Source organism: Agrococcus carbonis, from assembly GCF_900104705.1.
GTDB classification, from domain to species: Bacteria; Actinomycetota; Actinomycetes; order Actinomycetales; family Microbacteriaceae; genus Agrococcus; species Agrococcus carbonis.
In genome coordinates this window covers 2403195-2517709 of the sequence record NZ_LT629734.1, presented here as the reverse complement: position 1 = coordinate 2517709, position 114515 = coordinate 2403195, and the positions used below count along the sequence as shown (strand labels likewise).

General features: G+C 73.8%; 107 protein-coding genes (2 of these 107 cut by a window edge). 16 read left to right on the top strand and 91 right to left on the bottom strand.

Annotated elements, in window-relative coordinates; translation table 11 throughout:
* The 9 genes from pheS to infC form a co-directional block, all read right to left on the bottom strand.
* Positions 1 to 726, bottom strand: the 5' portion of a protein-coding gene (gene pheS / locus BLT67_RS12095; RefSeq protein WP_092667248.1) for a phenylalanine--tRNA ligase subunit alpha. It extends 321 nt beyond the left edge of the window; 726 of the gene's 1047 nt are visible here — the first part of the coding sequence; its start codon is at positions 724 to 726; its stop codon lies beyond the left edge, outside the window.
* 56 nt (positions 727 to 782) lie between these two features.
* Complete coding sequence (locus BLT67_RS12090; RefSeq protein ID WP_092667247.1) at positions 783 to 1724, bottom strand: amino acid ABC transporter permease; 942 nt, start codon at positions 1722 to 1724, stop codon at positions 783 to 785.
* Positions 1721 to 2368 (bottom strand): amino acid ABC transporter permease, encoded by a 648-nt coding sequence (locus BLT67_RS12085; RefSeq protein WP_092667246.1) that lies wholly within the window; start codon positions 2366 to 2368, stop codon positions 1721 to 1723. The genes BLT67_RS12090 and BLT67_RS12085 overlap by 4 nt, the downstream gene beginning before the upstream one ends.
* A gap of 62 nt (positions 2369 to 2430) precedes the next feature.
* Complete coding sequence (locus tag BLT67_RS12080; protein WP_092667245.1) at positions 2431 to 3363, bottom strand: glutamate ABC transporter substrate-binding protein; 933 nt, start codon at positions 3361 to 3363, stop codon at positions 2431 to 2433.
* Positions 3364 to 3405: 42 nt separating this feature from the next.
* Positions 3406 to 4143, bottom strand: a complete 738-nt coding sequence (locus tag BLT67_RS12075; protein ID WP_092667244.1) for an amino acid ABC transporter ATP-binding protein — start codon at positions 4141 to 4143, stop codon at positions 3406 to 3408.
* A gap of 104 nt (positions 4144 to 4247) precedes the next feature.
* Positions 4248 to 5057: a TrmH family RNA methyltransferase gene (locus BLT67_RS12070; protein ID WP_092667243.1), complete on the bottom strand. Its 810-nt coding sequence runs from the start codon at positions 5055 to 5057 to the stop codon at positions 4248 to 4250.
* 1 nt (position 5058) lies between these two features.
* Entirely contained in the window at positions 5059 to 5454 is a 396-nt protein-coding gene (gene rplT, locus BLT67_RS12065) for a 50S ribosomal protein L20 (RefSeq protein WP_092667242.1), read from the bottom strand.
* A gap of 37 nt (positions 5455 to 5491) precedes the next feature.
* The gene (gene rpmI, locus BLT67_RS12060) at positions 5492 to 5686 is read right to left on the bottom strand and encodes a 50S ribosomal protein L35 (protein ID WP_092667241.1); all 195 of its coding nucleotides are present in this window, start codon (positions 5684 to 5686) and stop codon (positions 5492 to 5494) included.
* Positions 5687 to 5695: 9 nt separating this feature from the next.
* Entirely contained in the window at positions 5696 to 6829 is a 1134-nt protein-coding gene (gene infC / locus BLT67_RS12055; RefSeq protein WP_231945493.1) for a translation initiation factor IF-3, read from the bottom strand.
* A gap of 139 nt (positions 6830 to 6968) precedes the next feature.
* On the opposite strand from infC, the gene BLT67_RS12050 reads away from it, so the two are divergent.
* Positions 6969 to 7328, top strand: a complete 360-nt coding sequence (locus BLT67_RS12050) for a DUF1844 domain-containing protein (protein WP_092667240.1) — start codon at positions 6969 to 6971, stop codon at positions 7326 to 7328.
* A gap of 4 nt (positions 7329 to 7332) precedes the next feature.
* On the opposite strand, the gene BLT67_RS12045 is transcribed toward BLT67_RS12050, so the two are convergent.
* The 6 genes from BLT67_RS12045 to BLT67_RS12020 form a co-directional block, all read right to left on the bottom strand.
* Positions 7333 to 8169, bottom strand: a complete 837-nt coding sequence (locus tag BLT67_RS12045) for an SseB family protein (RefSeq protein WP_092667239.1) — start codon at positions 8167 to 8169, stop codon at positions 7333 to 7335.
* An 8-nt stretch (positions 8170 to 8177) separates the two neighbouring features.
* Complete coding sequence (priA, locus tag BLT67_RS12040) at positions 8178 to 8927, bottom strand: bifunctional 1-(5-phosphoribosyl)-5-((5-phosphoribosylamino)methylideneamino)imidazole-4-carboxamide isomerase/phosphoribosylanthranilate isomerase PriA (protein WP_092667238.1); 750 nt, start codon at positions 8925 to 8927, stop codon at positions 8178 to 8180.
* Positions 8928 to 9001: 74 nt separating this feature from the next.
* The gene (gene hisH / locus BLT67_RS12035) at positions 9002 to 9640 is read right to left on the bottom strand and encodes an imidazole glycerol phosphate synthase subunit HisH (protein ID WP_092667237.1); all 639 of its coding nucleotides are present in this window, start codon (positions 9638 to 9640) and stop codon (positions 9002 to 9004) included.
* Entirely contained in the window at positions 9637 to 10236 is a 600-nt protein-coding gene (hisB, locus tag BLT67_RS12030) for an imidazoleglycerol-phosphate dehydratase HisB (RefSeq protein WP_092667236.1), read from the bottom strand. Before hisB ends, hisH begins: the two co-directional genes overlap by 4 nt.
* A 9-nt stretch (positions 10237 to 10245) precedes the next feature.
* Complete coding sequence (locus tag BLT67_RS12025; RefSeq protein WP_092667235.1) at positions 10246 to 11325, bottom strand: histidinol-phosphate transaminase; 1080 nt, start codon at positions 11323 to 11325, stop codon at positions 10246 to 10248.
* Positions 11326 to 11371: 46 nt separating this feature from the next.
* The gene (locus BLT67_RS12020; RefSeq protein WP_092667234.1) at positions 11372 to 11722 is read right to left on the bottom strand and encodes a LysM peptidoglycan-binding domain-containing protein; all 351 of its coding nucleotides are present in this window, start codon (positions 11720 to 11722) and stop codon (positions 11372 to 11374) included.
* A gap of 246 nt (positions 11723 to 11968) precedes the next feature.
* Here BLT67_RS12020 and lexA point away from each other — a divergent pair, with 246 nt between their 5' ends.
* Positions 11969 to 12595 carry a transcriptional repressor LexA gene (lexA, locus tag BLT67_RS12015; protein WP_172802021.1) on the top strand — a complete coding sequence of 209 codons (627 nt, stop codon included), beginning with the start codon at positions 11969 to 11971 and terminating at the stop codon, positions 12593 to 12595.
* Positions 12596 to 12654: 59 nt separating this feature from the next.
* Here lexA and hflX read toward each other — a convergent pair whose 3' ends face one another.
* Positions 12655 to 14163 carry a GTPase HflX gene (hflX, locus tag BLT67_RS12010; protein ID WP_092667232.1) on the bottom strand — a complete coding sequence of 503 codons (1509 nt, stop codon included), beginning with the start codon at positions 14161 to 14163 and terminating at the stop codon, positions 12655 to 12657.
* A 22-nt stretch (positions 14164 to 14185) separates the two neighbouring features.
* Here hflX and BLT67_RS12005 point away from each other — a divergent pair, with 22 nt between their 5' ends.
* Positions 14186 to 14797 (top strand): class I SAM-dependent methyltransferase, encoded by a 612-nt coding sequence (locus BLT67_RS12005; RefSeq protein WP_231945492.1) that lies wholly within the window; start codon positions 14186 to 14188, stop codon positions 14795 to 14797.
* Here the strand turns inward: BLT67_RS12005 and dapF are convergent.
* The 21 genes from dapF to dapB form a co-directional block, all read right to left on the bottom strand.
* On the bottom strand, positions 14781 to 15647 hold the full coding sequence (gene dapF, locus BLT67_RS12000) for a diaminopimelate epimerase (protein ID WP_092667231.1): 867 nt from the start codon (positions 15645 to 15647) through the stop codon (positions 14781 to 14783). The genes BLT67_RS12005 and dapF overlap by 17 nt on opposite strands.
* Positions 15644 to 16552 (bottom strand): tRNA (adenosine(37)-N6)-dimethylallyltransferase MiaA, encoded by a 909-nt coding sequence (gene miaA / locus BLT67_RS11995; RefSeq protein WP_092667230.1) that lies wholly within the window; start codon positions 16550 to 16552, stop codon positions 15644 to 15646. Before miaA ends, dapF begins: the two co-directional genes overlap by 4 nt.
* Positions 16553 to 16653: 101 nt before the next feature.
* Positions 16654 to 17505, bottom strand: coding sequence for an SGNH/GDSL hydrolase family protein (locus tag BLT67_RS11990; RefSeq protein ID WP_092667229.1), 852 nt, complete (start codon positions 17503 to 17505; stop codon positions 16654 to 16656).
* Positions 17506 to 17600: 95 nt separating this feature from the next.
* Positions 17601 to 19094, bottom strand: a complete 1494-nt coding sequence (miaB, locus tag BLT67_RS11985) for a tRNA (N6-isopentenyl adenosine(37)-C2)-methylthiotransferase MiaB (RefSeq protein WP_092667228.1) — start codon at positions 19092 to 19094, stop codon at positions 17601 to 17603.
* 73 nt (positions 19095 to 19167) lie between these two features.
* Positions 19168 to 19608 carry a hypothetical protein gene (locus BLT67_RS11980; protein WP_092667227.1) on the bottom strand — a complete coding sequence of 147 codons (441 nt, stop codon included), beginning with the start codon at positions 19606 to 19608 and terminating at the stop codon, positions 19168 to 19170.
* Between the two features lie 52 nt (positions 19609 to 19660).
* A complete protein-coding gene (locus BLT67_RS11975) occupies positions 19661 to 20278 on the bottom strand; it encodes a regulatory protein RecX (protein WP_092667226.1) in 618 nt (205 codons plus the stop codon).
* Complete coding sequence (gene recA, locus BLT67_RS11970) at positions 20275 to 21342, bottom strand: recombinase RecA (protein WP_092667225.1); 1068 nt, start codon at positions 21340 to 21342, stop codon at positions 20275 to 20277. Before recA ends, BLT67_RS11975 begins: the two co-directional genes overlap by 4 nt.
* A gap of 169 nt (positions 21343 to 21511) precedes the next feature.
* Positions 21512 to 21733, bottom strand: a complete 222-nt coding sequence (locus tag BLT67_RS11965) for a DUF3046 domain-containing protein (protein WP_092667224.1) — start codon at positions 21731 to 21733, stop codon at positions 21512 to 21514.
* An 8-nt stretch (positions 21734 to 21741) separates the two neighbouring features.
* Complete coding sequence (locus BLT67_RS11960) at positions 21742 to 22071, bottom strand: helix-turn-helix domain-containing protein (RefSeq protein WP_092667662.1); 330 nt, start codon at positions 22069 to 22071, stop codon at positions 21742 to 21744.
* Positions 22072 to 22192: 121 nt separating this feature from the next.
* Positions 22193 to 22732 (bottom strand): CinA family protein, encoded by a 540-nt coding sequence (locus BLT67_RS11955; RefSeq protein ID WP_092667223.1) that lies wholly within the window; start codon positions 22730 to 22732, stop codon positions 22193 to 22195.
* Positions 22729 to 23328: a CDP-diacylglycerol--glycerol-3-phosphate 3-phosphatidyltransferase gene (gene pgsA, locus BLT67_RS11950; protein WP_092667222.1), complete on the bottom strand. Its 600-nt coding sequence runs from the start codon at positions 23326 to 23328 to the stop codon at positions 22729 to 22731. Before pgsA ends, BLT67_RS11955 begins: the two co-directional genes overlap by 4 nt.
* A gap of 31 nt (positions 23329 to 23359) precedes the next feature.
* Positions 23360 to 26218 (bottom strand): FtsK/SpoIIIE family DNA translocase, encoded by a 2859-nt coding sequence (locus BLT67_RS11945; RefSeq protein WP_092667221.1) that lies wholly within the window; start codon positions 26216 to 26218, stop codon positions 23360 to 23362.
* Between the two features lie 60 nt (positions 26219 to 26278).
* The gene (locus BLT67_RS11940) at positions 26279 to 27499 is read right to left on the bottom strand and encodes an ABC transporter permease (protein WP_092667220.1); all 1221 of its coding nucleotides are present in this window, start codon (positions 27497 to 27499) and stop codon (positions 26279 to 26281) included.
* Complete coding sequence (locus tag BLT67_RS11935) at positions 27496 to 28203, bottom strand: ABC transporter ATP-binding protein (RefSeq protein ID WP_092667219.1); 708 nt, start codon at positions 28201 to 28203, stop codon at positions 27496 to 27498. The genes BLT67_RS11940 and BLT67_RS11935 overlap by 4 nt, the downstream gene beginning before the upstream one ends.
* Entirely contained in the window at positions 28200 to 29375 is a 1176-nt protein-coding gene (locus tag BLT67_RS11930; protein WP_092667218.1) for an efflux RND transporter periplasmic adaptor subunit, read from the bottom strand. The genes BLT67_RS11935 and BLT67_RS11930 overlap by 4 nt, the downstream gene beginning before the upstream one ends.
* 164 nt (positions 29376 to 29539) lie before the next feature.
* Positions 29540 to 31213 (bottom strand): ribonuclease J, encoded by a 1674-nt coding sequence (locus tag BLT67_RS11925; protein WP_269456967.1) that lies wholly within the window; start codon positions 31211 to 31213, stop codon positions 29540 to 29542.
* A gap of 83 nt (positions 31214 to 31296) precedes the next feature.
* On the bottom strand, positions 31297 to 32268 hold the full coding sequence (dapA, locus tag BLT67_RS11920) for a 4-hydroxy-tetrahydrodipicolinate synthase (RefSeq protein ID WP_092667217.1): 972 nt from the start codon (positions 32266 to 32268) through the stop codon (positions 31297 to 31299).
* A 55-nt stretch (positions 32269 to 32323) separates the two neighbouring features.
* Complete coding sequence (locus tag BLT67_RS11915) at positions 32324 to 32830, bottom strand: dihydrofolate reductase (RefSeq protein ID WP_092667216.1); 507 nt, start codon at positions 32828 to 32830, stop codon at positions 32324 to 32326.
* A 1-nt stretch (position 32831) separates the two neighbouring features.
* On the bottom strand, positions 32832 to 33635 hold the full coding sequence (locus tag BLT67_RS11910; RefSeq protein ID WP_092667660.1) for a thymidylate synthase: 804 nt from the start codon (positions 33633 to 33635) through the stop codon (positions 32832 to 32834).
* Between the two features lie 5 nt (positions 33636 to 33640).
* The gene (locus tag BLT67_RS11905; RefSeq protein ID WP_331712136.1) at positions 33641 to 34231 is read right to left on the bottom strand and encodes a hypothetical protein; all 591 of its coding nucleotides are present in this window, start codon (positions 34229 to 34231) and stop codon (positions 33641 to 33643) included.
* Positions 34228 to 34932, bottom strand: coding sequence for a 4-hydroxy-tetrahydrodipicolinate reductase (gene dapB / locus BLT67_RS11900; RefSeq protein WP_092667215.1), 705 nt, complete (start codon positions 34930 to 34932; stop codon positions 34228 to 34230). Before dapB ends, BLT67_RS11905 begins: the two co-directional genes overlap by 4 nt.
* 78 nt (positions 34933 to 35010) lie before the next feature.
* On the opposite strand from dapB, the gene BLT67_RS11895 reads away from it, so the two are divergent.
* Positions 35011 to 35469, top strand: coding sequence for a GNAT family N-acetyltransferase (locus BLT67_RS11895; RefSeq protein ID WP_092667214.1), 459 nt, complete (start codon positions 35011 to 35013; stop codon positions 35467 to 35469).
* A gap of 74 nt (positions 35470 to 35543) precedes the next feature.
* On the opposite strand, the gene BLT67_RS11890 is transcribed toward BLT67_RS11895, so the two are convergent.
* The 10 genes from BLT67_RS11890 to BLT67_RS11845 form a co-directional block, all read right to left on the bottom strand.
* Complete coding sequence (locus tag BLT67_RS11890) at positions 35544 to 36146, bottom strand: histidine phosphatase family protein (RefSeq protein WP_092667213.1); 603 nt, start codon at positions 36144 to 36146, stop codon at positions 35544 to 35546.
* A gap of 64 nt (positions 36147 to 36210) precedes the next feature.
* The gene (locus tag BLT67_RS11885; RefSeq protein WP_092667212.1) at positions 36211 to 37584 is read right to left on the bottom strand and encodes a M16 family metallopeptidase; all 1374 of its coding nucleotides are present in this window, start codon (positions 37582 to 37584) and stop codon (positions 36211 to 36213) included.
* Between the two features lie 461 nt (positions 37585 to 38045).
* Positions 38046 to 40334 carry a polyribonucleotide nucleotidyltransferase gene (locus BLT67_RS11880; protein WP_092667211.1) on the bottom strand — a complete coding sequence of 763 codons (2289 nt, stop codon included), beginning with the start codon at positions 40332 to 40334 and terminating at the stop codon, positions 38046 to 38048.
* Positions 40335 to 40587: 253 nt separating this feature from the next.
* Positions 40588 to 40857: a 30S ribosomal protein S15 gene (rpsO, locus tag BLT67_RS11875; protein WP_092667210.1), complete on the bottom strand. Its 270-nt coding sequence runs from the start codon at positions 40855 to 40857 to the stop codon at positions 40588 to 40590.
* Between the two features lie 123 nt (positions 40858 to 40980).
* On the bottom strand, positions 40981 to 42225 hold the full coding sequence (locus tag BLT67_RS11870; protein WP_092667209.1) for a PrsW family intramembrane metalloprotease: 1245 nt from the start codon (positions 42223 to 42225) through the stop codon (positions 40981 to 40983).
* A gap of 22 nt (positions 42226 to 42247) precedes the next feature.
* A complete protein-coding gene (locus BLT67_RS11865) occupies positions 42248 to 43744 on the bottom strand; it encodes an aspartate ammonia-lyase (protein ID WP_172802020.1) in 1497 nt (498 codons plus the stop codon).
* An 88-nt stretch (positions 43745 to 43832) separates the two neighbouring features.
* On the bottom strand, positions 43833 to 45188 hold the full coding sequence (locus BLT67_RS11860; RefSeq protein WP_092667207.1) for a kynureninase: 1356 nt from the start codon (positions 45186 to 45188) through the stop codon (positions 43833 to 43835).
* Positions 45185 to 46222, bottom strand: a complete 1038-nt coding sequence (locus BLT67_RS11855; RefSeq protein WP_092667206.1) for a hypothetical protein — start codon at positions 46220 to 46222, stop codon at positions 45185 to 45187. The genes BLT67_RS11860 and BLT67_RS11855 overlap by 4 nt, the downstream gene beginning before the upstream one ends.
* Entirely contained in the window at positions 46219 to 47088 is an 870-nt protein-coding gene (locus BLT67_RS11850) for a tryptophan 2,3-dioxygenase (protein WP_092667205.1), read from the bottom strand. Before BLT67_RS11850 ends, BLT67_RS11855 begins: the two co-directional genes overlap by 4 nt.
* 147 nt (positions 47089 to 47235) lie before the next feature.
* The gene (locus tag BLT67_RS11845; protein ID WP_092667204.1) at positions 47236 to 48156 is read right to left on the bottom strand and encodes a N5-glutamine methyltransferase family protein; all 921 of its coding nucleotides are present in this window, start codon (positions 48154 to 48156) and stop codon (positions 47236 to 47238) included.
* A gap of 24 nt (positions 48157 to 48180) precedes the next feature.
* Between BLT67_RS11845 and BLT67_RS11840 the strand changes: the two genes are divergently transcribed.
* Together BLT67_RS11840 and BLT67_RS11835 are read left to right on the top strand one after the other, a co-directional pair.
* On the top strand, positions 48181 to 49479 hold the full coding sequence (locus BLT67_RS11840) for a M20/M25/M40 family metallo-hydrolase (protein WP_231945491.1): 1299 nt from the start codon (positions 48181 to 48183) through the stop codon (positions 49477 to 49479).
* Complete coding sequence (locus BLT67_RS11835; RefSeq protein ID WP_092667203.1) at positions 49479 to 49883, top strand: hypothetical protein; 405 nt, start codon at positions 49479 to 49481, stop codon at positions 49881 to 49883. The genes BLT67_RS11840 and BLT67_RS11835 overlap by 1 nt, the downstream gene beginning before the upstream one ends.
* Before the next feature lie 54 nt (positions 49884 to 49937).
* On the opposite strand, the gene BLT67_RS11830 is transcribed toward BLT67_RS11835, so the two are convergent.
* The 10 genes from BLT67_RS11830 to BLT67_RS11785 form a co-directional block, all read right to left on the bottom strand.
* The gene (locus BLT67_RS11830) at positions 49938 to 50363 is read right to left on the bottom strand and encodes a hypothetical protein (RefSeq protein ID WP_092667202.1); all 426 of its coding nucleotides are present in this window, start codon (positions 50361 to 50363) and stop codon (positions 49938 to 49940) included.
* 209 nt (positions 50364 to 50572) lie between these two features.
* The gene (locus BLT67_RS11825) at positions 50573 to 51532 is read right to left on the bottom strand and encodes a cation diffusion facilitator family transporter (RefSeq protein ID WP_092667201.1); all 960 of its coding nucleotides are present in this window, start codon (positions 51530 to 51532) and stop codon (positions 50573 to 50575) included.
* Positions 51533 to 51545: 13 nt separating this feature from the next.
* Entirely contained in the window at positions 51546 to 52490 is a 945-nt protein-coding gene (locus BLT67_RS11820) for an aldehyde dehydrogenase family protein (RefSeq protein ID WP_092667200.1), read from the bottom strand.
* Positions 52490 to 53929, bottom strand: a complete 1440-nt coding sequence (locus BLT67_RS11815; protein WP_092667199.1) for an aldehyde dehydrogenase family protein — start codon at positions 53927 to 53929, stop codon at positions 52490 to 52492. The genes BLT67_RS11820 and BLT67_RS11815 overlap by 1 nt, the downstream gene beginning before the upstream one ends.
* 8 nt (positions 53930 to 53937) lie before the next feature.
* Positions 53938 to 54948 (bottom strand): deoxyribose-phosphate aldolase, encoded by a 1011-nt coding sequence (deoC, locus tag BLT67_RS11810; RefSeq protein ID WP_092667198.1) that lies wholly within the window; start codon positions 54946 to 54948, stop codon positions 53938 to 53940.
* A gap of 118 nt (positions 54949 to 55066) precedes the next feature.
* Positions 55067 to 56011, bottom strand: a complete 945-nt coding sequence (locus BLT67_RS11805; RefSeq protein WP_092667197.1) for a bifunctional riboflavin kinase/FAD synthetase — start codon at positions 56009 to 56011, stop codon at positions 55067 to 55069.
* Positions 56008 to 56421 (bottom strand): hypothetical protein, encoded by a 414-nt coding sequence (locus BLT67_RS11800; RefSeq protein WP_231945661.1) that lies wholly within the window; start codon positions 56419 to 56421, stop codon positions 56008 to 56010. The genes BLT67_RS11805 and BLT67_RS11800 overlap by 4 nt, the downstream gene beginning before the upstream one ends.
* Before the next feature lie 40 nt (positions 56422 to 56461).
* Positions 56462 to 56833: a hypothetical protein gene (locus BLT67_RS11795; protein ID WP_092667195.1), complete on the bottom strand. Its 372-nt coding sequence runs from the start codon at positions 56831 to 56833 to the stop codon at positions 56462 to 56464.
* A gap of 12 nt (positions 56834 to 56845) precedes the next feature.
* Entirely contained in the window at positions 56846 to 57733 is an 888-nt protein-coding gene (gene truB, locus BLT67_RS11790; RefSeq protein WP_092667194.1) for a tRNA pseudouridine(55) synthase TruB, read from the bottom strand.
* A gap of 9 nt (positions 57734 to 57742) precedes the next feature.
* Complete coding sequence (locus BLT67_RS11785; RefSeq protein WP_092667193.1) at positions 57743 to 58441, bottom strand: VOC family protein; 699 nt, start codon at positions 58439 to 58441, stop codon at positions 57743 to 57745.
* Positions 58442 to 58533: 92 nt separating this feature from the next.
* Here BLT67_RS11785 and BLT67_RS11780 point away from each other — a divergent pair, with 92 nt between their 5' ends.
* Positions 58534 to 59514 (top strand): ketopantoate reductase family protein, encoded by a 981-nt coding sequence (locus BLT67_RS11780; protein ID WP_092667192.1) that lies wholly within the window; start codon positions 58534 to 58536, stop codon positions 59512 to 59514.
* Between the two features lie 220 nt (positions 59515 to 59734).
* On the opposite strand, the gene BLT67_RS11775 is transcribed toward BLT67_RS11780, so the two are convergent.
* Positions 59735 to 60436, bottom strand: coding sequence for a nucleoside/nucleotide kinase family protein (locus BLT67_RS11775; RefSeq protein ID WP_092667191.1), 702 nt, complete (start codon positions 60434 to 60436; stop codon positions 59735 to 59737).
* A 40-nt stretch (positions 60437 to 60476) separates the two neighbouring features.
* On the opposite strand from BLT67_RS11775, the gene BLT67_RS11770 reads away from it, so the two are divergent.
* Both BLT67_RS11770 and BLT67_RS11765 read left to right on the top strand, forming a co-directional pair.
* Positions 60477 to 61349, top strand: a complete 873-nt coding sequence (locus BLT67_RS11770) for an HhH-GPD family protein (protein ID WP_092667190.1) — start codon at positions 60477 to 60479, stop codon at positions 61347 to 61349.
* Between the two features lie 35 nt (positions 61350 to 61384).
* On the top strand, positions 61385 to 62797 hold the full coding sequence (locus BLT67_RS11765) for an RNB domain-containing ribonuclease (protein ID WP_092667189.1): 1413 nt from the start codon (positions 61385 to 61387) through the stop codon (positions 62795 to 62797).
* A 90-nt stretch (positions 62798 to 62887) separates the two neighbouring features.
* On the opposite strand, the gene rbfA is transcribed toward BLT67_RS11765, so the two are convergent.
* The 5 genes from rbfA to BLT67_RS11740 form a co-directional block, all read right to left on the bottom strand.
* A complete protein-coding gene (gene rbfA / locus BLT67_RS11760) occupies positions 62888 to 63322 on the bottom strand; it encodes a 30S ribosome-binding factor RbfA (protein ID WP_092667188.1) in 435 nt (144 codons plus the stop codon).
* A 69-nt stretch (positions 63323 to 63391) separates the two neighbouring features.
* Positions 63392 to 66112, bottom strand: a complete 2721-nt coding sequence (gene infB, locus BLT67_RS11755) for a translation initiation factor IF-2 (RefSeq protein WP_092667187.1) — start codon at positions 66110 to 66112, stop codon at positions 63392 to 63394.
* Between the two features lie 33 nt (positions 66113 to 66145).
* The gene (locus tag BLT67_RS13875; protein ID WP_407922525.1) at positions 66146 to 66430 is read right to left on the bottom strand and encodes a YlxR family protein; all 285 of its coding nucleotides are present in this window, start codon (positions 66428 to 66430) and stop codon (positions 66146 to 66148) included.
* Positions 66431 to 66713: 283 nt separating this feature from the next.
* Complete coding sequence (gene nusA / locus BLT67_RS11745; RefSeq protein ID WP_092667186.1) at positions 66714 to 67703, bottom strand: transcription termination factor NusA; 990 nt, start codon at positions 67701 to 67703, stop codon at positions 66714 to 66716.
* Between the two features lie 49 nt (positions 67704 to 67752).
* A complete protein-coding gene (locus BLT67_RS11740; RefSeq protein WP_231945490.1) occupies positions 67753 to 68880 on the bottom strand; it encodes a helix-turn-helix transcriptional regulator in 1128 nt (375 codons plus the stop codon).
* Positions 68881 to 69041: 161 nt separating this feature from the next.
* Here BLT67_RS11740 and BLT67_RS11735 point away from each other — a divergent pair, with 161 nt between their 5' ends.
* Entirely contained in the window at positions 69042 to 69464 is a 423-nt protein-coding gene (locus tag BLT67_RS11735; RefSeq protein ID WP_092667185.1) for a hypothetical protein, read from the top strand.
* Between the two features lie 440 nt (positions 69465 to 69904).
* Here the strand turns inward: BLT67_RS11735 and BLT67_RS11730 are convergent, their stop codons facing one another.
* The 9 genes from BLT67_RS11730 to ispG form a co-directional block, all read right to left on the bottom strand.
* Positions 69905 to 71677: a proline--tRNA ligase gene (locus tag BLT67_RS11730; RefSeq protein ID WP_092667184.1), complete on the bottom strand. Its 1773-nt coding sequence runs from the start codon at positions 71675 to 71677 to the stop codon at positions 69905 to 69907.
* A gap of 34 nt (positions 71678 to 71711) precedes the next feature.
* Entirely contained in the window at positions 71712 to 72476 is a 765-nt protein-coding gene (locus tag BLT67_RS11725) for a hypothetical protein (RefSeq protein ID WP_092667183.1), read from the bottom strand.
* A complete protein-coding gene (locus tag BLT67_RS13470) occupies positions 72473 to 73462 on the bottom strand; it encodes a vWA domain-containing protein (RefSeq protein ID WP_157674348.1) in 990 nt (329 codons plus the stop codon). The genes BLT67_RS11725 and BLT67_RS13470 overlap by 4 nt, the downstream gene beginning before the upstream one ends.
* Positions 73459 to 74448 carry a VWA domain-containing protein gene (locus tag BLT67_RS13465; RefSeq protein ID WP_157674347.1) on the bottom strand — a complete coding sequence of 330 codons (990 nt, stop codon included), beginning with the start codon at positions 74446 to 74448 and terminating at the stop codon, positions 73459 to 73461. Before BLT67_RS13465 ends, BLT67_RS13470 begins: the two co-directional genes overlap by 4 nt.
* Positions 74439 to 74939 carry a hypothetical protein gene (locus tag BLT67_RS11715; RefSeq protein ID WP_092667182.1) on the bottom strand — a complete coding sequence of 167 codons (501 nt, stop codon included), beginning with the start codon at positions 74937 to 74939 and terminating at the stop codon, positions 74439 to 74441. Before BLT67_RS11715 ends, BLT67_RS13465 begins: the two co-directional genes overlap by 10 nt.
* The gene (locus tag BLT67_RS11710; RefSeq protein WP_092667181.1) at positions 74926 to 75813 is read right to left on the bottom strand and encodes a DUF58 domain-containing protein; all 888 of its coding nucleotides are present in this window, start codon (positions 75811 to 75813) and stop codon (positions 74926 to 74928) included. The genes BLT67_RS11715 and BLT67_RS11710 overlap by 14 nt, the downstream gene beginning before the upstream one ends.
* A gap of 9 nt (positions 75814 to 75822) precedes the next feature.
* Positions 75823 to 76830, bottom strand: coding sequence for an AAA family ATPase (locus BLT67_RS11705; RefSeq protein WP_092667180.1), 1008 nt, complete (start codon positions 76828 to 76830; stop codon positions 75823 to 75825).
* 72 nt (positions 76831 to 76902) lie between these two features.
* Complete coding sequence (locus BLT67_RS11700) at positions 76903 to 78138, bottom strand: MFS transporter (protein ID WP_092667179.1); 1236 nt, start codon at positions 78136 to 78138, stop codon at positions 76903 to 76905.
* 13 nt (positions 78139 to 78151) lie between these two features.
* Positions 78152 to 79294, bottom strand: a complete 1143-nt coding sequence (gene ispG, locus BLT67_RS11695; RefSeq protein ID WP_092667178.1) for a flavodoxin-dependent (E)-4-hydroxy-3-methylbut-2-enyl-diphosphate synthase — start codon at positions 79292 to 79294, stop codon at positions 78152 to 78154.
* A gap of 60 nt (positions 79295 to 79354) precedes the next feature.
* Between ispG and BLT67_RS11690 the strand changes: the two genes are divergently transcribed.
* The gene (locus BLT67_RS11690; RefSeq protein ID WP_092667177.1) at positions 79355 to 80443 is read left to right on the top strand and encodes a ribonuclease HI family protein; all 1089 of its coding nucleotides are present in this window, start codon (positions 79355 to 79357) and stop codon (positions 80441 to 80443) included.
* 198 nt (positions 80444 to 80641) lie between these two features.
* Here BLT67_RS11690 and BLT67_RS11685 read toward each other — a convergent pair whose 3' ends face one another.
* On the bottom strand, positions 80642 to 81970 hold the full coding sequence (locus BLT67_RS11685) for a M50 family metallopeptidase (RefSeq protein ID WP_092667176.1): 1329 nt from the start codon (positions 81968 to 81970) through the stop codon (positions 80642 to 80644).
* Positions 81971 to 82032: 62 nt separating this feature from the next.
* On the opposite strand from BLT67_RS11685, the gene BLT67_RS11680 reads away from it, so the two are divergent.
* Positions 82033 to 82668, top strand: a complete 636-nt coding sequence (locus BLT67_RS11680) for a hypothetical protein (protein ID WP_092667175.1) — start codon at positions 82033 to 82035, stop codon at positions 82666 to 82668.
* A gap of 447 nt (positions 82669 to 83115) precedes the next feature.
* Here the strand turns inward: BLT67_RS11680 and dxr are convergent, their stop codons facing one another.
* Complete coding sequence (dxr, locus tag BLT67_RS11675; protein ID WP_172802019.1) at positions 83116 to 84201, bottom strand: 1-deoxy-D-xylulose-5-phosphate reductoisomerase; 1086 nt, start codon at positions 84199 to 84201, stop codon at positions 83116 to 83118.
* Complete coding sequence (locus tag BLT67_RS11670) at positions 84201 to 84749, bottom strand: OsmC family protein (RefSeq protein ID WP_092667174.1); 549 nt, start codon at positions 84747 to 84749, stop codon at positions 84201 to 84203. The genes dxr and BLT67_RS11670 overlap by 1 nt, the downstream gene beginning before the upstream one ends.
* Before the next feature lie 57 nt (positions 84750 to 84806).
* On the opposite strand from BLT67_RS11670, the gene BLT67_RS11665 reads away from it, so the two are divergent.
* Positions 84807 to 86138: an aminotransferase class III-fold pyridoxal phosphate-dependent enzyme gene (locus tag BLT67_RS11665; RefSeq protein WP_092667173.1), complete on the top strand. Its 1332-nt coding sequence runs from the start codon at positions 84807 to 84809 to the stop codon at positions 86136 to 86138.
* Complete coding sequence (gene ald / locus BLT67_RS11660; protein ID WP_092667172.1) at positions 86138 to 87250, top strand: alanine dehydrogenase; 1113 nt, start codon at positions 86138 to 86140, stop codon at positions 87248 to 87250. The genes BLT67_RS11665 and ald overlap by 1 nt, the downstream gene beginning before the upstream one ends.
* Here ald and BLT67_RS11655 read toward each other — a convergent pair.
* From BLT67_RS11655 to BLT67_RS11615, 9 genes are all read right to left on the bottom strand, one after another.
* The gene (locus tag BLT67_RS11655; protein ID WP_092667171.1) at positions 87217 to 89877 is read right to left on the bottom strand and encodes an FtsK/SpoIIIE domain-containing protein; all 2661 of its coding nucleotides are present in this window, start codon (positions 89875 to 89877) and stop codon (positions 87217 to 87219) included. The two genes, ald and BLT67_RS11655, sit on opposite strands and share 34 nt — an antisense overlap.
* A 66-nt stretch (positions 89878 to 89943) precedes the next feature.
* Positions 89944 to 92097, bottom strand: a complete 2154-nt coding sequence (locus BLT67_RS11650) for a transglutaminase domain-containing protein (protein WP_092667170.1) — start codon at positions 92095 to 92097, stop codon at positions 89944 to 89946.
* Positions 92094 to 93272: a DUF58 domain-containing protein gene (locus BLT67_RS11645; RefSeq protein ID WP_092667169.1), complete on the bottom strand. Its 1179-nt coding sequence runs from the start codon at positions 93270 to 93272 to the stop codon at positions 92094 to 92096. The genes BLT67_RS11650 and BLT67_RS11645 overlap by 4 nt, the downstream gene beginning before the upstream one ends.
* Position 93273: 1 nt before the next feature.
* Positions 93274 to 94224 carry an AAA family ATPase gene (locus BLT67_RS11640; RefSeq protein ID WP_231945489.1) on the bottom strand — a complete coding sequence of 317 codons (951 nt, stop codon included), beginning with the start codon at positions 94222 to 94224 and terminating at the stop codon, positions 93274 to 93276.
* A gap of 30 nt (positions 94225 to 94254) precedes the next feature.
* The gene (locus BLT67_RS11635; RefSeq protein WP_092667168.1) at positions 94255 to 99969 is read right to left on the bottom strand and encodes an Ig-like domain-containing protein; all 5715 of its coding nucleotides are present in this window, start codon (positions 99967 to 99969) and stop codon (positions 94255 to 94257) included.
* Positions 99966 to 101330 carry a serine/threonine-protein kinase gene (locus BLT67_RS11630; protein ID WP_092667167.1) on the bottom strand — a complete coding sequence of 455 codons (1365 nt, stop codon included), beginning with the start codon at positions 101328 to 101330 and terminating at the stop codon, positions 99966 to 99968. Before BLT67_RS11630 ends, BLT67_RS11635 begins: the two co-directional genes overlap by 4 nt.
* Positions 101330 to 102172: a PP2C family protein-serine/threonine phosphatase gene (locus BLT67_RS11625; protein ID WP_092667166.1), complete on the bottom strand. Its 843-nt coding sequence runs from the start codon at positions 102170 to 102172 to the stop codon at positions 101330 to 101332. The genes BLT67_RS11630 and BLT67_RS11625 overlap by 1 nt, the downstream gene beginning before the upstream one ends.
* Before the next feature lie 55 nt (positions 102173 to 102227).
* On the bottom strand, positions 102228 to 103457 hold the full coding sequence (locus tag BLT67_RS11620; protein ID WP_092667165.1) for an NAD(P)/FAD-dependent oxidoreductase: 1230 nt from the start codon (positions 103455 to 103457) through the stop codon (positions 102228 to 102230).
* A gap of 32 nt (positions 103458 to 103489) precedes the next feature.
* On the bottom strand, positions 103490 to 104581 hold the full coding sequence (locus BLT67_RS11615; protein ID WP_092667164.1) for a hypothetical protein: 1092 nt from the start codon (positions 104579 to 104581) through the stop codon (positions 103490 to 103492).
* A 100-nt stretch (positions 104582 to 104681) separates the two neighbouring features.
* Here BLT67_RS11615 and BLT67_RS11610 point away from each other — a divergent pair, with 100 nt between their 5' ends.
* Positions 104682 to 107006 (top strand): heavy metal translocating P-type ATPase, encoded by a 2325-nt coding sequence (locus tag BLT67_RS11610; protein WP_092667163.1) that lies wholly within the window; start codon positions 104682 to 104684, stop codon positions 107004 to 107006.
* Between the two features lie 32 nt (positions 107007 to 107038).
* Complete coding sequence (locus BLT67_RS11605; RefSeq protein ID WP_092667162.1) at positions 107039 to 108823, top strand: gamma-glutamyltransferase family protein; 1785 nt, start codon at positions 107039 to 107041, stop codon at positions 108821 to 108823.
* A gap of 141 nt (positions 108824 to 108964) precedes the next feature.
* Here BLT67_RS11605 and BLT67_RS11600 read toward each other — a convergent pair whose 3' ends face one another.
* The 7 genes from BLT67_RS11600 to atpD form a co-directional block, all read right to left on the bottom strand.
* Positions 108965 to 109918 (bottom strand): aldo/keto reductase, encoded by a 954-nt coding sequence (locus tag BLT67_RS11600; RefSeq protein WP_092667161.1) that lies wholly within the window; start codon positions 109916 to 109918, stop codon positions 108965 to 108967.
* A 27-nt stretch (positions 109919 to 109945) separates the two neighbouring features.
* Positions 109946 to 110275: a TfoX/Sxy family protein gene (locus BLT67_RS11595; protein ID WP_092667160.1), complete on the bottom strand. Its 330-nt coding sequence runs from the start codon at positions 110273 to 110275 to the stop codon at positions 109946 to 109948.
* Between the two features lie 83 nt (positions 110276 to 110358).
* Positions 110359 to 110679 (bottom strand): DUF3553 domain-containing protein, encoded by a 321-nt coding sequence (locus BLT67_RS13845; RefSeq protein ID WP_331712133.1) that lies wholly within the window; start codon positions 110677 to 110679, stop codon positions 110359 to 110361.
* Positions 110676 to 111998, bottom strand: a complete 1323-nt coding sequence (locus BLT67_RS11590) for a RecQ family ATP-dependent DNA helicase (protein ID WP_331712132.1) — start codon at positions 111996 to 111998, stop codon at positions 110676 to 110678. The genes BLT67_RS13845 and BLT67_RS11590 overlap by 4 nt, the downstream gene beginning before the upstream one ends.
* Positions 111999 to 112158: 160 nt before the next feature.
* Positions 112159 to 112881, bottom strand: coding sequence for a YaaA family protein (locus tag BLT67_RS11585; RefSeq protein WP_092667159.1), 723 nt, complete (start codon positions 112879 to 112881; stop codon positions 112159 to 112161).
* Positions 112878 to 113138: a F0F1 ATP synthase subunit epsilon gene (locus BLT67_RS11580; protein ID WP_092667158.1), complete on the bottom strand. Its 261-nt coding sequence runs from the start codon at positions 113136 to 113138 to the stop codon at positions 112878 to 112880. The genes BLT67_RS11585 and BLT67_RS11580 overlap by 4 nt, the downstream gene beginning before the upstream one ends.
* A protein-coding gene (gene atpD, locus BLT67_RS11575) for a F0F1 ATP synthase subunit beta (RefSeq protein WP_172802018.1) crosses the window boundary here: on the bottom strand, positions 113138 to 114515 show its 3' portion. 86 nt of this gene lie beyond the right edge of the window; 1378 of the gene's 1464 nt are visible here — the last part of the coding sequence; its start codon lies beyond the right edge, outside the window; it ends in the stop codon at positions 113138 to 113140. The genes BLT67_RS11580 and atpD overlap by 1 nt, the downstream gene beginning before the upstream one ends.

Below are 114515 nucleotides of genomic sequence, written 5' to 3'. Positions count from 1 at the left end.
CTCGAGCGTGCCGCGCAGGTGCGCCATCGTGATGCCCTTGTCGACCGCGAGGCCCTCGATCTGCGTGAAGACGGGCAGGTGGGTCGCGTCGATGTCGTCGGTGCGGTACACCCGGCCCGGCGAGACGATGTACAGCGGCAGCTCGCGGCTGAGCATCGAGCGCGCCTGCACGGGGCTCGTCTGCGTGCGCAGCACCATGTGCCGGTCCATCGGCGCGACGTAGAAGGTGTCGGACTCGCCGCGCGCGGGGTGGTCGGGGTCGACGTTGAGGGCGTCGAAGTTGTACCACTCGTGCTCGAGCTCGGGGCCCTCGGCGACCTCCCACCCCATTCCGACGAAGACGTCGCTCATCTCGTCGACGAGCATCGTGAGCGGATGCCGCCCACCGGCGGTGCGCAGGCGCGGCAGGGCCGTCACGTCGACCCGCTCGGCCTCGAGCTGCGCGGCCTCCTCGGCGGCGGCGAGCTCGCCCTGGCGGGCGGCGATCGCCTCGGCGACGCGGCCGCGCCCGGCGCCGATGACCTGGCCGGCGGCCTTGCGATCCTCGGGCGCGATGTCGCGCAGGCTGCCGTTGAGGGCGGCGAGCGCACTGCCCTGCCCGTTGTGGGCGGCCTTCGCGGCCTGCAGCTCGGCGGTCGTGGTGGCGGCTTCGATGGCGGCGAGCGCCGCGGTCACCGCGGCGTCGACGCGCGCGCCGAGGTCGGCGTTGTCGTCGGGTTGTGGCACCAGACGATCCTACCGACGCGCGAAGACGTCCTCGGCGACGAACGACCGGAGGGGCCTCAGCCTCCGAGCGTGCCGCTCGCTCCCGGGAGCTTCGTGGGATCTTCGGCATCGGTCGTGCGTGCCGTGCGCATCGCGGTCGTGGACACCGGGATCGCCTCGGTCTTCGAACCGTCGAGGTTGGGCCCGCCACGGCGCGGCCGCGTCAGCCTGCGCGAGAGCACCCGCACGAGCCAGGAGAGCGTCAGGTTGATGCCGAGGAACACCGCCAGCAGCACGAAGAACATGGACAGCGCGTAGGGGCCGCCCTGCCGGTCGTAGAAGTCGACGAGCTGCCGGCCGATGCGGATGATCTCGGGCGAGCCCACGATGTAGCCGAGCGAGGTGTCCTTCAGCAGCACGATGAGCTGCGCCAGGATGATCGGCAGCATGATGCGGAAGGCCTGCGGGAGCTCGATCTCGAGCGTGGTGCGCAGCGGCGTCAGCCCGATGGCGAGACCGCTCTCGCGCTGGCCCTTGGGCAGCGACTTCATGCCCGCCCGCAGCGCCTCGCCGATGATCGCGCCGTTGTACACGATCAGCGCCCACACGACGGCCCAGTAGGCGCCCGACGCGAAGACGATGAGGATGAACAGCATCATCAGCAGCACCGGCATGCCGCGGAAGAACTCGAGCACGATCGTGACCGGGATGCGCACCCACGGGCTGTAGGCGTTGCGCAGGATGGAGAGCACGATTCCCAGCACGATCGCGCCGACTGCGGCGATGCCGGCGATCGAGAGCGTGGTGCCGAGGCCGACCATCAGCCCGCGCGCGCCGAACCACAGCTCCTCGCGCGCGAAGATGTCCCACCGATCCTGGTAGAAGGCGCCGCCGAGCCAGAGCTGGTAGACCGCCAGCACGAGCGCGACAACCGCGACGACGGCGAAGACGATCGAGAGGATGCGGGAGCGCCGGATGGCGTTAGGCCCCGGGGCGTCGAAGAGGACGGAGCCGCTCATCGTTGCACGCTCCACTTGCGCTCGAGGTGGTCGACCAACTGGCCGAGCGGCACCGTGATGATCAGGTAGCTGAGGGCGATGCCGATGAAGATCTGCAGCGCCTGGTCGCCGTAGCTGTTGGAGAGGCGGTAGGCGACCGACACCAGCACGAAGACGAAGAAGCCCATCGCGACCGAGGTGTTCTTGACCAGCGCGATGATGACGTTGATGAGGGGCGGCAGCACGCTGCGGAACGCCTGAGGCAGCACGACGAGCGCCATGGTCTGCCCGAAGCCGAGGCCGATGGACCGCGACGCCTCCGCCTGGCCCATGGGTACGGAGTTGATGCCCGAGCGCACCGCTTCGGCGAAGAACGCGCTCGTGTAGTAGGTGAGCGCGATGATCGCACCCACCTGGAAGTCGAGGATGATGCCGAGCTTCGGGAGCACGAATGCCGTGAAGAAGAACACGAGCGTCAGAGGCGTGTTCCTCGCGACCTCCGTCCACACCGTCGCGACGACGCGCAGCGCGGCGACGGGTGAGACGCGCATGCCGGCGAGCAGGATGCCGATCGGCAGGCCGAAGAGCGTGGTGGCGCCGGTCAGCAGCAGGGTCGCCAGCATGCCCTGCACCCACAGGGGGCCGTTCTCGAAGAGTGCTTCCATCAGTCCCTCATCCGGTCACCGGATGCGGGGGCAAGCCCCCGCATCCGGGTCACGGGTGTCGATCAGTAGCGGTCGGGCGCCGGGAACTCGGGCGTCGGCAGCACCGTGCCCGCCGTCTGCTCCCACAGCGACGCCATGGTGCCGTCGGCGACAGCTTCCTCGAGGACGTCGTTGATCCAGGCGCGGAAGGCGTCGTCGCCCTTCGTGATGCCGATGCCGTAGGGCTCCGAGGTGAACGTCTCACCGTCGTTGACGAGCTCGAACTCACCCGGGTTCTGGTCGACGAAGCCGGCGAGGATCACGTTGTCGGTCGTGACCGCGACGACCTGGCCGTTGCGCAGCGGGTCGAGGCAGTTGGAGTAGGTGTCCGTCGCCTGCAGCTGCGCACCGTACTCGTCGACGATGCGGCCGGCCGGCGTCGAGCCCTCGACCGAGCAGACCGCGAGGCCCGCGACGTCCTCCGGGCCGGTGATGCCCTCGGGGTTGCCCGCCTGCACCATGAGCGCCTGGCCAGCCTCGTAGTACGGGCCGGCGAAGTCGATCTTCTCCTTGCGCGCGTCGTTGATCGTGTACGTCGCCACGACCATGTCGACGTTGCCGTTCTCGATGAACGTCTCGCGGTTGGCGGAGACCGTCTCCTCCCAGTCGATGTTCTCGAAGGGGATGCCGAGCTCTGCGGCGATCAGCGACCCGACGGCGACGTCGAAGCCCTCCGGGTTGCCGTCAGGGCCGACGAGGCCGAACAGCGGCTGGTCGAACTTCGTGCCGATGGTGATGGCGCCCGCCTCGGCGAACTCCGCCATCGTGGTGCCCGCCTCGAACTCGGGCGACTCCGCGACCTCGAGGCCGTAGGGGTGCTCGCCGCTCGCGGCGCCGGGCTCTGCCGGCTCGTCGGCCGGGTCGGACGACGTCGTGCCCGCGGGGCCGCCGCACGCGGTCAGCGCGAAGACCGCGAGTGCGGCCACGCCGAGCGTGACCTTGCTCTTGCTGCGCATGGTGCTTCTCCTTCAGTGGTGGGATGTGTGGGACTGGACGGATCAGTGCGTGAGGATCTTCGAGAGGAAGTCCTTCGCGCGCGAAGTCTGGGGGTCCGTGAAGAACGACTCCGGAGTCGAGTCCTCCATGACCTTGCCGTCCGCCATGAAGAGCACGCGGTCGGCGGCCTTGCGCGCGAATCCCATCTCGTGCGTGACGGTGACCATCGTCATGCCGCCCTTCGCGAGCTCGACCATGACGTCGAGCACCTCGTTGATCATCTCCGGGTCGAGCGCGCTCGTGGGCTCGTCGAAGAGCATGAGCTTCGGCTCCATCGCCAGCGAGCGGGCGATGGCGACGCGCTGCTGCTGGCCGCCCGAGAGCTGCGCGGGCATCTTGTTCGCCTGGTTCGCGATCCCGACGCGCTCGAGCAGGTGCATCGCGTGCTCCTCGGCCGCCTTCCGGCTCTTGCCGCGCACCTTGATCGGCCCGAGCGTGACGTTGTCGAGGATCGTCTTGTGCGAGAAGAGGTTGAACGACTGGAACACCATGCCGACATCGGCCCGCAGCTGCGCGAGCGCCCGTCCCTCCGAGGGCAGCGGCGTGCCGTCGATGCGGATCTCGCCCGAATCGATCGTCTCGAGGCGGTTGATCGCGCGGCAGAACGTCGACTTGCCCGATCCCGAGGGGCCGATGACGACGACGACCTGGCCCTTGGGGATGGTGACGTTGATGTCGTTGAGGACATGGAGCTCGCCGTAGTGCTTGTTGACGTGGTCGAGCTCGACAAGGGGCTGCATGGCCTCATACAACCATGGTCAGCCCGCAGATCGGGCCCGGACGACGGCGATCGCAACGAAACGGTTACCCGGAGCCCCTTACATGGGGGACAGCGCGACCGCGCTCAGGCGCGCTGCGCGAAGGCGCTCTGGTAGAGGCACACGGATGCGGCGGTCGCGAGGTTGAGCGACTCCGCCTCGCCGTAGACCGGCAGCCGCGCCGTGCGATCGGCGAGCGCGAGGGTCGCGGCGTCGAGGCCGCGCGCCTCGTTGCCGAAGAGCCATGCGGTCCCCGCGGCGAGCGCGCCCTCGGCCTGGATCGCGGTGAGCTCCTCCCCCGACACGTCGGCGGCGAGCACCTGCAGGCCGGCCGCGCGCGCGGCACCCACCGCATCCGCCGTGCTCGCACCGACGGCGAGGTCGACGTGGAAGAGCGATCCGGTCGTGGAGCGCACGACCTTGGGGCTGTAGGGGTCGACCGAGTTGGCCGTGACGACGACGGCGGATGCGCCAGCCGCGTCGGCCGCGCGGAGGATCGTGCCGAGGTTCCCCGGGTCGCGCACCTCGTGGAGGATCGCGACGAGCGGATGCGGAGCGGCGGCGGCGCGGGCGATCGCGGCATCGAGCGAGACCGGCGCCTGCTTGGCGACGGCGACGATGCCCTGGGGGCGGACGGTGTCGGCGATCGCGGCGAGCGCGCGCTCGGAGACGGCGGTGACGGGCGCGTGCGCCGACGCGGCGCCGAGCAGCGCGGCGTGGCGCTCGCGCGCGGCGTCGGTCGCGAAGACCTCGACGAGGTGCTGCGGCTGCCAGCGCACGGCCTCGTCGAGGGCGGACGGCCCCTCCAACAGGAACAGCCCGGTCTGAGACCGGGCTGCTCGCTGCTGGAGCCTGGCAGCCTCACGCACGCGGGGCGCGCGGGGGCTGTCGAGCATGTCAGGCCGCCGAGGCGTCCGACTTCGGCGCCGAGGTGTCGGCGGGGAGCGCCGACTTGGCCGACTCGACGAGCGCCGCGAACGTGGCGGGCTCGTTGACCGCGAGGTCTGCGAGCATGCGGCGGTCGACCTCGATGCCCGCGAGGCCGAGGCCCTGGATGAGGCGGTTGTACGTCAGGCCGTTCTGGCGAGCGGCGGCGTTGATGCGCTGGATCCACAGGCGGCGGAAGTCGCCCTTCTTCGCCTTGCGGTCGCGGAACGCGTAGACGTGCGAGTGGAGGAGCTGCTCCTTCGCCTTGCGGTAGAGGCGCGAGCGCTGCCCGCGGTAGCCCTCGGCCTGCTCCAGGATGACGCGGCGCTTCTTGGCGGCGTTGACGGCCCTCTTGACACGTGCCATGAGTCTGTTCCCTCTTCTGTCTTCTTCGTCGCGCGCGTCAGCGGGCGAGCAGCTTCTTGATGGTCTTGGCGTCGGCGGGGGCCAGGACCTTGTCCTTGTTGAGGCGGCGCGTCTGGACCGACGACTTCACCTCGAGGTTGTGGCGCATGCCAGCCTGCTGCTTGCGGATCTTGCCGCTGCCGGTGACCTTGAAGCGCTTCTTCGCACCGGAGTGCGTCTTCTGCTTGGGCATTCTTCTCTCCTACTCGGATGCTGGCTTGCCGCCGGGCTTGGCCGTCGGCGTGGCCTTGGGCGCCGCGGGCTTGGCGGCCGCCGGCGCCGCGGGCTTCGCCGCAGGCTTCGGGGCGCCCGGCTTCGCGGCGGGCTTGGGCGCTGCGGACGCAGCGGGCTTCGCCGCGGCAGGCGCGGCAGGGGTCGCGCCGGATGCGGCGGCGGGCTTGGGGGCGGACGCCGGGCGCGGTGCCGCGGCCGGAGTCGGCTGCACCGTGCGCGCCTGCTGCTTCGGACGCGCGTCGCCGCGCGGCTCGGAGCGGGGCTCGCTGCGCGACTCGGTGCGCGGGCGCGACGAGGACGACGGCCGCGACGAGGACGACACGGGTCGGCTCGAGCGCGTCGGCTCGGGCTCGGGGCGCGTGCGCGGCGCGGGCGCCGGGCGCGGCGGACGAGCCGCCTCGATCTCGGCCTGATGCGCGGCCTTCTTCTGCGACTCGGCGCGACGCTTCTCCTGCTGCGCCTTCTTCTGGGCGATGCGCGCGGCGTTCTGCTCGGCCTTCGCATCCGCCTTCGAGCGCAGCGGCCCGACGATCATCGTCATGTTGCGACCGTCGATGGTCGGCGACGACTCGACGGCGCCGAACTCGCGGATGTCCTCGGCGAAGCGCTGCAGCAGCTTGACGCCCAGCTCCGGGCGCGACTGCTCGCGGCCGCGGAAGAGGATCATCGCCTTGACCTTGTCGCCGCCCTCGAGGAAGCCCTGGGCGCGCTTGCGCTTGGTCTCGTAGTCGTGCTCGTCGATCTTCAGGCGGAAGCGGACCTCCTTGAGGTCGGTGTTCGCCTGGTTGCGCCGGGCATCCTTGGCCTTCTGCGCCTGCTCGTACTTGAACTTGCCGTAGTCCATGATCTTGACGACGGGCGGGCGTGCGTCGGGCGCGACCTCGACGAGGTCGAGATCCGCCTCGCGGGCAAGCCGAAGGGCATCCTCGACCCGGACGACGCCGACCTGCTCGCCGGCAGGGCCGACCAGTCGGACTTCCGGAACGCGGATGCGCTCGTTGATGCGGGGATCGCTGATCGCGGGCTCCTTCTCGTTGGTGCTGTGTGCTGGTGCACGGCGAGAGAGGAGCCGGAACGCGAGCGGTGCCGCGCGGCTCAGCACCTGCGGCGACGGGCGCCTGGTGCTGCAGACCCGGTAGCCTGGAGACGGCTGCGGGTGGGATTGCTCCTCTTTCACCTCCGGGCGAATGCCCGAAACCTGCAGAAGCCTACCAGAGACAACCCTTCGGGAGAAGAACGCGATGTCCGACGCCGCCGAGCACACCCATCACGACGACGGCCTCGCCGAGGCTCGCGACATCGCGGAGGTGCCGGCGGTCGAGCTCATCAACACCGTCGCGATCCACCTCCTGAGCGCCGCGGCGGTCAAGGTCGGCCTCGCCGACGACCCCGAGCAGCAGCTCGACCTCGACGAGGCGCGCAAGCTCATCAACGCCCTCGCCGGGCTCGTGACGGCGGCGGCGCCCGAGGTGGGCAGCATCCACGCCGCGCCGCTGCGCGACGGCCTGCGCTCGGTGCAGCTCGCCTTCCGCGAGGCGAGCACGATCCCGGATGCGCCGGGCAAGGGCCCGGGCGAGAAGTTCACCGGCTCGGTCGTCTGAGCGCTCAGGCGCGGGCTGCCCAATCGGCCCGCGTCAGCGCGAGGGTCGCCTCGGCCGCGAGCGGGACGCGCACCGCTCCCCCGTCCCAGCGGTGCACGCGCACCGCGAGGCTCGCGATGCGCTCGCGCACGACGTCGGCCTCGCCGATCGCCGCGACCGCGCGCTGCACCTGCGCAGGTGCGTCGTGCTCGTCCGCGGCCGCGCCGACGAGCGCGTGCACCTCGAGGTCGGCGCCGGCGAGCGTGGAGCGGGGGTCGCCCGTGGCGAGCACGACGGCCTCCACGGCGGGCTGCGCGAACATCGCGGCGAGGACGACCGCGTGCACGCCCGGGTCCTCGACGCCCCACGTCCACGGCGCATCCGCGAGCAGGGCCTCGAGCATGGAGCGGCTCAGCACGAACTCGCTCTCGGCGCCCGGGTCGACGACGACGCGCGCGGGACCGTCGAGCGCCGCTGCGGCGGCGCGCTGCACGCTCGTCGGCACGGGGCGCGCCTTGGCGTTCCACGCCTGCATCGCCTGCACGTGCGAGAACATCGGCAGGATCGCGCCGCCGTCGGGCCCTGCGACCGTGACGATCGAGAGCTCCTGCGTCTTGTCGATCGTGCGGCCGCGCTCGTCGAGGCCCGTCTCCCCCGCCGCAGCGAGGAGCGGCACGAGGAGTCGCTCGCCGCGCAGCGCCTCGACGACGCCCGCGCGGCCGGCTTCCCCCGCGGCGAGCCTGCGCACCGACTCGAGGTAGCCCGCCGGCGCCGAGCCGTCGTCGTCGGCGTACGCCGTGTCGTGGTGCTGGAACGAGCGCCCCTCCCAGGGCCGCCCCGCCGAGTCGGCCTCGCGGCTCACGGCGGCGCCTAGCTGCCCGCGACGTCCAGCGCCGCGACGAGCGTGAAGGCTCCGGCGTAGAGCGCCTTGCCGACGATCGCGCCCTCGACGCCGTGCGGCACGAGCTCGCGCAGCGCCGCGATGTCGTCGAGGCTCGAGACCCCGCCCGAGGCGACGATCGGCTTCTGCGTGCGCTCCGCGACCTGCTTGAGGAGCTCGAGGTTCGGGCCCTTGAGCGTGCCGTCCTTCGTGACGTCGGTCACGACGTAGCGGCTGCAGCCCGCCGCCTCGAGCCGGTCGAGCACGTGCCACAGGTCACCGCCGTCCTGCGTCCAGCCGCGCGCGGCGAGCGTCGTGCCGCGCACGTCGAGACCCACCGCGATCTGGTCGCCGTACTCGGCGATGACCGCCGCGGTCCACTCGGGGTTCTCGAGCGCGGCGGTGCCGAGGTTGATGCGCTTGACGCCCGTGGCGAGCGCCGCCTCGAGGGACGCCTCGTCGCGGATGCCGCCGGAGAGCTCGACCTGCACGCGGCCCTTCACGGCCTTGATGACCTTCTTGATGACGCCGCGGTTGTCGCCGCGACCGAAGGCGGCGTCGAGGTCGACGAGGTGGATCCACTCGGCGCCCTGGCGCACCCAGTCCTCGGCCGCGTCGACCGGGCTGCCGAACGACGTCTCCGTGCCGGCCTTGCCCTGCGTGAGGCGCACCGCCTTGCCGTCGGCGACGTCGATGGCGGGGAGCAGCTGGAGCTTGGGCGACTGGTTGAAATCGGTCATGGCGATGCCTTCTTCGGTGGGTGGGCCGGTCGAGGGGCCGGTCGAGGAGCCGGTGCGATGCTACTCGCGCGGGTTCAGAGGCCGCGCACCCAGTTCGTGAGCAGCCGGATGCCGGCCTCCCCCGACTTCTCGGGGTGGAACTGGGTGGCGGAGAGCGGGCCGTTCTCGACGGCGGCCAGGAAGCGCTCGCCGTGCTCGGCCCAGGTCACGCGCGGCTGGCGCATGCGGGGATGCGGCTCGATCGTCCACTCGGTGGCCGCGTAGGAGTGCACGAAGTAGAAGCGCTCGTCGCGGATGCCGGCGAAGAGCTGCGAGTCCTCGGGCGCCTCGACCTCGGCCCAGCCCATGTGCGGCAGGACGTCGGCCTTGAGGCGGCGCACGGTGCCGGGCCACTCGTCGAGCGCGTTGGTGTGCACGCCGCCTTCCTCGCCCGCGGTGAAGAGCACCTGCATGCCGACGCAGATGCCGAGCACCGGACGCGTGCCCGCGAGCCGCCGGCCGATGAGCTCGCCCCCGCGGATCGCCTGGATCCCGGCCATGCACGCAGCCATCGAGCCGACGCCGGGCACGACGAGGCCGTCGGCCTCCATCACCGTGGCGCGGTCGGCCGTGAGCGTCACGTCGGCGCCGGCCGCCTCGAGCGCCTTCGCGGCCGAGTGGACGTTGCCGAGCCCGTAGTCGAGCAGGGCGACCGTGGGGCGGGGAGCCGTCACAGCGCTCCCTTGGTCGAGGGCACGCCGCTCACGCGCGCGTCGTGCTCGACGGCGACGCGCATCGCGCGCGCGAACGCCTTGAACTCGGCCTCGGCGATGTGGTGCGGGTCGCGGCCCGCGAGCACGTCGATGTGCGCGGTGATGCGCGCGTTGAGGGTGATGGCCTCGAAGACGTGCCGCACGAGCGAGCCCGTGAAGTGGCCGCCGATGCGGTGCAGCTCGAAGCCGGCGGGCTCGCCGCCGTGCACGAGGAACGGTCGGCCCGACAGGTCGACGACGGCCCGCGCGAGCGCCTCGTCGAGCGGCACGGTCGCGTCGCCGTAGCGGCGCACGCCCGACTTGTCGCCGAGCGCGTCGCGCAGCGCGAGCCCGAGGGCGATCGCGGTGTCCTCGACGGTGTGGTGCGCGTCGATGTCGATGTCGCCCGTCGCCGTGACCTCGAGGTCGATAAGCGAGTGCTTGGCGAAGGCCGTGAGCATGTGGTCGTAGAAGGGCACCGTCGTCGAGATGGACGACGTGCCGGTGCCGTCGAGGTCGAGGGAGAGCCGGATGGTGGACTCGCTCGTCGAGCGCTCGATGGTTGCGGTGCGGGCCATGCCTCGATCCTATGCGTCGGCCAGCTCGGCCATGGCCGAGAGCACCGCGGTCGTCTCGGCGGGCGTGCCGGCCGTGATGCGGAGCGTCCCGGGCAGCCCGACGTCGCGCACGAGGATGCCCCGGTCGAGCAGCGCGCGGAACGTCGCCTGCGGGTCGGCGACCCCGCCGACCAGCACGAAGTTGGCGTCCGAGGGGTAGGGCTGCAGGCCGAGGGCGCCGAGCTCGTCGACGATGCGGTCGCGCTGCTCGCGCAGCGCGTCGACCCTCGCGAGCATCGCGTCGCTGTGGCGGAGGGCTGCGATCGCGGCCGCCTGGGTGATGGCGGAGAGGTGGTAGGGCAGGCGCACGAGCCGCAGCGCGTCGATCACGGCGGGGTGCGCGGCGAGGTAGCCGACGCGCACGCCCGCGAACGCGAACGCCTTGCTCATCGTGCGCGAGACGAGCAGGCGCGGGAAGCGCTCGAGCAGCGACAGCGCGGTCTGGCTGCGGTCATGCGCGAACTCGGTGTAGGCCTCGTCGACGAGCACGATGCCGCTCGCTGCCTCGGCCGCGGCCTCGATCACGTCGAGGCCGAGCGGCGTGCCCGTGGGGTTGTTCGGCGTGCACAGGAACACGACGTCGGGGTCGTGCTCGGCGATCGCCGCGCGGACCGCGTCCGGGGTGAGCGTGAAGTCGGCGGCGCGCGGCACGGGTACCCAGCGCATCCCGACGCCCTGCGCGAGCAGCGGGTACATCGAGTAGGTCGGCGTGAACGAGAGCAGCGAGCGGCCCGGGCCGCCGAAGGCCTGCAGCACGTGCTGCAGCACCTCGTTCGAACCGTTGCCTGCCCAGATGTGCGCCGGCGTCAGTCCGTGCCCGAGGTACTCCGCGAAGCCCCGGCGCAGCGCGTCGAACTCGCGATCGGGGTAGCGGTTGGCATCCGGGAGCGCGCGCGCGATCTCCTGCACGATGTCGAGCGCCACCTCCTCCGGCACCCGATAGGCGTTCTCGTTGACGTTCAGCCGCACGGGCACCTCGAGCTGCGGCGCGCCGTACGGCGTCAGGCCACGGAGGTCGTCGCGGATCGGGAGGTCGTCGAGGCTCGTCACCGAACCAGCCTAGGACGGAGGCGGTGCGGCGCGCGGCGCGCGACGCTCAGCGCGAGTAGTGCGCGGGGATCGCGAGCTGCTCGCCGGGCTGGATCGCTCCGCGGATGCCGTTGAGCAGCTCGATCTCGGCGACGACGTCGCGCGGGTCGGCCTCGGGCGCGACCGACGCGGCGATCTGCCACAGCGACTGACCCGGCACGACCGTGACGGTCTCGAGCTCGACCGTCGCCGTCGACGACGACGCGACAGCACCGGCGACGGCGTCGCCGAGCACGCCGGCGCCGGCGAGCGCACCGGCCGCGAGCACGGGTGCGGCGACGAGGAGGGCGAGCGCCCTGCGGCCGCGCGCGGTCATCCGGATGCGGATCGGCGCTGCGGTGGTGGCGATGGCAGTCATCGGGACTCCTCTCGTTGGGATCCGCAGACGATGCTCGGCCGGGAGCATCGTCTGCGAATCTCTGTTTCGAACCTATCTTCGAGTGACCGGATGCGTCAAGCCCTGCCGCGCAAGTTCTGCGCGACACGCTCGAACATCCGTTTGATCCGGGCGTCCTGTCGGATACGCTTTCGAACCACGAGGAGTCAATCGCGGGCCACTGACATCGCGTCACGACCGCTGAGCCGACGAGAGAGCGGAGCGGGCATGACGAGGCAGCTGAGCGAGAAGCAGCAGGCGATCCTGAGGGTCATCCAGCAGGCGGTGCGACAGCGGGGCTACCCGCCCAGCTACCGCGAGATCGGCGATGCCGTAGGCCTGTCCTCGCTCTCGAGCGTGACGCACCAGCTGGGCCAGCTCGAGCTCGCCGGCATGATCCGCCGCGATCCCGCGCGCCCGCGCGCGATCGAGGTGCTGGTGGCGGACGACGCCGACGAGACCGTCGGCAGCATCGAGCAGGCCGCGTTCGTCCCCATGGTGGGGCGCATCGCCGCCGGCATCCCGATCACCGCCGAGGAGCAGATCGAGGACGTCATGCCGCTGCCGAAGCAGCTCGTGGGCAGCGGCGGCGACCTCTTCATGCTCAAGGTGGTGGGCGACTCGATGATCGACGCAGCCATCTGCGACGGCGACTGGGTCGTCGTGCGCCAGCAGCGCGACGCGGTCAACGGCGACATCGTCGCGGCCATGCTCGACGGCGAGGCCACGGTCAAGGTCTTCAAGCAGCGCGACGGCCACACGTGGCTGCTGCCGCGCAACTCGGCCTTCGAGCCGATCCTCGGCGACGAGTCCGAGGTGCTCGGCAAGGTCGTCGCGGTCCTCCGCGCGATCTAGCCGGTAGATCCAGCCGCGCGCTGCCGCGCCGCGACCGACGCGGTTCGGCGCGCCGGGGCCTAGCTCGTCGCGGGGTCCACCCGGAACTCGGCGAGCTGCGGCAGCACGGCCTCGGAGACCTTTGCGTCGATGCGCGTCCCTGCCTCCTCGTACTGCTCGTGCACGACCTCGAACCGGTCGTGCAGCATCGCCACGACATCGCCGCGGTCGAAGGGCACGAGCAGCGACACCGGCAGCTCGGGCCGCGGCAGCAGCTCGCCGATGCGGGCGAGGATCTCGTCGACGCCCTCCCCCGTGCGCGCGGAGGCGAAGATCGCATCCGGCTGCAGGCCCCGCAGCACGAGCCGGTCGTCGTCGCTGATGAGGTCGGCCTTGTTGAACACGACGATCTCGGGGATCGAGCGCGCACCGGTCTCCCCCAGCACGTCGCGCACCGTCGCGATCTGCGAGGCGGGGTCCGCGTGGCTCGCGTCGACCACGTGGACGATCACCTCCGACTCGGACACCTCCTCGAGCGTCGACCGGAACGCCTCGACGAGCTGGTGCGGCAGGTTGCGGACGAAGCCGACGGTGTCGGCGATCGTGAACTCGCGCCCATCCGGCGTGCGGGCGCGCCGCACGGTCGCGTCGAGCGTCGCGAAGAGCGCGTTCTCGACCAGCACGCCCGCGCCGGTGATGCGGTTGAGCAGCGACGACTTGCCCGCGTTCGTGTAACCGGCGATCGCGACGCCCGGCACCTCGAAGCGGTCCCGGTTCGCGCGCTTCGCCGCTCGGGCGGGTGCGAAGCCCTTGATCTGCTTGCGCAGCCGCGCCATCCGCGTGTGGATGCGACGGCGATCGAGCTCGATCTTCGTCTCACCCGGTCCGCGCGAGCCCATGCCGGCGCCCTGGCCGCCGACCTGCCCACCGGCCTGGCGCGACATCGACTCGCCCCAGCCGCGCAGGCGCGGCAGCAGGTACTCGAGCTGCGCGAGCTCGACCTGGGCCTTGCCCTCGCGGCTCTTGGCGTGCTGGCTGAAGATGTCGAGGATGACCGCCGTGCGGTCGATGACCTTGACCTTCACGCGATCCTCGAGCGCACGACGCTGGCTCGGCGAGAGCTCGCTGTCGGCGACGACGGTGTCGGCGCCGAGCTCCTGCACGATCGCGGCGAGCTCCTCGGCCTTGCCGCGCCCCACGTAGGTCGCGGGATCGGGGTTGGGCCGCCGCTGCAGCATGCCGTCGAGCACGCGGGCGCCCGCGGTCTCGGCGAGCGCCGCGAGCTCGCGGAGCGAGTGCTCCGCGTCCTCGGCGGATCCGGAGTGGACGCCGACGAGCACGACGTTCTCGAGCCGCAGCTGCCGGTACTCGACCTCGGTGACGTCCTCGAGCTCGGTGCGGAGCCCGTCGACGCGGCGCAGCGCCGCGCGCTCCTCGCGGTCGTACTGCTCGCCGTCGGTGTCGGCGAGGCCGTCGTCGGCCTGGAGCGCCTGCGCGCGCTCGGAGAGCACCGCGCCCTCCGCGGGCTGCGCCCAGGCGAGGATGCGCTCCATCGCGCGGTCGCCGGGGTGGTCCTGCGGTTCTGCCATCGTGGAGTCCTTCGCTACTGTCGTGTCCGTGCCGGACCACTACTTCTCTGCCGAGCCCGTCGCACCCGAGTCGGTCCGGACCATCCGGGTGCCGATCGCCGGGCGCGAGCGGGAGATGGTCACCGCCACAGGGGTGTTCTCCGGCGACCGGCTCGACGTCGGCACCGCGGTGCTGCTGGATGCGGTGCCCGCACCGCCCGCGACGGGCGAGCTGCTGGATCTCGGCTGCGGCTGGGGGCCGATCGCTTCGACGCTCGCCGTGCGCTCCCCCGGCGCGCGGGTCTGGGCGGTCGACGTCAACGCCCGTGCGCTCTCGCTCGTGGAGCGGAATGCCGAGCTGCTCAGCCTATCGAACATCGTGCCTGCGACGCCAGACCGGGTGCCGGAGGACCTGCGGTTCGCCGCCATCTGGTCGAACCCGCCCATCCGGATCGGCAAGGCGCAGCTGCACGAGCTGCTGGAGACGTGGATCCCGCGGCTCGCGCCGGGGGCGACGGCGTGGCTCGTGGTGCAGAAGCACCTCGGCGCCGACTCGCTGCTGCGGTGGCTCGCCGAGCGCTTCGAGGGCTTCGAGGTCGAGCGCGCCGACTCGAAGCGCACGTACCGCATCATCGCCGTCACCGCGCCGGACTGATCCCCTCGCCCCGGAAGACGAGCTCTGCGGGGCCCGTGAGCCACGCGTGACCGCGCTCGTCGACCTCGACCTCGAGGCGCCCGCCGGGCACGTCCACGATCCACCGATCCGCCGCATCCCCTGACCAGTGCCGCGTCGCCATCGCCGCAGCCACCGCGCCCGTGCCGCACGAGAGCGTCTCGCCCGAGCCGCGCTCGTGGACCCGCATGCGGATGGAGCCGACGCCGTCGGCGATCGTGCCGGGCACGACGAACTCGACGTTCGCGCCGTCCGGCGGCGCAGGGTCGAGGGAGGGCGCCTCGTGCAGCTGCAGCGCGTCGAGCTCGTCGTCGCCGGCGAGCGCGACGACGACGTGCGGGTTGCCCGTCGAGACGTCGAGCCCGGGCCGATCGACCTGCAGCCCGCCTGCCCCGACGAGCCGGTCGCCGCCGAGCTCGAACGGCCCGAGGTCGGCCGAGAAGCGGTCGCCGCGACGCACGACGCGCTTGAGTCCGGCGCGCGTCGCGATGTCGATGCCCTCGCCGTCGGCGAGCTGCGCGAGCCGGGACTCGAGGAGGAAGCGCACGAAGACGCGCACGCCGTTGCCGCACATCTCGCTCACGCTGCCATCGGAGTTCCAGTAGTCCATCGCCCACGTGCCGGCGGGGGCCGCGTCGAGCGCGGCGTCGCCGGTCGCGCCCGCGCGCACGGCTCGGATGACACCGTCGCCGCCGATCCCGAAGCGGCGGTCGGCGAGCGCGCGCACGCGCTCGGGCGTGAGCGGCGCGGCGCCGTCGGGGTCGGCGACGAGCACGAAGTCGTTGCCCGTCCCGTGGCCCTTGGAGAAGGTGCCGCTCGCGAGTGCTGTCATGCCTCCAGGCTAGCGAGCGCGTGCTGGGCGAGCGCGTCCGGCTCCGCATCCGGTGCCGCGGGGTAGCGCTGGAACCACGACACCTGCCGGCGCGCGTAGCGCCGCGTGAGCGCCTGGGTGCGCTCGATCGCCGCCGCTTCGCTGAGCGCGCCGTCGAGCTGGTCGAGCGCCTGGCGGTAGCCGATCGCCTGTTGGGCCGTCGTGCCGCGCTCGATGCCGGCGTCCCGCAGCCGCTGCGCCTCGGCGACGATCCCGTCGGCCCACATGCGCTCGACGCGCCGGTCGAGCCGCTTGACGAGGGCGGTGCGCTCGAGGCGCACGTGCTGGATGAGCGTCGGCCGCAGGAGCGACTCCTCGGGGGGCAGCCCCACGCGGAACGGCTCGCCCGTCAGCGTGACCGCCTCGAGCGCTCGCACGAGGCGACGGCCGTTGTGCGGCCCGATCGCCTCCGCCGCCGCCGCGTCGACGGCGACCAGTCGCTCGTGCATCGCGGCGGCTCCCTCGCGCTCGAGGTCGGCCTCGAGCTGCGCCCGCAGCGCCTCGTCGGTCGCGGGGAACGCGAAGTCGTAGAGCACGCTCGAGGCGTACAGGCCGCTGCCTCCGACGAGGATCGGCACGGCGCCGCGCGCCTCGATCGCCGTGATCGCGTCGAGCGCCGCCTCGCGGTAGGCGGCGACGGCGGCGTCCTCCCACGGGTCGAGCACGTCGAGCAGGTGGTGCGGGTGGCCGCGGCGCTCGGCCAGCGGCGCCTTCGCGGTGCCGATGTCCATGCCGCGGTAGAGCTGCATCGCGTCGCAGTTGACGATCTCGGCCGAGCCGCCGAGCCGCACGACCGCGTCGGCGATGTCGAGCGAGCGCTCCGTCTTGCCCGTGCCTGTCGCGCCGACGACGGCGATGAGGCTCACGTGGCCGAGCGCGGCGAGCGGCGCTCGGATGCGCCGCCGTGCGGAGCCGCGGGGATGATGCCCATGCCCTCAGGGTAGCGAGCGGCTCGGCCTCGGCGTCGTCAGGGGCTCGCCCACTGGCTCGGCGGCCAGGTCAGGCTCGCGAGCCTCGCCTGACCGGCGAGCGAGGGGTGGAAGTAGTCGCGCGTGGAGATGTCGGTGCGCGCGAAGGCGTACCTCGCGACTGCGCCCCCGTCGTACCGGCAGGTGGCGTACGCCGCGCACGCCTGCTGGAGCGCGGCGTTGTACTCGTCGACCCGCTGCTGCACAGCTGCCCGTCGCTGCACGTCGGCCGGCTGCGTGCTGCTGGGGTTCGCGAGCATCGACTGGCAGATGCGCAGCAGGCCCCAGGTGAGCCGCGCGCTGCTGCTCGTGCGATTGACCTCGTAGAGGCGCTGCAGGCTCGGGATGCTCGCGACGAAGACCTGCGGAGCGCCGCCCGCAGCGAGCGCTGCGAGCGCGTTCTGCACGTTGGTCCGGAAGGTCGTCGTGGGCGTCATCTCCCCCACCGTGCGGGTGCACGCGTCGTTCGCGCCGATCTCGATCGTGACGTACTGGGCGCCCACCCTCACCGCGCTCTGCGCCTGCGCGAGCAGACCGCCGGAGCGCGCCCCGGACACGGCGTAGTTGGAGGCGGCCAGGGTCGTGGCGCCTGCGGCGCGCAGCCGCAGCAGGTGGGACGACACGGTCGTGCTCGTGCCTGCCGCCCAACTGTTCTGCGTGCAGCTCGTCCAGCTGCTGCACGAGGAGACGCCGAGGGTGATGGAGTCGCCGAGCGCCGCCATGCGCGTCAGCTGCGAGACCGGCGGGGGCGCGGCCTGAGCGGCCCCCGTCGCGACGATCGAGCCCGAGAGCACGAACGCTGCGGCTGCGACGGCGGCGAGCGCGGTGCGCACGCTGCGTGGAACGCCCATGTCGGGCTCCTTCCCCAGAGGGACGCTACGCGCGCAACGTACACCCGCTCGTGGGCGCCGACAAGGCGCCCGGCGCACGCGCGCCCAGGCAGCGCCTAGCCGGCGACGCGCAGCGTCGGCAGGCCGAGGGAGACCGGGCCGCCGGGGGCGGTCGCGGATGCGGTGGCGGGCACCCCGCATGAGTCCGCCTGCGCGCGATCCCAGGCGTCGCCCGCGCGGGTTCGCCGGAGCCCGAGCGGCTCGGCGTCGGCGATGAGGTGGAACGGAGCGGCGTGCGTGATCTCGACCGTGACGACGTCGCCGGGGCGCGGCGCATCGGCGCCCGTGAGCCCGCCGGGGCTGAAGTGCACGAGCCGGTTGTCCTCGGCGCGGCCCGTCAGCCGGTGGGTCTCGGCGTCCTTCTTGCCCTCGCCGACGGAGACCAGCACCTCGGCGGTGCGCCCCACCTGCCGCCGGTTCTCGTCGAACGAGATGTGGTCCTGCAGCGCGACGAGCCGCTCGAAGCGCTCCTGCACGACCTCCTTCGGCACTTGGTCGGGCATGGTCGCCGCGGGCGTGCCCGGGCGGATCGAGTACTGGAAGGTGAACGCCGAGGCGAAGCGCGCCTGCTCGACGACCCGCAGGGTCTCGGCGAAGTCCTCCTCCGTCTCACCGGGGAAGCCGACGATGATGTCGGTCGTGATCGCCGCGTGCGGGATGCGCTCGCGCACGCGGTCGAGGATGCCGAGGAACTTGGCGGAGCGGTAGGAGCGCCGCATCGCGCGCAGCACTCGGTCGGAGCCCGACTGCAGCGGCATGTGCAGCTGCGGCATCACAGCATCCGTCTCGGCCATCGCGTCGATGACGTCGTCGGTGAACGCTGCGGGGTGCGGGCTCGTGAAGCGGATGCGCTCGAGGCCGTCGATCTCGCCCGCGGCGCGCAGCAGCTTGCCGAACGCGAGCCGGTCGCCGAACTCGACGCCGTAGGAGTTGACGTTCTGGCCGAGCAGCGTCACCTCGATCGCGCCGTCGTCGACGAGCGCCTGCACCTCGGCGAGGATCTCGCCCGGACGCCGGTCGCGCTCCTTGCCGCGCAGCGAGGGCACGATGCAGAACGTGCAGGTGTTGTTGCAGCCGACCGAGATGGACACCCAGCCCGCGTAGGTCGACTCGCGCTTGGTGGGCAGCGTCGAGGGGAACACCTCGAGCGCCTCGAGGATCTCGACCTCGGCCTCGCCGTTGTGCCGGCTGCGCTCGAGCAGCGCCGGCAGCGAGCCCAGGTTGTGGGTGCCGAAGACGACGTCGACCCACGGCGCCTTCTCGAGGATGGTCGAGCGGTCCTTCTGCGCGAGGCAGCCGCCGACGGCGATCTGGAAGCCCTCGCGCTCGCGCTTCGTGCGGGCGAGGTGGCCCAGGTGGCCGTAGAGCTTCTGGTCGGCGTTCTCGCGCACCGCGCAGGTGTTGATGACGATGACGTCGGGGGCGTCGTCGACGGCCTCGACGTAGCCGGCCTCCTCGAGCGAGCCGCGCAGCCGCTCGGAGTCGTGCACGTTCATCTGGCAGCCGAAGGTCTTCACCTCGTAGGTGCGCGGCGCGAGCATCGTCGACATGGCCTCCAGCGTACCGGCGCAGACGCCAGCAGCCCCGCGCCGGAGCGCGGGGCTGCTGTGCGTTCGTGGCGACTCAGTCCTGCGTCGCCGAGAGCGTCCACTCGCCGTCGGGAGCGTCGCCCTTGAGGTCCATCGTGCCGTCCTGGGCCGTGCCGTTGAACGTCACGTCGAACGCCGGGTCCTCGCTGTTCGGGTCCTGCAGCTGCGTGATCACGATCGTGAGGTCGGAGCTGTCGCCGGACCAGGTGTCGCGCGGGCTGTCGAAGCCGCTGCCGCCGTTCCACTCGCTGATGTCGACGGTGCCGTCGGGGTTGAGCGTGAAGCTCAGCTCGGCGAAGCCCTCCATCTGGCCCGTCCAGGAGGTGCCTGCGACGTCCTCGCCGGCGGTGCCCGGGTCGGTGCTCGTGCCGGGGTTGTTGCCGCCGCCGACGGGCGGGAGCTGGAAGCACCCGGTGAGGGCGAGCAGCGAAGCTGCCGCGACAGCCGGCAGCGCAAGGATCCTGGTCTTCTTCATGCCACGAACCTAGCCGCGACACAGCCTCGCATCCTGAAGGCACGCTGAGGGATCACCGAAAGCGGGGACCCCTCGGCCGAGTGCGCTCGAGCGCGATGCGGACCGTGCTGCCGCCGAACCCTCGGCGCTGCAGCCAGCCGGCCAGCCGCCGCTCGGCGGTGTCGTCATCGAGCGAACCCATCCGGCGCCGACGCTCGGCCGCCGCCTCGATCGCGCGCCGCAGCTCGGCGTCGTCGTCGCTCGCCTCGAGGACTTCCGGATCGAGGCCGCGCTTGCGCAGCTCGGCCGCGATGCCGCGCTCACCGAGGTGCTTGCGCTCGCGCAGCCGCTCGGCGAGATCGCGGGCGAGCTGAGCGTCGTCGACGAGCCCGTCGCGCTCGAGCCGATCGAGCACGGCCTCGCGCACGTCGGGCTCGACGTCGCGCCGCTCGAGGGTGCGATCGAGCTCCTGCCGGCTCGCCGCCTTCCGCCCGAGGGCGCGCAGCGCGATGCCGCGCGCCGCCTCCTCGTCGACAGGCTCCGGCACTCCGAGCTCTGGCGCCTCGTCGTCGTCGTCGCCGTCGTGCCATGCGGCGAAGGCCGGCGACCGGCGCTCCGCCGGATCGTCCTCGCGAGAGGCGATCCAGGCGGAGAGCTCGGTGACGCCGGCCAGCCGATCGGGGTCGCTCACGCGCCCTTGCGCTCCTGCCTGCGCGCCTCGAGCGACTCGACGCCCGCGGCGTCGGCCGCGGCCTTGCCCGCGCCGATGCCGAGCTTGGTGAGGATCTGCTGCTCGATCTGCTGCGCGAGGTCGGGGTTGTCGATCAGGAACTGACGGGCCTTCTCCTTGCCCTGGCCGAGCTGGTCGCCGTCGTAGGTGTACCAGGCGCCGGACTTGCGGACGATGCCGTGCTCGACGCCGAAGTCGATCAGGCTGCCCTCGCGCGAGATGCCCGTGCCGTACAGGATGTCGAACTCGGCCTGCTTGAACGGCGGCGCCATCTTGTTCTTGACGACCTTGACGCGCGTGCGGTTGCCGACCGCGTCGGCGCCGTCCTTGAGCGTCTCGATGCGGCGGATGTCGAGGCGCACCGAGGCGTAGAACTTGAGCGCCTTGCCGCCGGCCGTGGTCTCGGGGCTGCCGAAGAAGACGCCGATCTTCTCGCGCAGCTGGTTGATGAAGATGGCGGTGGTCTTGGTCTGGTTGAGCCCACCGGTGATCTTGCGGAGCGCCTGCGACATGAGGCGCGCCTGGAGGCCGACGTGGCTGTCGCCCATCTCGCCCTCGATCTCGGCGCGGGGCACGAGCGCGGCGACCGAGTCGATGACGACGAGGTCGATCGAGCCGGAGCGGATCAGCATGTCGGCGATCTCGAGCGCCTGCTCGCCCGTGTCGGGCTGCGAGACCAGGAGCGAGTCGATGTCGACGCCGAGCTTCTTCGCGTACTCGGGGTCGAGCGCGTGCTCGGCGTCGATGAACGCGGCGATGCCGCCGTTGCGCTGGGCGTTCGCGATCGCGTGGAGCGTGAGCGTGGTCTTGCCCGAGGACTCGGGGCCGTAGATCTCGACGATGCGGCCGCGCGGCAGTCCGCCGACGCCGAGCGCCACGTCGAGCGCGATCGAGCCGGTGGGGATGACCTCGACGGGCGCGCGATCCTCGCTGCCGAGGCGCATCACCGACCCCTTGCCGAACTGGCGGTCGATCTGGGCGAGCGCCGCCTCGAGCGACTTCTCGCGGTCTGCGGGTGTGGGCATTGCGGGCCTTCCGTTCAGCGTGGCTGGTCTGTGCGCTCACGGTACGTCGGGCCGCTGACATGCGTGCGGCCCGCGGGCCCGCCTGTGGAGACGAGCCGCTCGTGCGGTGCCAGCCTACGCGCGCATCGAACGCATCTTCGAATGCGGATGCGGCGTGTCGCCGGTGCGCTCAGCGCCGCGGGTCGCGCAGGCCCCGGCCGTGTCGGCGCTGCTCCGGGACGTCCTTCGCGTCGCACAGCGCCTGCCACACCCGCTTGGCGGGGACGCCGGCGGCGAGCGCCTCGCTGCCGGTGCGGCCGCCGAGGGTCGACAGCGTCAGGTCGGTCATCAGCACCGACCCGAGCGCGCCGAACTCCTCCGCGACCGCGAGCCGCAGCTCGCTCTCCCGCACCCGGCCTCCTAGTGGACGGCCGAGTCGAACTCCGCCACCAGCTCTGCCGGCAGCGTGTCGGGAACGGGCGAGGCGAGCGGGTCGAGGTCGCCGTAGCCGAGGCCCTCGAGCACAGCGAGACGGTCCCCCACCTCTCGCAGGATGCTCGACAGCGGCACCTCCAGGGCGTCGGCCACCGAGGCGAGGATCTCGCTCGAGGCCTCCTTCTGCCCGCGCTCCACCTCGCTCAGGTAGCCGAGGGCGACGGATGCGCGCGAGGCGACCTGGCGCAGGGTCCTCCCCTGCCGCAGCCGCGTGTCCCGCAGCACGTCGCCGATCTCCTGTCGAACCAGCACCATGGTCTCCCCCTTCACCGTGGTCGGATGCATCAGCCTAGTCGCAGGCTGCCTGCCTGCTCCTGTGATGCCCACGACGTTGTCAACGTCCATGGCACATCCCGCATTCCGCAGGGTGCCGTGGTCAGCGTGTGGATTCGCTGTGCATCGTGAGGTCGGTGCGCTCGAGCGCGGCGTCGAGCGCGCGCAGCGCCGCGATCGCGGCGGCGTGCCGCACCGCCTCCCGGTCGCCCGTGACGAGGTGCGACGTGGAGCTCGTCACGCGGCCGCGCACCGTGTCGAGCTCGAGCCCGATGTGGAACTCCCCAGGCGGGTGGCCGGCCTGCGCTCCGGGCCCCGCCACGCCGGTCGTCGCGACGCCGATCGTGCACGCACCGCGGTCGAGCGCTGCGAGCTCGCGCACGCCGCGCGCCATCGCGATCGCGACGTCGGGGTCCACGGGCCCGCGCTCGGCGAGCAGCGCCGCGGGCACGCGCAGCACCTCGTGCTTCATCTCCGTCGCATACGCGACGACCCCGAGGCGCAGCACGGTCGAGGCGCCGGGCGTGCGCACGAGCGTCTCGGCGACGAGGCCGCCCGTGAGCGACTCGGCGACGGCGATCGTGATGTGCCGGGCGGCCGCGCGCGCGACGATCCTGCCCGAGAGCTCCAGCGCATCCGTCATCGCGACCGCACCGCCTGCACCACGAACTCGAGCCCCGAGTAGATCGTGAGCGCCACCGCGATCGTCATGGTGACGACGCAGATCCACATGCCGGGCTCCCCCATCCACGCCTGCAGCGGCACGAGCGCGAGCGGCAGCGCGATCGCCTGCGCCATCGTCTTGGCCTTGCCCGCCCAGTCCGCGGCGATCACCGTGCGGCTCGAGACGATGAGCCGGTAGGCCGTGATGCCCCACTCGCGCAGCAGCACGACGATCGTGATCCACCAGTCGAGCTCGCCGAGCACCGAGAGCACGACGAAGGCGCTGCCGGTGATCGCCTTGTCGGCGATCGGGTCGATGAGCTTGCCGAAGTCGGTCACGAGGCCTCGCCCGCGCGCGATCTGCCCGTCGACGAAGTCGGTCGCGATGAGGACGGCGAACAGCACCGCCGCGAGCGTGCGGGCGAGCCCCGGCTCGGGGTTCGTGAGCGCGACCACGATGAACACGGGCGTGAGCAGGATGCGGGCGACCGAGATGAGGTTGGGCACGCTCGCGACGCTCGCGGGCTCCTCGCCTCGGCGCCACACGCGCCCGCGCCACGGGCTCAGCAGCCCCATCGGTCCAGCTCTCTCACGCCGCCAAGGCTACCTAGTCGCGACCTGTGAGCGACCAGGCGTCCTCGTCGTCGCCCTCGGCCTCCACGACCTCGAGGCCCTCGCGGTTCGCCTCGTCGAGGGGGTCGCTGTAGCGGTCGTCGTCGACCCAGGCGCCGTCGGCGTCGTCGTCGTGCTCGGATGCGTCGGCGGCGTCGGGCGCGGACGGCGCGGCGGGCGCCGGGCTCGAGCCGCCGGCGTGGCCCGTCGGCGCGGAGGCGGCGCCCGAGGCAGGCGCAGGCCCCTCGCCGCGCAGCGACGCGAGCACGGCGGCGAGCCCGTCGGGCGGCACGAGCACGTCGCGGGCCTTCGACCCCTCGCTCGGCCCGACGATCTCGCGGGACTCCATGAGGTCCATGAGGCGCCCGGCCTTCGCGAAGCCGACCCGGAGCTTGCGCTGCAGCATCGAGGTCGAGCCGAACTGCGTCGAGATGACGAGCTCGGCGGCGGCGCAGAGGTCTTCGAGGTCGTCGCCGATGTCGGCGTCGATCTCGCGCTTCTCGGCGACCTCGGCGACGTCGTCGCGGTACTCGGGCTTCGCCTGGCCGGTGACGTGCTGCACCACCCGCTGGATCTCGGCCTCCTCGACCCACGCGCCCTGGACGCGCATCGGCTTGTTGGCCCCCATCGGCAGGAAGAGCCCGTCGCCCTGGCCGATCAGCTTGTCGGCGCCCGGCTGGTCGAGGATGACGCGCGAGTCGGTGACGCTCGAGACGGCGAACGCGAAGCGGCTCGGCACGTTGGCCTTGATGAGGCCCGTGACGACGTCGACCGAGGGCCGCTGGGTCGCGAGCACGAGGTGGATGCCGGCGGCGCGCGCGAGCTGGGTGATGCGCACGATCGAGTCCTCGACGTCGCGCGGCGCGACCATCATGAGGTCGGCGAGCTCGTCGACCACGACGAGCAGGTAGGGGTAGGGCTTGAGCGTGCGCTGGCTGCCCGCCGGCAGCACGATCTCGTTCGCGCGCACGGCCGCGTTGAAGTCATCGATGTGCTTGTAGCCGAACGACGCGAGGTCGTCGTACCGCATGTCCATCTCCTTCACGACCCACTGCAGCGCCTCGGCGGCCTTCTTCGGGTTCGTGATGATGGGCGTGATGAGATGGGGCACGCCCTGGTAGGCGGTGAGCTCGACGCGCTTCGGGTCGACGAGGACCATCCGCACCTCGGCGGGCGTCGCCCGCATGAGCAGGCTCGTGATCATCGAGTTGACGAACGACGACTTGCCCGAGCCGGTCGAGCCGGCGACGAGCAGGTGCGGCATCTTCGCGAGGTTCGCGACGACGAAGCCGCCCTCGACATCCTTGCCGATGCCGATCGTCATCGGGTGCTTCGAATCGCTCGCGGCGCGCGAGCGCAGCACGTCGCCGAGCTTGACCGTCTCGCGGTCGGGGTTCGGGATCTCGATGCCGATCGCCGACTTGCCCGGGATGGGCGAGAGGATGCGCACCTCGTTCGAGGCGACCGCGTACGAGAGGTTCTTCGACAGCGCGGTGACGCGCTCGACCTTCACGCCCGGCGCGACCTCGATCTCGTAGCGCGTGACGGTCGGCCCGCGCGAGAAGCCGGTGACCTTCGCGTCGACGTTGAACGACGAGAGCACCTGCGTGATGGCCGCGACGATGTCGTCGTTGGCCTGCGAGCGCGCCTTGGGCGGCTCGCCCTGGCCGAGCGACGCGATCGACGGGAGGCGGTAGGGGCGCTCGCGCGCAGGCGCCGGCGCTGCGGCGGGAGCCGCGTCGCCGACCGCCGCGGGCGCGCCGGCGATCTCGCCCGTGTGCCGGCGCACGGCGTCCTCGGCCTGCTCGAGCGAGGCGAGCACCTCGGTCGCGTAGTCGTCGTGGGCGGCTGCGTCGGCCGGGGCGGGCGCGCCGGAGGCGACCCGCGTGGTGGGCTGGTCGCGGTCGACCACCACCGGGCTGTCGTACGCGTGCTCGTGGTCGTCGTCGAGGCCGTCGAGCCCGAGGGCGTCGACGCCCTCGTAGGGCGGGTCGACCTCGCGGCCCGTGCTGTTGCGGCGCCAGAAGGGCAGCGCGTCGTCGTCGACCGGCTCGGCCTCCGCCTCCTGCGCCTTCGCGAGCTCGCGCGCCTCCTTGCGCGCGCGACGCGCCTCCTCGCGCTCGTCGGCGCTCGCGGTGTCGACGCCGAACAGGTAGCCGTAGAGGTCGACGAGGCGCTCCGGGATGCGGTTGGGCGCCGTGCGCGTGATGACGAGCACGGACAGCGCCGCGATGAGGCCGCACACGATGCCGGCGCCGATCGGCGTGAGCAGTGCGGCGAGCGGCGCCGAGGCGACCCAGCCGAGGATGCCGCCGGCGTCGGCGAGCGCAGGCATGCCGAGCGACGCATCCGGCATGCCCGCGACGACGTGGCACAGTCCCGAGACCGAGATGAGCAGGAGCGCGAGGCCGACGCCCACGCGGCCGTTGTCGCTCACCGACGCGGGGTGGCGGAACATCCACAGGGCGAGCAGCACGAACACGACCGGCAGCGCGATCGCGACCTGGCCGAACAGGCCGCCGAGCGTGTAGGCGGAGATCGCCTGGGCGACCGGGTTCGCCGGCAGGATCCACTCGACGATCGCGCCCGCGATCGCGAGCATGGTGAGGAGGAACGGCACGCCGTCGCGGCGCTCCTCCTTCGCGAGCTGCTCGCGGCCGAACACGCGCGCGGCGCCGCCGGTCGCGTGGGCGAGGCCCATCCAGGCGCGCTGGGCGATGCCGGGGCCGTCGTCCTCGAACACCGGCTGCGCCTTCGTGGCTCGGGTCGTGCGCTGCACCTTCGTGGTGGCGCCGGTCGACCTGCCCTTCGAGGTCTGGCTCTTGACGGCGCGCGTCGGCTTGGTGGAGGACATGCGCACACCCTAGATCCGGGCGGCGACACCGCCCGGAAGGCGCTCCGGGCGGGCCGCGGATCAGAAGCGGATCGCCTCGATCACCTTCGAGCGGACGGCGATCGTGGCGGGGATGCTGCCGGCGAGCGCGCCGACGGCGGCCGCGACGAGGAGTCCCGTGACCGCCGCGGCCATCGGGAAGCCGGGCAGCGCGGCGCCGCCCGCGCCCTGCGTGAGGAGCTCCTGCACCGCCGGCAGCCGGTAGGCGAAGATGCACAGCGCGATGCCGATGGCGCCCGCGACGACGGTGCCGACGACCGACTCGAGCATCACGGCGACGAAGATGCGCGCGCGGCTCGCGCCGAACGCGCGGCGGATGCCGAGCTCGCGCACGCGCTGCCGGATCGAGACGACCGCGACCGTGATGAGGCCGAGGGCGCCGAGCACGAGGATGACCACCGCGGTGCCGACGAGCGTCAGCTGCAGCGGCAGCAGCGGGTCGTAGCCGGTGTCCCACGCCTGCCAGTCGGAGCGGTCGCCCTCGACCGAGGCGCCCGGCAGCGCCGCGCGCAGGTCCTGCTCGAGCCGCCGCTCCCCCTCGGCCGCAAGCTCCTCCGGCACCCACACCTCGAGCTGGAACGGGCTCAGGTAGGCCGTCGGGCCGACGGCCTCGGCGACGCGCAGGACATCGCGCGGCAGCATCCACGCCTGCGCCCACTCGTCGCTCGGGCCGCGATCGACGACGCCGACGACGACCATCGTGGTGCCGCCGAGCTCGATCGTGCGGTGGGCGGCGAGACCGCCGCCGCCGAGCAGGTCGAGCAGGCCGCGGTTGACGACGACCGCGGGCGCGAGCCGGATGCGGTCGCTGTCGGCGAGGAATCGCCCTTCGCGGGTCGCCAGATGGCGCATGGCCGCGAAGTCGGGCTCGACCGCCTCGATCTGCACGCCCATGCCCGCGCCTGCGCCGCCGAGCGCGAGCTGGGCGGTCGAGCGCGCGCTCGCGAAGTCGACGGCGTAGCGGTCGACGGCCGCCTCGATCGCGTCGAGCGCCTCGGCGTGGTGGGCGGCGGTGGGCTCGCCGGTCGCGGCGGGGGTGACCCAGATCGAGACGGTCGCCGCACGCCCGGACTGCGACTCGAAGGTGCTCAGGAGCGTGGAGCGCGCGAGCTCGCCGATCGCCACGGAGGCGGTGAGCGCCGCGATCGCGAGCATCACGCCGATGAGGCTCATGAGCACGCGGCCACGGTGGATGCGCAGCTCGGTCCAGGCGTCCTGGATCGCTGCGGCGACGTCGGTCACGCCGACACCGCGACGGACGCCGGCGCGTGCGGTCGCAGCCGGCCGTCCTCGAGCTGCAGGATGCGACCGGCGCGGGCTGCGACGGCGAGGTCGTGGGTGATCGTGACGAGCGCCGCGCCGACGTGGTCGGCGACCTCGTCGAGCAGGCTCATGATGCGGCCGCCGGTCTCGATGTCGAGCGCGCCCGTGGGCTCGTCGGCGAGGATGAGGCGGGGCCCGCGCACGAGGGCGCGCGCGATCGCGACCCGCTGCTGCTCGCCGCCGGAGAGGTGCGTCGCGCGCGTGTCGACGCGATGCGCGAGCCCGACCCGGTCGAGCATCTCGCGCGCGAGCCGGTGCCGCTGCCAGTAGCGCCTGCCCGCGCCGTAGTGCAGCGGGACCGCGACGTTCTCGGCCGCGGTGAGCCCCTCGATGAGGTTGAACTGCTGGAAGACGAAGCCCACCGAGGCGCCCCGCACGCGGTCGCGGCGGCGCGCGCCCATGAGCGCGACCGGCTCGCCGTCGAGCTCGACGACGCCGGTCGTGGGCTGATCGATGAGTCCGAGGATGTTGAGGAGGGTCGACTTGCCCGAGCCCGAGCGGCCCACGATCGCGACGCGGTCGCCGGTCGAGACGTCGAGGTCGACGCCGGTGAGGATGCGCAGCGCCGGCCCGTCGATGGTCGCGAACTGCCGCGTCACGCCGCGCAGGCGCAGGAGCGTCACGGGAAGACCTCGCCGCACACCGCGGGATCGGCCGCCATCGGGTCGGCGCAGGGATCGGCCGCGCCGGGCACGAACTGCAGCACGGCGTCGCCCTCGGCGAGCCCGGAGCGCACCTCGACGACGGTGCCGTCGCTCAGGCCCAGCTCGAGCCGCACCTCCTCCGGCTCGCCGGGAAGGCCGTCCGGCCCGGTCGTCGGCCGGTAGGCGATGCCCGCGTCGGCGCTGCCGAGCACTGCCGTCGTCGGTAGGAGCAGCACGTCCTCGGCGGCGCCCGCGACGAGCTCGACCGTCGCCGACAGCCCCACGAAGACGCGCACGTCGTCGGGGACCGAGCACGTGAGGGTCGCGGTGGAGCCGCCGGCCGCCGCCTCCCCGGAGGGCTGGCGGATGGCGACATCCGTGCACGAGAAGGGCGCGGGGCCCGAGTCGATGGTGACGGTCGCGGAGTCGGGCTGGGTCGTCAGGCGGTACTGCTCGGCCGCGCCGACGGCCGCCTGCACGCGGAATTGCGGCGGCTGCACGGCCCCGGTCTCCCCCGCGAGGTCGACGGACTGGCCCGGCAGCAGGTCGAGACCGGTGAGCGTGCCCGTCGCGGGCGCGCGCACGTTCCAGAGCGTCAGCACCGGGTCGCCGACCATGCCGTCGGCGTCGGGCTCGGGCTGCGTCTCGACCCGCACCGTGTAGAGCACGTCGCCCTCGGTCACCTCGAGTCCGTCGTCGACGTAGACGCGCGCGACGACGCCGGTCTGGGACGAGCGGATCGGCACGGCGTCGACCGGCACGACCGTGCCCTCGAGCGACACCGCGTTCTCGATCGAGCCGCGCTCGAGCACGACCGTCGGCTCCTCGAACATCGCGCCGGGCACCGGCTCCTCGGCGACGGCGGCATCGCCGTCCGGGAAGAACGCGAGCTTCACCAGCGCGATCGCGATCGCGGCCGCGACGAGCAGCTTGAGCGAGGGCAGCACCCAGGAGCGCCAGGCGCCGGGCCCGCGGGCCGCCCGCTCCGCTCGATGCAGCTGCTTCCGCTCGAGGGCTTCGAGCTGCTGCTGGCGTCGGGCGTGCCGGCGCGCCTCCCGCGGATCGGGATCCGCGTGCGCCGGCACGTGCGGCGCATCGGGTGCGGGCGCGGCCGCGCTCGGGTTCGGGACGTGCTGGGGCGCATCGGGCACGACGGTGTCCTCTCGGCTGACAGGAGCCGTGGTGCGTCGGCGCCCTGCCCATCAACCTACAGGGGGTTTGCGCGGTCGGCACTCATCCGGAGGGATGAGATCGCGCTGCTGCCGTGGAGCGATCGGGCAGCGCCCGACCGCCCCTCGACCGGCGAGCGGAGCGCTCAGGCCTCGATGACGACCGGCACGATCATCGGGCGGCGGCGGATGCGGGTGCCGACCCAGCGTCCCACCGTGCGGCGCACGACCTGCTGGTACTGGTGCTGGTCGCGCACGCCCTGCTCCCCCGCCTCGGCGAGCGCCTTGACGATCTTGGGGCGGATGTCGTCGAAGATCGAGTCCTCCTCGGCGAAGCCGCGCGCGTGGATCTCGGGCCCGACGATCACCTTGCCGGTCTGCGGCTCGAGCGCCACGAAGATCGAGATGAAGCCCTCCTCGGCGAGGATGCGGCGATCCTTCAGGTCGGCCTCGTCGATGCGGCCCACCGACGATCCGTCGACGTACACGAACCCGATCTCGAGCTGGCCGGCGACCGTGACCCGATGGTCGCGGAGGTCCCACACGGTGCCGTTCTCGCCCACGAAGGCGCGCTCGCGCGGCACGCCCGTGTCGATCGCGAGCTGCGACGCGGCGTGCAGGTGGCGGTACTCGCCGTGCACCGGGATGACGTTCGCGGGGCGGAGGATGTTGTAGCAGTAGAGCAGCTCGCCCGCGGAGGCGTGGCCCGAGACGTGCACCTTCGCGGAGCCCTTGTGCACGACCTTCGCGCCGAGCTGCATCAGGCCGTTGATCACGCGGAAGACGGCGTTCTCGTTGCCCGGGATGAGGCTCGAGGCGAGGATCACGGTGTCGTCCTCGCCCACCTCGATGCGGTGCTCGCCGTTGACGATGCGGCTGAGCACGGCCATCGGCTCGCCCTGCGACCCGGTCGACATGAAGACGACCTGCTCGCGCGGCATGCCCTCGGCGGTCTTCTGCGGCACGACGACGCCGTCCGGCACCTGCAGGTACCCGAGGTCGGCGGCGATGCCCATGTTGCGCACCATCGAGCGGCCGACGAAGGCGACCTTGCGGCCGTTCTCGGCGGCCGCGTCGAGCACCTGCTGGACGCGGTGCACGTGGCTCGAGAACGACGCGACGACGACGAGGCCGGTGGTCTTCGCGATCACCTGCGAGATGACCGGGCCGATCTCGCGCTCGGGAGCCGTGAACCCCGGGACGTCGGCGTTCGTGGAGTCGACGAGGAACGCATCCACACCCTCCTCGCCGAGGCGCGCGAAGGCTCGCAGGTCGGTGATGCGGTCGTCGAGCGGCAGCTGGTCCATCTTGAAGTCGCCGGTGTGCAGCACGAGGCCCGCGCTCGTGCGGATCGCGACCGCGAGCGCGTCGGGGATGGAGTGGTTGACGGCGACGAACTCGGTCTCGAACGGGCCGAGCTGCTCCGTGTCGCCCTCGCGCACGGTATGCGTGTAGGGCTTGATGCGGTGCTCCTTGAGCTTCGCCTCGACGAGGGCGAGCGTGAGCTTGGAGCCGAGCAGGGGGATGTCGGCCTTGAGGCGCAGCAGGTACGGCACGGCGCCGATGTGGTCCTCGTGGCCGTGCGTGAGCACGACGCCGACGACGTCGTCGAGGCGATCGCGGATGGGCCCGAAGTCGGGCAGGATCAGGTCGACGCCGGGCTGGTGCTCCTCGGGGAAGAGCACGCCGCAGTCGACGATGAGCAGCTTGCCGTCCTGCTCGTACACGGTCATGTTGCGACCGACCTCGCCGAGGCCGCCGAGCGGGAAGATGCGGAGGGTGCCTGCCGCGAGCGGGGCAGGCTGGGTGATGGCCGTCAAGGGGCCTCCTTCATATGTGGCGCGCAGTGCTGCGGGCGGATGTGGGGTGCGCGCACCTCGCGCGCATGGATGTCGTTGGGCCGCTACCTCGTGGTGCCGTGCACCTGGGGCAGCGCGCCGCCGGCGGCCGCGTTGCGGTCCGGGCGGAAGCGGCTGAGGTCGAGGCCGTCGATGCCCTTCACGAGGGCGATCTCGTCCTCGATGAGAGCCGCCTCGGCGTCCTCGGGGCCGACCAGGGGCAGGCGCACGCGCGGGCTGCCGATGCGGCCGAGGCCGTGCAGGATGTACTTCGTCGACACCGTGCCGGGCACGTGCGTCATGGTGGCGCGCACGAGCGGCTCGAGCGCCTTGTGCTGCTCCTGCGCGGTGCGCAGATCGCCCGCGTTCACCGCGTCGATCATCGTGCGGTACGGGCGCGGGGCGATGTTGGCGGTGACGCCGATGAGGCCGGTCGCCCCGATCGCCAGGTGCGGGAGCACGTTGGCGTCGTCGCCCGAGAAGTAGAGCAGGTCGGTCTGATTGAGCACCCGGCTCACCTCGGCGAAGTCGCCCTTGGCGTCCTTCACGGCGAGGATGTTGGGGTGCTTCGCGGCCCGCAGGATGGTCTCGAAGCGGATCGGGATGCCCGACCGCCCCGGGATGTCGTAGAGGATGACCGGCAGGTCGGTCGCGTCGGCGATCATGCGGAAGTGCGTGAGCACACCCGCCTGGGTCGGCTTGTTGTAGTACGGCGTGACGATCATCACGCCGTCGGCGCCTGCCTGCTCGGCGTGCTTGTAGAGATCCATCGCGTGCGCGGTCTCGTTCGACCCGCCGCCCTGGATGATCTTCGCGCGGCTGCCGGCGACGGCCTTCGCGACCTCCACGAGCCGGATCTTCTCCGGATCGGTCAGGGTCGAGGTCTCACCGGTCGTGCCCGAGACGACGATGCCGTCGGCGCCGTGCGTGACGACGTCGTCGATCAGGCGCTCGACGTCGTCCCAGTCGACCTCACCGTCGGCGCGGAACGGGGTCACGAGCGCGACGAGCACCTGGCCGAAGGGATTGTCTGTCACCCCTCCAGGCTAGCGCGGCCCGCGCGCCGGACCGTGCGCACGTCCCAGCCGGCGGTCAGGCGCGCTCGAGCGTGCGGTAGCGGTAGCGCAGGCCCGTGCGGCTCTCGAGCCAGCCCTCGGCCGGCTCGCGGGCGACTTCGCGCCAGCCCTCCCCCGGCTCGGGCGCGACGGTGTCGCCCTCGGCGTCGAGGTCGATGTCGGTGATCTCGAGCACGTCGGCGCGGTCGAGCGCCTCGCGGTACACGCGACCGCCGCCGATGATCCACGCGTCGCCGCCCTCGGCGAGCCTGCCGGCGAGCACGAGTGCGTCCTCGAGCCCGCCCACGACCTGTGCGCCGGGAGCCTCGTACGACGCATCCGTCGTGATCACGATGTTCGCGCGGCCAGGCAGCGGGCGGAAGCGCGCGGGGAACGACTCCCACGTGCGTCGGCCCATCACCACCGGATGGCCCGTGGTGATGGCCTTGAAGCGCGCCATGTCCTCGGGCAGCGACCACGGCATGTCGCCGGCCTCGCCGATGACGCCGCCGCGCGCCTGCGCCCAGATCATGCCGATGCGCATGTCAGACCGCGACGGGCGCCTTGATGCCCGGGTGGTGCTGGTAGTCGACGACCTCGAAGTCGTCGAGCTCGTAGTCGAGGATGCTCTCGGGCCGGCGGCGGATGCGCAGGGTCGGGAGCGCGTACGGCTCGCGGGCGAGCTGGCGCTCGACCTGCTCGACGTGGTTGTCGTAGATGTGGCAGTCGCCGCCCGTCCACACGAAGTCGCCGACCTCGAGGCCCGTCTGCTGCGCGACCATGTGGGTGAGCAGGGCGTAGCTCGCGATGTTGAAGGGCACGCCGAGGAACATGTCGGCGGAGCGCTGGTAGAGCTGGCAGCTCAGGCGACCGCCCGTGACGTCGAACTGGAAGAACGCGTGGCAGGGCGCGAGCGCCATCTCGGGGATGTCGGCCGGGTTCCACGCCGAGACGATGTGGCGCCGCGAGTCGGGGTTCGTGCGGATCGACTCGACCACCTGCGCGATCTGGTCGATCGTGCCGCCGTGCGGGTCGGGCCACGAGCGCCACTGCACGCCGTAGACCGGGCCGAGCTCGCCGTCGGCGCGGGCCCACTCGTCCCAGATCGTCACGCCGCGCTCCTGGAGCCAGCGCACGTTGGAGTCGCCGCGCAGGAACCACAGCAGCTCGAGCGCGATCGACTTGAAGTGCACGCGCTTCGTGGTGATGAGCGGGAAGCCCTGGCTGAGGTCGTAGCGCAGCTGCCGGCCGAACACGCTGCGGGTGCCCGTGCCGGTGCGGTCGCCCTTGTGCTCGCCGTGGGCGAGCACGTCGGCGAGCAGCTGCTCGTACGGGTGCGCGGACTGCATCTCGGTCATCGTGCCTCCTGGCCTCCAGTGTCGCGCATCCGCCGCAGGTCGAGCGCCCGACGGGCCGCCATCCGCGCGCGCTTGCGATCGCGCGCGGCGTCGTACGCCATCGACAGCCGCAGCCACGACGCCCACGACTCCGGATGCGCCTCGACGTCGGCCCTCGCGACCGGGAAGGCGCGCTCGGCCGCGGCCCGATCGGCGCGGCCGCTCGGCGTCGCCGGGAGCGGCGCGGGCATGCCGCCGCTGGCGGCGAGCTCGCGCACGGCGCGGTCGAGGCGGATGCCGAAGACGAGCTCGCGCACGAGCGCCCACGCGCCCACGGCGGCGAGCACGATGAGCGCGACGCCGACGGCGATCCCGAGCGGCTGGCCGCTCGCGAAGAAGCCGACCGCGATCGCGCCCGCGACGACGACGTAGAGGGCGAGGGCCGCGGCCATCACGAGGGCGAGCGCCTTGCCGACCCGGGTGGGGGCGGTCGCGCTGCGGCCGGCGCCGTCTGCGCTCTCGGCGGCGGCGTCGCCGGTGGCGGCCGGCGGCGCGGGATGCTGGCCGCCCTCGTCGGGCGCCGCGCCGGCGGAGCGCTCCTCCGTCACGCGAGGCCCAGCAGGTCGCCGATGCCGACGGTGACGCCCGGCTGCGGCTCGGCGCGCAGGGCGAGCAGGATGCCCGCCGAGTACGAGTCGCTCGAAGTGGTGTCGTGGCGGATCGTGAGGGTCTCGCCGATGCCGCCGAAGATGACCTCCTGCCGCGCGACGACGCCCGGCAGCCGGATCGCGTGCACGGGCACGCCGGCGATGATCTCGCCGCGGCCGGGCTCGTCGGGAGTCGCCGGCTGGAAGCCGCGCACGGCGCCGATCGCCTCGGCGGTGCGCGTCGCGGTGCCGCTCGGCGCGTCGCGCTTGCGGTCGTGGTGCGCCTCGACGACCTCGACTGCGGTGAAGTGCTGCGCCGCGATCGTGGCGAGGTGCGTCTCGAGCACGCTGCCGAGCGAGAAGTTGGGCACGATGCGGATGCGGTCGCCGCCGCGGTCGCGGAGCGCGCGGATGCGCTCGTCGCTCCAGCCGCTCGTGCCGACCACGAGCGGCACGCCCGCGTCGCCGGCCGCCTCGACGAGGGTGGCGCTCGCAGCGAGCACGGTGGCGTCGAAGACGACGTCGAGGCCCGCGAGGTCGGTGCTCTCGCGCACGTCGACCTCCACCGGCTCGAGGTCGTCGGCCTCCTGGGCGAGCCGCAGCGCGAGCGATCCGAGCCTGCCGGTGGAGCCTGCGATGCCGACGCGCCTGGTGCCTGCCATGCGCTCCAGCCTACGGCGTGCCCGGCAGCGTGGACGGCGCGCGGCATCGCCACTCGGATGCGGTCGTAGGCTTGCGGGGTGACCGTCACGATCGCCCACGAGGACCCCGCGACCGAGGTCGCCCAGTCGCTGCTGCAGGCGTACTTCGCCGACCGCGCGATCACCTTCATCGGCGGGGTCTACCGGCCGAAGCCCGCCGACCCCGCGACGCTGCGGGCACCGGAGGGCGCGTTCCTCGTGGCGTGGAACGACGGCGAGCCGGTGGGCTGCGGCGCGCTGCGGCGCCTCGAGCCGCACCGCTTCGAGGTCAAGCACCTCTACGTCGCCCCGGCGGGCCGCGGGAAGGGCACCGGCGCGGCGCTGCTCTCCGCCCTCGAGGCGCGCGCAGTGGAGCTCGGCGCGACCGAGGTCGTGCTCGACACCAACTCGGCGCTCGCCGCCGCGAACGGGCTCTACACGAGCCGCGGCTACGCATCCATCCCGCCCTACAACGACAACCCCAACGCGACGCGCTGGTTCCGCAAGCCGCTCGCGTAGCGCCTCGCGCGGCCGCGCTCGGCCGATGCACGCCCGGTCGGCGGTTGCGTCAGCACGCCCGGGCGGCGGATGCGTCAGTAGGGCTGCGGGAGGGGCAGGCCCGTGCGGTCCTCGGGCGGCAGGTGACCGAGGTCGTTGTGCACGAGCAGCTGCGGCGGCTTGCCCGTGCGGCGGCGGATGATCGTCAGGCCGCAGTTGGCCTGGTTGAGGCTCATCCACTGCCATGACGGCGACTGCATGACCTCGCGCACGAACCAGCCGATGACGAAGTTGTGCGTGATGATGAGCTCGTTGACGTCGCCGCGGGAGGGCCGCAGCCACTGCTGACCGGCATCGTGCATCTGCGCCGCGCCCGCCTCTGCCTCGGCCGGGCGCACGCTCTTCAGGAACGGGTGGAAGCCCGCCGGCGTATCGGCGGTGAGCCCCGACGGGATGCAGTCGAGCAGCAGCGACGACTTCTCGAACTCCACCGCGGGCAGGCGCTGCTGCATGATCGCCGCCGTCTCGGTCGCCCGCTGGAGCGGGGAGGTCCATGCGTGGTCGAAGTGCACGCCCGAGAGCCGCTGCGCGATCGCCTGGGCCTGCCGCACGCCGCGGGCCGAGAGCCGGCCGTCGTCGACGCCGTGCTCCGCGTCGAGCTGCTCTCCGTGTCGGACCAGGTAGAGCAGATGCGCCATCGCTTCCTCCGGCTGGGCGCAGCGATGCGCCCGATGTCGTGACCTCGGACGCCTCCGCGTCCGCCTAGCGAGCGGCTGGGACCGCTTCCTCCACCGTACCCCGATCCGCCGACGCGACGAGCCGCTCGAGCCCGTCGGGCACCTGGCCCACTGCGGCGATCGACCGGGGACCTGCGGCGAGCTCGGCCGCGAGCGCGCGCAGATCCGCATCCGTGACGCGCTCGATGCGCTCGAGCGTGGCGTCGATGTCGAGGAACTCCCCGAGCGTCAGCTCGGCGCGGCCGAGCCGCGCCATGCGCGTGTCGCTCTCCTCGAGCGCGAGCGCCGAGCCGCCGGCGAGCTGCCCCTTCGCCCGGCGCAGCTCCTCCTCCGATGCGCCCTCGGCGAGGCGCTCGAGCTCGCCGAGCATGAGCTCGGCCACCTCGAGGGTCTTGTGCGGCTGGCAGGCCGCAGCCATGCCCATGAGGCCGGCGTCGGCATAGCCGGACGCGAACGAGTAGACGGAGTAGGCGAGCCCCCGCCGCTCGCGGATCTCCTGGAACAGGCGCGACGACATCCCGGCGCCGAGCACCGCGTTCAGCACCGCCATGGTGCTGCGGCGCGGGTCGTCGGCAGTGAGGCCCGGCGTGCCGAGCATGAGGCTCACCTGCTCGAGCGGTCGGCGCACCACCGTGAGCCCGCCGTCGGTGTACGGCTGCGGCGCGCTGTCGCGGCGCGGCGCGGGCGCCGCCTCGCCGAGCGACCAGCCGTAGCGGTGCAGCGCATCCTGCAGCTGCGCGACGACGGCGTCGTGGTCGACGGCGCCGGCGACGGTGACGACGAGCTCGCTCGGCGCGTAGTGCTCGCGGTAGTGCTCGGCGACGCGGTCGCGCGAGACGGCGCGGATCGATTCGTTCGTGCCGCCGATCGGCCGGCCGAGCGGCGCTTCGAGGCCGTGCACGAGCTCGCTGAGCCGCTCCCCCGCCACGTCGCCCGGGTCGTCGTCGGCCATCGCGAGCTCCTCGAGGATGACCTCGCGCTCGCGCTCGAACTCCTCCGCGTCGAGCAGCGACGACGTGATCATGTCGGCGAGCACGTCGACGGCCATCCCGAGATCCCGGTCGCGCACCTTCGCGTAGTAGCAGGTGTGCTCCTTGGCGGTGAGCGCGTTGTGCTCGCCGCCCACCTCGTCGAACGCCACCGCGATGTCGAAGGCGCTGCGCGTGCGCGTGCCCTTGAACAGCAGGTGCTCGAGGAAGTGCGTCGCGCCGCGCGCGTCGTCGCGCTCGTCGCGGGAGCCGACCGGCACCCAGAAGCCGACGGAGGCGCTCGCGGCCCCCGGCACCTGCTCGGTGAGCACGCGCACGCCGCTCGGCAGCACGCTGCGGCGCACCACGGTGCCGCCTGCGGCGCTGACGACGATCTCGGGGGTCTCGAGCGGGAGGAGGACGGCGGGCATCCGGCCAGTCTACGGCGTGGGGGCGGGGCGGGCCTCGTGGGGCGTGCGCGCTGTGGGGCGGGGGTCTCGTGACGCGTGCGGCTCCGCCGCGCGCTCCTCGACCAGCGAGGGGGCGGGGTGGTCTCGTGACGCGTGCGGCTCCGCCGCGCGCTCCTCGACCAGCGAGGGGGCGGGGTGGTCCCGTGACGCGTGCGGCTCCGCCGCCCGCTCCTCGACCAGCGAGCGGGCAGGGTGGTCTCGTGACGCGTGCGGCTCCGCCGCGCGCTCCTCGACCAGCGAGGGGGCAGGTGGTCTCGTGACGCGTGCGGCTCCGCCGCGCGCTCCTCGACCAGCGAGGGGGCAGGTGGTCTCGTGACGCGTGCGGCTGCGCTGCGCGCTCCTCGACCAGCGAGCGGGCAGGGGCGGAGACGACGGATGCCCCCACCGGGTGGTGGGGGCATCCGTCGTCGTGCGGGAGTCGGCTACTCGGCGGAGTCGGCCGAGACCGAGGAGACCGACGACTCGGCGTCGCCGCCGGCCGTGACCGGGGCGACCGGCTCCGACTCGTCGACGATCTCGAGCGAGAGCTTGCCGCGGTCGTCGATCTTCGTGATCTCGACCTGCAGCTTCTGGCCGACGGAGACGACGTCCTCGACCGACTCGATGCGCTTGCCGCCGTTGAGGGCGCGCATGGCGGTGACGTGCAGCAGGCCGTCGCGACCCGGCAGCAGCGAGACGAACGCGCCGAACGACGCGATCTTCACGACGGTGCCGAGGTACCGCTCGCCCACCTCGGGGTTGAGGGGGTTGGCGATCGCGTTGACCGCGGCGCGCGCGGCCTCGGCCGAGGGGCCGTCGACAGCGCCGATGTAGACCACACCGGTGTCCTCGATCGAGATCTGGGCGCCCGTGTCGTCCTGGATCTGGTTGATCGTCTTGCCCTTGGGGCCGATGAGCTCGCCGATCTTGTCGACCGGGATCTGCACGCTGATGACGCGCGGCGCGGTGGGCGCCATCTCGTCGGGGGCGTCGATCGCGGCGTTCAGGACCTCGAGGATCTTGGTGCGCGCCTCCTTCGCCTGCGTCAGCGCGCCGCCCAGCACCGAGGCGGGCAGGCCGGAGAGCTTCGTGTCGAGCTGGATCGCCGTGACGAACTCGGGCGTGCCGGCGACCTTGAAGTCCATGTCGCCGAGCGCGTCCTCGGCACCGAGGATGTCGGTGAGCGCCGCGTAGCGGGTCTCGCCGTCGACCTCGTCCGAGACGAGGCCCATCGCGATGCCCGCGACGGGCGCCTTGAGCGGCACGCCGGCGTTGAGCAGCGCGAGCGTCGAGGCGCACACCGAGCCCATCGACGTCGAGCCGTTCGAGCCGAGCGCCTCCGAGACCTGACGGATCGCGTAGGGGAACTCCTCGCGGCTCGGCAGCACCGGCACGAGCGCCCGCTCGGCGAGCGCGCCGTGGCCGATCTCGCGGCGCTTCGGGCTGCCGACGCGGCCCGTCTCGCCCGTCGAGTACGGCGGGAAGTTGTAGTTGTGCATGTAGCGCTTCGACGTGACCGGCGAGAGCGAGTCGATCTGCTGCTCGAGCTTGAGCATGTTGAGCGTCGTGATGCCCATGATCTGCGTCTCGCCGCGCTGGAAGATCGCGGAGCCGTGCACGCGCGGCACGACCGCGACCTCGGCGTCGAGCGGGCGGATGTCGGCCAGGCCGCGGCCGTCCATGCGGACGCCCTCGGTGAGGATGCGGCCGCGGACGACCTCCTTCGTCACCGCCTTGTAGGCACCCGAGACCTGCGTCGCGACGCTCGGCTCGAGCTCGCCGCGCTCGATGCGCGCGTTGATCTCCTGCTTGACCTGCTCCTTGAGCGCGTCGTCGGCGTCCTGGCGCTCGAGCTTGCCGGCGATCTGGTAGACCTCCGACAGGCGGTCCTTCGCGAGCTCGCGGACGGCCGAGAGAGCCTCGTCCGAGTACGGCGGGAAGAGCGGGTACTCCTGCGTCTCCTTGGCGGCGGTCTTCGCGACCTCGGCCTGCGCGGCGACGAGCTGCTTGATGAAGGGCTTCGAGGCCTCGAGGCCCTGGGCCACGACCTCCTCGGTCGGCTTGACGGCGCCGCCCTCGATGAGCTCCCACGCGTTGTCGGTGGCCTCGGCCTCGACCATCATGATCGCGACGTCCTCGACGCCCGCCGCATCCGTGACCACGCGGCCGGCGACGACCATGTTGAACACGGCCTGCTCGAGCTGCGAGTGCTTGGGGAACGCGACCCACTGGCCGTCGATGAGCGCGACGCGCACACCGCCGATGGGGCCGTCGAACGGCAGGCCCGAGAGCTGCGTCGACATGGACGCGGCGTTGATGGCGAGCACGTCGTAGAGCTCGTCGGGCTCGATCGCGAGCACCGTGACGACGACCTGCACCTCGTTGCGGATGCCCTCGACGAACGACGGGCGCAGCGGCCGGTCGATGAGGCGGCACGTGAGGATGGCGTCGGTCGAGGGGCGGCCCTCGCGACGGAAGAACGAGCCGGGGATGCGGCCCGCGGCGTACATGCGCTCCTCGACGTCGACCGTGAGCGGGAAGAAGTCGAAGTGGTCCTTCGGCTGCTTCGAGACGCTCGTCGCGCTCAGCAGCATGGTCTCTTCGTCGATGTAGGCGACAGCGGCGCCCTGCGCCTGCTGCGCGAGCCGGCCGGTCTCGAACCGGACGGTGCGGGTGCCGAAGCGGCCGTTGTCGATGACAGCCTCGGCGAACGTGATCTCAGGACCTTCCATGAAGGCCTCTCCTCTCCTGTGCCCGGGGAGGGCACGACTTCGCGGTCGTGCGCCTTCGCGGCACGGAGTGGTCATCAGTGGAGGAGGTCGAAGCGACTTCGGCGTCCTCCACCAACGACCAGCCCTGAGCGGGTGCGAGCGGGCGCGCGACGGCCGCAGATGCGGCCGCGCCAAGGCTACCAGCCCGCGCCCCGAAACAGCAGGAAGGGCCGATCCCGCGGGATCGGCCCTTCCTGGACGCTTCAGATGGCGCTCAGCGGCGGAGGCCCAGGCGCTCGATCAGCGAGCGGTAGCGCTCGATGTCGACGTCCTGGAGGTAGCCGAGCAGGCGGCGACGCTGACCGACGAGCAGCAGCAGGCCACGACGCGAGTGGTGGTCGTGCTTGTGCTCCTTCAGGTGCTCGGTGAGGTCCTTGATGCGGCGCGACAGGATCGCGACCTGCACCTCGGGGCTCCCGGTGTCGCCCTCGTGCGTGGCGTACTCCTCGATGATGGCCTTCTTGATCTCTGCGTTCAGGCTCATGTGTGAGACCCCTCTCTCCTCGCAGCGCGGTGCCCGTGCCCAGTGCACGAGCGCTCTTTGTCCGCGGCCGATTCACGGCAACCGGCCAAGACTACCAGGGATCCGGCGACCGCGGGGCGCAGCTCATCGACGGGGCGGCCAGCCCTCGAGGTCGCCGAAGCGCTGCACGCGCTCCCCCGTCCGCGCGGCGACCGGTGCGCCGAGCGGCGCGTGCACCGACGGTCCGAGCGCGGCGCCGAGCATCGAGCGCCGGTGGTGCATGAGCGTCGCGAGCAGCGACGCCTCGTCGGCGGCGTGGCCGGTGACGTGCCGGCCGACGAGCGCGCGCTGCCGGTGGTTGGCGAGGCGGGTCGCCGTCTGGATGTAGGCGTGCATGTGCCGGCCGAGCCCGCGCCGCCTCGCCCAGGCCATGAGGAGCGCGCGGCCGTCGCCCGACGCGAGCCGCTCGACCTCCTGCGGCGTGAACCAGCCGGCGCGCCCGTAGTCGTGCAGCCGCGCGCGGGTGATGCGGATCTCCTGCCGCAGCAGCAGCCACACGAGCCCCGCCGCGAGCACGCACAGCGGCACCTGCACGACGAGGTAGTAGACGAAGAAGCCGATCGTGCCGCCTGGCACCCAGAAGCTCGCCGAGTTCCACAGCGCGTGCAGGCCGGCCGAGACGAGGTAGCCCGCGGGGAACGTCAGCAGCATCCACCACCGCGAGCGCAGCCGTGCCGTGAGCCCGAGCGCGAGGCCGACGCCGACGGCGGTGAAGATCGCGTGGGTCAGCGGGCTCATGATGCCGCGGAGGAAGAAGATGAACGAGCCGTCGCCGCTGTCGGACAGCGTGGTGCCGAAGTAGAGGATGTTCTCGGTGAAGGCGAACCCGGCCGCCGACAGCGCCGCGAAGACGATGCCGTCGACCGGCCCGTCGAAGGTCCTGCGGAAGAACAGGAACATGATCACGACCGGGACGGCCTTCCACAGCTCCTCGGTGATCGGCGCCTGGACGACCGTGGCGTAGAGCTCGAACTGCTCCTGCGTGTCGAGGTGCGGCACGACGAGCGGCTGCAGCACCGCCTCGTTGAGCCACAGCGTCAGGAGCACCGCCGCGACCCCGCCCCACAGCGCCGAGAACCACATCGCGATGCGGGGCTCGGGCTCCCAGCGATCGATCGCGAGCACCGCCCAGATCACGAAGCCGAGCGGGAACAGGGCCATGACGCCGGCGAGCGCGACCGTGATGGGGCTGCCGATCGCGCCGCCGAGGATGAGGATGACGCCGAACGAGGCGAGCCCGAGCACGACGACGCCGATCACGCCGAGGATGAGCCCGACGTTCGGGCCGCCGGTGCGGACGAGCGGCGACAGCGGGGCGGGGGCACTCACGCGAGGAGCGTACCGAGCGGCGCTACTCGTCGTCGTCGATGCTGATGACCGGGATCGACTGCGTGACGGGCTCGAGGCCCGACAGCCGCGCCGGCTGCAGCAGCTTCTCGACCCGCTCGCGATCCATGAGCCCCGCCTCGACGACGAGGTCGGCGATCGACTGGTGGCTCGTGAGCGCCTGGTGCGCGAGCTTCGCCGAATCGGCGTAGCCGAGGTAGGGCGTGAGCGCGGTGACCACGCCGACCGACGTGCCGACCATGACGTCGAGCCGCTCGCGGTTGGCCTCGATGCCGTCGACGCAGTTGACGCGCAGCGTCATGCACGCCTGCGTCATCCAGTGCAGGCTCTGCAGGATCGAGTGGGCGATCACGGGCTCGAAGGCGTTGAGCTGCAGCTGCCCGCCCTCGGAGGCCGCGGTGACCGTCGCATCCGACCCGATGACCGCGAACGCGACCTGGTTCACGACCTCGGGGATGACGGGGTTGACCTTGCCCGGCATGATCGACGAGCCCGCCTGCTTCGCGGGCAGCATGATCTCGCCGAAGCCGGCCTGCGGCCCCGACGAGAGCAGCCGCAGGTCGTTGCAGATCTTCGAGAGCTTCACGGCGCAGCGCTTGAGCACGCCCGAGAGGGTCATGAACACGCCCGTGTCGCTCGTCGCCTCGATGAGGTCGCTCGCGGTGACGATCGGGAGGCCCGTGAGCTCGGCGAGGTGGCGCGCGGCGGCCTCGGCGTAGCGGGGGTCGGCGGTGATGCCGGTGCCGATCGCGGTCGCGCCGAGGTTGACCTCGCTGAGCCACTGGATGGTCTCGCTCAAGCGGTCGTAGTCCTCGCGCAGCGTCACGGCGAAGCCGTGGAACTCCTGGCCGAGCGTCATGGGCACGGCGTCCTGCAGCTGGGTGCGGCCGACCTTGAGCACGTCCCGGAACTCGTCGCCCTTGCGGTCGAACGCATCCGTCAGCCGGGCCAGCTCGTCGAGCAGGCGGCGCAGCGTGAACGACATCGCGACCTTGATGGAGGTCGGGTAGGTGTCGTTGGTCGACTGCGAGCGGTTGACGTCGTCGATCGGGCTGAAGTGCTCGTACGCGCCCTTGGGGTGGCCGAGCTCGACGAGGCACGCGTTGGCGATGACCTCGTTGGTGTTCATGTTGGTCGAGGTGCCCGCGCCGCCCTGGATGACGCCGACCTTGAACTGGTCGTGCAGCTCGCCGCCGCGGATGCGTCGGCAGACGCGGTCGATGAGGTCGGCCTTGTCGGGATCGAGCGAGCCGATCTCGCGGTTCGCGCGCGCGCACGCCTGCTTGACGACCGCGAGCGCGTTGACGAGGTCGGAGTAGACCGAGATGGAGCGGCCCGTGATGGGGAAGTTCTGCAGCGCGCGCTCGGTGTGGATGCCCCAGTAGGCGTCGGCCGGCACCGGCAGCTCGCCGAGCGAGTCGCGCTCGATGCGCGTCGGGCCGGAGATCGTGTGCTCCCCCTGCGGCGCGGGGTCGAGCTTGTAGGCGGGGATGTCGGTCATGGCTGGCTCCATTGCCTCGGGGGGCCTCGTGGGCGGCGTGGGTCGGTGCGGGAGATCTCCCCGCGCCTCGAGCCTAGCCCGAGCGGCATCACCAGGCCGGGCGCCCCGACCGCGCGAGCTGGCGGCCGAGCGCGGCGATGCCGGCCTCGACCTCGGCGAAGGTCGTCGACAGCGGCGAGAGGCCGATGCGGATGCCGTCGGGCGCGCGGAAGTCGCCGATGACGCCCTGTCGCCACAGCGCCGCGTTGACCTCGCGGAACGACGGATGCGTGACCGTCAGGTGGCTGCCCCGGTGCGGCCCGGCCGGCGGGCTCGCGAGCACGGGTCGGCGACCGCCCACCTCGAGCGGCAGCACGTGCTCGGCGAGCGCGGCCTCGGCGAAGCCCGTGAGCGCGATCGACTTCTCGTGGATCGCCGGGATGCCCACGTGCTCGATCAGCTCGACCATCGCCTCGAGCGCGACCGTCGCGAGCACGGGCGGTGTGCCGCTCAGGAAGCGGCGCAGATCCGGCGCCGCGCGGTAGTGGCGCTCCATCGAGAAGACGTCGGCGGCGCCCATCCACCCCTGGATGGGCTGGGCGAGCTCGCCCTGCAGCCGCTCGGCGACGTAGCCGAACGCCGGTGAGCCCGGCCCGCCGTTCAGGTACTTGTACGTGCACCCGACGGCGAGATCGGCGCCCCACGCGTCGAGCTCGGTGGGGATGACGCCGGTCGAGTGGCAGAGGTCCCACAGCACGAGCGCCCCCGCCTCGTGCACGGCGGCGGTGATGGCGGGCACGTCGGCGACGAAGCCCGAGCGGTACGCGACGTGGCTGAGGACGACGAGCGCGGTGCGCTCCCCGACCGCCTCGCGCACCTGCTCGAGCGCCACCCCGGCGGCGGGGTCCGCCTCGATCCAGCGGACCGTGAGCCCGCGCTCGGCGGCGACCCCCTCCACGACGAAGCGGTCGGTGGGGAAGTTGTCGTCGTCGATCACGATCTCGGTGCGCTCGGGGTCCTGCGCGACCTGGTGGTCGACGGCGGCGCGCACGAGCTTGTAGAGCAGCACGGTGGTCGAGTCGCCGATGAACGCCTGCCCGGCCGCGGCCCCGACGAGCCGGCCGAGGCGATCGCCGAGGGCGAAGGGCCGCTCCATCCACTGCTCGTCCCACGCGCGGATGAGCCGCTGCCCCCAGTCGCGCTCGATGAAGGCCCCGTACCGCTCGGGGAGGGCTGCGAGCGGCCGTCCGAGGGAGTTGCCGTCGAGGTAGGCGATGACGTCGCCGTCGCGCACGAACGCGCTCGTGTGGGCGGCGAGCGGGTCGGCGGCGTCGAGCGCGGCGGCCGCGGATGCGGTGCCGCGCGCCGGGGCGTCGGCGTCGCTCCGGGCGGCGGGGTCGACGTCGGCGCGGTCGAGGCCGGCGGGGTCGAGGCCAGCTGGGTCGAGGTCCGTGCGGTCGGTCATGCGAGCTCCTGGGCGATCGAGCGGATGTGGGTCGGTCGGGCGCGATCGAGCGCGGCGAGGACCGCCGCGTCGCCGTCGACGCCCGGCGGCAGCAGGCTCACGGTCGGCCCCGGCGGCAGGAGCCGCTCGGCGAGCAGCGCGTCGACGAGCGCCCCGCCGTCGACGCCCGCGCGGCGCAGCGCCGCGAGCTCCCGCGGGTCGAGGTCGAGGCGGCCGATGCCGTTGCCGAGGTCGGAGCCGTAGGCGACCGCTCCCCCGGCTGCGGCGAAGCGGGCGAGGTTGTCGGTCGCGCGGGCGAGGGCCGCCGCGTCGCCGTCGCGCTCGTGCATCGCGAGCGTCGAGATCCACGTCTGGCGCTTCGCGGCGGCCGCGACGACCGCGTCGCTCAGCCGCTCGGTCCACGGGGTGTGCGCGAGCACGTCGACGCCGGCCGCGAGCGCGCGCTCGGCCTGCCCGGCGCCCTGCGCGTGCGCGACGAGCGGCAGCCCTGCGGCGCGGGCCTCGGCGGCGATCGCCGCGAGCAGCGCGTCGTCGGGCACGGGTCCTGCCTCGCTGTTGAGCGCGAGCTTGACGACGGATGCGCCGGCGGCGGCCCGTGCGCGGATGGCGCGCGCCGCGTCGCTCGCGGTCGCGACGCCCACGACCGCCGCCGGCGGCGCCCATGCGCGATCCGACGGGTACCCGCCGGGCGCCGTGAGGAAGGGGCCGGCAACTCCCACGTCGAGCCCGGGGTGCGCGGCGGTCGTGGCCGCGACGAGCGCCGGCAGCGCCGCAGGGTCCCAGCCGAGGTCGAGGACGCGCGCGAGCGTCGTCGGCCTCCCCTCGGCGGCATCGGCGAGCCCGAGGTGCACATGCGCGTCGGTGATCGGCGGCAGCAGCGTCGCGTCGATGCGGATCGGGGCCGTCGGCTCCGGAGTCGCGCTGCCCGCATCGACGAGGGCGATGCCCGTCTCGCTCAGGGCGACGAGCGCATCCGCCACCCAGGTGCCCGCGACGCGCGCGTGCGCGACGCGGGCGACGACGGGCCCCGTCACGCCCCGATCCGGGTGCGGACGGCGTAGAGCTCGGGGAAGAACGTCAGCTCGAGCGCGCGCTGGAGGAAGCCGACGCCGCTCGAGCCGCCGGTGCCGCGCTTCATCCCGATCGTGCGGGTGACGGTGCGGAGGTGCCGGAAGCGCCAGAACTGGAAGTTGTCCTCGAGGTCGACGAGCTCCTCGCACGCCTCGTACGCGCGCCAGTGCACCGCATCCGTCTGCTCGCCCGCGCTCTCGTAGATCGCCTGCAGCACCGGCACGAGCGCCTCGTTGTAGACGTGCGCCTTCGTGACGTCGCGTTCGAGGATCTCGGTCGGCACCGCGTGGCCGGCTCGCGCGAGGTGGCGCAGGAACTCGTCGTAGAGGCTCGGCCGGTGCAGCTCGGCCTCGAGCGCCGCGTGCTCGGCGGGGCTCGCCTCGAACACCTTGAGCATCTGCTCGTGCTTGTTGCCGAGCGCGAACTCCACCTGCCGGTACTGCGCCGACTGGAACCCGGAGGCGCTCGCGAGCGAGCCGCGGAACTGCGCGTACTCGGTGGGCGTGAGGGTCGCGAGCACCGACCACTGCTGCGTGAGCACCTCCTGGATGTGCTTGACGCGCGCGATGCGCTTGAGCGCCGCCCCCAGGTCGTCGGCAGCGAGCAGCGTGCGCGCGTCGTCGAGCTCGTGGATGACGAGCTTGAGCCACAGCTCGGTCGTCTGGTGCTGGATGATGAACAGCAGCTCGTCGTGGTGCTCGGGATCGCTCACCGGGTGCTGGCTCGCCAGCAGCGTGTCGAGCCCCAGGTAGGAGCCGTACGACATGCGCTCGCGCAGGTCAGTGACGACGCCCTCCTCGATCTCGCGGGTGTTGTGCTCGACGGCCACGGGTCCTCCTCGACGTGTGGCCTCCACGGTAACGCGGTGCGGCGGCCGCTGGTGCGGGGCGGGCGCGCGGGCAGCTGCGGGCGGTTGCGCGACGGGCGCGCTGTTAGCTGCGGGCGGGTGCGCGGCGGTCGCACTCCGGGCGCGCTGTCAGCGGGCCGCGACGAGCACGGTGGCACCGAGCTCGTCGTCGCGGTGCACCTCGACGCGGGCGAGACCGGCGCCCTCGAGGATCTCGATGGCGCCGTCGACCTGGTGGGGCGCGAGCTCGGTGACGAGGATGCCGTCGTCGGCGAGGATCGCCGCGAGCGGCAGCGCGTGCTCGCCGAGCGGGTCGAGCCCGTCGCGACCGCCGTCGAGGGCTGCGCGCGGCTCGGACTCGAGCGTGCCGTGCGGCAGCAGCGGCAGCTGCGAGGTGGGCACGTAGGGCAGGTTCGCGGCGACGACGTCGAACGGGGCGGATGCGCTGATGCCGGTCGGGTCGGCGGGCGCGCCGCCGTCCGCGCGTCGCGCATCGGCGTCGACGAGCGCGGGGATGCTGTCGGCGAGCACGAGGCGAGCCTGCGGGAGGTTGCGCGCGGCGCTCGCGAGCGCATAGCGGTCGTTGTCGACCGCGACGACCTCGATGCCGGGCACGCGGTGGGTCGCGAGCGCCGCGATCGGGCCCGCCCCGCAGCCGAAGTCGAGCAGCCGCGGCCGGCGGCCTCCCTCGCCCCGCGCGTCGCGCACCTCCCGCAGCCGCTCCGCGGCGATGCTCGCGAGCAGCACGGTGCGCGCGCGGGGCACGAAGACGCCGAAGTCGACGTGGATGCGCAGCTCGGCGAACCTCGCGTGCTCGACGATGTGCTCGATGCGCTCGCCGTGCTCGCGGCGGTCGACGAAGCCCTCGAGGCGATCGGCCGCGGCGTCCTCGTCGCCATCTGCCGCTGCTTCGGCGTGCGCGCGGAGCGCCGCGTACTCCTCCTCGGCGAACACGCTGCCGCTCGCGCGCAGCCGCGCGACCAGCGCGCGCGCCTCGTCATCCAGCATGGGGCCCACGGCATCCCCGCGCTCGTCCTCGGGCCGATCCATCGCTCGCGACGATAGCCTGCGCACGTGCGGATCGCCGACGACGCCATCGATCACCTCATCGCGCTCGTGCGCGTGCCGACCGAGTCGCCCGAGCAGCTGCCCGCCTTCCACGAGGCGCTGCGCGAGCGGTTCCCGAGCCTCTTCGCGGCGCTCGAGGTCGAGCAGGTCGGCGACACGCTGCTCGCGCGCTGGCCCGGCCGCAGCGAGGGCGCGTCGGCGCTGCTCATGGCGCACCAGGATGTCGTGCCCGCACCCGACGCGGACGCCTGGACGCATCCGCCCTATGCCGGGCACCGCGACGCGACCCACGTCTGGGGGCGCGGCACCCTCGACGACAAGGGCTCGCTCGTGGCGATCTGCGTCGCGGTCGAGGCGCTGCTCGAGGCGGGCTTCGCGCCTGAGCGCGACGTGTGGCTGCTCTTCGGCCACGACGAGGAGACGATGGGCACCGGTGCCGAGCGCGCGATCGCCGAGCTCGACCGGCGCGGCGTGCGCCCGGCGTGGGCGCTCGACGAGGGCGGGGCGATCATCGAGCCGCCCATCGCGGGGGTCGCGCGCGACGTCGCGGTCGTCGGGGTCGCCGAGAAGGGCTTCGCCAACGTGCGGCTGCGGGTCGCGCAGGCCGGCGGGCATGCCTCGACGCCGCCCGCGATGCCCGCGACCTCGCGGCTCGCGCGGGCGATCCGGCGGCTCGACCGGCTGCGCTGGCCGCGCGCGCTGCCCGAGGCGACGCTGCGCATGCTCGAGCTGCTCGGGGCGGATGCGTCGGGGCCGCAGGGCGCGGTGCTGCGGCGGGTGCGCCGTGCGCGGCCGCTCGTGCAGCGGATCCTCGCGAGGCAGGACGAGACGCGCGCGATGCTGTCGACGACGGCGGTCGTGACGCAGCTCGCCGGCGCCGCCGCGCCGAACGCGCTCGCGGAGGAGGCGGTCGCGGTCGTGAACTGCCGCATCGCGGTCGGCTCGTCGGTCTCGGAGACCGTCGCGCGGATGCGGCGCGCGATCGCGGACGACGCGGTCGAGGTGACGGTGCTGCACGGTCACGGGCCGAGCCCGGAGAGCCCGTCGTCGGGGATCGGCTGGGAGGACGTGTCGGCGGCCGTCGGCCGGCTGCGGCCGGACGTGCTGACCGTGCCCTACGTCATGCTCGGCGGCACCGACGGGCGGCACGCGCACCGGATCACCGACCGCGTGTACCGCTTCACGCCGTTCGCGATGACCCGATCGGAACGGCTCACGCTGCACGCGCGCGACGAGCGCATCCGCATCGACACGTGGCTCGCGGGCTGCCGCTGGTACGCCGACCTCATCGAGACGAGCTGCTGATGACCCGCTTCGCGATCGACGCGCCCGTGGCGCTGCGCCTCGTGCGCGACGGCCTCTCGGCAGGCGAGCACCAGCTCGTGGGCGCGGGCGCGCTGCGCTCGCAGGCGATGCAGCTGCTGTGGGCCGAGGTGCGCGCGGGCGCCCTGCCCGAGGCGGATGCGCGAGCGCTGCTCGAGGCGCTCGCGGCGCTCAAGGTGCGACTGCTCGCCGACCGCGTCTCGCGCTCGGTCGCCTGGAGGCTCGCGGGGCAGCTCGACTGGGAGGACGTGCGCGATGCGGAGCCGCTCGCCGTCGCGTCGCTGCAGGCCGACGTGCTGGTGACCGACGACGCCCGGCTCGCGGCCGCCGCCGACGGGATCGTCGAGCGGGTCGGCTACGACGCGCTGCGGCGCGCGCTCGCCTGAGGCGCAACGCGCGATAGACGCTTCGATGTCCGCGGGGTGCTGGTGCCGCGCCGGTCAGCGGCGGCGCGCCCGCAGCGCCGTCCACGCGTGCAGCGCGGCGACGCCGAGCACCGCGCCGATGAGGAGCGTCATCGCGAAGGCCATGACGAGCGGCTCGCCGGTGACGATGCTCGCCACGACGCCGACGGCCGCGACCGCGACCTGGGCGAGCGTTGCCGTCACCCAGCCGGCCGGCAGCGGCCACGAGGATCGCCACCACGAGCCGTGTGCCGCGGCCGCGCAGAGGTACATGGCGACGACCATGCCGAGCATGACGGGCCAGGTGGTGGACTCCTCGCCGAGCGCGAGCGCGAGCAGCACCCAGGTCGGGGGGAACAGCGCGCACAGGTAGCGGCCCACGACCATGAGCGGCGTCGCGGGCGGCGCAGTGTCGTCCAGTCGCCCCGACACCGGGTTCGGCACCCGCGCCGTCTGCTCCATCGCCACCTCCTGGCTCGATGATGCCCGAGGGCGTGGCGGCGCGTCCACCGATCGTGCCCTCGTGCCCGCACGATCGTTGCGGCGAGTCGGGCCAGAGCGACGGTGCGGAGCGCAACTCGCCGCAACTCTGCCTCGGGGTGCGACCCGCGCGTCGGGGCGACCCGCTTCGCCGCCGCGGCGGCGGGTGCGGGCGGATGCGCGGGGGCGGGTCAGGCGTGCAGGTGGGGCTCGTGATCGGCGTGGCCGGGCGGCTCGAGCTGGAAGGTCGCGTGCTCGAGCGCGAGCGGGAAGTGCTCGGCCGCGCACTCCTGCAGCGCGTCGAGCACGCGCGGGGCGTGGCCGTCGGCGAAGCAGCGCTCCTCCACGACGACGTGCGCGGTCAGCTGGTGCAGCCCGGTGCCGAGCGTCGAGGCGTGGAGGTCGTGCACCGAGACGACGTGCTCGATCTCGAGCAGGTGCGCGCGCACGTCGTCGAGGTCGAGCTCGGCCGGCACCGACTCGAGCAGGATCCGGCCGCTCGCGCGCAGCAGCGCGATCGAGCGCGGCACGATGAGGGCCGCCACGAGCGCGCTCGCGATGAGGTCGGCCTGCTGGAAGCCCCACAACCAGATGGCGACGGCCGCGGCGATGACCGCGACCGAGCCGATCGCGTCGTTGAGCACCTCGAGGAACGCCGCCCGCAGGTTGAGGCTCGAGCCCCGGCCGCCGGCGAGCACCGCGAGCGAGACGAGGTTGCCGACGAGCCCGACGACGCCGAACGCGAGCAGCAGCGGCCCCGGCACCTCGGTCGGCTCGCCGAGCCGCCGCACGCCCTCGATCACGACGACGAGCGCGACGATCAGCAGCGCCGCCGCCTGCGCGGCCGCCGCGAGCACCTCGACGCGCACGAGCCCCCACGTGCGGCGGCCCGTCGGCGGTCGGCGCAGCAGCCGCTGCGCGACGAGCGCGACGCCGAGCCCCGCGACATCCGTGAGCATGTGCACGGTGTCGACGAGCAGCGCGAGCGAGCCGGTGAGGATCGAGCCGATCACCTGCGCCACGAGCAGGGCGGCGGTGATGCCGAACGCGACCGCGACGCGGATCGTGGCCGACGCATCCGCCGGGCCGGACGCATCGCTCTGGCCCGGCCCATCGGCGCCGCCGATCCCGTGCGCGTGACCCCCCGACACCGCTACCGCCGCACTACAGGCGCGACTTGGTGTGCCAGACCGTCTTCGTCTCGGTGAGCTCGAGGATGCGCTGCGGCGTCTGGGGCGCGAGGCCCGGCTCGGGGCGCAGGACGCGCTTGAGCGTGTCGGCGGCGATCTGCTCGAGGTCGACCCAGTCGAGGTCGCCCGCGCCGGTGAGGTCGAGCGCGTTGACGTCGGCGTGGCCCGCGAGCCACGGCGCGAGCTCGGCCGCATCGCCGGTGAGGATGTTGACGACACCGCCGGGCAGGTCGCTCGTCGCGAGCACCTCGCCGAGCGAGATCGCCGAGAGCGGCGCGGATGCGCTCGGCACGACGACGACGGCGTTGCCGGTCACGAGCGCGGGCGCGACGACCGAGGTGAGCCCGAGCAGCCCCTGCTGCTGCGGCGCGACGATCGCGACGACGCCCGTGGGCTCGGGCACCGAGAGGTTGAAGTAGGGCCCGGCGACCGGGTTGGCGTTGCCGCCGATCTGGGCGATCTTGTCGGTCCAGCCCGCGTGCCACACCCACAGGTCGATCGCGTCCTCGACCTGGCGCTGGGCGCGCGCGGCGGTGAGCCCCTCGGTCTGCGCGAGCTCGTCGACGAACTGGGCCTTCCGGCCCTCGAGCACCTCGGCGATGCGGTAGAGCACCTGTCCGCGGTTGTAGGCGGTCGCGCCGGCCCAGCCCGACTGCGCCTTGCGGGCGGCGCGCACGGCGTCGCGCGCGTCCTTCCGCGACGCCTTCGCGACGTTGGCGACGAAGCGGCCCCGCGCATCCGTCACCTCGGTCGTGCGGCCCGACTCGGAGCGCGGGAACGCGCCGCCGATGAAGAGCTTGTAGGTCTTGGGCACGCTGAGCCGATCGGACGAAGGGCGCGTGGATGCGGTGCGCGCGGATGCGGTGCGCGCGGCCGTCGAGGTCGAGCGCTGCGCCGTGGTCGTCTTGGGAGTCGCCATCACTTGCCTGCCTTCAGGTACGCCTGCATGCCCTGCCGGCCGCCCTCGCGGCCGTAGCCCGACTCCTTGTAGCCGCCGAAGGGGCTCGCCGGGTCGAACTTGTTGAACGTGTTCGTCCACACGACGCCCGCGCGCAGCTTGTCGGCGACGGCGAGCACGCGGGAGCCCTTGTCGCTCCAGATGCCGGCCGAGAGGCCGTAGGGGGTGTTGTTCGCCTTGGCGATCGCCTCGTCGGGCGTGCGGAACGTGAGCACCGACAGCACCGGCCCGAAGATCTCCTCGCGCGCGATCGTCGACGACGCCTCGACGCCGGTGACGACGGTGGGCGCGAACCAGTAGCCCTCCTTCGGCAGCTCGCACGGCGGGCTCCACGCCTCGCCACCCTCGGCGACGCCCTGCTCGACGAGGCGCGTGATGCGCTCGAGCTGCGCGGTGGAGTTGATCGCGCCGACGTCGGTGTTCTTGTCGAGCGGGTCGCCGAGGCGAAGGGTCGCCATGCGCTCCTTGAGGCGATCCATCACCTCGTCGTGCACGTTCTCCTGCACGAGCAGGCGGCTGCCGGCGCAGCACACCTGGCCCTGGTTGAAGAAGATGCCGTTGACGATGCCCTCGATCGCCTGGTCGAGCGGGGCGTCGTCGAAGACGATGTTCGCGCCCTTGCCGCCGAGCTCGAGCGTGAGCTTCTTGTCGGTGCCGGCGAGCGCCTTCGCGATCTCGCGGCCGACCGCGGTCGAGCCTGTGAAGGCGACCTTGTCGACGTCGGGGTGGCGCACGAGCGCCGCGCCCGTCTCCCCGGCGCCGGTGATGAGGTTGACGACTCCGGCGGGCAGTCCTGCCTGCTCGCAGATCTCGGCGAACAGCATCGCCGTGAGCGGCGTCGTCTCGGCGGGCTTCAGGACGACGGTATTGCCCGCGGCGAGCGCCGGGGCCACCTTCCACGACAGCATGAGCAGCGGGAAGTTCCACGGGATGACCTGCGCGGCGACGCCGTGCGGCCGCGGGTTCGCGCCGAGGCCGACCCAGTCGAGCTTGTCGGCCCAGCCCGCGCAGTGGAAGAACCACTGCGAGACGAGCGGGATGTCGGCGTCTCGGGTCTCCTTGATGGGCTTGCCGTTGTCGAGCGACTCGGCGACCGCGAGCTCGCGCGCGCGCTCGGCGAGGATGCGGGCGATGCGGAAGAGGTACTTGCCGCGGTCGCGGCCCGACATCGGGCCCCAGACCTGCTCGTAGGCCTTGCGCGCTGCGCGGACCGCCGCATCCACGTCGCCCTCGTCGGCGGCGGCGAAGGTGGCGATCTCGCGCTCGGTCGCGGGCGAGACGGATGCGAACGGCGTGCCGGAGCCCGCGCGCCACTCGCCGTCGATGTAGAGCCCGTAGGACTCCCGCAGGTGCAGGATCGAGGTCGACTCGGGAGCCGGTGCGTAGTCGAGGAATGTCATCGGGGCCTTCAGTCGATCGTGACGTAGTCGGGGCCGGAGTAGCGGCCGGTGGCGAGCTTCTGGCGCTGCAGCAGCACGTCGTTGAGCAGGCTCGACGCGCCGAAGCGGAACAGGTGCGGGTCGAGCCACGCCTCGCCGCAGGTCTCGGCGACCGTGACGAGGTACTTGATGGCGTCCTTCGCGGTCGAGATGCCGCCCGCGGGCTTGACGCCGATGCGCTCGCCCGAGAGCCGCTCCCAGTCGCGCACGACCTGCAGCATGAGCAGCGTCACCGGCAGCGTCGCCGCCGGCTGCACCTTGCCGGTGGAGGTCTTGATGAAGTCGCCGCCGGCGAGGATCGACAGCCACGAGGCGCGGCGCACGTTGTCGTAGGTGACGAGCTCGCCCGTCTCGAGGATGACCTTGAGGTGCGCGAAGGTGCCGTCGTCGCGGCGGCAGGCGTCCTTCGTCTGCACGATCTCGTCGAAGACCTTGCCGTAGTTGCCCTCGAGGAAGGCGCCGCGGTCGATGACCATGTCGATCTCGTCGGCGCCCGCGGCGACGGCGTCCCGGGTGTCCTGCAGCTTGACGGCGAGGCTCGCGCGCCCGGCGGGGAACGCAGTCGCGACGGCCGCGACGTTGATGCCGTCGTCCTTGCCGGCGCTCCACGCGCCGCCGAGCGCCTCGACGGCGTGGCCGACCATGTCGCCGTAGACGCACACCGCGGCCGGGCGCGGAGTGGCGGGGTCGGAGGCGTCGGGCACGAGCGCCTTCGCCACGAGCGAGCGCACCTTGCCGCGCGTGTCGGCGCCCTGCAGGGTCGTCAGGTCGATCATGCGGATCGCGAGGTCGAGGGCCGCGCGCTTGGAGGTGGTCTTGATCGAGCGGGTGCCGAGCGAGGCGGCGCGCGCCTCGAGCCCGACGGCGTCGACCGTCGGCAGGCCCTCGAGGTGGCGGCGCAGCGCCACCTCGCTGAGGTCGCCGCCGAGCAGCTGGACGGCGCGCTGCGCCGGCGCGAGAGCTTGACTGGAAGTGGTCACGCTGATCCTTCTCCTCAGGCCGCGGTGCGGGTCTCCGCCAGGGGTGTCGCGGCGTGCGGGTGCACGGCAGTCTACCGAGCCGCGGCGGCAGCCGCGCAGCGGCGGCCGGACGCGCGGATCAGGCGTCGTCGACGGGCAGCGCCGCGATCGCCTCGCGCGTGAACGCGACGTCGCGGCCCATCTGCTCGATGAGCTGCTCGAGGCCCTCGAAGCGGTGCATCGGCCGCACGAAGTCGACGAGCTCGAGCTCGATCGGCCGGTCGTACAGGTCGAGGTCGACGTCGAGCAGGTAGGCCTCGACGGTCTTCGCCTGGACGCCGTCGAAGGTGGGGTTGTCGCCGATCGAGACCGCCGCCGGGAACGTGCCGGCGTCGACGTGGGCGATCGCGGCGTAGACGCCGTCGGCCGGGATGAAGCCCTCGACGGGCGTGCCGAGGTTGGCGGTCGGGTAGCCGAGCGCCTTGCCGCGCTGGAAGCCGCGCACGACGTCGCCGCGCAGCAGGTGCCGGCGGCCCAGCATCTCGTTGGCCTCGCGGATGCGGCCGAGCTCGAGCGCCTCGCGGATCCAGGTCGACGAGACGCGGCGGCCGTCGGTGAAGCAGATGTCGTCGATCGACTCGACCCGCACGCCGCGCGGACCGGCGAGCTCGCGCAGCAGCGCGGGGGTGCCGGCGCCCTTGAAGCCGAAGCGGAAGTCATCGCCGACGAGCAGCACCCGCGCCCCGAGGCCGTCGAAGAGCACGCGCTCGGCGAACTCCGTCGCGTCCTGCGACGCGGCCTCCTTCGTGAAGGGGATGACGACGACGCGGTCGGCGCCCGCCTCGTGCAGGAGCGCGACCTTGTCATCGAGCGAGACGAGCGGCAGCGGCGCGATGTCGGGCCGCACGACCTCGAGCGGGTTGCGGTCGAACGTGACGACGGTCACCGCGAGCCCGTCGGGCTCGGCGATCGCGCGCAGCTGCTCGAGGATGCGGCGGTGGCCGATGTGCACGCCGTCGAACTTGCCGATCGTCACGGCGCTCGGCACGGCCTCGAGCTCCTCGATCCAGCCGAGCGGGCTCACGCCGCGACCTCGCGATCTCGGCTGGCGCGCAGCCACCACAGGCCGAGGAACGGCAGCACCGCGGGGATGAACAGGTAGCCCATGCCGAAGTAGCTCCAGACCGAGTCGTGCGCGAACAGCGCCGGTGCCAGCAGCGACAGCGAGCCGACGACGAGCACACCGACGAGCTCGAAGCACACTGCCGCGAACGCGACGCGGCGCGCGGCGTCGCTGCGCATCGCGAGCGCGACGGTCGCGACGATGTAGACGACGGCGGCGACGGCGCTCAGCGTGTACGCGAGCGGCGCCTCGTCGAAGCGCTGGACGATCTGCACGAACGAGCGCCCCGTCGCGGCGAGGGCCAGCACCGCGTAGACCGCGATGAGGACGCGCCCGATGCCTGCATGCCTGCGTTCGCTCACTCGATCGATTCTACGCGCGGCGGGGCGCCCCGCTCGACGGAGGGTGCGCTCAGGCGACCTGCACGAACCAGATCTGGTGCATCCGGTAGACCATGACCGCGCACGCGAGGATGCCGATCCCCACGACGAGGGTCGACCACTCCCCCTTCTTGTCGATGAGCGCCCACAGCACCGCGGCCGGCGGGATGACGACGGCCGTGATGAGGTACGTCCAGTACTCGAGCAGGTCGCCCGTGGGGCCGGCGCCGGCGATCGGCGCGATGATCGACGCCACGACCTGCACGACGAGCGTCAGGAACGTGAGCGCAGCGGCGCCCAGCACCCAGTCACCGAAGGGCCTGCGCATGATCCCGGCGATCGCGACGACGGCGCCGATCGCGCCGAGCGCGATCGCCTGCGCGAGCATGAGCCAGCTGATCACTCGTCCTCCAGGTCAGGTCGGGAAGTTCGTCACCGGCAGCAGCCGGTTGCCCGAGACGCGGGCGATGCCGACGAGCCGGTCGCCGTGCACGGCCGCGACGACGCCGTGCTCGCCCGCGAGGGCGGGCGTGCGGCGGCCGTGCGCGAGGTTAGCGGCGCGCTCGTCGTCGAGCCGAGCGACCGGCAGGATGCGGGATGCGGCTGCGGCGGGCGGCAGCAGCAGGGCCGCGGCCGGCTCGGGCAGCGCGTCGGCGAGCGGCGCGCCCGCGACCGCGAACGGCCCGATGCGCGTGCGGCGCAGCGCCGTCAGGTGCCCGCCGACGCCGAGCGCCTCGCCGAGGTCGCGGGCGAGCGCGCGGATGTACGTGCCGCTCGAGCAGTCGACGACGACGTCGACCTCGGCGCGCGCGCCGGGCCGGAACGCGAGCACGTCGAACCGGGCGACGGTGACGGGCCGTGCGCGGAGCTCGACCTCCTCGCCGGCGCGCACGCGGTCGTAGGCCCGCTGCCCGTCGACCTTGATCGCGCTCACCGCCGACGGCACCTGCTCGATGTCGCCCGTGAGGGCAGCCATCGGGCCCGCGAGGTCCGCGCGCGACACGTGCGACGCATCCGCCGTCGTCGTCACCTCGCCCTCGGCGTCGTCGGTCGTCGTCGCGGCGCCGAGCGCGATGGTCGCGGTGTAGGTCTTGTCGAGGCCGACCATGTGCGTCAGCAGGCGCGTGGAGGGGCCGATGCCGAGGATGAGCAGGCCCGTCGCCATCGGGTCGAGCGTGCCCGCGTGACCGACCTTGCGGGTGCCGAGCGCGCGGCGCGCGCGGCTCACCGCGGTGTGGCTCGTGATGCCGCCGGGCTTGTCGACGAGCAGGATGCCGTCGGGGGTCGGAGGGGCGTCAGGCACCCTGCGAGCCTAGTCATCGTCGGCGGCGGCGTCCTCCTCATGGTCCTCGACGTCGGGCCACGCGGCGATGTCGATGCCGTGGTTCTCGGGCGAGGCGATCGTCCACCAGCCGTACGGCGACGCGTCGACGAGTCGGCCGCCGGCCGCGAGCGCCGCGTCGACGCGCGCCCGCGCCTGGTCGGCGGGCACCGAGATGTCGATGTGGGTGCGCCCGCGGCCAGGCTTGGGCGGATCGAGCTCGTGGACCCACACGTGCGGGTTGCGGCGATGCGGATCGATCGCATCCGCGTCGTCGACGTGCTCGTAGCCGAGCACCGCCGACCAGAACGGCCGCACGTCGACGCCGCGGTCCTGCGCGACCGCGAGCCCGAGCACCATGAGCTGCGAGGGATCGGGCCTGCCGCCCTCGGCGCGCACGACCTCCGAAACCCGGCGTGCGAGCTCGGCGTCGATGGCGCTCAGGCTGCCGTTGCGCTGCGTGAAGGTGCGCAGCGTGATCCCGTGCGGGCGCACGTCGACGTCTGGCTCATGCCCGACCTCGGCGACCACGCGGGCGACGGCTCCGACGAGCCGGGCGGCATGGGCGAAGCCGTCGCACGCGTAGAAGGCGTGCGCGCCCCAGTAGAGCACGCGCCAGTCCTCGACTCCCGGCCGTGCGTGGAACTCCTTCGCCGTCATGCGCAGCGGCGGTGCGGCTCGCTCCTCCACGGCTGCCCCCCTCCCGCGCACGCCGTCGTGCGCGTGCCGCCACGGTAGGCGGCGGCGCGCCCGACCGCCAGTGCCGCTATAGCCTGACCGGCATGGACAGGCAGCGGATCGCGGTGATCGGCGCGGGCGCGATCGGGGGTGTGATCGCAGCCCGGCTGGATGCGGTCGGGCACGACGTGACCGTCACCGCGCGCGGCGAGAACCTCGCCGCGATCCGCGAGCGAGGCCTCCGCATCGCGGGCGGCTTCGGCGCGCACACGGCGCGCGTCACGGCGCTCGAGGCGCTTCGGGAGGCACCCGATGCCGCGATCCTCGCGGTCAAGACCACGGGCTCCGTCGCAGCGCTCGAGGCCAACCGCGCCGCGCTCGCCGGGGTGCCGCTGCTCGTCATGCAGAACGGGCTCGGCGGCGAGCGCGCGGCCGCGCGGCTCCTCGGCCACAAGAGCGTCGCGGGCGGCATCGCGCTCATGGCGGCGAACTCGCTGCAGCCGGGCACCGTGACCGTCACCGCGCCCGGCGACACGATCGTCGGCGGCGCCGAGGGCGAGCGCTTCGCGGCGCTGCTCGGCGAGGCGCTGCCGACGAGCCGGACGCCGTCGATCGAGGGCGCACAGTGGACGAAGCTGCTCATCAACATGGTGAACGCCATCCCCGCGATCGTCGGGCACTCGGTGCAGGACGTCATCCGCGACCCGGGGCTGCGGCGCGTGATGCTCGCCTCGATGCGGGAGACGGCGCGCACGGGCCTCGCCGCGGGCGTGCGGTTCCAGCCGCTGCAGGGGCTCACGCCGCTGCTCGTGCGGGTCGTCGCCTACGCTCCCCGCCGCATCGCGCAGCAGATCCCGCTGCGGATCAAGGACCGGCTCGGCGATGTGCCCAACATGGGATCGACGCAGCAGTCCATCCGTCGCCGGCAGCCCACCGAGGTCGACGCGATCAACGGCGCCGTCGTGGCGGAGGCGGCGCGGATCGGGATCGAAGCGCCCGTGAACGCCGCACTCGTCGAGCTCGTGCACGAGGTCGAGCGCACCGGCGAGTTCCTCGCGCCGTCGGTGGTGCGGCAGCTGGCGTAGGAGCGCGCCGCGGGGGCGGCTGCGGGTCTCGTGACGCGTGCGCCTCCGGCGCGCGCTCCTCGACCGGCGAGGGAGCGGGTCTCGTGACGCGAGCGCCTGCGGCGCGCGCTCCTCGACCGGCGAAGGAGCGGGTCTCGCGACGCGAGCGCCTGCGGCGCGCACTCCTCGACCTTGAGCCCTCCGGGCGCAACGCCGCTGCGCGGCATTGCGTCCTGCGGGCTCAACAGGAATCGGCGAAGGACTGGATGGGCTTGCGCCAATCGGTGTTGTCGACCACGAACAGCGCCTTCCGGCGCGGGTCCACCTGGCGCTCGTAGTGGTCGTGCGCCTCGCGGTAGCGCCGGTGCGAGGCGTGCTGCACGTCGGGGTGGGCGCCGTCGCGGGCGCGCAGCCGCTCCCCCCGCACGCGGTCGTCGGCCTCGAGGAAGAGCACCGCGTGCCACTTTCCGGCGAGCGCCGGGCGCTGCAGGAACACGCCGTCGACGATGAGCACCGCGTCGGGGCCGGCCGTCTCCCACTCCATCTCGACCGGCGCATCGCGGTGGAGGTCGAACGCGCGCGTCATGAACCCGGTCGAGCCGCCCATGCGGAACGGCTGCAGCAGCACGCGGTCGAGCAGCTCGACGTCGAACGCATCCTCGTAGTAGCCCTTCGGCGAGTCGCGCCCCTGCCGGTAGCGGAACGCCTGCGGGCGGTGGAAGTCGTCTGCGCTGGCCCGGAACGCCTCGACGCCGGCGCGTGCGAAGGCCACCTGCAGCGCATCCGCGAAGTGCGTCTTGCCCGTGCCGTCGCGGCCCTCGACCGCGACGAGCCGGCGACCGCGCGGGTTGCGCCGCAGCATGAGCTCGGTCAGGCGGGTGTACAGCGCCTTCTGCTCCGGCGTCCACGACGCCGCCCGCATGAGGAGTGCACGGTCTGCCATGCCGCCAGCCTAGGCCGAGCGCCCCGTCTACGCTGGCAGGATGCCCGCCGCCCTGCCCCTCGGCTCGCTCGCCGACTGGTATCTCAGGAGCGCCCGCGACCTGCCGTGGCGTCGCCCGGACTTCGACGCGTGGGGCACGCTCGTGAGCGAGATCATGCTGCAGCAGACGCAGGCGGCGCGCGTCGCGGTCGAGATCGACCGCTGGCTCGAGCGCTGGCCGACGCCCGCCGACCTCGCCGACGCGCCCACCCACGAGGTGCTGCGGCAGTGGGGCACGCTCGGCTACCCGCGCCGGGCGCTGCGCCTGCAGGACACCGCGCGCGCGATCGTCGAGCGGCACGGCGGCGAGGTGCCGAGGGACGTGGATGCGCTGCTCGCGCTGCCGGGGATCGGCGACTACACCGCGCGGGCCGTCGCCGTGTTCCACTTCGGCGACCGCCACCCGGTCGTCGACACGAACGTGCGCCGCGTCGTCGCGCGCGCCGTGCACGGGCAGGGCGAAGCCGGGCCCGCGAAGCGGCGCGACCTGGCCGACGTCGAGGCCCTGCTGCCCGCGGACCCGGCCGACGCATCCGTCGTCTCGATCGCGCTCATGGAGCTCGGCGCGCTCGTGTGCACCGCCCGCGCGCCGCGCTGCGAGTCGTGCCCCATCGCCGACGCGTGCGCGTGGCGGGCGGCGGGCTACCCGCCGTACGAGGGGCGTCGCGCGCCGCGACAGGCGCGCTTCGCCGGCAGCGACCGGCAGGCGCGCGGCACGGTGCTGCGGGCGCTCCGCGGCGTGGACGTGCCGCTCGCCGAAGCGGAGATCGCCGCGCTGTGGCCCGATGCCGAGCAGCTGGAGCGCGCGCTCGCATCGCTCGTCGCCGACGGGCTCGTCGTGCGCGACGGCGCTTCGGTGCGCCTGCCCCACTGACGGCACCGCTCAGCGTCGGGGCCTAGGTTGGGCGCATGCCGGCACGACACCAGCGACTGCAGGAGACGACGGACGAGCTGCGCGCGGCGCTCGCGGCCATCCGGGAGGAGCTCGGGCTCACCGAGGCGTTCCCGCCCGAGGCGGTCGCCGAGGCCGAGGCCTTCGCCGCCGCCCCGCGGCTGCCCGAGGCGGACGCGACCGCGATCGGGTTCGTGACGATCGACCCGCCGGGCTCGACCGACCTCGACCAGGCGTTGCACCTCGAGCGCGACGGCGACGGCTACGTCGTGCGCTACGCGATCGCCGACGTGCCGGCCTTCGTCGAGCCGGGCGGGGCGATCGACGCCGAGGCGCGCCGCCGCGGCCAGACGATGTACGCCCCCGACGGGCGCGTGCCGCTGCACCCGCCGGTCGTGAGCGAGGGCGCCGCGAGCCTCCTCGAGGGGCAGGAGCGTGGCGCCTACGTGTGGACGATGCGGCTGGATGCGGCCGGTGACGTCGTCGGGACGGCGCTCGAGCGCGCCCGGGTGCGGTCGCGCGAGCAGCTGACCTACGCCGAGGCGCAGGAGCGCATCGACGCGGGCGACGCGATGCTCGGGCTGCTGCGCGACGTGGGCGAGCTGCGCATCGCGCTCGAGGAGGCGCGCGAGGGAGCCAGCCTCGACATGCCCGAGGAGCAGATCACCCGCCACGGCGATCGCTTCGTGATCGAGCGCCGCGAGCTGCTGCCCGTCGAGCGATGGAACGCGCAGCTCTCGCTCATGACCGGCATGGAGGCGGCGAACCTGCAGCTGCGCGCGAAGCGGGGCGTCCTGCGCACGATGCCGCAGCCGCCCGAGAGCGACGTGCGCCGCTTCCGCAAGGAGGTGCACGCGATCGGCGAGGAGTGGGCCGAGGGCGAGCACTACGGCACGTTCCTCAGGCGGCTCGACCGCTCGAAGCCGACGACGCTCGCGATCCTGCAGGCGGCCCGGCGGCTGTTCCGCGGGGCCGGCTACACGGTGCTGCACGACGGGTCGATGCCTGCCGAGCTCGAGCAGGCGGCGATCGGCGCGCCCTACGCGCACGCGACGGCGCCGCTGCGGCGGCTCGTCGACCGCTACGTGCTCGTGCACTGCGAGGCGATCGCGAACGGGCGCGAGATCCCCGAGTGGGCCGCCGCGGGGCTCGAGGGGCTGCCGGAGATCATGGCCGAGTCGAGCCGCGTCGCCGGCACGCTCGAGCGCGAGTCGATCGACGCGGTCGAGATCGCGCTGCTCGCCGGACGCATCGGCGAGGAGTTCGACGCGGTCGTCGTCGAGGCCCGCAAGGAGGGCGCGACGATCCAGCTGCTCGATCCCCCGACCGAAGCGGCGTGCGACACGGCGGCGGAGCCGGGCGAGCGCATCCGCGTGCGCCTCACCGAGGCCGACCTCGCCGCACGCCGCCTGCGCTTCGCCGACGCGTAGCCGCTCCGACGCGCGAAGACCGGTACCGATCTGTCGCGGCGCTGCGCGCCGCGCGGCTATCCGGTACCGGTCTGCGGATCGTGCGGCGCGCTACTCCTCGTCGGCCTCGCGGGGCTTGCGGTAGGGGTCGGCCTCGCCGGCGTACTGCGCGCCCGCGGCCGCCTCGTGGCTCGCCCGGTCGCGCACGCGCGCCTCGTCGAGCAGGTGCTCGATCGACGCGGCGTTCTCGGGCAGCGCGTCGAGGAAGAAGTCGATCGACGGCGTGAGCCGCAGGCTCAGCCCCTTGCCGATCTCGCGCCGCACGACGCCCTTCGCGCTCGCGAGCGCCTTCGCCGTGTCCTCGCGCTCCTCGTCGGTGCCGAGCACCGTGTAGAAGATCGACGCGTGCTGCAGGTCGCCCGTGACCCGGACATCCGTGATCGTCACGAAGCCCAGCCGCGGATCCTTGACCTCGCGCTCGAGCGCCCGCACGGTGATCTCGCGGATGCGGTCGGCGACCTTCCTCGCCCGGGGGTTCTCGCTCATGGCTCTCCTCCTGATGTGGCTGCAGACGGCAGTGGGGCGGCCGGAGCCGCCCCACCACCGTATTGCGCGTCAGACGCGCGGCTTCTCGACCATCTCGATCGTCTCGATCTCGTCGCCGAGCTGGATGTCGTTGAACTTGCCGAGGCCGATGCCGCACTCGAAGTCCGTCTTCACCTCGGTGACGTCGTCCTTGAAGCGGCGCAGCGACTCGATCGCGAGTCCGTCGGCCACCACGACGCCGTCGCGGATGATGCGTGCCTTCGCGTTGCGGGTGATCGTGCCCGAGCGGACGATGCAGCCGGCGATGTTGCCGAACTTCGAGGAGCGGAACACCTCGCGGATCTCGGCGACGCCCGACTGGACCTCCTCGTACTCGGGCTTGAGCATGCCCTTGAGCGAGTTCTCGATGTCCTCCAGCGCACCGTAGATGACGCTGTAGAAGCGGACGTCGACGCCCTCGCGGGCGGCGCGCTCACGAGCCTTCGTGTCGGGACGGACGTTGAAGCCGATGATCACGGCGTCGTCGACCGTCGCGAGGTTCACGTCGGACTCGGTGATCGCGCCGACGCCGCGGTGGATGATCCGCAGATCGACCGTGTCGTCCACCTCGATCTTCATGAGCGACTCCTCGAGCGCCTCGACGGCACCCGAGACGTCACCCTTGATGATGAGGTTGAGCGTGTCGACCTTGCCCTGCTCGAGCTGGGTCTTCCAGTCCTCGAGCGACAGGCGCTTGCGGGCCTTGGCCAGCTGAGCGTTGCGCTCGACGGCCTCGCGCTTCTCGGCGATCTGGCGCGCGGTGCGGTCCTCCTCGGTGGAGATGAAGGTGTCGCCTGCGCGAGGGACGCTCGAGAGGCCCTGCACCTGCACGGGCATCGACGGGCCGGCCTCGTCGACCGGCTCGCCGCGGTCGTCGATCATCGCACGCACGCGGCCGTAGGCCGTGCCTGCCACGATCGCGTCGCCGACGCGGAGCGTGCCCGACTGGATGAGCACGGTCGCCACCGAGCCGCGGCCCTTGTCGAGCTTCGCCTCGATCGCGACGCCGCGCGCCTCCTTGTTCGGGTTGGCACGCAGGTCGAGGCCGGCGTCGGCCGTGAGCAGCACGGCCTCCAGCAGCTCGTCGATACCGGTGCGCGCGAGCGCCGAGACGTCGACGAACATCGTGTCGCCGCCGTACTCCTCGGTGACGAGGCCGTACTCGGTGAGCTGCTGGCGCACCTTCGCCGGGTTGGCGTCGGGCTTGTCGACCTTGTTGACCGCGACCACGATCGGCACGCCTGCGGCCTGCGCGTGGTTCAGCGCCTCGACCGTCTGCGGCATGATGCCGTCGTCGGCGGCGACCACGAGGATCGCGATGTCGGTCACCTGCGCACCACGCGCACGCATGGCGGTGAACGCCTCGTGGCCCGGGGTGTCGATGAAGGTGATCGAGCGGTCCTCGCCCTCGTGCTCCTGCCACACCTGGTAGGCGCCGATGTGCTGCGTGATGCCGCCGGCCTCGCCCTCGATGACGTTGGCGTCGCGGATCGCGTCGAGCAGGCGCGTCTTGCCGTGGTCGACGTGGCCCATGACCGTGACGACCGGCGAGCGGTACTCGAGGTCCTCGTCGCTCTCGTCCTCGAGCTCCTGCTCGAGGTCGATGTCGAAGGACTCGAGGAGCTCCTTGTCCTCGTCCTCGGGGCTGACGATCTGGATGCGGTAGCCCAGCTCCTCGCCGAGGATCTCGAAGGTCGACTCGTCGAGCGACTCCGTCGCCGTCGCCATCTCACCGAGGTGGAACAGCACGGTCACGAGGTCGCCGGGGCTCGCGTCGATCTTCTCGGCGAAGTCGGCGATGGATGCGCCGCGGCGCATGCGGATGACGGTCGAGCCGTCGCCGCGGCGGACCTTGACGCCGCCGATCGACGGGGCCTCCCGCATCTCGAACTCGAGCCGCTTCGTGCGCTTCGACTTGCGCGAGCGGGCCTTGCCGCCGCCCTTGCCGAACGCGCCGGCAGTGCCGCCGCGACCGCGACCGCCGCCGCGACCCGCGAACGCGGGGCCGCCGCGACCGGGAGCGCCGCGACCGGGCGCGCCCTGGCCAGGACGCTGGAAGCCGCCGCCGGCGCCGCCGGGGCGACCGGCGCCGCCGCCGCGCGGAGCACCGGGGCGAGGCGAGCCGGGACGCGGGGCGCCCGGGCGGGGCGCGCCGGGGCGCGGGGCCGCCGGGCGGGGGCCGCCGGCGCCCTGCTTGCTCGTGAAGGGGTTGTTGCCGCCGCGCGGGCGACCCATCCCCTGGCTCGAGGCGAACGGGTTGTTGCCGGGACGGGGCGCGCCGGGCCGGCCCATGGGGCGCGGGATGGCGTTGGGCGTGGGGCCGGCGGCCGCGTCGCCGGGCTTCGGAGCCTGCGACGCGGGGGCGGCTGCGGGCTTCGCCGCGGGTGCGGGCGCGGTCTCAGCGGCCGGCTTCGCCTCGGCCGCCGGCTGCGGTGCAGCGGCGGGCTGGGCGGGGGCGGGCGCGGGCGACGCCTTCGGCGCGGCCTTCGCGGGCGACGCCTTGGGCGCGGCCTGCGCAGGCTTCGCGGCAGGCTCGGCCCTCGCCGCGCCGTGCTCCGCCTCGAGGGCGGCCTTGAGCTTGCGAGCCACCGGGGGTGCCACGGCCGAGGCCGGTCCCTTGACGAACTCGCCCATCTCCTTGAGCTTAGCCATGGCGACCTTGCTCTCGACGCCGACTTCGGCGGCGATCTCGTGAACGCGTGGGTTTGCCACTTCTCTCCTGTCCTGGTCCGCCCAGGACAGGGCGGACATCACTTGCTGACGGGTCTCATCTCGAGCCGCTCATCAGTTGTCCATGTGCCGTTCATTCCTTCGGTCGGGGCTCGGATCGAGCCCGTCCAGTGCCCATCGTTCGATGGGTGAAGCATCCAAGTGCCGCTGGCGCAGGGCCCGCGGGAGGGCGCGCATCGCGCGCTCCACGCACCGCTGCGTCGGATGCACCCACGCGCCTCGGCCCGGCAGCCGCCGATCGGGATCGATGACCGCCTGGCCGTCTCGCGCAGCGATCCGCACCAGGTGGGCGGGTTCGGTGCGCGCGCGACAGCCGAGACACGTACGGATGGTGACCACTCTACAGGACGACACGCCCGGGCGGTGGAGCTCCAAGGGCGGCGACCCTTTCGGGTCGACGCCGCGACCCCAGCCCGGACGCCCGTCCCGGGCGTCGGCCCTATGGCCTCCCCGAGCGAGCGACGGGTCTCGTGACGCGAGGCCGCTGCGCGGCCGCGCTCCTCGACCGACGAAGGAGGCGTCAGTCCTCCATCACCGAATCGGGCTGGATGTCGATCTTCTCGCTCGCGAGAGGCCCACCGGGCCTCCCGCTCCCGACCGCTCAGATCGTCGCGGGGAGGCGTCAGTCCTCCATCACCGAATCGGGCTGGATGTCGATCTTCGCGCCCGTCAGCTTGGCGGCCAGACGGGCGTTCTGCCCCTCTCGGCCGATCGCGAGCGAGAGCTGGAAGTCGGGCACGAGGGCGCGGACGGCCTTGGTCTTCGCGTCGAGCATGAACGCATCCGAGACCCGTGCGGGGCTCAGCGCGCTCGCGACGAAGGCCGGGAGATCCTCGGAGAAGTCGACGATGTCGATCTTCTCGTCGCCGAGCTCGGCCTGGACGGCGCGCACGCGAGCGCCGAGCTCGCCGATGCACGCGCCCTTCGCGTTGATGCCGGGCTGCGTCGCGCGCACGGCGATCTTCGACCGGTGGCCGGCCTCGCGCGCGATCGCGACGATCTCGACCGCGCCGGAGGCGATCTCGGGGACCTCGAGCGCGAACAGCCGGCGCACGAGCGACGGGTGGGTGCGGCTCACGGTCACCTGCGGGCCGCGCTGGCCGCGCTCGACGCGCGTGACGTAGACGCGCAGGCGCTGGCCGTGGCGGTACTCCTCGCCGGGCACCTGCTCCTCGGGGGGCAGCAGCGCCTCCATGTCGTCGCCGAGCTTGACGTGCACCATGCGCGGGTTCGTGCCCTGCTGCACGACGCCGGCGATGATGTCGCCCTCGCGGTCCTTGTAGGCGCCGAGCACGCTCTCGTCGCTCTTGTCGCGCAGCGCCTGGAAGATGACCTGCTTGGCGGCCGTCGCGGCGATGCGGCTGAAGTCGTCGGTGTTCGCGATCGACTCGCCGATGCGGTTGCCGTCCTCGTCGAGCTCGGGCTCGTAGAGCGTGACGTCGCCGGTCTTGCGGTCGACCTCGACGCGGGGCTGCGGCGCGGCGGGGTCGTGCTTCTCGCCCGAGCGCAGGTGCGCCTGCAGGATCGCCTGCTCGATGATGCGGATGAGGTCGTCCTGGGAGATCTCCCGCTCGCGCTCGACGGTCTTCAGCACGCTCAGATCGATCTTCACTTGTGGCTCCTCTTGTCCTGCGGTCCTGTCGGCACCGGATGCCGACCGGTCAGTCTACCGCCTCGTCGGCCTTCCTCGCAGAGGGCCGCTCCTCCCCCGCGGTGCCCCGATGCCACGCCGTCGCTGCGGCGACGCGGCGGTGCAGATCGGGCGAGGCGGGGATGCCGAGCTTGGCGAAGACGGCCCCGACGTGCTTCTCGACCGCCGAGACCGACAGGTGCAGCTCGCTCGAGATCGCCGCGTTCGAGCGGCCCTGCGCGACCCGCTCGAGCACGGCGCGCTCGCGCGGCGTGAGCGATGCGAGGAGCGCCCGCGCGGCGTCGGGAGGCGGCGCGACGGGCTCGAGCCGGCTCCCGAGCGCGTCGACGCGGGCAGCGATGTCGGCGAGGTCGCGACGGATGCGCTCGGCGTCGGGCTCGCCGCGCGAGCGCGAGCCCGCGGCGAGCGCGATCGGCAGCAGCGGGGCCGTGACGAAGAACAGCGCATCGGTGACGACGCGCGAGGCAGCCGGCGTGACGGCGCCGAGCAGCACGACCGAGGCGAGCACGGCGAGCGCCGCGAGCGGGAGCTGCAGGCGCACCCGCAGGTCCCGATCGCCCAGGATCCAGCGCGCGACGCCGACGGCGGTAGCCGCGAGCGGCAGCGCGAAGATCGCGGCGCCCCACGCTGCGAGCGTCGGCGGCAGCACTGCGGCGACCGGCGGGAGCGGGGTGCCGCCCAGCACGGCGGGCGATGGCCCGGAGAGCGCCGCGGCGAGCGCGAGCAGCAGCGGCGCGACGACGAGCGACCAGGTCCATCGCGGCGCGCGAGGCCCCGGGTAGCCGGCCGCGAGCGGGACGAGGAGCGCGAACGAGGCGCCGAAGACCGCTTGCGACAGCGCGTGCAGCACCGAGGGGACCGACCCCTGCTGCACGGAGAGCGCGACCGCCGAGAGCGCGAGCGCGACCAGCTGAGCGGCCCCGATCGCGAGCAGGCAGGCGCACACGAAGCCCGAGGCCCGCCAGCGCGTCGCGACCGCACCCGTGACCACGAGCATCCACGGCACGAGCAGCACCGGCAGCGCATCGACGACGACGACAGCGGGCGCGAGCAGCACGGCCGCGCTCGCGATCACGGCGGCGGCGACGCCGGCGACGCGCGCGCCGGACATCGACCGCGAAGAAGGCGGCGCTGCCATGCGTGCATCCTGCCATCGGAGGCGCAGGGCCGCGAGCGCGCTCGGAGCCGGTCGTGCGGCCAGCCGCAGCCCGCATGAGGCCAGCCCCATCCCGCCCGGCGACTGCCCGCGCCTACCGTCGCACCGAGCGGCCGACCGTCGGCCGCGGAGCGAGGAGCACCATGTCCACCACCGCATCCGACCACCCCGCCACGTCGCCCGCGCACGAGCGGGAAGCCGCCGGCCCGCGCAGCTCCGGCCGCCGCGCGACGCGCATCGGCCAGGGCATCCTCATCGTGCTCAGTGCGATGTGCGCGGTGATCGGCGCGAGCACGATGTTCGTCGACGACCCGTTCGAGCCGACGGCGACGACGATGATCGCCTCGTTCGGCATGCTCGCCGGCGCGTTCGGCATCGGCGCCGCGCTCGCCGCGCCGCGATCGCTGCTCGCACGGCTCTCGCTGTGCGCGCTGCCCGTCTTCTTCGCGTGGCACGTGGTCGCGCTCGGCACATGGGTGCCGGATGCGGTGCTCGGCGCGGTGAGCGTCGTCGGCGTCGTGCTCGTCGTGGTGGGGTCGCGGGGCGGGGCGGCTCCGGTCTCGTGACGCGCGCGCCTTCGGCGCGCGCTCCTCGACCTGCGGCGGTGATGCGTGCGCCTGCGGCGCGCGCTCCTCGACCTGCGGCGGTGACGCGTGCGCCTGCGGCGGCGGGTCTCGTGACGCGGGCGCCTGCGGCGCGCGCTCCTCGACCTGCGGAGATGATGCGTGCGCCTGCGGCGGCGGGTCTCGTGACGCGTGCGCCTGCGGCGCGCGCTCCTCGACCTGCGGAGGTGATGCGTGCGTCTGCGGCGGCGGGTCTCGTGACGCGTGCGCCTTCGGCGCGCGCTCCTCGACCTGCGGAGGCGACGCGGGCGCCTTCGGCGGCGGGTCTCGTGACGCGTGCGCCTGCGGCGCGCGCTCCTCGACGTGCGGAGGCGACGCGGGCGCCTGCGGCGCGCGGGTCTCGTGACGCGTGCGCCTTCGGCGCGCGCTCCTCGACCTGCGGGTCAGCGGCCGAGGGCCGCCTCGAGGGCGTCGAGCTGCACCGTCTCGCGCTCGCCCGTCGCGCGGTCCCACACCTCGACGAGCCCCGCCGGCGCATCGCGGCCGACGACCACGACCTGCGGCACGCCGATGAGCTCGGCGTCGCCGAACTTCACACCCGGCGAGACCTTCGGCCGGTCGTCGTAGAGCACCTCGAGGCCGCGCGCCTCGAGCCCCGCGATGACGCCCTCGGCGATCGTGAACACCGCCTCGTCCTTGCCGGTCGCGACGACGTGCACGTCGAACGGCGCCACCTCGCGCGGCCACACGAGCCCGCGCTCGTCGTGCGCGATCTCGGCGATCGCGGCGAGGTTGCGGGTGACGCCGATGCCGTAGGAGCCCATCGTGACGGTGACGAGCTTGCCGTTCTGGTCGAGCACCTGCAGGCCCAGAGCCTCGGCGTACTTGCGGCCGAGCGCGAACACGTGCCCGACCTCCATGCCGCGCTCGAGCGTCACGGGGCCCGAGCCATCGGGGGCCGGGTCGCCGTCCCGCACGCTCGCCGCCTCGACCCATCCGTCGCCGGCGAAGTCGCGCCCCGCGACCAGCCCGAACACGTGCTTGCCCGGCTCGTTGGCCCCGGTGATCCAGGCGGTGCCGTCGACGACCCGCTTGTCGAGCAGGTAGCGGATGCCGGTGGCGGCCTCCTCGCCCAGCACCGCGCCTGCGGGCGACCACGGGCCGATGTAGCCCTTCACAAGGCCCGGGTTGGCGGCGAAGTCGGTCTCGTCGGCCGCCTCGACCTCGGCCGGCTGGAACGCGACCTCGACGCGCTTCTGGTCGACCTCGCGATCGCCGGGCAGGCCGATGACCACCAGCTCGCGGCTGCCATCCGGGTGGGTGAGGCGCAGCACCACGTTCTTCAGGGTGTCGGCGGCCGTCCAGTCACGGCCGTCCTCGCGCGGGAAGCGCGCGTTCGCGTCGGCGACGAGCGTCTCGATCGTGGGGGTGTCGGGCGTGTCCCGCACCACCGCATCCGCCTGGCCCTCGATCGGCAGCGGCTCGGGCGCGATCGTCTCGAACCGCTCGACGTTGGCGGCGTAGCCGCCGGCCGAGCGCACGATGGTGTCCTCGCCGACCGGCGAGGGGTGCAGGAACTCCTCCGACTTCGACCCGCCCATCGCGCCCGCGTCGGCGGCGACGATGACGTAGTCGAGGCCGAGCCGCTGGAAGATGCGCTCGTACGCATCGCGCTGGCGCTGGTAGCTCGCCTCGAGCCCCTCGTCGGTCGTGTCGAACGAGTAGGCGTCCTTCATCGTGAACTCGCGCGCGCGCAGCAGGCCCGCGCGGGGGCGCGCCTCGTCGCGGTACTTGTCCTGGATCTGGAAGAGCGTGAGCGGCAGTGCCCTGTAGCTCGACACGAGATCCTGCACGAGGAGCGTGAAGACCTCCTCGTGCGTGGGCGCGAGCAGGTGGTCGGCGCCCTTGCGGTCCTGCAGGCGGAAGATGCCGTCGCCGTACTCGGTCCACCGGCCGGTGAGCTCGTACGGCTCGCGCGGCAGCAGGCCCGGGAAGAGCACCTCCTGCGCGCCGACCGCCTCCATCTCCTCGCGGATGATGCGCTCGATGTTGCGGCGCACGCGCAGGCCCAGCGGCAGCCACGAGTAGAGGCCGGCGCCGGCGCGGCGGATGTAGCCCGCGCGCAGCAGCAGCCGGTGGCTCGCGACCTCCGCCTCGGCCGGGTCGTCGCGGAGCGTGGTGAAGAACAGCTGGGAGAGGCGGATCACCCTTGCGATTCTAGGGTTCCGCGCACGCGGTCCCGAGCGCGCCTCACCAGGGCCGGTCGACCGGGGGGCCTCCGGAGCCCTCGCCCTCGCTCTCGTCGTACTGGTCCTGCTGCTGCTGCTGCTCCTGCGCCTCCTGGTTCTGCTCCTCGAGCTGCTCCTCGGGCGTCTGCGGCTCGCCGTCGTTCTCGCCCTCGCCCTCGCCCTCGCCTTCGCCCTGGCCGGAGTCGTCCTCGATCTTCTCCTCGATGCGCGGCACGGCGGCGTCGAGCTGCTCGGCGGTGTCGGCCTCGTCGGGGCGGGGCGGGTCGAAGCAGCCGTCGGGCTGCTGGTCGATGAGCGCGAGCGCCTCGCGGTAGAAGCCGTTCGCCGCCTGGCGGTCGTCGGCCTCGCGCGCGACGTCGCCCTGCTTCTCGATCGCGGTGACGAGGGAGGCGACGATGACGCAGTGCTCGTGCGTGCGCGACGGGCTCGTCGGCTCGCCGTGCAGGGTCAGCGACTCCTCGATCTTCGCCCGGCCCTCCTCGAGCGACCCGGCCATCGTGAGGTTGACGCCCACCGCGAACGGCGCCTTCCACGGCTCGACCCAGTTCCACGTCTCGAGCCCCCGCGCGGCCTCCGCGCCCTGCGCGTAGGCTCGGCCGTCGAAGCGGTCGGCGGCGGTCTGCGCGAGCACGTTCACGCCGATGAGCTTCGTCGCGAGCACGATGGCCGCGAGCGCGAACGGGATGAGCCCGAGCAGCAGCCACCAGCGCAGCACCCGGCGGCGGTCGTCGGTCATGACGCGGCGGATGCGCCGGGCCCGGCTCATGCGGCGTCCTTCGGCAGGATGCCGCGCGTCGTCCGCAAGGAGCGCGCGAGGCTGAAGCCCTCCCACGCGAGCAGGAGGGCGATCGGGATGCCGAGCGCCCACGCGACCTCGAGCCGCGCCTCCTCGGTGCGGTCGAGGTCCGCCTCGCCGTCGAGCGCGGCCATCGGGCCGAGCGCATCCGTGATCGGCAGCGCGGGCGAGCGGTGGAGGTAGGTGATGCCGAGCTGATCGGCGATGCCGCGCAGCCGGCCCTCGTCGATGCGGCTGACGGCGTCGCCGCCCGCGGGATCCTGCACGTACTGCTCCGCGGCGCCCGCGTCGAAGCTCGACACCCGCATCCGCCCGCCCTCGGCGGTGCCGTAGCCGAGCACGAGCCCGCGGTCGACGAGGCCCGCGACGTCGGAGAAGGATGCGGGCTCGCCGTCGGCGGTGTGCTCGCCGTCGCCGAGGTAGAACACCACCGCGGGGCTCGCGGGATCCTCGGCGGCGCTGCGCTCGAGCTCGGTGCGGAGCAGGTCGTGGGCGATCGCGATCGAGGTGCCGCGGGACTGCTGCGCGATCTCCGGCCGCATCGCGCGCACCATCTCGATCACCGCCGAGCCGTCGTCGGTGAGCGGCACGCGCAGGCTCGCCTGCGAGTCGAAGGAGATGACCGAGATGTCGGCGCCGGCGAAGGCGCGCGCGATCTCGACGACGTCCTCCTGCATCCCGGTGAGCCGCGGCTCGCCGCCCCAGTCCTCGGCGGCGATCGACTGCGACGTGTCGACGAGCACGAACACGCGCGCCTGGATCGACGCGGTCGGCACCTCGCCGCCGGGCACCGCCGGCCGGAACGCCATCGCGACCGCGAGCAGCACGAGCAGGGTGCGGCGCAGCCACGCGAGCCGGCGGCCGCGCGCGACCGCGAGCTGCCACGCGCACAGGCCCACGGCGAGCGCGCCGATCGCGACGACGACGATCGGGAGGGTGGGGTGGAACGTGATCACAGGCGCACCCTCCAGGCGATCGCGCACACGATGGCGGTGAGCACGAGCACGACGAGCGGCATCGCGCCGGGCCGGTCGACGAGCTGGATCTGCGGCGGGGTCTCGATGTAGCCGGCCTCGATCGCGTTGATCCGGTCGACGATCTGCGGCACCGTCTGGGCGAAGTCGAGCGGGAAGTAGGCGCCGCCGGTGCCCTCGGAGACCTCGCGCAGCTCGTTCGAAGCCGGGTCGCCGCCCCAGTCGAAGGGGTTGATGGCGTAGACGCGCACCTCGTGGTCGACCGCGAGCTGGCCGGCCTGCGGGAGGGAGAAGATCTGCTGGCCGTTCACCATGTTGTCGGTCGCGAGGATGATCGAGCGCGGCCGCTCGCTCGCCTCGAGGTCGGCGAAGTCGAGCACGCACGAGGCGAGGCCGTCGCCGACGAGCGATGCGCCGAGGCCGTTGGTGGTGCCGGCGAGGTAGTTGAACTGCTCGTCGGGGCCGAGCTGGCCGTTGAGGGCCCGCTGGTAGCGGCCCAGCTGCCCGGCGATGTAGTCGTAGTCGCTCGTGAGCGGGAAGGCCATGACGCTCGAGGCGTCCCACACGCGCATGCCGATGCGCTCGCCGTCGAGCTCGCTCGCGATCTGCTGGTAGACGCCCAGGATCTCGGCGTCGACGTCGACCATCGAGCCCGAGACGTCGAGGCACAGCACGATGTCGCGCTTGTAGTCGTCCTCCTGGTTGGCGTGCACCCCCGAGGGGCGCGAGCCGATCACACCGGCGACGATCGCGCCGGCGAGCGCCGCGACGAGCGCGCCGGCGATCCACGCCCGGTAGCGCAGCAGCGCCCCGCGGAAGACCGCGAGCCCCGTCATGCGGTCGACGTGCGCGACCGGCAGACCACGATCGCGGCGGCGGCGCGGCAGGACGAGGCCCAGGGCGGCGAGCGCGACGGCGACGACGGCCGCGGCGGCCACGACCCACGGCCACAGCAGCGTCACATCCACGTCGCCACCACCTGCCGTGCGGCGGCGATCGCCGCATCCGGGTCGTGCTTCGCCGCGCGTCGGAACGACGCCGGGTAGTACTGCGCGACGGCGCCCTCGACGGTCGGCAGGTCGGCGCCGCCGAGGTCGCGGAGCGTCATGACCTCGGCGACGACCCCGGTGGACTCGTGCGCGAAGAAGCGCAGCACGAGGCTCAGGCGCTGCGCGAGCGCGCGCGGCTCGAGCTCGCCCGCGGCATGCTCGGCGGCGACCTCGTCGATCATGCCGAGGTACTTCTGCTTGACGCTGCGCACGTCGATCGGCGCGACAGGCGGGGGCGGCGGCGTGAGGATGCCGCGCGGCCTCGTCCACGCCCACGCGAGCGCGTAGGCCGTCGCGACGAGCAGGAGCGCCGCGGCGCCGAGCACCCACCACGGGCCGTAGCCGAACGGGCCGTAGGTGTCGGGGGCCGGCAGCCGCGCGAGGCCGTCCGCGAGCTCAGCGGCGGGCACGGCGGTGCCTCTCGAGCAGGCGGAAGAGCGAGCCGATCGCGGTCGCCGACGACGCGACGCGCACGGAGGCGATGCCGAGCGAGCGCAGGCCGGTCTCGAGCCGCTCGCGCCGGGCCGCGCTCTCGGCGTCGAACGCGCGGCGCAGCCCCCGGTCGCGCCGGAGGAACGCGGGAAGGCCGACCCCGGTGTCGACGCCGACGAGCTCGCGGTGGTCGCCGGCGCGCGCCATCAGGTCGGCGTCGCCGATCGAGACCCACAGCACCTCGTGGCGGGTGTGCAGGCGGCCGAGGTGCACGTCGAGGTCGTGCGTGTACGCGAGGTCGTCGGCGATCACGACGATGAGCGATCGGCGGCGCATGCGGCGCACCGCGTGCTCGAGCACGTCGACGAGGCTCGAGCGCGGGCCGTCGACGGCGATCGCGTGGTCGACGCGGCGCAGGATGCGCTCGAGGTGCGACTCGGAGCCGCCCTCCGGCATGTCCTCGCGGCGCTCCGCGTCGCCCATGAGCAGCGCGACGCGGTCGCCGTGGCGGGTGGCGAGGTAGCCGAGCACGCCGGCGACGAGGATCGCGAGCTCGCGCTTCGACTCCCCCGACTCGGCGGTCGCGGCCATGTTGCGGCCCGAGTCGACCACGAGCAGCAGGTTGTGCTGGCGCGACGCGATGTAGCGCTTGATGAGCGGCACGTGGCTGCGCGCCGTCGCCTTCCAGTCGATGTCCTTCACCTCGTCGCCCGGCTGGTACTCGCGCAGGTCGTCGAAGTCGTGGCTGCGGCCGTGGTGGATCGACGCGTACTCGCCGTCGAGCAGCTCGAGCGTGCGACGGTGCGCGTGAATCGACATCGTCGTCTTCACCTTGCGCAGCCGCCGCTCCATGCCCGCCGCCTACGGGGTCCGCACGGCGCCGAAGATGGCGTCGATGATCTGCTCGCTCGTCACGCCGTCGGCCTCGGCCTCGTAGCCGAGGATGAGGCGGTGGCGCAGCACCGCGTGCCGCAGATCCTTGATGTCCTCGGGGATGACCCAATCGCGGCCCTGCACGAGCGCGAGCGCGCGGGACGCCTGCGCGAACGAGAGCGAGCCGCGCGGGCTCGCGCCGTACTCGATGTAGCCGGCGAGCTGCGCGCCGATGTAGTCCTCCGCGTGGCGCGTGACGTACATGAGCTGCACGACGTAGTTCGTGATCGCCTGGTCGACGTAGACGCGCTTGACGAGCCCCTGGAGGAAGCGCACGTCGTCGAGCGTCGCGACGGGCCGGTCGTGGCCGTCCTCGAAGACGCCCGCCTCGGCGCGGCGCACGATCTCCGCCTCCTCGGTCGGCGAGGGGTAGGTGAGGATCTCCTTGAGCAGGAAGCGGTCGAGCTGCGCCTCGGGCAGCGTGTACGTGCCCTCCTGCTCGATCGGGTTCTGCGTCGCGAGCACGAGGAACGGCGCCGGCAGCGGGTAGGTCTCGCCGCCGATGGACGTCTGCCGCTCCTGCATCGCCTCGAGCATCGCCGACTGCGTCTTCGCGCTCGAGCGGTTGATCTCGTCGAGCAGCACGAAGTTGGCGTGCACGGGCCCGAGCTGGGTGCGGAAGTCGCCCGAGTGCTGGTCGTAGATCTGCGTGCCGACGATGTCGCTCGGCAGCAGGTCGGGGGTGCACTGGATGCGGTGGAACGACGCCGAGACCGAGCGCGCGAGCGTCGCGGCCGCGGTCGTCTTCGCGAGGCCCGGCACCGACTCCATGAGCACGTGGCCGCCGGTCAGCAGCGCGACGAGCAGTGAGCGCAGCAGCTGGTGCTGGCCGACGACGGTCGACTGGAACGCCTGCTCGATCTCGCGGATGATGCCCTTCGCGCGCTCCAGCTCCTCGGGCGTGATCGGCTCCCGGCCGGGCACTGCTTGGGTCACGCGTCGCTCCTCATGGTCGGCCTCGCTGGTCGGTCGTGCGTCGATCGGCGGGGCGGCGCGCCCGCGCTCCGGTCACGCTACCGGCTCGCGCGATCCCCCCGCTGGACGCGTGGCGATGATCGCGGCGACCGCGACGGCGGCGATGACCGGCAGCGTCGCGAGGTTGAGCCCCGCGTAGCCGACGACGCCGAGCACGGGACCAGCGAGCGCGCCGGCAGCGGCGCCCGAGAGCCCCATGACGAGGTCGCTGCGGCCCTGCAGCGCCGGTCGGAGGTCGGCCGGCACGGCGCCGGCGACGATCGTGGATCCCGCGACCGTCGCGGCGCTCCAGCCGAGGCCCAGCAGCGCGAGCGGCACGGGCGCGAGCAGCGACTCGAGCGCGAGCGCGGTGCCGACGCTCGCCGCGAGCATCGCCGCTCCCCCGACCGCGACCCAGCGCGCGCCGATGCGGTCGGTGAGCCAGCCGAAGACGGGCGCGAGCGCGTACATGCCCGCGGTGTGGGCGCTCATCGTGAGCCCGATCATCGCGAGCCCGTGGCCGTCGTGCTCGAGGTGCACGGGCGTGAGCGCCATGATGCCGACCATCGTCGCCTGCGCGCACGCGATCGCGACGACCGCGGCGAGCGCGCGCGGGTGCTGCAGGAGCCGCAGCGCCGGGATGACGCGGTCGCTCGCCTCGACGAGCCCTCGCGCCGTCAAGAGCGGATCGGGCCGCAGCCCTGTCCACAGGAGCGTGGCGGCGACCACGAGCGCGGCGGCGGAGATGAGGTAGGCGCCGACGAGGTGGGGCAGTTCCATCGCCGTGCCGAGCGCATCCCCCGCCGGGATCAGGTTGGGGCCGATGATCACGCCGAGCGTCGTCATCCACACGACGAGCGAGAGGTCGCGGCCGCGATGGCGGGGCTCGGAGAGGTCGGTCGCGGCGAAGCGCGACTGCAGGTTGATCGCCGTGCTCGCGCCGAGCACCGAGAACCCCGGCAGCACGATCCACGCGGCGCCGAGCGTGCCGCCGAGGGCGAGCAGCAGGGCGCCCGCGAGCGCGATGAGCGCCCCGGTCGTGAGGGAGACGCGGCGGCCCCGTCGGTCCGCGAGCCGAGCCAGCGGCACGGCGAGCAGCGCGCCGCCGAGCGTGAGCATCGTCGCCGCGAGCCCCGCGAGCGCGGGGTCGCCCGTGACCTGCTCGACGAGCAGCGCGCCGACGCCGAGGGCGACGCCGTTCGAGAGCCCGCCGAGCGCCTGCCCGGCCGAGAGCACCGTGAGCGTGCGCCGCTGCGCGCCGCGGATGTCGACGGCGGGCGCGGCGGTCACCTGCGGCCCATCGTCAGACCGTGACGACCTCGGCGTCGCCGGCGGGCAGGCCCTGCTCGTCGGCGATGCGGCGCGCCTCCTCGATGAGGGTCGCGACGATCTCCGACTCCGGCACGGTCTTGATGACCTCGCCCTTGATGAAGATCTGGCCCTTGCCGTTGCCCGAGGCGACCCCGAGGTCGGCCTCGCGGGCCTCGCCCGGACCGTTGACGACGCATCCCATCACCGCGACGCGCAGCGGCACCTGCACGTCCTTGAGGCCCTCGGTGACGTCCTCCGCGAGCGTGTACACGTCGACCTGGGCGCGGCCGCACGAGGGGCACGAGACGATCTCGAGCTTCTTCTCGCGCAGGCCCAGCGACTGCAGGATCTGCATCCCCACCTTGATCTCCTCGACCGGCGGGGCGGAGAGCGAGACGCGGATCGTGTCGCCGATGCCCTCGGCGAGCAGGATGCCGAAGGCCGTCGCCGACTTGATCGTGCCCTGGAACGCGGGCCCGGCCTCGGTGACGCCGAGGTGCAGGGGCCAGTCGCCGCGCTCGGCGAGCATGCGGTAGGTCTTCACCATCACGACCGGGTCGTGGTGCTTGACCGAGATCTTGAAGTCGTGGAAGTCGTGCTCCTCGAACAGGCTCGCCTCCCAGACCGCCGACTCGACGAGCGCCTCGGGGGTGGCCTTGCCGTACTTCTCGAGCAGGCGGGGGTCGAGGCTGCCGGCGTTGACGCCGATGCGCAGGCTCGTGCCGGCGTCCTTCGCGGCCTTCGCGATCTCGCCGACCTTGTCGTCGAACTTGCGGATGTTGCCCGGGTTGACGCGCACGGCGGCGCAGCCGGCATCGATCGCCTGGAAGACGTACTTCGGCTGGAAGTGGATGTCGGCGATGACCGGGATCTGGCTCTTCTTCGCGATGATGTGCAGCACATCCGCGTCGTCCTGGCTCGGCACCGCGACGCGCACGATGTCGCAGCCGGTGGCGGTGAGCTCGGCGATCTGCTGCAGCGTCGCGTTGATGTCGGTGGTCTTCGTGGTGGTCATCGACTGCACCGAGACGGGCGCGTCGCCGCCCACGAGCACCTTGCCCACGCGGATCTGCCGGCTCTTGCGGCGGGGCGCGAGCGTGAGCGGCTCGGGCTTGCCGAGGTTGATGGCTGCCATGCGCCCAGCCTACGCTCCGCCGCTGTGCGCGGCCGTCGTCGCGGCTGGCAGGATCATCGGGTGATCACCGCAGCTGCAGACGGCTCCTCCCTCGGCAATCCCGGCCCCACCGGCTGGGGCTGGTACATCGACGCGGACCGCTGGGCCGCCGGCGGGCAGCGGCAGGGCACGAACAACATCGGCGAGCTCTCGGCCGTCATCGACCTGCTGCAGCAGACCGTCGGCGTCGACGAGCTGCACGTGCTGTGCGACAGCCAGTACGTCATCAAGGCGATCACGCAGTGGATGCCGGGCTGGAAGCGCAAGGGCTGGCGGAAGGCCGACGGCAAGCCCGTGATGAACCGCGAGCTGCTCGAAGAGCTCGACCGGCTCATGACGGCACGCCGCGCCGCGGGCGGCACCGTGACCTTCGAGTGGGTCAAGGGGCACGCCGGCCACCCCCTCAACGAGGCCGCCGACCGGCTCGCGAACGGCGCGGCCGCCGCCTACCAGCGCGGGCGCGTGCCGGATGCGGGGCCCGGGTTCGCGGGTGCCGGCGCCTCCGTTCCCCCGCAGGTCGAGGAGCGCGCCGGCGCCCCCTCGCAGGTCGAGGAGCGCGCCGGCGCAGCCGGCACGCGTCTCGAGACCGACACCGCCCCCTCGCAGGTCGAGGAGCGCGCCGGCGCAGCCGGCACGCGTCACGAGACCGACACCGCCGCTCCGCAGGTCGAGGAGCGCGCCGGCGCAGCCGGCACGCGTCTCGAGACCGACACCGCCCCCACCTCGCAGACCGACACCGTCGACCTCTTCGACGGCCTCGACTTCCTCGTCGACGAGCCGGCCGAGGCCGAGGTCGTGCGCCTCGAGCGCTCGCTGCTCACCGACGAGGTGCGCGCCGACCCCGCGAGCGTCGCCGCGCTGCTGCATCCGGAGTGGGAGGAGATCGGCGCCTCGGGCCGGCGCTGGAGCCGCGACGAGCTGCTCGCCGAGATCGCGCCGCTGCCGAGCCCGGTCGAGCTCGAGCTGCTCGCGACGCACGAGGTCGCCCCCGACGCCCAGCTGGTCGTCTGGCGGTCGGTCGGCGAAGCGCCGGCGCTGCGCAGCTCGCTCTGGGTGCGGTCCGGCGGCCGCTGGCGCCAGCGGTTCCACCAGGGCACGCCCGAGCGCTGAGGCGCGCTCCCCTCGCTCGTCGAGGAGCGGCCGCGGGCGGGACGCTCGCCTCACTCGTCGAGGAGCCGCCGCGGGCAGGGCGCCCCCTCGCTCGTCGAGGAGCCGCCGCAGGCGGCGTATCGAGACGCACCGAAGGGATCTCGATACGCGGCCCGGTGGGCCGCTACTCGATCAGCGTCTGTGCTGCGGCCAGCCCGGCTACCCGCCGAAGAGGCTGATGGGCTTGACGATGTCGGCGTAGATGAGCAGCGCGCTCATGACGCCGAGGACCGCGGTGACCCCGAGCGTGAGCGGCACCCACTTGGCGGTGTCGAGCGGCGTCGCGACCTTGCCGCGCAGGCGCGCCCAGCCGCGCCGCACCGCATCCACCACCGCCCCGAGGATGTGCCCGCCGTCGAGGGGCATGAGCGGGATGAGGTTGAAGACGAACAGCGCGACGTTGAGGCTCGCGAGCAGCTGCACCATGGCGCTCACGCGCTCGAGGATCGACACCTGGTCGAGCGCGGCGATCTCGCCCGCCATGCGGCCGACGCCGACGACCGAGAGCGGGCCGTTGGGGTCGCGCTCCTCGGTGCCGAACGCCGCCTGCGCGACGTCGACCAGCCGCTGCGGCAGGTTGAGGATGAGCTCGCCGACGCGCACGACGTTGTCGCCGACCGCAGGCAGCACCGCGGTGACGGGCTGCTGCTCGACGACGTACTGCGGGCCGATGCCGACGAAGCCGATCGTCTCGGTGACGGGCTGCCCCTCGACCTCGACGATCTGGCCGAGGTCGTCGAAGACGTAGCGCTCGCTCGCGATCGGCGTGACCTCGACGGTCTGCTCGGCGCCGTCGCGCTCGACGACGAACGGCACGTCGCGGCCTCCGAGGTCGCGGATCGCGCCCTGGATGTCGGCCCAGCCGTCGACGGGCTGCCCGTCGATCGCGACGATGCGGTCGCCGGGCTCGATACCCGCTTGCGCGGCGGGCGCGAGCGGGTCGCCGGGCGCGCAGTCGGTGCGCTCCTCGGATGCGGCGATGACGCACTCCGAGACGCTCGCGACCGTGGTCGAGGGCACCGCTATGCCGAAGCCGCACAGCACGACGCCGTAGAGCACGACCGCGAGCAGCAGGTTCATCATCGGCCCGCCGAGCATGATGACGATGCGCTTCCACGTCGCGAGGCGCCAGAACGCGCGGTGCTCCTCGCCCTCGTGGATCGTCTCGGCGCTCGAGTCGCGGGCGTCCTGCACGAGGGTGTCGAGGAAGCCGGTCGACGCGTCTCGGGATTCGCCGCCCGGCTTCAGCGGCGGGAACATGCCCGACATCGAGATGTAGCCGCCGAGCGGGATCCACTTCATCCCGTACTCGGTCTCGCCCTTGCGGAACGAGAAGATCGTGGGGCCGAAGCCGATCATCCACTGCCCGACGCGCACGCCGAAGAGCTTCGCGGGCCACAGGTGCCCGAGCTCGTGCAGGCCGATCGAGACGGCGAGGCCGACGACGACGACGAGCACGCCCGCGGTGAACAGGAGGACGGCTTCCATCGATCGGCCAGCGTAGCCGTGCAGGCTATGGAACCCACAGCGATCGCGCCTACCGTTGGCCCGTGCCCGCCGCCCGCTCTGCCGCCCGACCTGCCGCCCGACCGGCTCGCCGCGCCTCCCGGCCCGTCGCCGAGCGCGTCGCGCGCGGCTCCGACGCCCGCGGCGTCGTGATGGGCGCGATCGGGCTGCTGCTCGTGGTGCTGCTCGCGTGGATCGTGACGCGCCCCGAGCCGGACCCCGTGACGCAGTCGGCGACGGTCGAGGGCGACCTGCCGCGCTCGGTCGCCGGCTGGAGCGGCGAGCAGCTCGAGAACGCGGCCGTCGTGATGCGCGCGGGGCGCGATCTCGGGCTCTCGGAGCGCGACGTGCGCATCGGCGTCATGACGGCGATGGGCGAGTCGAGCCTGCGCGTCATCGACCACGGCGACGATGCGGGGCCCGACTCGCGCGGGCTCTTCCAGCAGCGCACCGGCTGGGGGCCGTACGAGGTGCGCATGGATGCGTACGGCTCGGCCGTGCTCTTCTACCGGGCGCTCGCGCGGCTCGACGGGCGCGACGCGCTCGCACCGACCCGGGTCGCGCACGCGGTGCAGATCAACCGCGACCCGGACCACTACGCGAGGTGGTGGGACGACGCGGGCGCGGTCGTGGACGCGGTGGACCGGGCGGGCGTCGAGGTCGTGCTCGCGCCGCGGTAGGCGGCTCGCTCCTCGGATCTCGTGACGCGTGCGGCCTGCGGCCGCGCGCTCCTCGATCGACGGACAGGACGGTGAGCCCGCCGCGCGCTCCTCGATCGACGGATAGGACGGTGAGCCCGCCGCGCGCTCCTCGATCGACGGACAGGGCGGTCCGGCCCGCCGCGCGCTCCTCGATCGACGGATGGGGCGGCTCGCTCCTCGGATCTCGTGACGCGTGCGGCCTGCGGCCGCGCGCTCCTCGATCGACGGATAGGACGGTGAGCCCGCCGCGCGCTCCTCGATCGACGGACAGGACGGTGAGCCCGCCGCGCGCTCCTCGATCGACGGACAGGACGGTGAGCCCGCCGCGCGCTCCTCGATCGACGGACGGGGCGGTTCGCTCCTCGGATCTCGTGACGCGTGCGGCCTCCGGCCGCGCGCTCCTCGATCGACGGACCGGCGGACGCGCTACCGGTCGACGCCGCAGACCTCGTCGGCGACGCGGCGCGCCCAGCGCTCGGCCGCGAGCACGCCCTCGAGGGTCAGCTCGCCCGGCTCGTGCTGCTCGAGCACGCGCTCGATCGCCGGGATGATGTCGAGGAAGCCGATCTCGCCCGCGTGGAAGGCGTGCACCGCCTGCTCGTTCGCGGCGTTGAAGACGGCCGGGAAGGTCGAGCCGGCCCGGCCCACGCGCTTCGCGAGCGCCACGGCGGGGAACGCGCGCTCGTCGAGCGGCTCGAAGGTCCACGCGGATGCGGTGGTCCAGTCGAGGGGCGCCCCGACGCCCGCGATGCGGTGCGGCCAGTCGAGGCCGAGCGAGATCGGCAGCCGCATGTCGGGCGGCGAGGCCTGCGCGATCGTCGACCCGTCGGCGAACTCGACCATCGAGTGCACGATCGACTGCGGGTGCACCGTGACGTCGATGCGGTCGAAGGGCACGTCGAACAGCAGGTGCGCCTCGATCACCTCGAGCCCCTTGTTCACGAGCGTCGCGGAGTTCGTCGTGACCATCGGACCCATGTCCCACGTCGGGTGCGCGAGCGCATCCGCCGGGCTCACCGCGGCCATCCGCTCTCGGCTCCAGCCCCGGAAGGGGCCGCCGGATGCGGTGAGGACGAGCCTGCGCACCTCGCCGTGGTCGCCCGATCGCAGGCACTGCGCGATGGCGGAGTGCTCGGAGTCGACCGGCACGATCTGACCGGGCGCGGCCGCGCGCATGACGAGGTCGCCGCCGGCGATGAGCGACTCCTTGTTGGCGAGCGCGAGGGTGCGGCCGGCCGCGAGCGCCGCGAGCGTCGGCGCCAGGCCGACGGATCCGGTGATGCCGTTCACGACGACGTCGGCCTCGACCGACTCGATCATCGTCACCGCGGCATCGGCGCCGAGCGCCGCCTCGCCGCCGAACTCGGCCTGCTGCGCCTCGAGCCCGGCGCGGTCGCTCCCCGCGACGAGGCCGACGACCTCGAAGCGGCGAGGGTTCGCGCGCACGACGTCGAGCGTCTGCGTGCCGATCGAGCCGGTGCTGCCGAGCAGGATGATGCGGCGGCGGGCCATCAGGCGCCCGCCTCGGCGCGCTCGTCCGCCGCAGCGTCCGGCTCGCTCTGCTCGCCGGCGCCGTGCCCGGCGACGACGACGCCGTCGACGACGATCACCGGCTCGTGCCGCACCGGGAAGGCGACGGACGACGCGATGAAGCAGTCCCTGCCGGCCTGCCCGTGCGCGTCGAGCGCATCCGCCGCCTTCGACGCATCCGTGATCGTGACGACCGGGTGCAGGACGGCCTCGGTGAAGCGGCCGCCCGTCCCCGAGGTCTCCATCGAGCCGGTCGCCGCGTCGCGGTAGGCGGTCACGACGATGCCGCGCGTGACCGCCTGGTGCAGGTAGCTCAGCATGTGGCACTGCGCGAGCGCCGTGAGCAGCAGCTGCTCGGGGTTGTGGCGCGCGCGGTCGCCGCGGAACGTGCGGTCGGCGGAGCCGAGGATGTCGGGCAGCCCCTCGATGCGCACGACGTGGTCGCGCGAGTAGGAGCGGTAGTCGGTCGTGCCCGTCTCGCCCGCCCCGGTCCACTCGACCTCGACGGCGTAGCTGTGGTGCATCGGCATGCGGCCAGCCTAGGCGGCGCGCTGTCCGGGGCACGGCGCGCGGCGTAGGCTTCTGCCATGACTGACATCGCCGCTCCGGCTCTCACCCGCTCCATCGTCACCGAGATCCCCGGTCCGAACTCGCGCGCGCTCCTCGAGCGCAAGGCCGCGGCGGTGCCGCAGGGCATCCCCCACCAGCTGCCCGTCTTCATCGCCGAGGCGCACGACGCGATCATCACGGACGTCGACGGCAACCGCTTCATCGACCTCGGCTGCGGCATCGGCGTCACGACGGTCGGCCACACGAACGACGCGGTCGTCGAGGCCGTGCGCGAGCAGGTCGGCAAGCTGACGCACTCGCTCTTCGGCACGACGCCCTACGAGCCCTACGTGCGCGTCGCCGAGTACCTCGCGAAGCACACCCCCGGCGACCACGCGAAGAAGTCGTTCTTCGTCAACTCGGGCTCGGAGGCCGTCGAGAACGGCGTGAAGATCGCCCGCAAGTTCACCGGCCGCCGCGCGGTCGCCGTCGTCGAGCACGGCTACCACGGCCGCACCAACCTCACGATGACCATGAACTACAAGCCGGCGCCGTACGCGACCGGCATGGGCCCGCTCGCCTCGGACATCTTCCACGCGCCCGGCTCGTACCCGCTGCAGGACGGCCTGAGCGGTGCCGAGGCCGCCGAGCGCACCCAGTACTACCTCGACAAGCATGTCGGCGTGAGCGACCTCGCCTGCCTCGTGATCGAGCCCATCCAGGGCGAGGGCGGCTTCATCGTGCCCGCCGACGGCTACCTGCCCGCCATGCAGGAGTGGTGCACCGCCAACGGCGTCGTCATGATCGCCGACGAGGTGCAGTCGGGCATCGCCCGCACAGGCCGCACCTTCGCCTCCGAGCACTTCGGCTGGGTCCCCGACCTCGTGCTCTCGGCCAAGGGCATCGCAGGCGGCATGCCGCTCGCCGGCGTCACCGGCCGCGCCGAGATCATGGACTCGGTGCACACCGGCGGCATCGGCGGCACGTTCGGCGGGAACCCCGTCTCGTGCGCCGCGGCGGTCGCGGTGTTCGAGCAGATCGAGTCGGCCGACCTGAACGGCGAGGCGCAGCGCGTCGAGCGCGTGATGCGGCCGCTGCTCGACGGGCTCGCCGAGCGGCACCCCGAGATCATCGAGGTGCGCGGCAAGGGCGCGATGCTCGCGATCGAGTTCATCGACCCCGAGTCGGGCGCCCCGATCCCGACCGCGCCGATCTCGGCCGCGGCGGGCAAGGAGGGCGTGCTCGTGCTCACCGCCGGCACCGACTACAACGTGCTGCGCTTCCTGCCGAGCCTCGCGATCACCGACGACCAGATCCGCGACGCGGTCGAGGTCATCGGGCGCGCGATCGCCGAGGTCACGGGCGACTGATGCTGATCGGGGTCCCGCGCGAGATCAAGACCGACGAGGCTCGCGTCGCCCTCACCGCCACCGGCGCCACGGAGCTCGTCGCGCACGGCCACGACGTGGTCGTCGAGACGGGCGCCGGGGCGGGCAGCGGGATCCCCGATGCGGCCTACGAGGCGGCCGGCGCGCGCATCGTCGGCTCGGCCGCCGAGGCGTGGGCCGCGCAGCTCGTGCTCAAGGTGAAGGAGCCCATCGAGCCCGAGCTCGGCTTCCTGCGCGACGACCTGACGCTCTTCGCCTACCTGCACCTCGCCGCCGCGCCCGAGCTCGCGCGAGCCCTCATCGACCGCGGCACGACGGCGATCGCGTACGAGACGGTGCGCGCCCCCGACGGGTCGCTGCCGATGCTCGCGCCGATGAGCGAGGTCGCCGGCCGGCTCTCGGTCGTGCAGGGCGCGCGGCTGCTCACCGCGCCCGCGGGCGGCGCGGGCCTGCTGCTCGGCGGCGTGCCGGGGACGCGCGCGGGCCACACGGTCGTGCTCGGCGGCGGCGTCGCGGGCACAGCGGCGGTCGAGATGGCGGTGGGGCTGGGCTCGCGCGTCACGGTGCTCGACGTGTCGCTGCCGCGGCTGCGCCAGTTCGACACGATCTACGGCGGCCGCGTGCAGACGCTGCACTCGAACCGCGTCACGGTCGACGAGGCGGTGCGCGACGCCGACCTCGTGATCGGCTCGGTGCTGATCCCCGGCGCGAAGGCGCCGAAGCTCGTCTCGAACGAGACGGTCGCGGCCATGCGGCCCGGCTCGGTGCTCGTCGACATCGCGATCGACCAGGGCGGCTGCTTCGCCGACTCGCGGCCGACCACCCATCGCGACCCCACGTTCCGCGTGCACGAGACGCTCTTCGCGTGCGTGGCGAACCTCCCGGGCGCCGTGCCGCGCACCGCGACCGAGGCGCTCACGAACGCGACACTGCACGCGACGCTGCGGCTCGCCGACCTCGGCTGGCGCGACGCGCTGCGGGCGGATGCGGGCCTCGCGGAGGGCCTCAACACCACAGGCGGGCAGGTGGCCAACGCCGCCGTCGCCTCGGCGCTCGAGGCTCAGGCCGCGCCGCTCGCGTCGCTCCTCGAGTAGCGGAGCCGCTCGAAGCGGCCCTCGGCGAGCAGCCACGCGGGCGCCGAGCGCATCGGCGGCGGCAGCGGTGCGTGCCGCAGCACCTGGCGGAGCTGCCGCTCGTCGACGCCGAGCACGAGCACCGGCCGCTCGGCCCGCAGCCGATCGAGCTCGCCCCACGCCGACTCCCACTCGGCGACCGTGCCGACCACGAGCGTCCCCTCGCCGCCGCCCGGCCGCACCCAGGGGGTGCCGGCGAGCGGCGGAGGCAGCGTCGCGCCGTGCCCGAGCACGACGGCAGCGGGGCCGCTCGGCAGCGGCGCCGACCGCGGCTGCCGGCGCGGCGCGGGGGCATCGGCGAGCGCGACCTGGATGCGCTCGTCGTGGAGCCAGCCCGCGCCGGGCGGCAGCGCGCCGTCGTGGAGCTGCCCCGCGCCGCCGGCGACGACGTGCTCCTGGCGGCTCGCGATGCGCAGCAGGATCCGCAGCTCGGCGAGCGGCGCGAGCTGCCCCATGGCCGTCGACACGCGCCGCGCTGTGAGCGCGACGGGCGCGCCCTCGCGCATCCGGCGCGCGAGGGCCTGCACGACGGCCGCCTGCTGGTCGTCGGCGAGGCGCGCGAGCTGCAGGTCGAGGTCGTCGACGACGATCGCCCCCGGCTCGGCGAGCGCGTCCCACAGCGCGTCCTCGCGGTCGACGACCGGCGTGCCGAGCTGCGCGGCGACGAGGTCGGCGACGCCGGTGCGGCCGCTCGCGGCTCCCCCGACCGCGAGCAGCGGCCCGTCGAGCGCCGGGCGCCAGACGACGGGGGCGACGAGCTGCTCGGCGGGCCGGTCGACGACGCCGAGCCGCACGGCGTCGCCGCTCGCCTCGACCGCTGCGAGCGGCAGCCGCTCGGGCAGCGGCTCGCGCCACGGCCGCGGCATGCGGGGCTGGTCGGCGGCGGCCGCGACGAGCGCGGCGAGGTGCTCGGGCGACGCGAGCGCCGCCTGCGCCGTGCGGGTCGCACCGCCCGCCACCCGCACGACGCAGCGGCCTCGCGCCGCGAGCGGGATCGCGGCGGCCGAGGCCGAGCCGGTGACGGCGACCGCGTCGTGCTCGTCGGTGACGCGGAGCGAGATGCGGATGCCGCAGTTGGCGAGGAGCGCGTCGCGCACGGCCTCGGCGGGACGCTGCGTGCACAGCACGAGGTGGACGCCGAGGGAGCGGCCGCGCGCGGCGAGGTCGACGAACAGCCGGTGCAGGTCGGGCAGCTCCGCCAGCATCGCCGCGAACTCGTCGACGACGATGACGAGCCGCGGCAGCCCGTCTGCCTCCTCGATCGAGCGCGCGCCCTGCTCGGCGAGCGCGCGCTCGCGCCGGCGCAGCTCGGCGCGGAGGCTCTCGATGGCGCGGCGCGCGCCGGCCTCGTCGAGGTCGGTCATGACGCCGACGACGTGCGCGAGGCCCTCGAGCGGGGCGAAGGAGGCGCCGCCCTTGAAGTCGACCAGGAGGAACGAGACCTCGGCCGTGGACCGGCCCGCGGCGATCGCGGCGACCCACGCGATGAGCAGCTCGCTCTTGCCCGAGCCGGTCGTGCCGCCGACGACCGCGTGCGGGCCGTCGCGCACGAGGTCGAGCTCGATCGGCCGATCGCCCGCGAGGAACGTCGCGGCGAGGCCCCCGGCCGCGCGCGGCAGCTTCGCGAGGTCGACGTGCTGCGGCAGCGCCCCCTCGCCCCGGATGCCGGCGTGCGCCGCCGCGGCCGCGAGCGTCTCGACCGCGGAGACCGCCTCGCGCTCCGCGATCGCGGCCGGGACGAACGAGCGCTCCCCCACCCGGGCGGCGTCGAGCGCCGCGTGCACGACGATGCGGCACTCGCGCGGCAGCTGCGCGGCGTGCTCGGCCACCGCGACCGTGACGTCGACCCCGTCGCCCACGAGCCGCACGGCGCGGCCGGGTTCGCGGTGCAGCGGATGCGGGAGGCCGGTCAGCCAGTCCCAGGCCGCGTCGTCGGGAGCGATCGCCTCGACGGCATCGGGAGCGACCGCATCCGCTGCCTGCACGACCGCGGCGCGGGCGATCGCGTGCGCGACGAGCGGGGGCCCGACGACGCCGATGCCCTCGCGTGCGTCCACCACGACCGGGCCGTCGACCGCGGCGGCCGCCGCGCGCAGCCGCGCTGCGTCGTCGGCGGCCCCGACCCTGCGCACCGCGGGATCGGTCGCGGGCACCGTGCCCTCGACGACGATGCCCGAGGGCAGCGCGCCGGTGCCGAGCACGACGGGCACGGGCGCGTCGGCCTCCCGCCGCCAGCGGAGCGGGTCGTGGGGCGGCCGCGCGGCGACCGCGCGCGGCCCCGGGTGCGCGTCGCGCAGCTCGTCGCGGCGCGCGTCCAGGGCGACGTCGAGCCGTCGGCCGGCGTCGGCCACCTCCGCGCGCCAGCGCGCGGCCTCGCGCCTGCGCCGTCGCCGCCGGTTGCGCCGCCCGTCGCCCATGCTCGCGACGGCGATCACCGGCCCGAGCAGCGCGAACACGAGCACGGTCGGCGTCTGCAGCAGCAGCCACATGGCGCCCGCGCCGAGCACGGGTGCGAGGCTCGCGAGCAGCGGGAACGGCGCGGGCTCGGGGTCGACGGGCGGTCGGGGCAGCTCGATGCGGGTGGGCACGGCGGCAGGATGCGCGCTGCCGCCGCGAGGCCGCGGCGCGCCGGCGGCCGGCTGTGGAGAGCGCCGTCAGCGGCGCACGAGCGACGCGGGGTTGAGGCGCGTCAGCAGGCCGGTCCACCACGGCTGGCCGGCGTCGCGCTCGGCGAGCACCGCGGCGCCCACCTCCCACGCGTCGTCGATCTCCGGCTCGGTCGGCGGATCGGCCGCGAAGACCGCGCGGTCGACGCGGTGCGCGAGCGCGCGCATGCGCGCATCCTCCCCGGCCTGCTCGAGCCGCGTGCCGGCACCGGGCAGCGTCTCGCCGCGGTCGCGGAGCCCGTCGAGCACCTCGGCCCACGCCCCCTCGGCGCGGTCGCGCGGGTCGTCGGCGCTGCGTCGGCGCCGACGGCGCACGACCTTCGCGATCATGAGGCCGACCGGGATCGCGGCGATGAGCGCGAGCAGCCCGAGCACGACGCCGACGGCCGCGAGCAGCTGCAGCAGCCGCGCGAGGCCGTCGTCGATCTCGCGCGGCGCGCTCGGCGCGGCCGGATCGACGCCCTCCGCCTGCCCGCCGGGCGCGGGGGCGGGAGCCTGCTGCTGCGGCGGCTCCTCGACGACCGTCGGCGCCTGCTGCTCCTGCTCGGGGATGGGGCGCGGATCGGGCACGACGTCGATGCCGACCCAGCCGCCGGTCGTGCGCACCTCGAGCCACGCATCCGCATCGGCCCCGACGACGGCCGTCGGCCGCCCCGGCTCGATCACGTCGGGTGTGAAGCCCATCGCGACGCGCGAGTCGAAGCCCAGCTGGCGCGCGAGCAGCATCGCGGCCGTCGCGTACTGCTCGGCGTCGCCCACCATCGGCTCGTCGAAGAGCGCCTCGAGCCGCTCGAGCGAGTGGCCGGGGCGCGAGGGCGCCTCGTCCTCGAGCACGCCGTGGCTCACGTAGCCGGTCGTGCGCAGCCCCTCGACCATGGCCGCGAGCCGGTCACCCGACGACGTCGCGCCGCCCGTCCACTCCGCGAGCGCGGTGAGCATGGCATCCGGCAGCGCCTGCGGACCCTGGCGGGGATCGGCGGCGTCGAGCGCGGCGATGCCGTCGCGATCGACCACCGGCACGCCGTCGCGCGAGAGCATCTGGTAGCCGTCGCCCGGTCCGATGCCGGGCTCCACCACCATCGCGCCGAGCGACTCGTTGCGGTGCAGGCCGGCCGCGAGCGACTCGGCGCGCTCGCCGACGAAGCGGACGGCCGAGGGCGTGCCGACGACCGGCAGCCACTGGGTGCGCAGCTCGCCCACCGTCACGCCGATCACGCGGCCGGTGCCGGGCTCCGCGATCGGCACGCGCTGGAACGCGTCGCGGCCGACGCCGAGCACCTCGCCGTCGTAGCGGTCGAGCACGGCGTAGCGGACGCGGTCGCCCGGCTCGAGGCCGGTGACCGTCAGCTGCGCGGCGTCGCGGCTCTCGGCCGCCCAGAAGGCGCGGTACGCCGACATGGGCGAGGGCCCCTCGAGCTGGACCTCGGCGGCGGTGTCGCCGCGCAGCACGACGCGCTCCGGCAGCGGCAGGAGCGCGCCGGCGGCGCCCGCGGCCCCCGCGGCGACGATCGCGACCGCTGCGCCCGCCCCGACGCGGCGGGCGAGCGACGAGAGCGCTCTCGGCGCGCGGCTGCGGCGCCGCGCCTGCCGCACGATCGCGACGTACGCGGTGAGCGGCACGAGCGCGAGCAGGCCCGTGAGCCACGGCTCGGGCATGGCCCGCGGACCCCACAGGATCGCCCACACGGCGATCGCCGCGGGGATGAGCGCGGCCGTCTCGGCGCGGCGGGAGCGCAGCGCGAGGGAGACGCCGATGACCGTGCCGGCGAGCACGAGCACGACGGGCGCCATGAGCAGCGAGTCGCCCGTGCCGACCGGCACGCCGATCGTCAGGAGGCGCCGCCAGGCGAGCACGATCGCGGCGGAGGCGTCGACGAACGCGGGCAGCCACTCCCCGCGCGGGATGCGCTGGGGCGCGGTGAGCGGGACCGAGAGCAGCGCGAGCGCGATGAGCCCGACGAGGATGAGCAGCAGCGAGCTCCAGCGGCGCACGGCGCCGAGCCACGCGATGCCGGTGCCGACGAGCACCGCGACCGAGAGCGCGACGACCAGCTGCAGGGTGCCGAAGATCCACCACATCGGCACGCACGCGACGCCGATCGCGACGAGCAGCGCACCGACGGACGGGGCCCGCGCGATCACCGCTGCCTCACCTGCCCGATGCCGCGCGAGAGGTCCTCGATCGCGCCGACCGTGACGACGTCGGCGTCGCCGAGCCGCGCCCGCGACGGCAGCGCGCCGACCGCCGCGCGCACCACGACCGACACCACGTCGGCCGGCATGCCGTTCGCCGCGGTGCGCAGCGTGCGCGCGGGCACCTTCGAGCCCGTGATGAGCCACGCGAGGCTGCCGGGCGCGGTGCGCCGCGAGGCGCGCGCTGCGGCGGCGATCCCGAGCGACCGCCCCGGCTCGAGCACCGCGAGCGCGTCGAGCAGCCGGTCGCGCGTCGCGGCGTCGATCGGGGTCGGCTCGCCGCGCTCGGTGCGGGGGCTCTCGACGATGCGCAGCGCGCGGCGGTCGGCCATGGCGGCGAGGCCGAGCGTGCCGACGAGCGAGAGCGCGAGCTCGAAGTCGTCGCCCTCGTACTCCTTCGGATCGGTCGAGAGCACGATGAGCGTGTCGGCGCGGCGGCTCGGCTCGAACTGCCGCACGAGCAGCGAGCCGTAGCGCGCGCTCGAGCGCCAGTGCACGAGCCGCCGGTCGTCGCCCGGCGCGTACTCGCGCAGGCTGTGGAACGAGACGTCGTCGGCGGTGCGCTCGGCCGCGGCCTCGCCGTCGAGGTCGCGCACGATGCCGCCCGCGCCGCCGGGCAGGCGGACGACGCGCGGGTGCACCACGAGCGTGCGGGAGACGGTGAGCCGGTGACGGCGCTCGAGCACGCCGAACGGGTCGGTGCGCATGATCGTCACCGGGCCGATCGTGCGGAGCCCGCGGCGCGAGGTGTCGAGGGGCACGCTGCGCACGACGCGGCCGCCGACGTCGATCGGCGGGATCTCGAGCACGACCTCGTCGTCGCCCATGCCGAGGTCGACCTGCGCGGGGGTCGCCGCCCGCGTGGGTCGCGAGACCTCGACGAGCGCGAGCGCGTCGGCGCCGACCGGCACGCGCTCGGCGCTCAGGCCGATCCTCGCGCGCGCCCAGCGCTCGCCGACGATCCACGGGATGGCGCCGAGCACGAGCACGGTCGCGGCGACCGCGGCGACGAGCGCCTCGGCCCACCCGAGGGTGCGCGCGAGCACGAGCCCGAGGAGCGCGGCCGCGATGAGCGTCCACCCCCACGGGGTGATCGCCCGCACGGCGGCGTCGAGCCAGCGCATGTCAGCGCCTGGGCGGCGCCACGGTCAGCATGAGCTGCTGCACGATGCTCTCGGGACGCACGTCGTCGAACTCAGCCTCGGGCTGCAGCACGAGCCGGTGCGCGAGCGCGGGCACCGCGAGCGCCTTGACGTCGTCGGGCGTCACGTAGTCGCGGCCCTGGATCGCCGCCCACGCGCGCGCCGTGCGCACGAGCGCGAGCGCGCCGCGCACCGACACGCCGAGCCGCACCTCGTCGGCCTCGCGGGTCGCCTCGACGAGGCGCGCGACGTAGTCGACGATCGACGCCTCGACGTGCACCTTGCGGATCCGCAGCGCGAGCTCCTGCACCGTCCGCGCATCCGTCACCGGGGTGATCTCCTCAGGGCTCACCTCGTCGCCCGAGTCGGTGAGGATGCGGAGGGTCGAGGCGTGGTCGGGGTAGCCGATCGACGCCTTGAGCGCGAAGCGGTCGAGCTGCGCCTCGGGCAGCTGGTAGGTGCCGGCGTGCTCGATCGGGTTCTGCGTCGCGATGACCATGAACGGGCGCGGCACGGGGTGCGCGACGCCGTCGACGGTCACGTGCCCCTCCTGCATCACCTCGAGCAGCGCCGACTGCGTCTTGGGGCTCGCGCGGTTGATCTCGTCGGCGAGCACCACGTTCGCGAACACGGGGCCCGGCCGGTACTCGAACTCGCCCCGGCCCTGGCTCCAGACGCTCACGCCGGTGATGTCGCCGGGCAGCAGGTCGGGCGTGAACTGGATGCGGCTCGCCGAGCCGTCGATGCAGGCCGCGAGCGCTCGCGCGAGCGACGTCTTGCCGGTGCCGGGGTTGTCCTCGATGAGCAGGTGGCCGTGGCTCAGCATCGCGGTGAGCGAGAGCTGCACGGCGAGCGGCTTGCCCACCAGCACGCGCTCGACCCGCTCGACGACCCGCTCTGCCAGCTCCTGGATGCTCGCGACATCGATGCCCACGCCCGGTTCCCTCCTGCTCACGCCCTCGACCTACAGTCCGCATCCCGCGACGGTCGGAGCGGGGTCCTTGTGGGGCCCGGACTCCAGATAGGTTACGACGCCGGTCGCGCGCACCTGCGTCGCCCCCGCCGGTACGGGCTCATCTGCGGGCTGCTCGGCGGTCCACCTGCCGCCCACGAGGTAGGAGGCGACGACCTCGGCCTCGGCGGCGGGGTTCGCGTTCGCCGGCGGCGTCGCCACGAGCGGCGCGAGCGGACGGCAGCGCTCGACGCTCGCCTGCAGCCGCAGCGGCACGGCGCTGCCGACCTCGGTCGGGTCGGAGCAGACGCTGCCGGAGCCGGCGCCGGACGGCGCGCACGCGCGCAGGTCGACGGATGCGGTGCGCCCGTAGGTGAAGGACGTCGTGGTCGGGGTGAGCCACGAGCCGGCGGCGACGCGCGTCCAGACGGGCTCGGCGACCTGGGGCGACTGCCGCACGCGCGCCTCGAGCCACATGCCGGATGCGAGCGAGGGAGCGCTCGTGAGCTGCACGTCGAGCGCGTCGTCGCGCACCTGGGCGGCGATGCCGGCGGAGCGGGGGTCGATGGGCGCCGGCTTGCCGAAGACCGGCTCGGAGACCGACACCGAGCAGTGCCAGCCGTTGTCGGCGGTCACGGCGACCACGACGCGCGAGCCCTCGGCCACCGGGAGCGTCGCGGACGTCGCGGTGCTGCCGCCGGGGCGCCCGCCGCCGCCGCTCTCGCAGCTCGCGGATCCCGCGTCGGCGACCGGCACGATGCGCGCGGCGTAGGCGACGCCGCTCGCGCCGGCGGAGTCGACGCGCGACCAGCTCGCGGTCACGGAGCCGGCGGTGCGACCGGTGATGAGCACCGTCGTCCTCGGCGGCTCGCCGACCGCGGTGAACGGCACGCCGGCGCCCGGCCAGCGCCAGCCCTCGTCGGGGACGCCCGCCGCGTTGGCGGCCGCGACCTCGGCGCTGTACGCGAGCCCCGGCGCGAGATCCGAGACGACGGCGCTGCGCTCGGTCGCGCCGACCCGCACGATGCGGTCGGCGCCGTTGCCGGTGATGCGCACGAGGTACGCCTCGACGGGCGTGCCGCCCTGCGGCTGCGGCACACCCTGCCACGAGATGCGCACCGAGCCCGGCTCCGCCGCCGGCGAGGTCGTGACGCCCCGCACCAGGTCGGGCCGCCGGTCGGCGTGCACGGGCTCCGACGGCGCCGACGGATCGCTCGGGCCGAGCGCGTTCACGGCGATCGCGCGGAGCCGCAGGTCGACGCCGGGCGGCAGGCCCTCGAGCCGGCAGCGCGGCTCGGCGCCGCACGCGACGTCGACGCCCGAGCCGACGATGCGGTAGCCGGTGATGGGGCTGCCGTTGGCGGCGGGCGGCTCGATCGTCATCGTCACGACGCCGTCGACGTGCTCGTCGAAGGCCTGCACCGGGGGCGCGGGGGTGTCGGGCACATCCTGCACCGTCACGGTGATGGGGCTCCAGACGCCGCGGCGCGGGTCGCCCGTGCCGTCGAGCACCTGCACCTGCACGATCGTCGGCCCGATGACGGCGGTGCCGCTCGCGCGCACGGTCACGGTGCCGCCGTCGAGCGTCGCATCGACGCCGCGCTCGGCGGCGCCCTCCGTGTCGATCGCGCCGATGCGCAGCGGCGAGTCGGGGAAGGGGTTCGACGCGCCGTCGTTCGCGAGCGGCCGCACCTGCGCGCTCTCGCCGCGCTGCACGGTGACGGCATCCGCGACGGGCGCGACGAGCGGCTTCGTCGAGGTGATGACCGCGAGCCGCACGGCGCCCGGCTCGCCGCCGCCGGCGCTGTCGCTCACGCCGATCGCGAGATCGGCGGCCGTGCCCGCGGGGGTCGCGTCGAGCGCGCGCACCGTGAGGGTCGAGCCCTCGATCGACGCCTGGAACCCGGGCGGCACGCCCTCGACGAGCGACCACGTGGCATCGGCGAGCCGCTCGGGGCTCGGCGACCGGGTGATGCGGGTGAGGTCGATCGAGCGCTCCTTGCCGGGCTCGAGCTGCAGGAACGAGCCGAGCACCGTGAGCGGCACGTCGTCGCCCGGGAGCACCTCGATCGGCAGCACGATCGTGCCGCGGCGGCCATCCGGATCGGTGACGCTGTCGCCGTCGGTCACCTCGAACGTGATGCTCGCGGGCCCGTAGTAGCCCGGCTGCGGCACGAAGCGGAGCGTCTTCAGATCGATGACGGGGTTCGAGCCGTCGGTCGGCGTCGCCTCGACCGCGCTCGCGTCCGTGATGAGCGCGCCCTCGCCGTCGACGGTGTCGACGACCTCGTCGATGTCGATCTCGAGCGTCTCCCCCGACTGCACCGACAGCGGCGCGACGCCCGGGCGCAGCTGCGGGAGCGCGTCGTCGCGGCCGGGCACCGCGATGACGGCGGTCCCGACCGCGCTCGGGTCGTCGGTGCGCGCGACCGTGTACGGCACGAATCGCGTGCGGTCGGCGACGGCGATCTCGATCGTGCCGTCGACGAGCTGCACGCCGGGGGTCTCCATCGGCAGCGTCGCCTCGAGCACGTCGGTGCGCCCGTCGGCCACCGATGCGTGCGCGAGCGGGTCGATCATGACGGCGTCGGCGTCGGCGATCGACTGGATCGCGACCTGCACGTCCTCGAGGTCGGGCGCCGGCGGCGGGGCGGCCGGGTCGACGTCGATGCGCAGCCAGCTCGTGGCGGTCGAGCCGGCGGTGTTCTCGACCGTGACGAGCACGCCGACCTCCGTGACGTCCGCGCCGGCGGTCACGAGCACCGCGCCCTCGCGCACCTCCGCGCGCGACCCCGGTGTGACGGTCTCGACCGACACGATCGACAGCGGCAGCCCCGCAGGGTCCGCGTCGTTCACGAGCACCGGCACCATGAGCGACGACCCGGGCCGCATCTGCGCCTCGTCGGCGCGCAGCACGGGCGGCAGCGCGGGACCGGGCTCGACGACCGCGACGCGCACGAGTCCCTCGGCCGAGGCCCCGAGGTCGTCGACGACCCGGTAGCGGAACTCGTCGGTGCCGGGCGAGTACTCCCCCGCCTGGTAGCGCAGCGTCGACCGCCCGGACTGCGTGACGAAGCCGAGCGCCGGCGCGCTCGAGGGGCCGAGGAGCTGGACGGGATCGCCGTTCGGGTCGGCGTGCGAGAGCGGCAGCGGCAGGTCGACGCCCGCGCCCGCGACGACGCGCGCCTCGACCGTCGGCGCGACGGGCGCGGCGTTCGTGGTCTGCGCCGCGTCGGCGACGGTGATGCGCACCTCGGCGCTCGCGGTCTGGCCGTCGGGGCCGCGCACGGCGTACGCGGCGGTGTACGAGCCCGGCTCGTCCGAGGCGACGTACCGCATCCGGTCGTCGTCGACGAAGAGCAGCCCGGCCTCGGGGGCGGCGACGAGCCGGGGCTCGAGCTCGATCGGCAGCCCGTCCGGGTGCTCGTCGTTGGCGAGCACGGGGATCTCGACGAGCCCCCCGGGCCGCACCGAGACGGTGTCGTCGCGCGCGATGGGCGGCTGCACCGAGGCGGCGACGGACTCCGAGACGCGCAGCACGCCGCTCGCGCTCGTGATGCCGTTCGTCACGGTGTAGTCGACCGCCGTCTCGCCGACGAGGCCGCCGGTGAGCGTGAGGCGCAGCCGCTCGGCGTCGATCACCTCGGCGCGCACGCCGTCGCCCGCCGCCGCGGCCTCGGTCAGCGCGACGACGCCGCCCGACGGGTCGTGCGCGAGCTCGTCGACGTCGAGCTCGATCGAGCTGATGGGCGGCGCCGCGACGCGCGTGGGCAGCGTCACGGGCGCGGAGGAGGCGTCGACGCCCTCGAGCACGCGCACGACGATCGGCCCTTCCATCGTCGTCGCGCCGTCGGTGACGACGTACGTGAACCGCAGGATGCCGGGCTCGGTGGGGCTGACGCGGATGGTGCCCTCGGCGATGTCGGGCGAGACCGGGAGCCCGCTCGCGACCACGTTGTGCAGGCTCAGCGTGCCGGAGCCCCCGCGAGCGGCGAGCAGCGGCTCGAGATCGAGCTGCTGGCCGACGCGCGTGACGGCCGTGACGGGCTGCGCCTCGATCGGCACGGTGCCCGCGTGCACGGTGAGCGCGATCGGTTCGGTCGCGGTCGACTGCCCGTCGGTGACCGTCACGCGCACCTCGCGCTGCGCGCCCGCCCGGCCGTCGCGGAACTCGAGCCGGCCGTCCGAGCGCACGGTGACGCGATCGGGCGCCTCCGCCTCCGCCGCGACGACCGCGAGCGCGTCGCCGTCGGGGTCGACCCAGCCGTCGAGCGCGTCGAGCACGAGCGAGCCTCCCGCCTCGAGCGTCGCCTGCTGCGGCCGCACGAGCTGCGGCGGCTCGTTGCCCGCCCGGATCGTGACCGTCGCGACGGCGGAATCGCCCGCGGTGCCGTCCGAGATCCCGTACGTGACGCGCGTCGTGCCGCTCTCGGGCGCCTCGAGCCGGATGCCGCGGCCGTCCGGCGTGATGCTCACGGACGCGTCGTCCCGGTCGGCCTCGGCCTCCGTGATGACGATGGGGTCGCCGTTGGCGTCGCTGTCGTTGAGCAGCACCGGCAGCACCGTCACGCCGCCCGCGCGCGCGCCGAGCTCGTCGTCCTCGGCGACCGGCGCCGCGGGTGCCGCCTCGACCGTCTCCTCGACGGTCTCGCCTTCGGACGGCGTCTGGGGCTGCGGCTCATCGGTGTCGAGCTGCCAGCCGGTGATGCGGCTGCCGTCGCGGTCGATCGCCCACGCGTCGCCCGAGCCGGGGTCGACGGCCGCGGTCGCGCTGCCGCGCTGCAGGATGCGCAGGCTCGCGTCGCCCGCGATGCCCTCGAGCTGCAGCACGACCGGCTCGGCGCCGTCGCACGCGCGCCACGCGGTGCCGCCGTCCCACGCGGCGAAGACGCAGTCGTCGGTGATGACGGGCCGCGCGGCGTCCCCGCCCGTGCCAGAGGCGAGCACGCTCGCCCCGGGGATGCCGAGCTGCTGCCGCACGAGCGCGTCGTCCGTGCCGTACACGACCGACGCCGAGGCAGGCCCGGGCTCCTGCAGCTGCACGCCCGCATCGTCGAGCGGCGTCTGCCACGACGCGGTCGAGAGCACGCCGGAGCCGCGGTCGTAGAGCACCCACTCCTCGCCGAGCGCGGTGAGCTGCAGCTCGGGCGCCGAGGGCGACACGGGCGCGCGGTCGCTCGAGACGATCTCACCGGCCGCGTCGACCCGCAGCACGCGGCCGAGGCCGGGCGAGGCGGCGAGCAGGGCGTCGTCGGTGAGCACCGCGACGCCGCCGCGCCCCAGCGCGACGACCGGGTCGTCGAGCACGGCGCCCTCCGCGAGCGCGCCCGTGCTCGTGCGCCAGACGTCGCCCGTCGCGGGCGACGTGATGACGATGCGGTCGCCCCGCACGCCGACCTCGGCGCCTGCCTCGATCGGCACCGCGGGCCCGGCTTGCGCGGCGTCCTCGAGCACGACGCGCACGGTGGACGCGTCACGGTCGACGATGACCGTGCCGCTCGCGGCCTGGTGCGCCTCGTCGGCCGAGCCCACCCTGACGATGCGCTCGATCGTGCTGTTGGCGGTGTTCGCGAGCCCGATGACGCCGCCGCCGCTGTTGGCGATCCACACGCTCGAGCCGTCGAGGCTCGGCTCGACGGCCGCGTAGCCGGGGCTCAGGACGGCGCCGGCGACCACGCCGGCCACGAGGAGCGAGCCGAGCGCGCCGCCCGCGACGCGCCGCTTCACGGCAGCGGCTCCCCGCAGGCCTCCGTGGGATCACCCGTCGACCCGTCGCGGTTGACGGCGACGGTGATGCACAGCTGCTCGCCTGCGTCGCCGGTCATCGTGAACTCGCGACCGCCCTGGATGAGCGCATCACCCGTGCTCGTGCGCACGTGGTACGTGTCGGTCGCGACGAGGCCGGGGTCGGGCCAGCTGAACGCCACCCGGCCGGACTCGGGGGTCACGGCGATCTCCGAGACGACCGGGATCTGCTGCGAGACGCTCGAGAGCGCCATGGCCGCGACCGCGACGATGCCGAGCACGACGATGCTCGCCACCCCGATGCCGAGGCCGATCGCGAAGCGCTTGGGCTGCTGCGGCTGCCGGCGGCCGGTCGAGGTGGAGATGTCGACGCGGCTGCCCGTGATGCCGGGAGCGCGACGCGAGCGGCGCTGGCGCAGCCGCAGCGCATCCGCCTCGTCCTTGGGGTCCGACTCCGGCTCGGCGACGGGCTCGGCCGCCCACGCGTCGATCTCGACCTCGATGGGCGTGACGTCGAAGCCGAGCTCGCGCTGCACCTCCTGCAGGTCGACGAGCATCGCCTGGACGCTCTCGTAGCGGTCGGCGGGCTTCGCGGCGAGCGCCTTGTCGAGCACGCGGCGCAGCGGCTGCGGGATCGCGCGCGACGGCAGCAGCTCGTGCGCGGTGATGCGGGCGCTGAGGGCCTCGTGGTCGTTCGACCGGCCGGGCTGCTCGGCGGGGCTGCGCCCGGCGATGAGCGAGAAGATCGTCGCGCCGAGCGACCACACCTCCGTCGCGACGGTGCCGCCGGTCTCGCCGCGCAGCACCTCGGGCGCGGCCCACGGGACCGAGACGCCCGCGGCCTCGGTCGCGTCGTGCTGCAGCCCGGCGATGCCGAAGTCGCTGAGGACCGGGTGGCCGAACGCCGTCGTGAGGATGTTGGCGGGCTTGATGTCGCGATGCAGCACGCCGGACCGGTGCGCCGTCTCGATCGCCGCGCCGACGCGGATGGCGACCCGCAGCGCCGCCTCGGGCGCGAGCGGCTCGGTGCGGAAGCGCTCGCCGAGCTCGGGGTTCGCGAGCTCCATCACGAGGTACGGGCGGCCGTCGCTCGCGACGCTCGCGCCGTAGACGGTGAGGATGCCCGGATGCGACGAGAGGCGCCCCATGAGGTTGACCTCGGTGCGGAAGGAGCGCCGCACCTCCTCGTCGACGAGCTCGGCGAGCAGCACCTTCACGGCGACCGGCCGGCGCGGCAGCGCCTGCTCGTAGAGGAAGACATCGGCGTACCCGCCCGTGCCGAGCACGTGGAGGTGCGAGTAGCCGGGCAGGACCGGCGGCGCGGAGGGGAGCCGCCTGGCCATCAGCTGCGCCTGGTCTCCTCGTCGCGCAGCGTCGTCCGCGGCACCGTGCGGTCGACGTCGTCGACCGAGGGTGCCTTCGTGACGTCGACGACGATGACGGTCACGTTGTCGCGACCGCCGTGGTCGAGCGCTGCGGCGACGAGCGCGTCGGCTGCCGCGGCCGGCTCCTCGTGCTCCCACAGGATGCGCTCGATCTCGATGTCGGGCACCTCCTTGGTGAGGCCGTCGGAGCACACGAGCAGCCGCAGCTGGGGCATGATCGGCAGCAGGAAGTAGTCGGGCACGGGGTCGATGCCGGCGCCCACGCCGCGCGTGACGACGTTGGCCTCGGGATGGGTCTCGGCCTCCTCCTCGGTGAGCAGGCCCGCGTCGATGAGCTCCTGCACGACCGAGTGGTCGACGGTGATGCGCGTGAGGCGCTCGCCGAGCATCGCGTAGGTGCGCGAGTCGCCGACGTTGAAGACCGCGAAGTGCGGCGCGCCGTCGTGCACCGCGAAGGCGCAGCCGGTGACGGTGGTGCCGGCGGCCCCCTCGCCGTCGCCCAAGCGCTCGATGACGTCGGTCGCGCGACGCAGCGCGTCGACGACGTCGATCGGCTCGACCGTCTCGAGGCCGCCGAGTCCGCCGAACTCGTCGGCGACGGCCTTGCTCGCGAGATCGCCGTGCGAGTGGCCGCCCATGCCGTCGGCCACCGCGAAGATCGGCGGCAGCGTGACGAGGGAGTCCTCGTTGTGCTGGCGGCGCAGGCCGGTGTCGGTCAGGCCTGCCCAGCGCACGGCGAACCGCCGCCCCTCAGGGCCCTGGGTGGCGTGCTCGCCTGTCGCCGCTCCGATGTGGGTCACCGGATCAGTCTCCCACGTCGCGGCCGGACGGCATGCACAGGCGCACGCTCGCGGCTCAGATCCGGCCCCGCAGGATGCGGTGCCAGTACACCTGCGGCAGCGCGTAGCGGTCGAGCAGGTGCCACACCAGGCGCGAGCGGATCTCGTCGGGCACGGGCAGCGAGCGCCGCACGCGCAGGCTCCGGTCGTACTCGCCGAACGACAGGCTGCGGCGCGCGGTCGCGATCGGCGCGACCGTGTAGCCGTCGTAGCGCTCGAGCGGCTGCCCGGCCCGGGCGCGGCGGATGTTGCGCACGAGGACGCGCACCTGATGGCGCAGCGCTCCGCCCGTGCGCGCGTCGCCGAGCGCAGCCGCGTCGCCGATGCCCCAGATGCGCGGATGCGTGCGGTGGCGGAGGGTCTCGGGGTCGACGTCGGCGAAGCCGCCGGTCGACGGCGCGTCGAGACCGGAGTCGGCGACCACGGCCGCCGCGGCATAGGGCGGGTGCAGGTGGATGAGGTCGGCGCGCTCGACGGTCGCGCCCGCGGGGCCCTCGATCTCGATCCGGTCGCCGTCGACGGCGACGACGCGCGTGCCGAGCCGCACCTCGATGCCCCTCCGGTCGAGCTGCCGCCGGAGCTCGCGCTCGATCGCGTCGACGCGATGCAGCCGCGCCGCCTCGTGGACGAGCACGACGTCGGAGCGCTCGAGCACACCCGTCGAGCGCCACAGGTCGGTCGCGATCAGCAGCGGCTTGAAGGCCGTCTCGAGCCCCGAGGCGGGCTGCGCGTGGACCTGGAAGATCGCGCGCCCGCCGCCGAACGCGGTGAGCCGCTCGCGCGTGCGCTCGAGGACGCCGGCCTCGAACGTCGTGACCGCGGCGCCGGTCTCGAGCGCGGCGGCGGCGCCCGGCAACCGATCCCAGTCGATGCGCATGCCCGGCGCGAGCACGACGTCGCCGCCGCGCACGACCGTGCCGTCGGCGCACCGCACGGCGCGCGCCTCCGGGTCGACCGCGACGGCGCGCGTGCGGTACCAGCGCACGCCCTCGGGCATGACGTCGGCCTGCGGCCGCGAGAGCTCGTCGTCGCGCGCGATGCCCGTGCCGACGTAGTGCTGGAGCGGCTTGTAGACGTGCTCGTCGACGGGATCGATGAGGCCCACGTCGCGGCAGCCGCGGCGCTGCAGATGCGCTGCTGCGGAGATGCCGCCGTTGCCGCCGCCGATGATCAGGACGTCGTGCCGGTGCTCGTCGTGCCAGTGCTCGTCGTGCCGGTGCTCGTCGTGCCGGTGCTCGCTCGTCATGCGGCGACGCTATCGGCGCGCTCCTCGCCCGCCTAGGCGTCTCCTGAGCGCAGCACCCAGTCGGGTGCGCCCTTCGCGTCGACCACGTCGCGCAGCAGCGGCGCCATCGTCAGCAGCGGGTCGAGCGCCATCGCGAGCTCGGCGCAGCGGGCGGCCGTGCGGCCTCGCCCGACGAAGAAGTGCAGGAAGCCGACGATGACGAGCAGCGGCGCACGCGCCTCGAGCGGGGCCGCCTCGGCGATCGCGGTCCAGCGGCGCAGCCGATCGAGCAGCCGATCGGGGTCGGGCGCGGGGCCGGTGCCGAGGAACCGATCGGCAGCCGCCGCGCCTGCCTGCGCGTCTCCCGAGGCGCCGGCGGCGAGCGTCGCGACCCCCGCGTCGACGCCGTCGATCGCGAGCTCGATCGCGAGGTCGCGGATGGCGGGGCTCTCGACGAGTAGGATCGCGAGCGCCGCCGCCCGCGCCGGGTCGACGCCGAGACCGCTCGGGCCGTCGCCGAGGCGGTGGGCGAGCGAGACGGCGAACTCGAGCGCGCCGACCGGGTCGGCGTCGACGGCGTCCAGGTCGTGCTGTTCGAGGGAGGCGAGCCACGTGAGCACGGCGCGCGCCGCGGTGCCGCCGTCGCCGCTCGGGACGCCCGGGGCGGCCGCGGGCTCCGGGACGCCGGGCGCGGGGTCGTCGAGGAGGTCGAGCTCGGCGAGCGGTCCGCGCGGCGCGTCGGGTCGCGCGTAGTCGCCCCACGCATCGGGCGCGAGCGCGAGCACCTCGAGGGCGCGGACCCCGCGCGCGTCGAGCCGCTCGGCGATGCCGAGCAGCTCGCGCTGCAGCGGCAGCGCTCGGCCGCCGAGCGGCGCGCCGAGGCAGGCGATGAGCACGACGGCGTCGGCGCCGAGACCGCCGGACGCGATCGCGCGCACGACGGCGTCGAGGAGCGCCTCCTCCCCCGGGTCGTCGCTCGCGTCGTCGCGCCCGCTGCCCAGGGCGGGCAGATCGAGCACCATGGGCATGCCCGAGCGGCCGCCGGAGAAGGGCAGCGCGACGAGCGCGGGGGCGTCGACCTGGCCGACGAGGCGCGGCAGCAGCCGGAGCAGCGATTGCGGTGTGCGGATCTTCACGGTCTCCATGGGCGCAGGGTGCGGCAGCGGAGGCGTCGCCCGCGTCGAGCGCCGGCCGCGATGTGGAGAACGGCTTGCCGGATACCCCCCAGGGGTATACGCTCGCGGCATGAGCCACCCCGAGCACGACCACGAGCACGAGCACGACCGACGGGCCGACGGCGGCGATCGGGCGCACGTCGCCGAGGCGTCCCCGACCGCCGAGCGCGACACGACGGCTCCCCCCGGCCACGCAGCGCACGCCGCGCACACGCACCACGCGGGCCACGCGGGCCATACCGGCCACGCCGGGCACGCGGGCCATGCCGACCCCGACGCGCACGCGAGCCACGCCGGCCACGTCGCGCACGACGCGCCCTCGGGCCACGCCGAGCACGCAGGCCACAACGCGCACGCGGACCACGCCGGGCACGCCGGGCACGCCGGGCACGCGGGCCACGGGGACCACGTCGCGGTCTACCGGCGCATGTTCTGGTGGATGCTCGCGCTCGCCGTGCCCACCGTGCTGCTGAGCGGGATGTTCGCGTCGATCGTCGGCTACGCGCTGCCCCAGTGGCCGGGACTCGCGTGGGTCTCGCCCGTGCTCGGCACCGTCATGTACGCGGTCGGCGGCCGGCCGTTCCTCACCGGCGCAGTCGACGAGCTGCGCGCCCGCAAGCCCGGCATGATGCTGCTCATCGGGCTCGCCATCACGGTCGCGTTCATCGCGTCGTGGGCGTCGACGCTCGGGTTCGCCGACCACCACCTCGACTTCTGGTGGGAGCTCGCGCTCCTCATCGTCATCATGCTCCTCGGGCACTGGATCGAGATGCGATCGCTCGCGCAGACCTCGTCGGCGCTCGACTCGCTCGCGGCGCTGCTGCCCGACGAGGCCGAGCGGGTCGTCGACGGCGGCACCGAGCGAGTCGCGCCCGATGCCTTGCGCGTCGACGACCTCGTCGTCGTCCGCCCCGGCTCCCGCGTGCCCGCCGACGGGGTCGTGGTCGACGGGGCCGCGAGCCTCGACGAGTCGATGATCACGGGCGAGTCGCGGCCCGTCGCGCGCGGCGTCGGCGACCGCGTCGTCGCCGGCACCGTCGCGACCGACTCGGGGCTGCGCGTGCGCGTCGACGCCGTGGGCGACGAGACCGCGCTCGCCGGCATCCGCCGCCTCGTCGCCGACGCGCAGGCCTCGACGTCGAAGGCCCAGCGCCTCGCCGACCGCGCGGCCGGCTGGCTCTTCTGGTTCGCGCTCGTCGCCGCTGCGATCACCGCGGCCGCGTGGACGCTCGTCGGGATGCCCGACGACGCGGTCGTGCGCGCCGTCACCGTGCTCGTCATCGCGTGCCCGCACGCGCTCGGCCTCGCGATCCCCCTCGTCGTGTCGATCGCGACCGAGCGGGCGGCGCGCGGCGGCGTGCTCATCGCCGACCGCCTCGCGCTCGAGACGATGCGGCAGGTCGACGTCGTGCTGTTCGACAAGACCGGCACCCTCACCGCGGGCGAGCCCGTCGTCCTCGAGGCCCGGCCCGCCGAGCGCGGACCCGTCGCGGGCGACGCCGACCGGCTGCTCGCGCTCGCGGCCGCCGCCGAGGCGCCGAGCGAGCACCCGCTCGCGCGCGCGATCGTGCGCGCGGCCGACGACGCGCGCCTCGGCGTGCCCGACGCATCCGACTTCGCCTCCTCCCCTGCGGTCGGCGTGACCGCGCGCGTCGAAGGGGCGGGCGTGCGCGTCGGCGGCCCCCACATGCTCGAGGAGGAGGGGCTCGAGGGGCTGCCGGGGCTCGACGAGTGGCGCGCGGAGGGGGCGATCGTGCTGCACGTCGTCGTCGACGGCGCGCTCGCCGGCGCCCTGCGGCTCGCCGACGGCATCCGCCCCGAGTCGCGGGAGGCGGTGGATGCGCTGCACGCGCTCGGCGTCGAGGTCGCGATGGTCACGGGCGACGCCGAGGCGGTCGCGCAGTCGGTCGCGCGCGAGCTCGGCATCGACCGGGTCGCCGCGAACGTGCGCCCCGAGCACAAGGAGCGCGAGGTCGCGCGGCTGCAGGAGGAGGGCCGGCGCGTCGCGTTCGTCGGCGACGGCGTCAACGACGCGCCCGCCCTCGCGCGCGCCGACGTCGGCCTCGCGATCGGCGCGGGCACCGACGTCGCGATCGCGTCGGCCGACGTGATCCTCGCGAGCTCCGACCCGCGGAGCGTGCTCTCGGTCGTCGAGCTCTCGCGCGAGAGCGCGCGCAAGATGGTGCAGAACCTGTGGTGGGCGGCGGGCTACAACCTGCTGTCCGTGCCGCTCGCGGCCGGCGTGCTCGCGCCGGTGGGCTTCGTGCTGCCGATGTCGGTCGGGGCGCTGCTGATGTCGGCGTCGACGGTCGTCGTCGCGCTCAACGCGCAGCTGCTGCGCCGGCTCGACCTCGACCCGGCCCGGTCGGCCCAGCAGGTGCTCGCCCGGCGCTGAGCGGGCGCAGGCTGCGCCGGTACCGTGGCCGCATGATGCGCACACGCCCCGAGCTCACCGGTTCCTTCGGCGCGGTCGCCTCGACGCACTGGCTCGCCTCCTCGAGCGGCATGGCCGTGCTCGAGCGCGGCGGCAACGCGGCGGATGCGGCGGTCGCGGCGGGCTTCGTGCTGCACGTCGTCGAGCCCCACCTCAACGGTCCCGGCGGCGATCTCCCCCTCATCGTCCGGGTGCCCGGCCAGGCGCCGCGCGTGCTGAGCGGCCAGGGCGTGACCCCCGCGGCGGCCACGATCGAGCGGATGCGCGCCGAGGGCGTCGAGCACATCCCGGGCACCGGCCTGCTCGCGGCGGTGGTGCCCGGCGCCGTGCCCGCGTGGCTCACGCTGCTGCGCGACCACGGCACCTGGGCGCCGGCCGACGTGCTCGAGTTCGCGATCGAGCTCGCCGACCGCGGGCATCGCGTGCTGCCGCGGGTCGCGCGCACGATCGCCGGTCGGGCGGCCTTCTTCCGCGAGCACTGGGCCGCGTCGGCGGCGCTCTGGGCCGACCCGGAGCCCGAGGCGTGGGCGACGATCCGCAACCCGGCGCTCGCCGAGACCTACCGCCGCCTCGCCGATGCCGGCCGCGGCCTCGGGCGCGACGCCGCGTGCGATGCCGCGATCGCTGCGTGGAGCGAGGGCTTCGTCGCCGAGGCGATCGACCGGCACGCGCGCCAGCCCGTCATGGACTCCTCGGGCGACGCGCACGCGGGGCTGCTGACGGGCGACGACCTCGCCGGGTGGCGCCCGAACTGGGAGGAGACGATGTCGCTCCCCTGGCGCGGCACGACCGTGCACAAGGCGGGGGCGTGGACGCAGGGGCCCGCGCTGCTGGCCCAGCTCGGCATGCTCGAGCCGCTGCTGCCGGAGCGCGCCGACGCGTTCGACGCCGACCTCGTGCACGCGGCCGTCGAGGCGGCCAAGCTCGCCTTCGCCGACCGCGACGCCTGGTTCGGCGACGGCGCCGACCTCACCCGCCTGCTCGAGCCCGGCTACCTCGCCGAGCGGCGCGCCCTGATCGGCGAGTCGGCGTCGCTCGAGCTGCGGCCGGGCGCGCTCCGCGGCGAGCCGCGCCTGCCGCGCGTGGGCGCCGTCGACGCGCTCGCCGAGGGCCCGGGGGTCGGGCCGGTCGGCACCGGCACGGCCACCGCATCCGCCGCCGGCACGGGCGAGCCGACCCGCGGCGACACGTGCCACATCGACGTCGTCGACCGCGACGGCCTCGTCATCTCGGCGACCCCATCGGGCGGCTGGCTGCAGTCGAGCCCCGCGATCGCCGAGCTCGGCTTCTGCCTCGGCACGCGCGCCCAGATGCTGTGGCTCGAACCGGACCTCACCACGAGCCTCGCCCCGCGCATCCGCCCCCGCACGACGCTCTCGCCGACGATGCTCGTCGACGACGACGGCGCGGCCGCCGCGCTCGGCACGCCCGGCGGCGACCAGCAGGACCAGTGGCAGCTGACCATGCTGCTCGCGATGCGGGTGCTCGGGCGCACGCCGCAGGCCGCGATCGACGCGCCCTCGTGGCACATCACGCACCTCGTGTCGTCGTTCGACCCGCGCGTGTGGGAGCCCGGCGGCCTGCACGTCGAGTCGCGGCTCGGGGAATCGACGATCGCCGAGCTGCGCCGCCGCGGCCACCGGGTGACGGATGCGGGTCCCTGGTCGCTCGGACGCCTCTCGTTCGCCTCCCACGAGCCGGGCCTGCCCGGGGATGGACCCACGATCCGCGCGGCCTCGAACGCGCGCGGCGAGCAGGGCTACGCAGCGCTGCGCTGACGTCAGCAGCCGCCCCGTCGATCGAGGAGCGCGCGCCGCAGGCGCACGCGTCACCCCGTCGATCGAGGAGCGCGCGCCGCAGGCGCACGCGTCACCCCCGCTGATCGAGGAGCGCGCGCCGCAGGCGCCCGCGTCACGAGATCAGGCGAACAGCCCCGAGATCTCCTCGACCGTCGCGGCGTCGAGGGTGCCCTCGCCGGCCGCAGCGTTCTGCGCGACCTGCTCGGGACGCGTCGCGCCCGCGATGACGCTCGTCACCGCCGGCTGCGCGAGCAGCCACTGGAAGGTCGCCTCGAGCATCGTGCGGCCGGCGTCGGTCGCGATCCGCTCGTACTCGGCGATGCGCGTCCAGTCGGCCTGCTCGAGCAGCTGCGGCTTGAGCTTCGTGAGGCGTGCGTCGGCCGGGCCGCTGCCGCCCGAGTACTTGCCCGAGAGCAGGCCGTTCGCGAGCGGGAAGTAGGGCAGGAAGCCGATGCCGACCTCGAGCACCGCCGGCAGCACCTCGCGCTCGACCCCGCGGGCGACGAGCGAGTACTCGTCCTGCGCCGAGACGAAGCCGTTCGGGGTCTCGACCTCGGCGGCGGCGGCGATCTGCTCGGCGCTGAAGTTCGAGTGGCCGTAGGCGCGGATCTTGCCCTCGGCGACGAGCTCGTCGAGCGCCCGCACCGTCTCCTCGATCGGCGTGGCCGGGTCGGGCGTGTGCAGCTGGTAGAGGTCGATGCGGTCGGTCTGCAGGCGGCGCAGCGACGCCTCGACGGCCTTGCGGATGTAGGGGCGCGCGCCCTTCGCGCCCCACGCCTCGGTGCCCTCGATCAGCAGATCCTGGTGGCCCCACTTCGTCGCGAGCACGACCTTGTCGCGCGCGGCGCTGCCCGCCTTCGCGAGCGCGACGCCCATGAGCGTCTCCGAGGTCGTGGCGGGGTTGCCGTAGATGTCGGCGGTGTCGAACAGCGTGATGCCGTGGTCGATCGCGGCGTGGATGACGGCGTCCGTGCCCGCCTGGTCCTCGGTGCGGGTGCCCTTGCGGCCGAAGTTGTTGCATCCGAGGCCGATGGGCGAGACCTCGATCGAGCTGGTTCCGAGCGTGCGCGTCATGCCGTCCAGGCTATCGACGCGCGGCTGTCACCTCGCCCGGGGCGGGCGCTTGGGCTTGTGCGGCTGCGTCGCCGCGATCGTCTGCGCCACCTCGTGCAGCCAGTCGACGTCGTCCATCGCGTCGTCGTCCACGATGCCGTACGGCTTCGACCCGGGGTACGCCTCGCCGCGAGCCAGGTGCGCGGTGAGCTCCTGCGCCTCGGGCACGAGCTTGAGCAGCAGCGTGTCGTCGCAGACGAACCCGAAGATGCGGTCGTCGCAGTAGATCGCCTGCTCCCCGAACATCGGCTGCAGCCGGATCGGCAGCGGCTCGAACGCCGCGCGGATCCGCTCGAGCGTCTCGGGCCGGTTCGTCATGGCTCGATGCTAGGCGCGCGGATGCGTCGGCGCGCCTCGCGGTGCGGCACGGTGCCGCGGCCCGGGGCTGCCGCTCCCCCGGGTCAGCGGCGCGTGAGCACGCCCGTCTCGGCGACGGCCTCGAGCGAGAGCGTGCGATAGCCGGCCTCGTCGAAGAGCACCGTGATGCGGTCGCCGTCGTCGCTGACGACGCTCCCGTCGCCCCAGGCCTCGTGGCGCACCTCGGCGCCCACCGGCCAGTCGCCCTCCACGCGGTCGCTCTCCTCGCGCTCCTCGAGGGCGCGCGCGGCCGCGCCGCTGCGGCACGTGTCGCACGCACCGCACAGCTCGGGCAGCTCCTCGCCGAAGTAGCCGAGCAGGAAGCGGCGGCGGCAGCCCGAGGTCTCGGCGTAGCCGCGCATCATGTCGCCCCGCGAGCGGTCGACGCGGCGACGCGCCTCGGCGAGCCGCGCGGCCTCCTCCACCGCTGGCGCGACGGTCCCCTCTCGCCAGACGAGCTCGCCCTCGTCCGTCGTCTCGATCGCGCCGGCCTGCTCGAGCAGGTTGACGGCGGCCGTGAGCCGGGTCGCCCCGACGTCCAGGCGCGTGCGCAGCCGCTGCGGCGGCACCGGCTGCTTCGCGCGCCGCACGCGCTCGGCGACCTTGGTGAGCATCTCGGTGTCGGCCGTGCCGCCGTGCGGAAGCGGTGGAGGCCGAAGTCCTCCTGGCGGAAGTAGAGCGCGGCGAGCGCGGGCTCTCCGTCCCGGCCGGCGCGGCCGATCTCCTGGTAGTACGAGTCGGGCGAGTCGGGCGGTGCCGCGTGCAGCACGAACCGCACGTCGGCCTTGTCGATGCCCATCCCGAACGCCGAGGTCGCCGCCACGACCTCGGCCGACCCATCCGTGAACGCCTCGTGCACCCGCTCGCGCTCGGCTCGCGCCATGCCGGCGTGGTAGACCTCGGCCGCCATGCCGGCCTCGCGCAGCGCCTCGGCGACGCGCTCGGCCTCCTTGCGCGTCGCGACGTAGACGAGGCCGGGCTTCGCCTCGGCGGCGGCCCGCGCGACGATCGCGCGGCGGCGATCGTCGTCGTCGTGCTCGCGGTGCGCCTCGAGGAAGATGTTGGGCCGGTCGAACCCGCGCACGACCTGCCGCGCGTCGCGCATCCGCAGCCGCTCGACGATCTCGTCGCGCACGGGCGGCGCGGCGGTCGCGGTGAGCGCGATCGTCGTCGGGTGCCCGAGCGCCTCGATCACGTGGCCGAGCCGCAGGTAGTCGGGGCGGAAGTCGTGGCCCCACGCCGAGACGCAGTGCGCCTCGTCGACCACGACGAGCGAGGGACGCAGCGCTCGCAGCCGCTCGATGACGTCGTCTCGCGCGAGCTGCTCGGGCGCGAGGAAGACGAACTCCGCGTCGCCTGCCTCGAGCTCCTCCCACGCCTCGCGGTTCTCGGCGACGCGCTGCGAGGAGTTGACCGCGACGGCGCCGTCGGCGCCGAGCTCGTCGAGCTGCTCGACCTGGTCGCGCTGCAGCGCGATGAGGGGCGAGACGACGATCGTCGCCCGATCGGTGAGCCGGCCCGCGAGCTGGTAGATCGCCGACTTGCCGTAGCCGGTCGGCATGACCGCGAGCACGTCGTGGCCGGCGAGCACGAGCTCGACCGCCTCGCGCTGGCCCTCCCGCAGCTGCTCCCAGCCGTAGTCGGCGGCCGCTGCCGCGATGGGGTCGGGCTGAGGCTTCGGCATCCTCCGATGGTAGGGGCGGATGCGTGGGTGGCGGCTGGGTCTCGGAGGGGACGGGTCCGGCCTGCGGCCGGGGTCTCGTGACGCGTCCGGCCTCCGGCCGGGGTCTCGTGACGCGTCCGGCCTCCGGCCGGGCGCTCCTCGACCGACGAGAGGGCCGGGGTCAGCGAGTGGCGGCCGCCAGTCGCGGGTCCTGCACGACGAGCCGCAGGCCGGCGTCGGTGCGCGTGAGGGGCACCGAGGCCTCCGCGGCCCACGCGACGAGCGCATCCGCCGACCCTGCCTCTGCGCCGGACTCGGCGAGCGCGCGCACGAACGCGCCCTTGCCCGCCTTGTTCCAGTGGTTGAGCGCCTTGCCCTCGGGCGAGACGATCTCGACGGGCACGGCGCCCGCGACCGGCGCGAGCTGCGCGTAGGCCTTCGACCGCAGGTCGAGCGCGAAGCCCGAGAGCTCGTCGCCCGCGTGCGCCCAGAGTTCGCGCATCCGCTCGCCCGGCAGCTTCGAGTGCTCGGAGACCTTGTAGGCCGGGATGAGGTCGCCGGCGCGCACGAACCCGAGCAGCGCCGACTGGATCACGACGTGCTCGTCGACCCAGCGCCGCGCGGCCGGCGCGAGCGAGCCGGCGTCGAGCGCGTCGTAGAGCACACCCGTGTAGCGCTCGACGGCGGGCATCGTCGGCGACGTGCGGACGGCCGCGTTGTCGGCGGCGGCGCGAGCCTTGGCGGGCGTCGAGACGTCCTGCCCCGCGGCGACCAGGCGGTCGAGCGCAGCCAGTGCCCGGGAACGGGCGACGGCCAGCCCGGGATATCCCAGGCCGGCCGTCGTGAGGCTGGCGCCCGTCCCGCCTGCCGCCTTCGTCTCGCTGGGCGGCAGGAGGACGATCACGCGAGCTTGGCGTTCCGCGCGACGATCTCGACGCGGTCGTGGTCGACCGAGAGGAAGCCGTCGGCCGCCTCGACCGTGTGCACCGTGCCCGAGGCGTCGGTGACGCGCACCTGGCCCTCGTCGGCGAGCACCGCGAGCACCGGCTCGTGGCCCTTCAAGATGCCGATCTCGCCCTCGACGGTCTTCGCGATGACCTGGGTGGCCTCGCCCGTCCAGACCTCTTCGGCCGCCGACACGATGCTGACGGTCAGAGCCATCAGCCGTTCTCCTTCTGGATCTGCGCCCACTTGGCCTCGACGTCCGAGATCGCGCCGACGTTGAAGAACGCCTGCTCGGCCACGTGGTCGAACTCGCCCTTGGCGATCGCGTCGAACGACTCGATCGTCTCCTTGAGCGGCACCGTGGAGCCCTCGACACCGGTGAACTTCTTCGCCATGTAGGTGTTCTGCGAGAGGAACTGCTGGATGCGGCGCGCGCGGTTCACGACGATCTTGTCCTCCTCGGACAGCTCGTCGACACCGAGGATCGCGATGATCTCCTGCAGCTCCTTGTTCTTCTGGAGGATCTGCTTGACCGTCGTCGCGACGCGGTAGTGGTCCTCGCCGAGGTAGCGGGGGTCGAGGATGCGGCTGGTCGAGGTGAGCGGGTCGACGGCCGGGTAGAGGCCCTTCGACGCGATCTCGCGGCTCAGCTCGGTCGTCGCGTCGAGGTGCGCGAACGTCGTGGCCGGGGCCGGGTCGGTGTAGTCGTCGGCGGGCACGTAGATGGCCTGCAGCGACGTGATCGAGTGACCGCGGGTCGACGTGATGCGCTCCTGCAGGATGCCCATCTCGTCGGCGAGGTTCGGCTGGTAGCCGACGGCGCTCGGCATGCGGCCCAGCAGCGTCGAGACCTCGGAGCCGGCCTGCGTGAAGCGGAAGATGTTGTCGATGAAGAGCAGCACGTCCTGCTTCTGCACGTCGCGGAAGTACTCCGCCATCGTGAGCGCCGACAGGGCCACGCGCAGACGCGTGCCCGGGGGCTCGTCCATCTGGCCGAAGACGAGGGCGGTCTTGTCGAAGACGCCCGCCTCCTCCATCTCGTGGATGAGGTCGTTGCCCTCACGCGTGCGCTCGCCGACGCCGGCGAACACCGAGACACCGCCGTGGTCCTGCGCGACGCGCTGGATCATCTCCTGGATGAGGACGGTCTTGCCGACGCCCGCACCGCCGAAGAGGCCGATCTTGCCGCCCTGCACGTAGGGGGTGAGGAGGTCGATGACCTTGATGCCGGTCTCGAACAGCTGCGTCTTCGACTCGAGCTGGTCGAACGAGGGCGCCTGGCGGTGGATCGACCAGCGCTCGCTCACCTCGAGCGTCTCGCCGTCGGCGAGGTTGAGCGGCTCGCCGATGACGTTGAACACCTTGCCCTTGGTGACGTCGCCGACGGGCACCATGATCGGCTCGCCGGTGTCGCGCACCTCCTGGCCGCGCACGAGGCCGTCGGTCGGCTTGAGGGCGATGGCGCGCACGAGGTCGTCGCCGAGGTGTTGCGCGACCTCGAGCGTGATCTCCTGCGGCTCGGTGCCGTCGCCGAAGTCGACGGTCGTCTTGAGCGCGTTGTAGACGGCGGGGATCGCGTCGTGCGGGAACTCG

Coding starts and splice junctions, on each gene's coding strand:
- BLT67_RS11645 (WP_092667169.1), bottom strand. CDS start 93,272: ATGCGCTGGCTCGACGCCGCCGTGCGGGCGATCACCCCGTGGGGGTGG.
- BLT67_RS11860 (WP_092667207.1), bottom strand. CDS start 45,188: ATGACCGACCGCACGGACCTCGACCCAGCTGGCCTCGACCCCGCCGGC.
- BLT67_RS11865 (WP_172802020.1), bottom strand. CDS start 43,744: ATGACCGACATCCCCGCCTACAAGCTCGACCCCGCGCCGCAGGGGGAG.
- pgsA (WP_092667222.1), bottom strand. CDS start 23,328: ATGGGGCTGCTGAGCCCGTGGCGCGGGCGCGTGTGGCGCCGAGGCGAG.
- infB (WP_092667187.1), bottom strand. CDS start 66,112: ATGTCCGCCCTGTCCTGGGCGGACCAGGACAGGAGAGAAGTGGCAAAC.
- BLT67_RS12070 (WP_092667243.1), bottom strand. CDS start 5,057: ATGCTCGACAGCCCCCGCGCGCCCCGCGTGCGTGAGGCTGCCAGGCTC.
- ald (WP_092667172.1), top strand. CDS start 86,138: ATGCTGATCGGGGTCCCGCGCGAGATCAAGACCGACGAGGCTCGCGTC.
- hflX (WP_092667232.1), bottom strand. CDS start 14,163: ATGGCAGAACCGCAGGACCACCCCGGCGACCGCGCGATGGAGCGCATC.
- BLT67_RS12090 (WP_092667247.1), bottom strand. CDS start 1,724: ATGAGCGGCTCCGTCCTCTTCGACGCCCCGGGGCCTAACGCCATCCGG.
- rpsO (WP_092667210.1), bottom strand. CDS start 40,857: ATGAGCCTGAACGCAGAGATCAAGAAGGCCATCATCGAGGAGTACGCC.
- BLT67_RS11980 (WP_092667227.1), bottom strand. CDS start 19,608: ATGAAGAAGACCAGGATCCTTGCGCTGCCGGCTGTCGCGGCAGCTTCG.
- BLT67_RS11885 (WP_092667212.1), bottom strand. CDS start 37,584: ATGCCCGCCGTCCTCCTCCCGCTCGAGACCCCCGAGATCGTCGTCAGC.
- BLT67_RS11725 (WP_092667183.1), bottom strand. CDS start 72,476: ATGAGCCGGGCCCGGCGCATCCGCCGCGTCATGACCGACGACCGCCGC.
- BLT67_RS11945 (WP_092667221.1), bottom strand. CDS start 26,218: ATGTCCTCCACCAAGCCGACGCGCGCCGTCAAGAGCCAGACCTCGAAG.
- BLT67_RS11595 (WP_092667160.1), bottom strand. CDS start 110,275: ATGACGAACCGGCCCGAGACGCTCGAGCGGATCCGCGCGGCGTTCGAG.
- BLT67_RS11845 (WP_092667204.1), bottom strand. CDS start 48,156: ATGGATCGGCCCGAGGACGAGCGCGGGGATGCCGTGGGCCCCATGCTG.
- BLT67_RS11835 (WP_092667203.1), top strand. CDS start 49,479: ATGACCCGCTTCGCGATCGACGCGCCCGTGGCGCTGCGCCTCGTGCGC.
- BLT67_RS11710 (WP_092667181.1), bottom strand. CDS start 75,813: ATGGAGCGGCGGCTGCGCAAGGTGAAGACGACGATGTCGATTCACGCG.
- BLT67_RS11630 (WP_092667167.1), bottom strand. CDS start 101,330: ATGGCCAGGCGGCTCCCCTCCGCGCCGCCGGTCCTGCCCGGCTACTCG.
- dxr (WP_172802019.1), bottom strand. CDS start 84,201: ATGGCCCGCCGCCGCATCATCCTGCTCGGCAGCACCGGCTCGATCGGC.
- hisB (WP_092667236.1), bottom strand. CDS start 10,236: ATGGCCCGCACCGCAACCATCGAGCGCTCGACGAGCGAGTCCACCATC.
- BLT67_RS11830 (WP_092667202.1), bottom strand. CDS start 50,363: ATGGAGCAGACGGCGCGGGTGCCGAACCCGGTGTCGGGGCGACTGGAC.
- BLT67_RS11780 (WP_092667192.1), top strand. CDS start 58,534: ATGGACAGGCAGCGGATCGCGGTGATCGGCGCGGGCGCGATCGGGGGT.
- priA (WP_092667238.1), bottom strand. CDS start 8,927: ATGACCGATTTCAACCAGTCGCCCAAGCTCCAGCTGCTCCCCGCCATC.
- rpmI (WP_092667241.1), bottom strand. CDS start 5,686: ATGCCCAAGCAGAAGACGCACTCCGGTGCGAAGAAGCGCTTCAAGGTC.
- BLT67_RS11670 (WP_092667174.1), bottom strand. CDS start 84,749: ATGCCGATGCACCACAGCTACGCCGTCGAGGTCGAGTGGACCGGGGCG.
- BLT67_RS11910 (WP_092667660.1), bottom strand. CDS start 33,635: ATGCAGTCCGCGCACCCGTACGAGCAGCTGCTCGCCGACGTGCTCGCC.
- BLT67_RS13845 (WP_331712133.1), bottom strand. CDS start 110,679: ATGATGCGCGGCTACGCCGAGACCTCGGGCTGCCGCCGCCGCTTCCTG.
- BLT67_RS11890 (WP_092667213.1), bottom strand. CDS start 36,146: ATGGCGCATCTGCTCTACCTGGTCCGACACGGAGAGCAGCTCGACGCG.
- dapF (WP_092667231.1), bottom strand. CDS start 15,647: ATGACAGCACTCGCGAGCGGCACCTTCTCCAAGGGCCACGGGACGGGC.
- BLT67_RS11590 (WP_331712132.1), bottom strand. CDS start 111,998: ATGCCGAAGCCTCAGCCCGACCCCATCGCGGCAGCGGCCGCCGACTAC.
- BLT67_RS12020 (WP_092667234.1), bottom strand. CDS start 11,722: ATGACTGCCATCGCCACCACCGCAGCGCCGATCCGCATCCGGATGACC.
- rbfA (WP_092667188.1), bottom strand. CDS start 63,322: ATGAGCGAGAACCCCCGGGCGAGGAAGGTCGCCGACCGCATCCGCGAG.
- recA (WP_092667225.1), bottom strand. CDS start 21,342: ATGCCCACACCCGCAGACCGCGAGAAGTCGCTCGAGGCGGCGCTCGCC.
- BLT67_RS11955 (WP_092667223.1), bottom strand. CDS start 22,732: ATGACGGATGCGCTGGAGCTCTCGGGCAGGATCGTCGCGCGCGCGGCC.
- lexA (WP_172802021.1), top strand. CDS start 11,969: ATGACGAGGCAGCTGAGCGAGAAGCAGCAGGCGATCCTGAGGGTCATC.
- BLT67_RS11815 (WP_092667199.1), bottom strand. CDS start 53,929: ATGACATTCCTCGACTACGCACCGGCTCCCGAGTCGACCTCGATCCTG.
- BLT67_RS11580 (WP_092667158.1), bottom strand. CDS start 113,138: ATGGCTCTGACCGTCAGCATCGTGTCGGCGGCCGAAGAGGTCTGGACG.
- BLT67_RS11665 (WP_092667173.1), top strand. CDS start 84,807: ATGACTGACATCGCCGCTCCGGCTCTCACCCGCTCCATCGTCACCGAG.
- BLT67_RS11600 (WP_092667161.1), bottom strand. CDS start 109,918: ATGACGCGCACGCTCGGAACCAGCTCGATCGAGGTCTCGCCCATCGGC.
- BLT67_RS11880 (WP_092667211.1), bottom strand. CDS start 40,334: ATGGAAGGTCCTGAGATCACGTTCGCCGAGGCTGTCATCGACAACGGC.
- dapB (WP_092667215.1), bottom strand. CDS start 34,932: ATGGCAGGCACCAGGCGCGTCGGCATCGCAGGCTCCACCGGCAGGCTC.
- BLT67_RS11620 (WP_092667165.1), bottom strand. CDS start 103,457: ATGACGAGCGAGCACCGGCACGACGAGCACCGGCACGACGAGCACTGG.
- BLT67_RS11610 (WP_092667163.1), top strand. CDS start 104,682: ATGAGCCACCCCGAGCACGACCACGAGCACGAGCACGACCGACGGGCC.
- BLT67_RS11605 (WP_092667162.1), top strand. CDS start 107,039: ATGATGCGCACACGCCCCGAGCTCACCGGTTCCTTCGGCGCGGTCGCC.
- BLT67_RS11740 (WP_231945490.1), bottom strand. CDS start 68,880: ATGGCAGCGCCGCCTTCTTCGCGGTCGATGTCCGGCGCGCGCGTCGCC.
- BLT67_RS11685 (WP_092667176.1), bottom strand. CDS start 81,970: ATGGAAGCCGTCCTCCTGTTCACCGCGGGCGTGCTCGTCGTCGTCGTC.
- BLT67_RS12085 (WP_092667246.1), bottom strand. CDS start 2,368: ATGGAAGCACTCTTCGAGAACGGCCCCCTGTGGGTGCAGGGCATGCTG.
- BLT67_RS12050 (WP_092667240.1), top strand. CDS start 6,969: ATGTCCGACGCCGCCGAGCACACCCATCACGACGACGGCCTCGCCGAG.
- BLT67_RS11990 (WP_092667229.1), bottom strand. CDS start 17,505: ATGGGCGTTCCACGCAGCGTGCGCACCGCGCTCGCCGCCGTCGCAGCC.
- BLT67_RS11615 (WP_092667164.1), bottom strand. CDS start 104,581: ATGGAGACCGTGAAGATCCGCACACCGCAATCGCTGCTCCGGCTGCTG.
- BLT67_RS12080 (WP_092667245.1), bottom strand. CDS start 3,363: ATGCGCAGCAAGAGCAAGGTCACGCTCGGCGTGGCCGCACTCGCGGTC.
- BLT67_RS11960 (WP_092667662.1), bottom strand. CDS start 22,071: ATGGTGCTGGTTCGACAGGAGATCGGCGACGTGCTGCGGGACACGCGG.
- rplT (WP_092667242.1), bottom strand. CDS start 5,454: ATGGCACGTGTCAAGAGGGCCGTCAACGCCGCCAAGAAGCGCCGCGTC.
- BLT67_RS11770 (WP_092667190.1), top strand. CDS start 60,477: ATGCCCGCCGCCCTGCCCCTCGGCTCGCTCGCCGACTGGTATCTCAGG.
- ispG (WP_092667178.1), bottom strand. CDS start 79,294: ATGGCAGCCATCAACCTCGGCAAGCCCGAGCCGCTCACGCTCGCGCCC.
- BLT67_RS11820 (WP_092667200.1), bottom strand. CDS start 52,490: ATGGCGACTCCCAAGACGACCACGGCGCAGCGCTCGACCTCGACGGCC.
- BLT67_RS11775 (WP_092667191.1), bottom strand. CDS start 60,436: ATGGCAGACCGTGCACTCCTCATGCGGGCGGCGTCGTGGACGCCGGAG.
- BLT67_RS11765 (WP_092667189.1), top strand. CDS start 61,385: ATGCCGGCACGACACCAGCGACTGCAGGAGACGACGGACGAGCTGCGC.
- BLT67_RS11735 (WP_092667185.1), top strand. CDS start 69,042: ATGTCCACCACCGCATCCGACCACCCCGCCACGTCGCCCGCGCACGAG.
- BLT67_RS11915 (WP_092667216.1), bottom strand. CDS start 32,830: ATGCGCATCGGCATGATCTGGGCGCAGGCGCGCGGCGGCGTCATCGGC.
- BLT67_RS12075 (WP_092667244.1), bottom strand. CDS start 4,143: ATGCAGCCCCTTGTCGAGCTCGACCACGTCAACAAGCACTACGGCGAG.
- miaB (WP_092667228.1), bottom strand. CDS start 19,094: ATGTCGACGATGCTCGCGCCGCGCACCTACGAGGTGAAGACCTTCGGC.